89 protein-coding genes, 1 pseudogene and 1 riboswitch (1 of these 91 running past the window's edge) are annotated in these 92,816 nt (G+C 65.7%); of the genes and pseudogenes, 40 read left to right on the forward strand and 50 right to left on the reverse strand.

Translation table 11 applies throughout. From position 1 onward, the window contains the following. Positions 1-4,410, reverse strand: partial view of a kinesin gene (locus V8U06_RS03335; RefSeq protein ID WP_427139486.1) — the 5' portion only. It extends 1,491 nt beyond the left edge of the window; only the first 4,410 of its 5,901 coding nucleotides appear in the window; the start codon lies at positions 4,408-4,410; its stop codon lies beyond the left edge, outside the window. Between the two features lie 494 nt (positions 4,411-4,904). On the opposite strand from V8U06_RS03335, the gene V8U06_RS03340 reads away from it, so the two are divergent. The 3 genes from V8U06_RS03340 to V8U06_RS03350 all read left to right on the forward strand — a co-directional run bounded on the left by V8U06_RS03340 (position 4,905) and on the right by V8U06_RS03350 (position 6,500). Then, positions 4,905-5,273 carry an Hpt domain-containing protein gene (locus V8U06_RS03340; RefSeq protein ID WP_226918841.1) on the forward strand — a complete coding sequence of 123 codons (369 nt, stop codon included), beginning with the start codon at positions 4,905-4,907 and terminating at the stop codon, positions 5,271-5,273. Positions 5,274-5,473: 200 nt separating this feature from the next. After that, entirely contained in the window at positions 5,474-5,794 is a 321-nt protein-coding gene (locus V8U06_RS03345) for a 2Fe-2S iron-sulfur cluster-binding protein (protein ID WP_160856616.1), read from the forward strand. A 22-nt stretch (positions 5,795-5,816) separates the two neighbouring features. Beyond that, positions 5,817-6,500: an NAD(P)/FAD-dependent oxidoreductase gene (locus V8U06_RS03350; protein WP_427139487.1), complete on the forward strand. Its 684-nt coding sequence runs from the start codon at positions 5,817-5,819 to the stop codon at positions 6,498-6,500. Between the two features lie 312 nt (positions 6,501-6,812). On the opposite strand, the gene V8U06_RS03355 is transcribed toward V8U06_RS03350, so the two are convergent. Next, positions 6,813-7,424: a DUF922 domain-containing Zn-dependent protease gene (locus V8U06_RS03355; RefSeq protein ID WP_427139488.1), complete on the reverse strand. Its 612-nt coding sequence runs from the start codon at positions 7,422-7,424 to the stop codon at positions 6,813-6,815. A 145-nt stretch (positions 7,425-7,569) separates the two neighbouring features. Between V8U06_RS03355 and folP the strand changes: the two genes are divergently transcribed. The 3 genes from folP to folK are packed head-to-tail and all read left to right on the forward strand — an operon-like array spanning position 7,570 to position 9,343. Continuing rightward, the gene (gene folP, locus V8U06_RS03360; protein WP_427139489.1) at positions 7,570-8,442 is read left to right on the forward strand and encodes a dihydropteroate synthase; all 873 of its coding nucleotides are present in this window, start codon (positions 7,570-7,572) and stop codon (positions 8,440-8,442) included. A 24-nt stretch (positions 8,443-8,466) separates the two neighbouring features. Further along, complete coding sequence (gene folB, locus V8U06_RS03365; protein ID WP_427139490.1) at positions 8,467-8,835, forward strand: dihydroneopterin aldolase; 369 nt, start codon at positions 8,467-8,469, stop codon at positions 8,833-8,835. Beyond that, the gene (folK, locus tag V8U06_RS03370) at positions 8,825-9,343 is read left to right on the forward strand and encodes a 2-amino-4-hydroxy-6-hydroxymethyldihydropteridine diphosphokinase (RefSeq protein ID WP_427139491.1); all 519 of its coding nucleotides are present in this window, start codon (positions 8,825-8,827) and stop codon (positions 9,341-9,343) included. The genes folB and folK overlap by 11 nt, the downstream gene beginning before the upstream one ends. Here the strand turns inward: folK and V8U06_RS03375 are convergent. From V8U06_RS03375 to V8U06_RS03395, 5 genes are all read right to left on the reverse strand, one after another. Continuing rightward, positions 9,336-9,884, reverse strand: a complete 549-nt coding sequence (locus tag V8U06_RS03375) for a hypothetical protein (RefSeq protein WP_226918848.1) — start codon at positions 9,882-9,884, stop codon at positions 9,336-9,338. The genes folK and V8U06_RS03375 overlap by 8 nt on opposite strands. 147 nt (positions 9,885-10,031) lie before the next feature. Then, a complete protein-coding gene (locus tag V8U06_RS03380) occupies positions 10,032-11,096 on the reverse strand; it encodes a YcjF family protein (protein WP_427139492.1) in 1,065 nt (354 codons plus the stop codon). Continuing rightward, positions 11,093-12,568: a YcjX family protein gene (locus tag V8U06_RS03385; RefSeq protein ID WP_427139493.1), complete on the reverse strand. Its 1,476-nt coding sequence runs from the start codon at positions 12,566-12,568 to the stop codon at positions 11,093-11,095. The genes V8U06_RS03380 and V8U06_RS03385 overlap by 4 nt, the downstream gene beginning before the upstream one ends. Before the next feature lie 70 nt (positions 12,569-12,638). Then, the gene (locus tag V8U06_RS03390) at positions 12,639-13,163 is read right to left on the reverse strand and encodes a SixA phosphatase family protein (protein ID WP_427139494.1); all 525 of its coding nucleotides are present in this window, start codon (positions 13,161-13,163) and stop codon (positions 12,639-12,641) included. A gap of 73 nt (positions 13,164-13,236) precedes the next feature. Continuing rightward, positions 13,237-15,207 carry a putative bifunctional diguanylate cyclase/phosphodiesterase gene (locus V8U06_RS03395; protein ID WP_427139495.1) on the reverse strand — a complete coding sequence of 657 codons (1,971 nt, stop codon included), beginning with the start codon at positions 15,205-15,207 and terminating at the stop codon, positions 13,237-13,239. Between the two features lie 345 nt (positions 15,208-15,552). On the opposite strand from V8U06_RS03395, the gene dksA reads away from it, so the two are divergent. Next, the gene (gene dksA, locus V8U06_RS03400; protein WP_160784405.1) at positions 15,553-15,972 is read left to right on the forward strand and encodes an RNA polymerase-binding protein DksA; all 420 of its coding nucleotides are present in this window, start codon (positions 15,553-15,555) and stop codon (positions 15,970-15,972) included. A 507-nt stretch (positions 15,973-16,479) separates the two neighbouring features. Here the strand turns inward: dksA and V8U06_RS03405 are convergent. Next, complete coding sequence (locus V8U06_RS03405; protein WP_427139496.1) at positions 16,480-17,508, reverse strand: flagellar biosynthetic protein FliO; 1,029 nt, start codon at positions 17,506-17,508, stop codon at positions 16,480-16,482. 300 nt (positions 17,509-17,808) lie between these two features. Here V8U06_RS03405 and cckA point away from each other — a divergent pair, with 300 nt between their 5' ends. Then, positions 17,809-20,415: a cell cycle histidine kinase CckA gene (gene cckA, locus V8U06_RS03410; protein WP_427139497.1), complete on the forward strand. Its 2,607-nt coding sequence runs from the start codon at positions 17,809-17,811 to the stop codon at positions 20,413-20,415. A gap of 188 nt (positions 20,416-20,603) precedes the next feature. Here cckA and V8U06_RS03415 read toward each other — a convergent pair whose 3' ends face one another. Further along, the gene (locus V8U06_RS03415) at positions 20,604-21,530 is read right to left on the reverse strand and encodes a pseudouridine-5'-phosphate glycosidase (RefSeq protein ID WP_427139498.1); all 927 of its coding nucleotides are present in this window, start codon (positions 21,528-21,530) and stop codon (positions 20,604-20,606) included. Positions 21,531-21,588: 58 nt separating this feature from the next. Further along, on the reverse strand, positions 21,589-22,536 hold the full coding sequence (locus V8U06_RS03420; RefSeq protein ID WP_427139499.1) for a carbohydrate kinase family protein: 948 nt from the start codon (positions 22,534-22,536) through the stop codon (positions 21,589-21,591). A 235-nt stretch (positions 22,537-22,771) separates the two neighbouring features. On the opposite strand from V8U06_RS03420, the gene recA reads away from it, so the two are divergent. The 3 genes from recA (at position 22,772) to V8U06_RS03435 (ending at position 28,183) form a co-directional block, all read left to right on the forward strand. Next, complete coding sequence (gene recA / locus V8U06_RS03425; RefSeq protein WP_427139500.1) at positions 22,772-23,857, forward strand: recombinase RecA; 1,086 nt, start codon at positions 22,772-22,774, stop codon at positions 23,855-23,857. Between the two features lie 331 nt (positions 23,858-24,188). Next, the gene (alaS, locus tag V8U06_RS03430) at positions 24,189-26,852 is read left to right on the forward strand and encodes an alanine--tRNA ligase (RefSeq protein WP_427139501.1); all 2,664 of its coding nucleotides are present in this window, start codon (positions 24,189-24,191) and stop codon (positions 26,850-26,852) included. 143 nt (positions 26,853-26,995) lie between these two features. After that, positions 26,996-28,183: a GGDEF domain-containing protein gene (locus tag V8U06_RS03435; RefSeq protein WP_427139502.1), complete on the forward strand. Its 1,188-nt coding sequence runs from the start codon at positions 26,996-26,998 to the stop codon at positions 28,181-28,183. Here V8U06_RS03435 and V8U06_RS03440 read toward each other — a convergent pair. Beyond that, positions 28,180-29,847, reverse strand: a complete 1,668-nt coding sequence (locus V8U06_RS03440) for a SulP family inorganic anion transporter (RefSeq protein WP_427139503.1) — start codon at positions 29,845-29,847, stop codon at positions 28,180-28,182. The two genes, V8U06_RS03435 and V8U06_RS03440, sit on opposite strands and share 4 nt — an antisense overlap. 178 nt (positions 29,848-30,025) lie before the next feature. Between V8U06_RS03440 and V8U06_RS03445 the strand changes: the two genes are divergently transcribed. Beyond that, on the forward strand, positions 30,026-30,898 hold the full coding sequence (locus tag V8U06_RS03445) for an AraC family transcriptional regulator (protein ID WP_427139504.1): 873 nt from the start codon (positions 30,026-30,028) through the stop codon (positions 30,896-30,898). A 90-nt stretch (positions 30,899-30,988) separates the two neighbouring features. Here V8U06_RS03445 and V8U06_RS03450 read toward each other — a convergent pair whose 3' ends face one another. From V8U06_RS03450 to V8U06_RS03485, 8 genes are all read right to left on the reverse strand, one after another. Further along, positions 30,989-31,624, reverse strand: coding sequence for a glutathione S-transferase family protein (locus V8U06_RS03450; RefSeq protein ID WP_427139505.1), 636 nt, complete (start codon positions 31,622-31,624; stop codon positions 30,989-30,991). A 95-nt stretch (positions 31,625-31,719) separates the two neighbouring features. Continuing rightward, positions 31,720-32,925 carry a multidrug effflux MFS transporter gene (locus tag V8U06_RS03455; protein ID WP_427139584.1) on the reverse strand — a complete coding sequence of 402 codons (1,206 nt, stop codon included), beginning with the start codon at positions 32,923-32,925 and terminating at the stop codon, positions 31,720-31,722. Between the two features lie 124 nt (positions 32,926-33,049). Beyond that, the gene (grxD, locus tag V8U06_RS03460; RefSeq protein WP_226918865.1) at positions 33,050-33,385 is read right to left on the reverse strand and encodes a Grx4 family monothiol glutaredoxin; all 336 of its coding nucleotides are present in this window, start codon (positions 33,383-33,385) and stop codon (positions 33,050-33,052) included. A 119-nt stretch (positions 33,386-33,504) separates the two neighbouring features. Next, positions 33,505-33,945 carry a hypothetical protein gene (locus V8U06_RS03465; protein ID WP_427139506.1) on the reverse strand — a complete coding sequence of 147 codons (441 nt, stop codon included), beginning with the start codon at positions 33,943-33,945 and terminating at the stop codon, positions 33,505-33,507. 22 nt (positions 33,946-33,967) lie between these two features. Then, positions 33,968-34,228 (reverse strand): hypothetical protein, encoded by a 261-nt coding sequence (locus V8U06_RS03470; RefSeq protein ID WP_226918867.1) that lies wholly within the window; start codon positions 34,226-34,228, stop codon positions 33,968-33,970. Positions 34,229-34,234: 6 nt separating this feature from the next. After that, complete coding sequence (locus tag V8U06_RS03475; RefSeq protein ID WP_119258334.1) at positions 34,235-34,468, reverse strand: BolA/IbaG family iron-sulfur metabolism protein; 234 nt, start codon at positions 34,466-34,468, stop codon at positions 34,235-34,237. Between the two features lie 298 nt (positions 34,469-34,766). Next, positions 34,767-36,986 carry a phosphoribosylformylglycinamidine synthase subunit PurL gene (gene purL, locus V8U06_RS03480; protein ID WP_427139507.1) on the reverse strand — a complete coding sequence of 740 codons (2,220 nt, stop codon included), beginning with the start codon at positions 36,984-36,986 and terminating at the stop codon, positions 34,767-34,769. 102 nt (positions 36,987-37,088) lie between these two features. Next, a complete protein-coding gene (locus tag V8U06_RS03485; RefSeq protein ID WP_427139508.1) occupies positions 37,089-38,510 on the reverse strand; it encodes a PLP-dependent aminotransferase family protein in 1,422 nt (473 codons plus the stop codon). A 94-nt stretch (positions 38,511-38,604) separates the two neighbouring features. Here V8U06_RS03485 and V8U06_RS03490 point away from each other — a divergent pair, with 94 nt between their 5' ends. Continuing rightward, entirely contained in the window at positions 38,605-38,829 is a 225-nt protein-coding gene (locus tag V8U06_RS03490; RefSeq protein ID WP_427139509.1) for a DUF1127 domain-containing protein, read from the forward strand. A 6-nt stretch (positions 38,830-38,835) separates the two neighbouring features. Here V8U06_RS03490 and V8U06_RS03495 read toward each other — a convergent pair whose 3' ends face one another. From V8U06_RS03495 to purC, 4 genes are all read right to left on the reverse strand, one after another. Beyond that, the gene (locus tag V8U06_RS03495; RefSeq protein WP_427139510.1) at positions 38,836-39,228 is read right to left on the reverse strand and encodes a hypothetical protein; all 393 of its coding nucleotides are present in this window, start codon (positions 39,226-39,228) and stop codon (positions 38,836-38,838) included. 90 nt (positions 39,229-39,318) lie between these two features. After that, on the reverse strand, positions 39,319-39,990 hold the full coding sequence (gene purQ / locus V8U06_RS03500; protein ID WP_427139511.1) for a phosphoribosylformylglycinamidine synthase subunit PurQ: 672 nt from the start codon (positions 39,988-39,990) through the stop codon (positions 39,319-39,321). 265 nt (positions 39,991-40,255) lie between these two features. Further along, entirely contained in the window at positions 40,256-40,498 is a 243-nt protein-coding gene (gene purS, locus V8U06_RS03505) for a phosphoribosylformylglycinamidine synthase subunit PurS (protein WP_226918873.1), read from the reverse strand. 28 nt (positions 40,499-40,526) lie between these two features. Further along, on the reverse strand, positions 40,527-41,291 hold the full coding sequence (purC, locus tag V8U06_RS03510; protein WP_226918874.1) for a phosphoribosylaminoimidazolesuccinocarboxamide synthase: 765 nt from the start codon (positions 41,289-41,291) through the stop codon (positions 40,527-40,529). A gap of 224 nt (positions 41,292-41,515) precedes the next feature. On the opposite strand from purC, the gene V8U06_RS03515 reads away from it, so the two are divergent. Beyond that, positions 41,516-41,836, forward strand: coding sequence for a DUF1476 domain-containing protein (locus V8U06_RS03515; RefSeq protein WP_226918875.1), 321 nt, complete (start codon positions 41,516-41,518; stop codon positions 41,834-41,836). Between the two features lie 61 nt (positions 41,837-41,897). On the opposite strand, the gene V8U06_RS03520 is transcribed toward V8U06_RS03515, so the two are convergent. Together V8U06_RS03520 and V8U06_RS03525 are read right to left on the reverse strand one after the other, a co-directional pair. Then, a complete protein-coding gene (locus V8U06_RS03520; RefSeq protein WP_427139512.1) occupies positions 41,898-44,486 on the reverse strand; it encodes a sensor domain-containing protein in 2,589 nt (862 codons plus the stop codon). Positions 44,487-44,572: 86 nt separating this feature from the next. After that, positions 44,573-45,133, reverse strand: coding sequence for an RBBP9/YdeN family alpha/beta hydrolase (locus V8U06_RS03525; protein ID WP_427139513.1), 561 nt, complete (start codon positions 45,131-45,133; stop codon positions 44,573-44,575). 170 nt (positions 45,134-45,303) lie between these two features. On the opposite strand from V8U06_RS03525, the gene V8U06_RS03530 reads away from it, so the two are divergent. After that, a complete protein-coding gene (locus V8U06_RS03530) occupies positions 45,304-46,104 on the forward strand; it encodes a DUF2189 domain-containing protein (protein ID WP_427139514.1) in 801 nt (266 codons plus the stop codon). An 88-nt stretch (positions 46,105-46,192) separates the two neighbouring features. On the opposite strand, the gene V8U06_RS03535 is transcribed toward V8U06_RS03530, so the two are convergent. From V8U06_RS03535 to V8U06_RS03565, 7 genes are all read right to left on the reverse strand, one after another. Continuing rightward, positions 46,193-46,429 (reverse strand): hypothetical protein, encoded by a 237-nt coding sequence (locus tag V8U06_RS03535; RefSeq protein ID WP_226918879.1) that lies wholly within the window; start codon positions 46,427-46,429, stop codon positions 46,193-46,195. 112 nt (positions 46,430-46,541) lie between these two features. Beyond that, positions 46,542-47,849 (reverse strand): adenylosuccinate lyase, encoded by a 1,308-nt coding sequence (gene purB / locus V8U06_RS03540; RefSeq protein ID WP_427139515.1) that lies wholly within the window; start codon positions 47,847-47,849, stop codon positions 46,542-46,544. Positions 47,850-47,912: 63 nt separating this feature from the next. Then, positions 47,913-48,422 (reverse strand): hypothetical protein, encoded by a 510-nt coding sequence (locus V8U06_RS03545; protein ID WP_427139516.1) that lies wholly within the window; start codon positions 48,420-48,422, stop codon positions 47,913-47,915. A 7-nt stretch (positions 48,423-48,429) separates the two neighbouring features. Next, positions 48,430-49,161: a DUF2259 domain-containing protein gene (locus V8U06_RS03550; RefSeq protein ID WP_427139517.1), complete on the reverse strand. Its 732-nt coding sequence runs from the start codon at positions 49,159-49,161 to the stop codon at positions 48,430-48,432. Then, positions 49,161-49,838, reverse strand: a complete 678-nt coding sequence (gene rpe / locus V8U06_RS03555) for a ribulose-phosphate 3-epimerase (protein WP_226918883.1) — start codon at positions 49,836-49,838, stop codon at positions 49,161-49,163. Before rpe ends, V8U06_RS03550 begins: the two co-directional genes overlap by 1 nt. A gap of 66 nt (positions 49,839-49,904) precedes the next feature. Continuing rightward, a complete protein-coding gene (locus V8U06_RS03560; protein ID WP_427139518.1) occupies positions 49,905-50,909 on the reverse strand; it encodes a P1 family peptidase in 1,005 nt (334 codons plus the stop codon). Further along, positions 50,906-52,084 carry an ABC transporter substrate-binding protein gene (locus tag V8U06_RS03565; RefSeq protein WP_427139519.1) on the reverse strand — a complete coding sequence of 393 codons (1,179 nt, stop codon included), beginning with the start codon at positions 52,082-52,084 and terminating at the stop codon, positions 50,906-50,908. Before V8U06_RS03565 ends, V8U06_RS03560 begins: the two co-directional genes overlap by 4 nt. 171 nt (positions 52,085-52,255) lie before the next feature. On the opposite strand from V8U06_RS03565, the gene V8U06_RS03570 reads away from it, so the two are divergent. From V8U06_RS03570 to V8U06_RS03600, 7 genes are all read left to right on the forward strand, one after another. Continuing rightward, complete coding sequence (locus V8U06_RS03570) at positions 52,256-52,753, forward strand: flavin reductase family protein (protein ID WP_226918886.1); 498 nt, start codon at positions 52,256-52,258, stop codon at positions 52,751-52,753. Between the two features lie 78 nt (positions 52,754-52,831). After that, positions 52,832-53,707, forward strand: a complete 876-nt coding sequence (locus V8U06_RS03575) for an AAA family ATPase (RefSeq protein WP_427139585.1) — start codon at positions 52,832-52,834, stop codon at positions 53,705-53,707. 15 nt (positions 53,708-53,722) lie between these two features. After that, complete coding sequence (locus tag V8U06_RS03580; protein ID WP_427139520.1) at positions 53,723-54,949, forward strand: vWA domain-containing protein; 1,227 nt, start codon at positions 53,723-53,725, stop codon at positions 54,947-54,949. Between the two features lie 10 nt (positions 54,950-54,959). Continuing rightward, on the forward strand, positions 54,960-55,286 hold the full coding sequence (locus tag V8U06_RS03585; RefSeq protein ID WP_226918888.1) for an XdhC family protein: 327 nt from the start codon (positions 54,960-54,962) through the stop codon (positions 55,284-55,286). Then, positions 55,286-55,984 (forward strand): XdhC family protein, encoded by a 699-nt coding sequence (locus V8U06_RS03590; RefSeq protein WP_427139521.1) that lies wholly within the window; start codon positions 55,286-55,288, stop codon positions 55,982-55,984. The genes V8U06_RS03585 and V8U06_RS03590 overlap by 1 nt, the downstream gene beginning before the upstream one ends. Continuing rightward, positions 55,981-57,591, forward strand: a complete 1,611-nt coding sequence (locus V8U06_RS03595) for an NTP transferase domain-containing protein (protein WP_427139522.1) — start codon at positions 55,981-55,983, stop codon at positions 57,589-57,591. The genes V8U06_RS03590 and V8U06_RS03595 overlap by 4 nt, the downstream gene beginning before the upstream one ends. A gap of 3 nt (positions 57,592-57,594) precedes the next feature. Further along, positions 57,595-57,912 (forward strand): TfoX/Sxy family protein, encoded by a 318-nt coding sequence (locus V8U06_RS03600; protein ID WP_427139523.1) that lies wholly within the window; start codon positions 57,595-57,597, stop codon positions 57,910-57,912. Here V8U06_RS03600 and V8U06_RS03605 read toward each other — a convergent pair. The 5 genes from V8U06_RS03605 to V8U06_RS03625 all read right to left on the reverse strand — a co-directional run bounded on the left by V8U06_RS03605 (position 57,885) and on the right by V8U06_RS03625 (position 62,719). Further along, on the reverse strand, positions 57,885-58,322 hold the full coding sequence (locus V8U06_RS03605; protein WP_427139524.1) for an NUDIX domain-containing protein: 438 nt from the start codon (positions 58,320-58,322) through the stop codon (positions 57,885-57,887). The genes V8U06_RS03600 and V8U06_RS03605 overlap by 28 nt on opposite strands. Before the next feature lie 9 nt (positions 58,323-58,331). Continuing rightward, positions 58,332-59,828: a DEAD/DEAH box helicase gene (locus V8U06_RS03610; protein ID WP_226918893.1), complete on the reverse strand. Its 1,497-nt coding sequence runs from the start codon at positions 59,826-59,828 to the stop codon at positions 58,332-58,334. Positions 59,829-60,022: 194 nt separating this feature from the next. After that, entirely contained in the window at positions 60,023-61,303 is a 1,281-nt protein-coding gene (locus V8U06_RS03615) for a M23 family metallopeptidase (RefSeq protein ID WP_427139525.1), read from the reverse strand. Positions 61,304-61,401: 98 nt separating this feature from the next. Further along, a complete protein-coding gene (locus V8U06_RS03620) occupies positions 61,402-62,229 on the reverse strand; it encodes a ferritin-like domain-containing protein (RefSeq protein ID WP_427139526.1) in 828 nt (275 codons plus the stop codon). Positions 62,230-62,251: 22 nt separating this feature from the next. Then, positions 62,252-62,719 (reverse strand): peroxiredoxin, encoded by a 468-nt coding sequence (locus tag V8U06_RS03625; RefSeq protein ID WP_427139527.1) that lies wholly within the window; start codon positions 62,717-62,719, stop codon positions 62,252-62,254. 140 nt (positions 62,720-62,859) lie between these two features. Between V8U06_RS03625 and V8U06_RS03630 the strand changes: the two genes are divergently transcribed. Next, entirely contained in the window at positions 62,860-66,249 is a 3,390-nt protein-coding gene (locus tag V8U06_RS03630) for a DUF3971 domain-containing protein (protein ID WP_427139528.1), read from the forward strand. Positions 66,250-66,296: 47 nt separating this feature from the next. On the opposite strand, the gene tyrS is transcribed toward V8U06_RS03630, so the two are convergent. Beyond that, positions 66,297-67,550, reverse strand: coding sequence for a tyrosine--tRNA ligase (gene tyrS, locus V8U06_RS03635; protein ID WP_427139529.1), 1,254 nt, complete (start codon positions 67,548-67,550; stop codon positions 66,297-66,299). An 89-nt stretch (positions 67,551-67,639) separates the two neighbouring features. Here tyrS and V8U06_RS03640 point away from each other — a divergent pair, with 89 nt between their 5' ends. Then, the gene (locus tag V8U06_RS03640; protein WP_427139530.1) at positions 67,640-68,770 is read left to right on the forward strand and encodes an anhydro-N-acetylmuramic acid kinase; all 1,131 of its coding nucleotides are present in this window, start codon (positions 67,640-67,642) and stop codon (positions 68,768-68,770) included. A 92-nt stretch (positions 68,771-68,862) separates the two neighbouring features. Next, on the forward strand, positions 68,863-70,041 hold the full coding sequence (locus tag V8U06_RS03645; protein ID WP_427139531.1) for a diguanylate cyclase domain-containing protein: 1,179 nt from the start codon (positions 68,863-68,865) through the stop codon (positions 70,039-70,041). A gap of 62 nt (positions 70,042-70,103) precedes the next feature. Here the strand turns inward: V8U06_RS03645 and V8U06_RS03650 are convergent, their stop codons facing one another. Further along, positions 70,104-70,781, reverse strand: a complete 678-nt coding sequence (locus V8U06_RS03650; protein WP_226918901.1) for an alpha/beta hydrolase — start codon at positions 70,779-70,781, stop codon at positions 70,104-70,106. A gap of 211 nt (positions 70,782-70,992) precedes the next feature. Here V8U06_RS03650 and V8U06_RS03655 point away from each other — a divergent pair, with 211 nt between their 5' ends. The 10 genes from V8U06_RS03655 (at position 70,993) to V8U06_RS03700 (ending at position 80,661) form a co-directional block, all read left to right on the forward strand. Beyond that, positions 70,993-72,162, forward strand: coding sequence for a cysteine desulfurase family protein (locus V8U06_RS03655; RefSeq protein WP_427139532.1), 1,170 nt, complete (start codon positions 70,993-70,995; stop codon positions 72,160-72,162). Between the two features lie 136 nt (positions 72,163-72,298). Beyond that, on the forward strand, positions 72,299-73,768 hold the full coding sequence (gene sufB, locus V8U06_RS03660) for a Fe-S cluster assembly protein SufB (RefSeq protein ID WP_427139533.1): 1,470 nt from the start codon (positions 72,299-72,301) through the stop codon (positions 73,766-73,768). 112 nt (positions 73,769-73,880) lie between these two features. After that, a complete protein-coding gene (locus V8U06_RS03665) occupies positions 73,881-74,042 on the forward strand; it encodes a hypothetical protein (protein ID WP_226918904.1) in 162 nt (53 codons plus the stop codon). 47 nt (positions 74,043-74,089) lie between these two features. Further along, complete coding sequence (sufC, locus tag V8U06_RS03670; protein ID WP_226918905.1) at positions 74,090-74,845, forward strand: Fe-S cluster assembly ATPase SufC; 756 nt, start codon at positions 74,090-74,092, stop codon at positions 74,843-74,845. 23 nt (positions 74,846-74,868) lie between these two features. After that, the gene (gene sufD / locus V8U06_RS03675) at positions 74,869-76,143 is read left to right on the forward strand and encodes a Fe-S cluster assembly protein SufD (protein ID WP_427139534.1); all 1,275 of its coding nucleotides are present in this window, start codon (positions 74,869-74,871) and stop codon (positions 76,141-76,143) included. Positions 76,144-76,182: 39 nt separating this feature from the next. Continuing rightward, positions 76,183-77,421: a cysteine desulfurase gene (locus tag V8U06_RS03680; RefSeq protein ID WP_427139535.1), complete on the forward strand. Its 1,239-nt coding sequence runs from the start codon at positions 76,183-76,185 to the stop codon at positions 77,419-77,421. Between the two features lie 11 nt (positions 77,422-77,432). Further along, a complete protein-coding gene (locus tag V8U06_RS03685; protein ID WP_226918908.1) occupies positions 77,433-77,813 on the forward strand; it encodes an SUF system Fe-S cluster assembly protein in 381 nt (126 codons plus the stop codon). 79 nt (positions 77,814-77,892) lie between these two features. Then, positions 77,893-78,282: a Fe-S cluster assembly scaffold SufA gene (sufA, locus tag V8U06_RS03690; protein ID WP_427139536.1), complete on the forward strand. Its 390-nt coding sequence runs from the start codon at positions 77,893-77,895 to the stop codon at positions 78,280-78,282. A gap of 122 nt (positions 78,283-78,404) precedes the next feature. Further along, on the forward strand, positions 78,405-80,270 hold the full coding sequence (locus V8U06_RS03695; RefSeq protein WP_427139537.1) for a PAS domain S-box protein: 1,866 nt from the start codon (positions 78,405-78,407) through the stop codon (positions 80,268-80,270). A 10-nt stretch (positions 80,271-80,280) separates the two neighbouring features. Beyond that, the gene (locus V8U06_RS03700) at positions 80,281-80,661 is read left to right on the forward strand and encodes a response regulator (protein WP_427139538.1); all 381 of its coding nucleotides are present in this window, start codon (positions 80,281-80,283) and stop codon (positions 80,659-80,661) included. A 68-nt stretch (positions 80,662-80,729) separates the two neighbouring features. Here V8U06_RS03700 and gcvP read toward each other — a convergent pair whose 3' ends face one another. From gcvP to V8U06_RS03720, 4 genes are all read right to left on the reverse strand, one after another. Continuing rightward, on the reverse strand, positions 80,730-83,600 hold the full coding sequence (gene gcvP / locus V8U06_RS03705) for an aminomethyl-transferring glycine dehydrogenase (RefSeq protein WP_427139539.1): 2,871 nt from the start codon (positions 83,598-83,600) through the stop codon (positions 80,730-80,732). Next, positions 83,600-83,962: a glycine cleavage system protein GcvH gene (gcvH, locus tag V8U06_RS03710; protein WP_427139540.1), complete on the reverse strand. Its 363-nt coding sequence runs from the start codon at positions 83,960-83,962 to the stop codon at positions 83,600-83,602. The genes gcvP and gcvH overlap by 1 nt, the downstream gene beginning before the upstream one ends. A 15-nt stretch (positions 83,963-83,977) precedes the next feature. Then, positions 83,978-85,117 carry a glycine cleavage system aminomethyltransferase GcvT gene (gcvT, locus tag V8U06_RS03715; protein ID WP_427139541.1) on the reverse strand — a complete coding sequence of 380 codons (1,140 nt, stop codon included), beginning with the start codon at positions 85,115-85,117 and terminating at the stop codon, positions 83,978-83,980. Positions 85,118-85,272: 155 nt separating this feature from the next. Then, a riboswitch (glycine riboswitch) is annotated at positions 85,273-85,374 on the reverse strand. A gap of 143 nt (positions 85,375-85,517) precedes the next feature. Further along, on the reverse strand, positions 85,518-85,805 hold the full coding sequence (locus V8U06_RS03720) for a hypothetical protein (RefSeq protein ID WP_226918915.1): 288 nt from the start codon (positions 85,803-85,805) through the stop codon (positions 85,518-85,520). 248 nt (positions 85,806-86,053) lie between these two features. On the opposite strand from V8U06_RS03720, the gene V8U06_RS03725 reads away from it, so the two are divergent. From V8U06_RS03725 to V8U06_RS03745, 5 genes are read left to right on the forward strand one after another with little or no spacing between them, the layout of a single operon-like run. Further along, on the forward strand, positions 86,054-86,290 hold the full coding sequence (locus V8U06_RS03725) for an Lrp/AsnC ligand binding domain-containing protein (RefSeq protein WP_024271053.1): 237 nt from the start codon (positions 86,054-86,056) through the stop codon (positions 86,288-86,290). Positions 86,291-86,348: 58 nt separating this feature from the next. Further along, positions 86,349-87,341, forward strand: a complete 993-nt coding sequence (locus V8U06_RS03730) for an RluA family pseudouridine synthase (protein ID WP_226918916.1) — start codon at positions 86,349-86,351, stop codon at positions 87,339-87,341. Next, complete coding sequence (locus V8U06_RS03735) at positions 87,341-88,006, forward strand: HAD-IA family hydrolase (RefSeq protein ID WP_427139542.1); 666 nt, start codon at positions 87,341-87,343, stop codon at positions 88,004-88,006. Before V8U06_RS03730 ends, V8U06_RS03735 begins: the two co-directional genes overlap by 1 nt. Continuing rightward, positions 87,999-88,784, forward strand: coding sequence for an ATP12 family chaperone protein (locus tag V8U06_RS03740; protein ID WP_427139543.1), 786 nt, complete (start codon positions 87,999-88,001; stop codon positions 88,782-88,784). Before V8U06_RS03735 ends, V8U06_RS03740 begins: the two co-directional genes overlap by 8 nt. Before the next feature lie 42 nt (positions 88,785-88,826). Next, positions 88,827-89,219, forward strand: a complete 393-nt coding sequence (locus tag V8U06_RS03745) for a DoxX family protein (protein WP_427139544.1) — start codon at positions 88,827-88,829, stop codon at positions 89,217-89,219. A 54-nt stretch (positions 89,220-89,273) separates the two neighbouring features. Here the strand turns inward: V8U06_RS03745 and V8U06_RS03750 are convergent, their stop codons facing one another. The 7 genes and pseudogenes from V8U06_RS03750 to V8U06_RS03780 all read right to left on the reverse strand — a co-directional run. Beyond that, entirely contained in the window at positions 89,274-89,588 is a 315-nt protein-coding gene (locus V8U06_RS03750) for a DMT family transporter (RefSeq protein ID WP_427139545.1), read from the reverse strand. A 156-nt stretch (positions 89,589-89,744) separates the two neighbouring features. Beyond that, entirely contained in the window at positions 89,745-90,578 is an 834-nt protein-coding gene (gene fghA, locus V8U06_RS03755; RefSeq protein ID WP_427139546.1) for an S-formylglutathione hydrolase, read from the reverse strand. Between the two features lie 18 nt (positions 90,579-90,596). Then, entirely contained in the window at positions 90,597-91,253 is a 657-nt protein-coding gene (locus V8U06_RS03760) for a DUF1345 domain-containing protein (protein WP_427139547.1), read from the reverse strand. Beyond that, entirely contained in the window at positions 91,250-91,723 is a 474-nt protein-coding gene (locus V8U06_RS03765; protein WP_427139548.1) for a YaiI/YqxD family protein, read from the reverse strand. Before V8U06_RS03765 ends, V8U06_RS03760 begins: the two co-directional genes overlap by 4 nt. A 17-nt stretch (positions 91,724-91,740) precedes the next feature. Then, positions 91,741-92,220, reverse strand: a complete 480-nt coding sequence (locus V8U06_RS03770; RefSeq protein WP_427139549.1) for a hypothetical protein — start codon at positions 92,218-92,220, stop codon at positions 91,741-91,743. After that, positions 92,217-92,684 carry a GNAT family N-acetyltransferase gene (locus V8U06_RS03775; protein WP_427139550.1) on the reverse strand — a complete coding sequence of 156 codons (468 nt, stop codon included), beginning with the start codon at positions 92,682-92,684 and terminating at the stop codon, positions 92,217-92,219. Before V8U06_RS03775 ends, V8U06_RS03770 begins: the two co-directional genes overlap by 4 nt. After that, positions 92,684-92,816: pseudogene (locus V8U06_RS03780) on the reverse strand (S-(hydroxymethyl)glutathione dehydrogenase); the annotation flags it as partial. The gene V8U06_RS03775 and the pseudogene V8U06_RS03780, both read right to left, overlap by 1 nt.

Genomic DNA, 92,816 nt, shown 5'->3' on the forward strand with positions numbered 1-92,816 from the left:
GCCTTCGAGCAGGCGCGAGGTCGTTGCCACCATGTCCGAGGCGCGCTCGGCGGAGGTGGAGAAGCGCTCGGCCGTGGTCGTCAGGCGGCCGTCGATGGCGCCGAGCGTCTGGCTCGCCGCATCGACCATGCCGGCGATCGCGCCGTTGCTTTCCGAAAGGCGGGCGATGAGGCTCTCGACATTGGCCTGCAGGCCGCTTTCGATCTGGCGCATCGCGCCGGCCGCTTCTTCCGTGCGGGTGCTGATGGCGGCGAGCGTGTCGGCCGTGCGGGCGGAGATCGCGTCGATCAGCGCGGCATTCTCGTTGCGCAGGCGTTCGGCGCTTTCGCGGGCGACGCCGGTGATGCGCTCGGCAGCTTCGCGGCCAACGGCGGCGTAGTCGTCGATGACCGGGCGGGCTTCCTCGTTGATGAGGCGCGACAGCTCTTCCGTGCGGCTTGCCAGCATGGAGTTGAGTTCACGCGTGCGGTCGTCGAGCGTAGAGCGGATGGAGGCGCCACGCGCTTCCAGGGCCTTTTCGACATCGCCGAGGCCGGCGCGCAGCGACTGTGCCTGGCTCGCGAGGCGGTTTTCGGTCTCGGCGAAGCGGGCGGCGGCGGAGGTGGTGGTCTCTTCGACCGCGCGGGTGAAAGCTTCATTGCGGGCCGACAGATTCTCGGCAAAGTCCTCGCCGGTCTTGGCGATGGTCTCGGCGGCGCGCTGCGCCTCGATGCCCATGTCCTGCGCCGCGCGTGAGACTGCGCCACGCAGCGAAGAGGAGAGGCTTGCGAATTCCTCGCCGGTCTTGGCCAGCGACTGGGCCGAGCGGATCGCTTCGGCGTCCATGTCCTGGGCGGCCTGCGTCACGGCTTCGCGCAGCGTCTGGGCAAGGCCGGCAGCCTTGCCGTCGATGGTGCGGTTGACGCTGTCGAGGCCGATGGTGAGGGCCCGGTCCATCGTGCCGAGGCGTTCCTCGATGCGGCCGGTCTTCTCGTCGATGGTCGCGGCGATGCGTTCGGCTGCTTCGTTGGAGACGCGCTCGATATCGCCGGCGCGGTTCGCCAGCGTGCCGTCGATGCGTTCTGCGGCTTCGCCGGTCACGCGCAGGATCTGGCCCGCACGTTCGGCGAGGGCACCGTCGATGCGCTCGGCGGCTTCACCGGTGACGCGCAGAATCTGGCCCGCGCGTTCGGCAAGGGCGCCGTCGATGCGGGCAGCGGCTTCGCCGGCCACGCGCTCGATCTCGCTGGCGCGGCTTGCAAGTGTACCGTCGATACGCTCGGCGGCGGCACCGGTGACGCGTTCGATATCGTTGAGGCGGCCGGAAAGGGCGCCCTCGATGCGGTCGGCGGCGTCGGCGCTGACGCGCTCGATATCGCCGATACGGCCCGAAAGCGCGCCTTCGATGCGATCGGCGGCAGAGGCGCTGACGCGCTCGATATCACCGACACGGCCGGCAAGCGCGGCGGCGATGCGGGCCGTCGTCTCGTCGCCGATGCGGTCGACTTCAGCGATCGGGCGGGAGAGGGCGTCGGAGACGCGCAGCGAGACGTCGCTGCCGACCCGGTCGAGATCCGAAAGGCGCTCGGACAGGGTGTCGGAAATGCGGGCGGCGGCGGTGTCGACGATGCCGGAGACATTGTCGACACTGTGCTCGATGCGCGATTCCAGCTTGCCGAGGTTTTCTTCCAGGCGGCTGCCGGTGGTCTCGAAGCGGCTGGCGACGCTGTCGACGGTCTGTTCCATGCGCGAGCCGAAGAGGGTGGCGGCGTCGGCGATCCTGGACGAGGTTTCGCCAAGGCGCTCGGCGACGGCGCCGGCGCTTTCGCGCAGCCGCTGGTCGAGCAGGGAAGCGCTGCCGTCGATGGTGCGGCGCAGGTTCTCTTCATGCTGTTCCAGCGACATTTCCAGCATGCCGGCGCTGGTGGCGATCGAGGTGCCGATGCTGGTCGCCTGATCGTTCAGCGTTTCGGTGAGCTGGTCGCGGCCTTCGGAAATCGCCACGTTGATCGCGTTGATGCGGTCGTCCAGCGTGGCGCGGATCTGCTCATGGGTGGAGACGAGCGAGCCGGCAAGCTGCGAGGCGCGGCCCGACAGGGCTTCCGCGATCTCGGCGGCGCGGCCGGAGAACGCATCGGCGAATTCGGCGGCCTGGCCGTGCAGGACGCCGCCAAGCTGCTGGCTGCCTTCCGTGAGCACGTTTTCCACGCGGTCGGCCGCGGCGTCGATGGCCGTCTGAATGGAGCCGGCGCTGTTGGAGAGCACGGAGGCAAGGTTCGCGGTGCGGCCGGTAATGACCTCGTCGATCTGGCGGGCGGCGCCCGTCAGCGCTGTCTCGACGCGGTTCGCGGCCGTGCCGACGGACTGCTCGAGCTGGCTGCCGGTCTCGTTCAGCATGGAGGAGAGGGCCGCGGTGCGCTCGGTCAGTGCGGCGTCGAGGCGGTTATGGCTGGCCGCGATGGTCGAGGTGATCTCGTCGGCGCGTGCGCCGAGGGCGTCTTCCATGCGGGCCTGCGCGGCCTGGATATCGGTGGCGATGGCGGTGCCCCGGTTGTCGAGGGCTTCCGTCAGGCGGCGCTCGCTGCCGGAAATGCTTTCGGCCAGCGCATCCGCACGGGCGCCAAAACCGCTCTCGATGCGGTTCTGCACGTCGGCAAGGCCGCCGAGCAGCGCCGCGGACTTTTCCGAAAGGGCCGAGCCGACGCGTTCATGCGCGCCGGTGATCGCCTTGTTGATGGCATCGGCATGGCCGGAAACGGCGCTCTCGAAGACTTCCTGGCTGGTGCCGAGGGTCGTCGCCAGTGCGAAGGACTGGTCGGTGAGGGTGTTGCCGAGGCGGTCGATGCTGGTTGTCAGGATGCCGTCGATGGCTTCGCGGCCGCTGGCGACCGTCTCGTTGATGCGGGCGAGGCTTTCCATCAGCTTGGAGTCGAGCGAGCCGGCGCGCTGGTCGAAGGCCTGGGCGAATTCCTCCACGCGCTGATCGAAGGCGCCGGCGATCTGGCCGACGGTCGCCTGCATGCGCTCGTCGAAGAAGCCCGAGCGCAGGTCGAGATCCATGACGGTGTCGTCGGCGGCGTTCTTGAGGCTCTGGCGGAACTGTGCGCCCTTTTCGTCGAGCGCGGAATTCATCGACTGCAGCACATGGTCGAGACCGCTGGTCACCGCATGCTGGCCGATGGACAGGCTTTCGCTGATCTCGCGGGTGCGGGCGATCAGCGTTTCGTTCAGCTGCTTGGCGCGCTCGTTCAGCGCGGCGTTCAGCTTCTCGGTGTTGGTGTCGAGCGAGGAGGCGCGGGTCTCGAACTGCTGCAGCAGGTCGCGGCCGCGGGAATCGAGGCTCTGGGTCAGCTGGTCGAGGCGGCTGTCGAACTCGTTGGCGAGCGCGAGGCCCGAGGAGCTGAGCGTGGACAGGAGACTGTCGGTGCGGGCGGATAGCATGGCGCCGATCGTCTGCGTCGCGCTGTCGGACTTTTCCATCAGCATGGCGGCGCGCGTGTCGAGCATGGAGGCGAAGGCCTCGCCCGAGGTGGCAAGGCGCGCGGTGATGCTGTCGCCGGCGCTGGCCAGTTCGTCCTTCAGCTGCTCATGGGCGCCGGAGATCGACGAACGGATGCGCTCGGCATGGCTGACGATCGCTTCGCGTTCGGAGCCGAGTTCCTGCACGAGCGTGCGCACGCGCATTTCATTGTCGGAATAGCTGCGCTCCAGCGCGTTGACTTCCGAATGCACGAGGGTTTCGAGTTCCGTCGCACGGGCGATGGTGCGCTCGATGCCTTCGTTCATGGCCGAGACTTCACGGCGCACGGCCTGGCCGACCGACATGATGCGGTCGGTGGCGACGGTTTCCGGCTCGGAAAGGCGGAGCGCGACTTCGGCCATCGAGCGGGCGGCGCTGCGCAGCTCATGGGCGCGCGCGATCATGATGGCGAAGGCGAAGAACAGCATGATCGGCATGAGGATCGCGACCAGCATGCCGATGGCGCCGGGCAGGGCGACGAGGTCGGCGATGGAGCGGATCTGCCAGATCTGCGGGGCGTAGAGCAGGTTGGCGACGCCGAGGCCGCCGATGATCCAGAGTATGGAGGCGAGGATCGCCATGCGGATCGGACCGCGCGAGGAGCGCATGTCGAGCGACTTGAGGATCGCGGCGGGCGTCTTGCGCGAGGCGTCGTTGGCGGGGGTGAAGGTCGGGGTCTTGGGCGCCGGCTCGGGCGCGAGATTGCGCGCGGTTTCGCCGGAGGCCGCCTGGTGAGACGACTTCTCGACCTTGGTCGCACTGCGGCTTGCCGGTTCGGACACGCGAGCCTCCGAGTTCTCCTTCCGGGGAGGCGTTTCCTGGACCAGATCGTCGAAGTCGATCTTCAGTGCTTCTTCGAGGGCCTGGAAGGCCTTTTCGTCGATCGACTCGGTGGACTTGTTCGTCGCCATGCGGTTACGCCTCGTTACCATGTCCGGGATCGGGCTTCATACGCTCTGCCGCTGCTCAGGCGCATTCGAACCGTCCGGTTGGTGGCCGGTCTTGCTGCATACCCTCATGGCAAACAGCGTCCGGGCCCCCGTTCATTCCAAATTCGCTCGATAACCCGAAACGGCGAAGGGGTGTATCTCCGCCCACGGCTTATCCACCGGGACTATCCGGTCGTATCGTAGTGACACATTAGCCTGTATCACACAATTGATTGCCATCTCCCTTCGGCCGAAACTTAACAGGAAGTTAAAATCGGGCGATTCTGTATCGCAATGGAAAACCTGTGAAAAAGGCGAATTTTCAGCCGTTAACCATAGTTTGCGATTCATGCCCATTTTGCGCCGTCTTTTAAGCGGATAGGCGCGCCGGCAACGCAGAATGACAGTCCGGCCTTTTGGGCGTCTGCATGCATCACAACGAAACAGCGTACCCGCGTAAAGAAGGATATCGGCAAATGGCAGCGCTCAACATCGCATTCGAGGCGCCCGACAATGCAGGCGGCATCGCGCCCTCCGGCGCGCGCCCGGTCGATCTGGAACATCTGGCCCGCCAGACGATGGGCGACAAGGCGCTCGGGCTGGAAGTGCTGCAGATGTTCGCGCGGCAGGCCCGCGAGAGCATGCGCGAGCTTGCGGCGGCCGAAGGCGCCGCGCGCGGCGCCGTTGCTCATCGCCTCAAGGGCTCGGCCCAGTCCGTCGGCGCGGGCGGTGTCGCCAGGGCGGCTGCGGCGCTGGAGGAAAATCCGGCCGATGCCATCGCCCTGTCGGCCGTCACCGCCGCCGTGGTCGAGGCGGAAAACTTCATCCTCAAGCTCTGCCGCTGATCGTCGCATCCCGCCGCCCGGGGGCTGGCGCGGCGGGCAAAGCCGATGGCGCGCCCGGACCTGCGCGCGCGCCACGGCGCGCGCGATGTTGACTGAGGAAGGGATTTGTTGGAAACGTCCGCCGAAAACCGGCGGTTCCCGCACCTTCCGCCGGCCAGCCATTCGCCCCTTCGGGCAGCCCTGAGGATCCGGAAGCCATCATGAGCAAACTCACCATCGTCGCCTTCGACGGCACGCGCCACGAACTGGATGTCGCCAACGGCTCCACTGTCATGGAAAATGCCGTGCGCAATTCCGTGCCCGGCATCGAGGCGGAATGCGGCGGCGCCTGCGCCTGTGCGACCTGTCATGTCTATGTCGACGACGCCTGGAGCGCCACCGTCGGCCCGCCAGAGGCGATGGAAGAGGACATGCTGGACTTCGCCTACGACGTCCGCCCCACCTCGCGCCTGTCCTGTCAGATCAAGATGTCGGATGCGCTCGACGGGCTCGTGGTGCACGTGCCGGAACGCCAGGCCTGACATCACCCCAACGGAGCGTGACATGGACGCCGGAGCCGATACCGATGTGGTCGTGATCGGCGCCGGGCCTGTCGCGCTGTTCTCTGTCTTCCAGCTCGGCCTCTACGGGCTGAAATGCACGCTCGTCGACAGCCTCGACCGCGCGGGCGGCCAATGCGCCGTGCTCTATCCCGACAAGCCGATCTACGACGTGCCGGGATTCCCGAAGATCGACGGGCTGGACCTGACCGCCCGGTTGCTCGAGCAGATCGCTCCGTTTTCTCCCGTCTTCCGTCTCGGCTCCACCGCGACCGGCTTCGCCCAGCAACCGGACGGGCGCTTCAAGGTGACCTTGTCCCAAGGCGAGCAGCTCGGCGCCAGCGTGGTCGTCCTTGCAACGGGGCTTGGAACCTTCGTGCCGGGCGAAGGCGAGGCCACGCTCGCGGTCGGCCCCGCCGCGGGCTGGCTGCTCGACCGCACGAAAGACGCCTTCATCGTCGATCCCGAACGGTTCCAGACCTCGCAGCCCGGCGTCTTCGCCATCGGCGATGCCTGCCATTATCCCGGCAAGCTGCGGCTGATCCTGTCCGGTTTCCACGAGGCGGCGTTGATGACGCAGGCCATCCGCCGCATCTCGTTTCCCGGCGGGCGGACGACGCTCGAATATACGACCTCTTCTTCACGCCTGAAGAAGAAAATCGAAGGCGCACTGTCTTCTCAAGAATAGAAGGGCAAAAAAAGCCTCGCCGGTCGTTGAAGACGAGCGAGGCCAGGAGGGCGCATCGCAGACAGGAGAGGGAGGAGACACCTGCTGCTTCGATTGGGACGCGCCAGGAGAACCTGTTACAGATTGCTTCATGCAACTTCGGGAAGGAAAAATCGTCTTCCCATTCACTGTTGAAATGAAATTACGATGATTTGCGAATTTGCGCTATCGCTAGAATTCACCAGTTATTTTACGTATGCGGCACCGGCCGGCGCTTGATCCGGTCCGAATCCATTAAAGGATTGTCAGGAAATACATGCCTTGCCGCGCGTCTTACTCGGCGCGGTCCTTGAGCCGGTGCACCAGCAGGCGCATCATGCGGTCGTTGAAGTTCTTGGATTCGATGCGGTCGAAGCGCGCCTGGTCGGCATCGTGCTTTGCCACCGCATCGGCGGTCGCCCGGTCGACGCGCGCCTGCATGCGCTCGCAATCGGCTTCGGGGCGCAGGCGCTTCAGCGTGCGCTCCAGGTCGCGGGCGTGGTTGCGCGCGATTTCCGCGTGGCGCTCCTCATGCCGCTTGATGTCGCTCGACAGCGTATCCCAGATGAGGGCGAGGGAGGCCGTGGCGCGCTTGCGGTTCTTCCAGCGCGGCAGGATGATCTGGGTGGAAAGCGTCACCTTCGCCTCGCCGACGGCGCAGCGGCTGCCGTGGCGCATATAGGTCACCGAGCCGCCCCACTTGATGCGCGTGGCGCCCGGATGGCGCGAACCGCTGTGCTTCATCATGGGGCCGCGCTTCGACAGTTCCTCGTCCAGTTCCGCCGCCGTGCGGCCGCCGACGGAGAAATAGGAGAATGTCTTGGAGGTGATCGTCTCGGCACGGGCCGGCTGGACGGCAAGGGCGGCGAGGGCGGCAAGGGCCATCAGGCGAGCGATGGTCGTCATCTATTCGGCATTCCTTTCGCCATCGGGTTTGCCCGATGGTGTGCCGGCCGAAGGGGCCGGTTGAACTTCCCTTAAGCTTGGGGCATAGGCTCGGCGAGCGCAACACCCTATCCGGGGCACTGGTTAATCGCGGGAGGAAACCGCCATGTTCTCACCGTTCGATCCCTTCCGCTGGGCGCTTGCCCACGGCCGGCATCTGGAGCTCGGTCCACGCGGCATCCTGATGGCGATCGTCAACGTGACGCCCGATTCCTTTTCCGACGGCGGCCGCTTCGACAGCGCTGACGCGGCGGTGGCAGAGGCGATCCTCTGTCTGGAGCAGGGCGCCGAGATCGTCGATATCGGCGGGGAATCGACGCGGCCGGGGGCCGCCCCCGTGAGCGCCGCCGAAGAGCAGGATCGTATCCTTCCCGTCATCGAGGCGCTTGCCGGCACGACCGGGGCCATCATCTCCGTCGATACCTATCGCGCGGAGACGGCGCGGCTTGCCGTTGCCGCCGGCGCGCATATCATCAACGACGTGCATGGCCTGCAGCGCGAGCCGGACATCGCCCGTGTGGCGGCGGAAACGGGGGCGGGGCTCTGCATCATGCATACCGGCCGCGACCGCGAGAAACGGCCGGACGTCGTCGAGGACCAGTATCTCTTTCTCGGCCGTTCTCTGGAAATCGCCCGTGAGGCCGGTGTCGCGCGCGAGGCCATGGTGCTCGATCCCGGCTTCGGCTTTGCCAAGGACACGGACGAAAACCTCGAACTCATGGCGCGCTTCGGCGAACTCTACGGCTTCGAACTGCCCATCCTCGCCGGCACCTCGCGCAAGCGGTTCGTCGGGGCGGTGACAGGCCGGGAGGCGGCGGACCGCGACGTCGGTACGGGCGCGACGACGGCGCTGCTGCGTGTCGCCGGGGCGGCCGTCTTCCGGGTGCACGATGTCGCAATCAACAGGGATGCGCTTGCCATCGCGGATGCTATGCTCGCGGCGGGGCGCACGGTGAAGGCGCGCGAAGCGCGCGCCTGACAGCCAGCCAGACAGGAACAGATGATGACCACCACCTACACGATCACGCTAAAGAACTGCGCCTTCTTCGCCCGCCACGGCCTGCACGATGCCGAGGAGTTCCTGGGGCAGCGCTTTTTCGTCGATGCGGAACTCGACGTGCGGCCGCTGCGCCCGCTGTCCGACGATTCCATCGATTCGACCGTCGACTACGGCGTCGCCTTCCAGGAGATCGAGAAGATCGTCACCGGCCAGCGCCGTTATCTCATCGAGGCGCTGGCGCAGGAGATCGCCACTGTGCTTTGCGCCCGCTTCCCGCAGATTTTCCGCGCCCGCATTACCGTTCGCAAGCCGAATGCACCGGTGCCCGGCGTCTTGGATTATGTCCAGGTGACGATCGATCATGCCGTCTGAGCCTTTTCGCCGGGCAACGCTCGGTCTCGGCGGCAATATCGGCGATCCCGTGCGCTCCATGGCCGATGCCTTGCAGGCGCTTGACGCGCGGGTGGACTGCCGGGTCCTCGCCGTGTCGCGGCTCTACCGTACGCCGCCATGGGGCAAGACGGATCAGGACTGGTTCTTCAATGCCTGTGCCTTGATCGAGACCACGCTTGCCCCCGAAGCGCTGCTCGATACCTGTCTCGGCATCGAGCGGGAGATGAAGCGCGAGCGCAAGGAGCGCTGGGGGCCGCGCACCATCGATATCGACGTTCTGACCTATGAGGGTGTGGAGCAGGCCGGCGGCCGGCTGGAACTGCCGCATCCGCGCATGACGGGCCGCGGTTTCGTGCTGATGCCGCTTGCCGATGTGGCGCCTGACATGGACGTAGAGGGGCGCACCGTCGAGGCCTGGCTTGGCGATGCGGACATTGCGGGCATCGAGCCGGCGAGCGCCGGCTCCGACTGGTGGCAGGTTACTTGATCGAACCGACGGCGATGTCGTCGAGATTGCGGTCGAGCGACAGGCCGATGACCGGCACCATCTTGTTCTCGACCTTCACCGAAATGGTGATGTTCATCTTGTTGTCGCCTTCCAGGCGCGCGATCATCGCGCCGTTCAGCCGCTGGCGGTTGATGCCGACGACGACCTTGTTGCCGGCGACCTGACCCGAGGTGATGTCGAGACCCTTGCCGGCCGCGCCGTCGAGGAACTTGCCCTTGTAGGTGCCGCCCGCCTTGGTGATCAGCGCGGACATCGGCTGCTTGAAGACGCCGACGCGGCAGAAGCCGTCGAGCTGGATGCCGGCATCCTTGGCGACGGCGGTGTCACCCGTCAGGTCGCAGTTGAACTTGGTGCCCTTGTACTTGCCGGCGACGATTTCGCCCTTGCCCTGCCAGTTGCCCGAGACCTGGTCGAAGAAGGCCCTGTCGCGCGAGCCGGCGGCGGCCGGGACGGCGAAGGTGGTGGCTGCGAGGATGGCCGCTGCGGAGGCGCGGGCGATCAAAGAGGTGCGCGGGTACATGAACGATCCTTGATGGGCGACGGCCATTCGGCCTGCTTTGGTGCGATGAGATTTGCGCGAAAATGGTTAATGGACGGTTTCCTGCCGTCCTGCTCTCGATCATTTGCCGGGATCGTCGCCCCGGAAAACCGGGGTGTTGCCTTGCGGTCACGCCTCGTCGCGGCGGCCGCCTGCGTTGCCCGGCGTCAGGTCGCCGATGAAATCGCCGATGCCGGGGCGCTTGAGCGCGCGGAAGGGCATCGGGCGGCAGAGATCCATGGCGGCGATGCCGATTCGCGCCGTCATCAGTCCGTTGATGACGCCTTCGCCGAGCCGGGCGGAGAGTTTCGAGGCAAGGCCATGGCCGAGCACCTGCTGCACGAGGCTGTCGCCCATGGCGATGGAGCCGGTGACGGCGAGGTGGGCGATGACATCGCGCATCAGCCGCACCATGCCGATCTTGCCGGGCCGCCCGCCGTAGAGCTCGGCCATGGCGCGCACCAGCCGGCTGCTCTCGTAGACGACATAGCCGAGATCGACCAGGGCGCGCGGGCTGACGGCCGTGACGATCGAGACCCGCTTGGCGGCGCCGAGGATCAGCGCGCGTGCCTCGCGGTCGAGCGGCGCCATCAGTTCCCGTTCGGCGAGATCGATGAGATGGGCGGCGTCGATGATCTCGCCCTCCGTTTCGGCGAGCCGCGCCCGGCCGCGGGCCGTCTGCGGGCGGGCGGCAAGGAGATGCACGAGGCGGGCGACGATGGCGCGGCCGACCGAGGGCGTCGGCGAGGATGCGGCCTCGGTGACGTCCTGCTTGAGGTCCTGCACGGCGGCGAGATGGCGCAGGCCGACGAGTTCGCGCAGCACGACACCCAGAAGGGCTGCGGCGGCGATGGCGGCGGCGGCAATCGCGAGATAGCCGAGCCAGTCGTTGCGGCTGAAGAGATCGCGGATCAGCGCATCGACCCACAGGCCGATGGCAAGCGAGAGGAGAAGGCCGAGCGCGCCGAAGGCGATGCGGCCGAGCGTGAGGCGGCGCGGGCGGGGCGCCGCGACGGCCGGAACGAGATCCGGCAGGTCGGCGGTGGTGGCGATGAACGGGTCTTCCGCATCCGGCGTCAAGCGCACAGCCTCGTCGAAGGCGGCGGGGGCGCGGGGCGTGCCGCGCGCGGGGTCCTTCGCCGCGGCATCGTCCGGCAGGGAAAAGGCGGCGGGCTTGCGCGGGCGATCGTTCATGCGAGCCGGTCTCCGATGAGATATTGCAGCGCGCGGTCCAGCCTGATGTGCGGCACGGAAAGTTTCAGGCCGCCGCCCGTCTCCTCGATATGCGGCGGGCGGAAGCGCACGAAGTTCAGCAGCGGCGGGGCGTCGCCCTCAGAATGTGATTCAAGCGCCTCGAAAAGTGAATCCGGATTCTTCGGCAAGTCCCCGGGAAATATGGCTGTTTTCCGTTCGCCGTCGAAGGTCTCGCCATTGATCGTCTCGCCTGCCATCGGCACGCCGACGATGACGGGCAGGTCTTCGCCGCCATGCTTGACGGTCGCCTCGCGGGTGGCTCGCACGGAGGCGAGCGCCATGACCTCGATGCCGGCGCCGCTCATGCCGATGCGCTCGACGGCGCGTTCGACCAGCCGGCGCGTGATGGCCTCCAGCCGCGGGTGGCTTTCGTGATGCAGGTGGTCGGCCTTGGTGGCGGCGATGACGATGCGGTCGATACGGCGCGTGACGAAGGAGGACAGGAAGCTGTTCGTGCCGGCGCGGAAGCAGTCGAGCACATCGCCGAGGGCGCGTTCGAGATCGTGCACGGCCTCCGCGCCGCGATTGATCGCCTGCAGCGCGTCGATGAGCACGATCTGCCGGTCGAGCCGGGCGAAGTGCTCGCGGAAGAAGGGCCGCACCACATGGGTCTTGTAGGCCTCGTAGCGGCGCTCCATCATGGCCTGCAGCGAGCCCTTGGCCGGCGCGCCGGTGGCAAGGTTCGGCAGCGGCGCGAAGGTGAGCGCGGGCGAGCCTTCGAGATCACCCGGCATCAGGAACCGGCCGGGCGGCAGGGTGGAGAGCGAGCGCTCGTCGGACTTGCATGCCTTCAGATAGGCGGTGAAGGCTTCGGCGAGCGACCGGGCGGTCGCTTCTTCCGCATGGGCCGAGGGATCGACGGTGTTGGAAAGGGCCAGCCAGTCGCGGGCAAGCTCGGCGCGGATGCCGTTCTGCGCCAGCGCGACGGTATTTTCGCTGAAGGTGCGGAAATCCTGCGCCAGCAGCGGCAGGTCGAGCAGCCATTCGCCGGGATAGTCGACGATGTCGATGGAGAGTTTTCCCGGTGAGAACAGGCGGCCCCAGCCGGAAGCGCTTTCATAGTCGAGTGTGATGCGCAATTGCGAGATGGCGCGTGTCGAATCCGGCCAGACACGGTCGGCGACGAGCGCGCGGATATGGTCCTCGTACTGGAAGCGCGGCACGGCGTCGTCCGGCTGCGGCTCCAGACGGATCTTCGAGACGCGGCCGGAGCGGCCCGCCTCGAACAGCGGCAGGCGGCCGCCGTTCAGGAGATTGTGCACCAGGGAGGAGATGAAGACCGTCTTGCCGGCGCGCGAAAGGCCCGTCACGCCGAGGCGGATCGACGGATTGACGAGATTGGTGGCGCGGCCGGTCAGCGCGTCGAGCGCGAGCAGGGCTTCGTCGGTGAAAGTGGTCAGGCTAGGCGGCAAGGTCTCTTTCCAGCATCGGACGCGATATAGGAAACGAAATCCGGCGGGAAAAGAGGCGTCGCCGTCTCTTTCACCGCGCGGGGCGCGGCGTCATGAAGCCGGCAAGGCAGGCGCCGCCATAATCCTCGGCCGTCGGGCGGGTGTCGAAATCGAGGACGGCGAGCCCCGCCGTCGGATAGCCGAAGGGGGCGGCCGCCCCCGCGATCTCCTTGCCGACGAGGAGGTGCAGGAATTCCTCGATCATCGGATTGTGGCCGACGATCATTACCGAGGTTTCCTGCCGCTCCGCGAAGGCGAGTTCGGCATAGGTGTCGACCGTGCCGGAATAGAGCGAATCGACGTAGTCGATCGACAGTTCCTCGCTCACCGTGCGGTGGAAGGGTTCGGCCGTCTGGCGGCAGCGCATGGCTGTGGAAGCGATGATGAGGGCCGGTCTGTAGCCCTGGTCGGCCGCTTCCTCGGCGACCACTTCGGCTTCGGCGAAGCCGTCGTCGTCGAGCGTGCGGTCGAAATCCGACTGGCCGGGCTGCGCCCAGGCGGCGCGGGCGTGGCGAAGGAGATAGAGCCGGAAGGCCGGCGTGCCGAAAGATGCCAAGTCTGTCCTCCATCCGCCCGCGGGCGATCATTCGCACCGCGTCCAGACTTCATGTCTTTCCTGAGGGGAAAGATCAACCGGTTTTGCGAAGCACCGGGTTCACGATCGTGTCGGACGTCGCCTGATAGGCGAGGGTGTCTTCCAGCTTCTGCGGACGGGCGAAGTAGTAGCCCTGCATGATCCGGCAGCCGAGGCTTCTGAGCACCGTCACCTGCTCCGCCGTCTCCATGCCCTCGACCACACAGACGCAGCCGATATTGCGCGACAGGTCCACGATGGTCTTGACGATGCTGCGGCTGCGATCGTTCGTGGCGATGTCGACGATGAAGCCGCGATCGATCTTGATCTTGCTGAGCGGCAGCTTGTGCACGTAGCTGAGGCTGGAATGGCCCGTGCCGAAATCGTCGAGCGCGATGCCGACGCCGCGCTGGGTGAAGCGCTTGAGGTTTTCCGCGGCGAGCGTGAAGTTGCGCAGGACCGCCGTTTCCGTCACTTCGATGTCCAGCCGTTCCGGGGCGACGCCGCTTTGCGCGATGATGTCCAGCAGCGTGTCGACGGTCTTGTTGGACGTGATGTCCCGCGTCGAAAGATTGATGGAAAGGCGGATATGGTCCGGCCAGGTCGTCGCGGCCGAAAGGGCCTTGCGCAGCACGACTTCCGTGAGGGGGCCGATGATGCCGGCGCGTTCGGCGGCGCGGATGAAGATGCCGGGCGGTACGGGACCGAGCGTCGGGCTTTCCCAGCGGGCAAGCGCCTCATAGGCGGAAATGCCGTTGGTGTCGGCGTCGACCATCGGTTGGAAGACGAGGTATATTTCCTGTTCCAGGTCGGCGGCGCGCAGCGCCTGCTCGATCCGCCCCTGCTCGTTGATCTCGGCCTCGTGCTCGGCGGAGAAGACGACGGTTGTGCCGCGAAAATTCTGCTTGGCGAGATAAAGCGCGAAGTCGGCGCGGTCGAAGAGGCGGTCGGCCGTGGCGCCGGCCTCGCCGAGAATGGCGATGCCGAGCGAGCCGGAGACGCGGGCCGTCTGACCGCTGAAGACATAGGGCTCCTGAAGCGCGGCGCAGATATCGTCGCCGAGCGCGTGCAGCCGGTCCGCGGAGATCGCCCCCTCGAAGACGAGGCCGAATTCGTCGCCGCCGAGGCGAGCCGGGAACAGGCCGTGATCCGCGAAAGCCGAGAGCCGTTCACCGACCTCCACGAGCAGCTTGTCGCCGATGCTGTGGCCGAAGGTGTCGTTGACCGGCTTGAAGCCGTCGAGGTCGATCAGGCCGAGGGCGAGGCCGGTTCCCTTCGCCTCCGCTTCGGCGATCCGCCGCTCCAGTTCGGCGCGGAACTGGCGGCGGTTCGGCAGGTTGGTCAGGCTGTCGAGATTGGCGAGCCGGTGGTTCTCATCACTCAGCCGCTGGGTTTCCTCCTGCCGCTCCGTCAGTTCCGTCTGGGATTGGATGAGGGCGCGAAAATCGCGGTAGTAGGTCAGGAGGATGAAGACCATGGCGACGGTGACGAGCGCGACGTTGAGCGCCAGCGCCGTGAAGACCGGATTGCCCGACGTGGCGAAGAAGACCGTGAAGGGGCCGAGCACGATGCCCGTCAGGGTGAGGGCCGCCGCGCGCAGATGCATCAGGCAGAAAATGCAGCCGATCACTGTATTGGCGATGTAGAAGGCGACGTGGGACTGCTGGTAGGCGTCGCCATAGGGAAAGATGCTGAGCGCCCACGCGCAGAAGCCCGCGCCGAGCAGCGCCGTCAGCCGGTGTGTGGCCCGCAGCCGCTCCACCGCTTCCTCCCGCGCGTAGCGCTTGTGGCGGCTGAACCACCAGTGCACGAGCCGGACCAGGCTCACGACATAGAGCGCGCCGGGAATATAGAGCGTGAGAAGGGCGGGGGCGGCGTTGAAATGCGTGACCGTCAGGGCGACCGTATTCGTCACCAGCATGAAGTAGAGCAGCGGCACCTGTTTGGTGAAGGCCGCAAGCTGCGCCTCGACGAGTGCTTCGTTGTCGGCTTCGATGGAAAGAATAGCCCTGATCTGGCTGAACATGAAATACGTGCTCCCGGCTCCCGGGGGAAGAAAAGCACGAGTTGCTAAAATAAATCTGAATCCGCTTTTCCGACAGCCTGGCGAAAGAAAAACGCGCCATCATGCGTTTATAGATGTGGAGTGTTTTGCCCAGATTCAGGGCAGGCATTCGTCGGCTGGCAGGTGCCGCCTGGCGCAATTTCGGCGGGCATTTTGCCATCCCCTTGTAATCTTGATGAAATATTAGTCTGGCATGGTCTAAAATAAAGGCACGCGCCAAAACCGTGGGTAGGTTCCGTCAGGCTTGAATCGCGTTACCCGTGGGGATATACAGCGCGCCTTGAGATGTTCTTCAGGAGAATCGCGTTGAGTGAGAAGATCGATCTTAGCAATTTCGTCCTCGATGAGGGCGAAGAATTCATGAATGTAAACCAGCGGGCTTACTTTCGAGCGAAGCTGAACGCCTGGAAAAACGACATCCTGCGCGAAGCGCGCGAAACCCTCGATCATCTGGCGGAAGAAAGCGCCAATCACCCGGACCTCGCGGACCGGGCATCCTCCGAAACCGACCGTGCCATCGAACTTCGCGCTCGCGACCGCCAGCGCAAGTTGATCTCCAAGATCGATGCGGCGCTCCAGCGCCTCGACGAAGGCACCTACGGCTATTGCGAGGAAACCGGCGAACCGATCGGCCTCAAGCGTCTCGACGCTCGTCCGATTGCTACGCTGTCGATCGAGGCGCAGGAGCGCCATGAGCGTCGGGAAAAGGTGTATCGCGACGAGTAAACGTTTCTTGCGGATCTGAGGAGATCCGCTGGATGCGGCGACGAGGATCGAACACCGGACTTGTCCGGTGCCGGTGGTTGTTGAGACTGCCGGTGTCGGGAAGCCCGAGATGTCAAAGCCGCTGGGAACACGTCGTTCCCGGCGGCTTTCTCTTTTGGAAGGATGACTGGCGAGAAGGATGAGGAGCGCCTTTCGGGCGGCAATGTCGCGGCGTCGGCGACGCGTCGGCAAGACCGTGCGCAAGCCAGCGACCGTCGCTTCTCCCATTCATGCCTTCATCGGCTACCTTCACGCCGCGGGTGTTTCGCAGGTGCCGGCATCGCGCGGTGTCTTCGCGACAGCGAGCGCCGGGTCTTCATCTATTGGGACGGGTGGGGCCGGGATCGCGTCTCTGGGATCTCGCCTATGCGCTGCGGGCCGTTGTGCCGTTGAAGGCGGAAGAGATCTGGCGCACGCTTCGTCAGCGGAAAAGCTCCAGCCTCTATGTCATGCCGGGTAATGCTCTGGTCAGGCCTTGCGGTTTGCGGCGATTTCGCCGAGCAGGCGGGCCATTTCCGCTTCCGTCTCCTCACGGCTCTTGGCGACGGGCTGGGCCTGTCCGGTCGTTGCAACCGTCTGTGCCGCGGTCTGCGTGGGATTGGCAATCGGCTGCACGGCGGGGCGCGCCACGCCTGCGGCGGCGGCGTTGTTCGCCATTTCCGCTTCGAGGATACGTTCGAACTCGCTGACCAGCGCGGCATTGTCGGCAACACCGGCAACGGGACCGGCAACAGAGCCGCCAACCGGGCCGGAAACGGAGGCAGAAACGGGCTTGCCGACCGTCGCGGTCATGACGGGCCGCTGGACGGCCTGGCTGGTGGTGGCCTGCGCCGTTGCGGCGGTCTGAGGCGACAGCACCCGCTGGCGGTTCTGTTCCAGCATGTCCTCGACGCGGCGCTCGGGCACGCGCTGTTCGCCGCCCGTCTGCGGCAAGGCCTGGATTGCGGTTACGGGCTGGGTGACCGTGCGGGCCGGCACGGGGCGGGCAGCTGTATCCTCGTTCTCATAGAGAACCTTGCCCATGGCGGAGACGCCGTCGGCGGCGGCGGCCGGGCGGCGTTCGGTGGCGGTCGTGGTGGCGGCAGCAGCCGTGCGAGTGACGACCGGCGTTTCGACCGTCCGCACCGGCGTTTCCTGCAGCACGGGCGCGGGTTCGGCCCGCTCGGTCTTCTGGACCGGCTTTTCCACCGGCTGGGCGCTCTCGGCCGGAGCCGTGACGATGCGCGATTCGATGACGATATCCGTCGGGCCGCCGATCATGACGAGATGTTCGACGTCATCGCGGCGCAGGAGCACGAGGCGGCGGCGGGTGTCGATGGCGGCAGCATCCAGCACGGCGAGGCGCGGGGTGCGGTTGCGCCCGCCACGAATGAAGGGAGAGGACGGACGACCCCGGATGATCCAGAGCACCAGCGCAAGGCAGAGCAGACCCAACAATACCACCGCCGCGGCGATGATGAATTTCGTGCCGTTCTCTGCGAGGATCTCCTGGAACATGGCGTCGGTCACTCCTGTCGGCCCGTGGCCGCTTCATCCTGTTGGCAGCATTTGAAGGCTTTTTGCAGGCTCCTACAAGCGCATCCAGCTTGTTGTCCAGCGCTGCTTGCCATCCAAGGCATTGCCCATTTAGCGCGCAAGAGGGAAAATGCGACAGCCCGGCCGGGAATATTCCCTGTGAATTCGCGGCTTTGCTTCCCCTCGGCGGCTTTTTGCGCTTCCCTCTGACGGATAAACATGATTCTGGCATCGGAACCGGGCGACGCGCGACGACGTACGGCTGTTGCAGACGAGGGATTGATGACGATGAAGCGGCCTGGCGAGGACAATCTGCCGATCGTGGACCGCGGCGTGCGGCCGGCGGTGGCGCTCCGCGTCGTGCTGCTCGCCATCGTGCTCGCGGCCTCGGCCGGGGCCTTCATCTTTTTCAAGAACCAGCTCGACAATGAAATCGTGCTCGGCGTGCTCGGCGTTCTCGCCATGGCCGGCATCTTCTTCGTCGTTTCCGCGCTGATCGGCTTCATCGAGATCATGCCGCAGGCCGCGGGTTCGGACCCGCTGGCGCGCTCCTTTCTCGACTCGCATCCCGACGGCACCGTCGTCACCGACCGCAAGGGCCGCATCGTCTATGCCAATGCCGCCTATGGCGCGCTGACCGGCGCCAAGGGCGATGCCGAAGTCCAGACGCTGGAAACGCTGCTGTCGCGCAACCGCGACGCCACCGAAGCCGTCTACCGCCTGACGAACGGCCTGCATGAGGGCAAGGAAGGCGCCGAGGAGTTCCGGGTCCAGAAAGCGCTCAACCCGACGGCCGCCGCCGGTTCCGGCGCGCACTGGTATCGCCTGAAGGCCCGCGTGCTGCCGAGCCGCGAGAAGGACAAGCAGCCGCTCTATATCTGGCAGATTTCCGACATCACCTCCGAGCGGGACGACCAGGAGCGCTTCTTCAAGGAATTGCAGAATGCCATCGACTATCTCGACCATGCGCCGGCCGGCTTCTTCTCCGCCGGCCGCAAGGGCGAGATCGTCTATCTCAATGCGACGCTCGCCGAATGGCTCGGCATCGACCTCACCAAGTTCCAGCCGGGCTCGCTGACGGTCGCCGACGTGGTGGCCGGCGAGGGGCTTGCGCTGATCCAGTCCGTGCAGGCCGAACCCGGCCTCAAGCGCACGGAAACGCTGGATCTCGACCTGCGCAAGACGAACGGCCAGAGCCTGCCGGTGCGCATCGTGCACCGCGTTTCCTCGATGCGCGACGGCGCGCCCGGCGAGAGCCGCACCATCGTTCTTGCGCGCGAGGAGGGCCGGGAGAGCGACCAGTCCGCCTCCATCGCCTCGATGCGTTTCACGCGCTTCTTCAACAATACGCCGATGGCCATCGCCTCCGTCGACGGCGACGGTCGCATCCTGCGCACCAATGCGCCGTTCCTGAAGCTGTTCTCCGGCGTCGTCTCGCGCGACGATATCGACCGCGGCGCCAAGCTGGAAACCATCGTGCGCGAGACGGATCGGCTGCGCCTGCAGTCGGCGCTCGACGCGGCCAAGGACCGGCAAGGGGATATCCCGCCGCTCGATTCGCTGCATCCGGGCGACGACGGCCGCCATTTCCGCTTCTATGTGAACGCCGTCATCGACCAGAGCGACGAGGCGCCGGAAGAGGCGGCCATCGTCTATGCCGTCGAGATCACCGAGCAGAAGGCGCTCGAGACGCAGATGGCGCAGACACAGAAGATGAATGCGGTCGGCACGCTTGCCGGCGGCATCGCGCACGACTTCAACAACGTGCTGACGGCGATCCTGCTGTCCTCCGACCACCTGCTGCTCTCCGCGCGCCCGTCCGATGCGAGCTTCGCCGATCTCATGGAGATCAAGCGCAACGCCAATCGCGCGGCCGTTCTGGTGCGTCAGTTGCTCGCCTTCTCGCGCAAGCAGACCATGCGTCCGACCGTGCTCAACCTCACCGACGTCATCGGCGACCTGCGCATGCTCGTCGACCGCATGACGGGCACGAATGTGAAGATCGACGTCGACTACGGCCGGGATCTCTGGCCGGTGAAGACCGACCTCGGCCAGTTCGAGCAGGTGCTGATCAATCTGGCCGTCAACGCGCGCGACGCCATGCCGGAAGGCGGCACGATCACCTTCCGCACCCGCAATGTCGAGGCGGAGGAGGCTGCGGCGCGCAACCTTCGCGACCTGCCGGCCGGCGACTATGTGGAAGTCGAGGTTTGCGACCAGGGCACCGGCATTCCGCCCGAGATCATCGACAAGATCTTCGAGCCCTTCTTCACCACCAAGGAAGTCGGCAAGGGCACCGGCCTCGGCCTTTCCATGGTCTACGGCATCGTCAAGCAGTCCGGCGGCTATATCTACCTCGATTCCGAAGTCGGCAAGGGCACGACCTTCCGCATCCTCATGCCGCGCCATATCGAGGAAGTGGTGCCGGTGGAAGCCGGGGCCACCGCTCAGGCCGCCGGCGAGCAGCAGCCCGTCGCCGTCGCGCAGGTGGCGGAAAAGGAACCGCGCGACCTGACGGGCGGTTCGGCCGTGGTTCTGCTCGTCGAGGACGAGGAGGCCGTGCGCCGCGGCGGCAAGCGCATGCTGGAAACGCGTGGCTACACCGTGCACGAGGCCGGCTCCGGCGTCGAGGCGCTCGACATCATGGAAGAGCTGAACGGCGCGGTCGACATCGTTGTCTCCGACGTCGTGATGCCGGAAATGGACGGCCCGTCGCTGCTGCGCGAGCTGCGCAAGACCTATCCGGACATGAAGTTCATCTTCGTCTCCGGTTATGCCGAGGATGCCTTCGCCCGCAACCTGCCCGCCGACGCCAAGTTCGGTTTCCTGCCGAAGCCGTTCTCGCTGAAGCAGCTTGCCGAAGCCGTGCGGGAAATGCTGGACGCGTGAGGCCGTCAGCCCGTGGCCATGCCACGGCGCGATACGCAGACCAGATCTTTTGTAAATCCGCGAGCAGGGCGCTTTTTACCCGCAATGACACGACGTTCCAGACGGCCGGCCTGACGGCCCTGGCCTCATCCCCCGCTCGGTGAGCCCGGAGGGGAAAGCGGCCGACAGTCGCCGGCCGCTTCGTTCGTTCAGCCCACCATCGCGACGGCGATTTCCGCCGCGAGCCGTGCATTGTTTTCCACCAGCGCGATATTCGTCTTCAGGCTGCGGCCGTCCGTCAGGTGGAAGAGATTGTCGAGCAGGTAAGGCGTCACGGCCTTGCCGGTGATCTCGTCCCGGTCGGCATTGTCGATGGCGCGGGCAATATAGATTTCCATTTCCTCGCGCGCGATCTCGTCGGCCTTCGGCACGGGGTTGGCGATCAGCATGCCGCCGTCGATGCCGAGCTGGTCGCGCACCTTCTGGAAGTTGGCGATGGCGGCCGGGCTGTTCAGCGTCAGCGGGCTCTTCAGGCCCGAATCGCGCGACCAGAAGGCCGGGAACACGGGGCTGTCATAGGTCACGACCGGCACGCCGCGCGTTTCCAGCACTTCCAGCGTCTTCGGAATGTCGAGGATCGCCTTGGCGCCGGCGCAGATGACGATGACGCCCGTGCGGGCCAGTTCGTCGAGGTCTGCGGAAATGTCGAAGGTCTGCTCGGCGCCGCGGTGCACGCCGCCGATGCCGCCGGTGGCGAAGACCTTGATGCCGGCGCGGGCGGCGCCGATCATCGTCGCTGCGACCGTGGTGGCGCCCGTGCGGCGCTCGGCGATGGCGAAGGCGAGATCGGCACGCGAGACCTTCATCGCCCCTTCCGTCTTGGCGAGGGCTTCGAGTTCCGCCTCTTCGAGGCCGATATGCAGCACGCCGTCGATGACCGCGATGGTCGCCGGCACGGCGCCCTGTTCGCGGATGATGCGCTCGACGCTGCGCGCCATGTTCAGGTTGCCCGGATAGGGCATGCCGTGCGTGATGATCGTCGATTCGAGGGCGACGATGGGAGCGCCACGCTCCTTGGCGGCGGCGACTTCGGCCGAGTATCGCATGGGCAGGAGAGGGGAAGCGGGTCTGGTCATGCTGGTTCCTTGGAGTGTCCTGGGAGGAGACGTGCTCGGAATTTTGAGCAAAAAAGTCTCATGACAGGATTTCGGCCTCCGGCACAAGCGAAAGTGCATTAGCCAGAGCCGCCTGCGACATTTCTTCGGCGACGGCCAGCGGCGAGCGCACGGTGATCGCCGCGGCCGCCACGCCATGGCGCAGCGCCTCGCCGATGGTGCTGCCGCCCGTCCAGGCGCTGAGAAAACCGGAGGCGAGCGAATCGCCCGCGCCGGTGACATCACCGAGCGCCGGAATGTCCGGTGGGATGACGAGCGCCGCGCGTTTTTCGTCGAATGCGATCACACCCTTTCCGCCACGCGTCACGACACCGGCCGAAAGCCCGATCGCGCGCAGCGCCTTCGGCCAGTCGGTCGGATTGTCAGGGGCTTCGCCCGTCAGCGCGCGCGCTTCGGCCTCGTTCATGAAGAGAAAAGCGAGGGCGGAGAGGCTTTCGCGAAAGCGCACGACCTTTGCCGGCGAAATGGCGATGCCGGCGATCGGAACGCCGCGGGTTCCGGCGGCCGCGGTCGTCGCCGCGAGGGTCTCGGCGGGCAGGTTCGCGTCCGTCAGGATCAGGCCGGCGGCGCTCATGGCCTCGCGCATCGCCCGCTGCTGCAGGCGGCGCGGCGAGAACAGCCGGTAGAGGTCCATGTCGGCGAGCGCGATGACGAGATTGCCGTCGCGCTCGATGATCGCCGTATAGCTCGGCGTCGCCCGGTCGAGGAAGGTGAAAGGCGTGTCCTCGATGCCTGCCGCGTCCGCCGCCGCCGCCACGATGTCACCGTCGGCATCGCCGCCGCGCGGCGAAACGAGCCGCACCCGATGGCCGAGCCGCGCCAGGTTGCGCGCCGCGTTGAACGCGCCGCCGCCCGCTTCCACGAACCAGGAGCCGGGGTTGCTGGCGCCCGGCGCCGTCTCGCCGGATATGCGTCCGCGCCTGTCCACATGGGCGCCGCCCATCACCAGTATCGTCCTCACGGTCATCGTCTTCCTTCGCATTCCGCCGGCCGATTCGGGCGCGTCGACCCGTCGCGGCGGCGGCTTTGTTCCTGTTTCCGCATGGCTTTTATCCACCTGAAACGAAAATAGAACACGCTCTCGATTCTCAAGGCGATTCAAATGGATGAGCGGGCCTTGCAAAAAGAGAACAAAATGTGTACATAGCTTTCATCGGCGGCTTCGTTGCCTGTCTTGCTTCAATAACCTAAAGGTGGACCAAATGGCACAGAACACTTTGCGGCTCGTAGAGGATAAAACAGTGGATAAAAGCAAGGCACTCGAAGCGGCTCTCTCCCAGATCGAGCGCTCGTTCGGCAAGGGCTCCATCATGAAGCTCGGTGGCAAGGACAGCGTCATCGAGGTCGAGACGGTCTCGACGGGTTCGCTCAGCCTCGACGTGGCGCTTGGTATCGGCGGCCTGCCGAAGGGCCGTATCGTCGAAATCTACGGCCCGGAAAGCTCGGGCAAGACCACGCTGGCGCTGCAGACGATTTCCGAGTGCCAGAAGAAGGGCGGCATCTGCGCCTTCGTCGACGCCGAACATGCGCTCGACCCCATCTACGCCCGCAAGCTCGGCGTCGACCTGGAAAACCTGCTGATCTCGCAGCCCGACACGGGCGAGCAGGCGCTTGAAATCACCGACACGCTGGTCCGCTCCGGCGCCATCGACGTGCTGGTCGTCGACTCGGTCGCAGCGCTTACGCCGCGCGCCGAAATCGAAGGCGAGATGGGCGAAAGCCTGCCGGGTCTTCAGGCCCGCCTGATGAGCCAGGCGCTGCGCAAGCTGACGGCCTCGATCTCCAAGTCGAACTGCATGGTCATCTTCATCAACCAGATCCGCATGAAGATCGGCGTCGTCTACGGCTCGCCCGAAGTGACGACCGGCGGCAACGCGCTGAAGTTCTATGCCTCCGTCCGCCTCGACATCCGCCGCATCGGCGCCGTCAAGGAGCGCGACGAGGTGATCGGCAACCAGACCCGCGTCAAGGTCGTCAAGAACAAGATGGCTCCGCCCTTCAAGCAGGTCGAGTTCGACATCATGTACGGCGAGGGCGTCTCCAAGACGGGCGAACTCATCGACCTCGGCGTCAAGGCCGGCATTGTCGAGAAGTCCGGCGCCTGGTTCTCCTACAACAGCCAGCGCCTCGGTCAGGGCCGCGAGAACGCCAAGACGTTCCTGCGCGACAACCCGGATGTCGCCCGCGAGATCGAGATGACGCTGCGCCAGAATGCCGGCCTGATCGCCGACCGCTTCCTCGAGAACGGCGGTCCGGACCCGAACGATGGCGACGACGGCGAACCCTGATCGCGCCGGCGCCTTGAGCGCCGCCGCGTAAGCGGAACGGGAAAACACCGAAACCGGCCTCTTCTTCGCGAAAGGCCGGTTTTTTGGTGTCTGGACAGGTGCCGAGGCGGGCGATAAAAGCCTTGGGTTCTCGCGCGCGCCCCGGTTTTCGCCATTCCGCAATTCAGGCGGCAGGCGCGTGCAAATTCGACGGAATTCGCGAATGGATGGCTTGAAGAGCCTCCGGGCGGGCACTCCGGCCGGCGGGGCGGTTTCGCCTTTGCCGAAGGTGACATTGGGTGGGTGAGGCGCCGGACTTCGGCGTCGATAATGCTAGGATGAAGGACGCGATATGAGCGGCGTGAATGAGATCCGGTCGACTTTCCTCGACTATTTCCGCAGAAACGGTCACGAGGTCGTGTCGTCCAGCCCGCTCGTGCCGCGCAACGACCCCACCTTGATGTTCACGAATGCCGGCATGGTGCAGTTCAAGAACGTCTTCACCGGCCTGGAATCGCGTCCCTATTCCACCGCGACCACCGCGCAGAAATGCGTGCGCGCCGGCGGCAAGCACAACGACCTCGACAATGTCGGCTACACCGCCCGCCACCACACCTTCTTCGAGATGCTCGGCAACTTCTCCTTCGGCGACTACTTCAAGGAACGCGCCATCGAGCTTGCCTGGAACCTGATCACCAAGGAATTCGGCATCGACAAGAACCGCCTGCTGGTCACCGTCTACCACACCGACGACCAGGCCTTCGACCTGTGGAAGAAGATCGCCGGCTTTAGCGACGATCGCATCATCCGCATCCCGACCAGCGACAATTTCTGGGCGATGGGCGATACCGGCCCGTGCGGCCCCTGTTCGGAGATCTTCTACGACCATGGCGACCATATCTGGGGCGGCCCGCCCGGCTCGCCGGAAGAGGATGGCGACCGCTTCATCGAGATCTGGAATCTCGTCTTCATGCAGTTCGAGCAGTTGACGAAGGAAGAGCGCATCGACCTGCCGCGCCCCTCCATCGACACCGGCATGGGCCTCGAGCGCATCGCCGCGCTGCTTCAGGGCAAACATGACAATTACGACATCGACCTCTTCCGCGCGCTGATCGACGCCTCCGTCGAGGCGACCGGCGTTCCGGCCGAGGGCGAAGCCCGCGCCAGCCACCGCGTCATCGCCGATCACCTGCGCTCTTCCGCCTTCCTGATCGCCGACGGCGTCCTGCCGGCCAAGGACGGCCGCGGCTACGTGCTGCGCCGCATCATGCGCCGCGCCATGCGTCATGCCCAGCTTCTCGGCGCCAAGGACCCGCTGATGTGGAAGCTGCTTCCGACGCTGGTCGGCGAGATGGGCCGCGCCTATCCCGAACTGCAGCGCGCCGAGGCGCTGATCTCCGAGACGCTGAAGCTGGAAGAAACCCGATTCCGCACCACGCTGGAGCGCGGCCTGAACCTGCTCTCCGACGCGACCACCACGCTGCACAAGGGCGATATCCTCGACGGTGAAACGGCCTTCAAGCTTTATGACACCTATGGCTTCCCGCTCGACCTGACGCAGGACGCGCTGCGTGGCCGCGGCATCGGCGTCGACCTCTCGGGCTTCACCGACGCCATGGAACGGCAGAAGGCCGAAGCGCGCGCCCATTGGGCCGGCTCCGGCGAAGCTGCGACGGAAACGGTGTGGTTCGAGCTGCGAGAAAAGCTCGGCGCGACCGAGTTCCTCGGCTACGACACCGAGACCGCCGAGGGCGTCGTCCAGGCGATCGTCCGCGAGGGCAAGACCATCGACGGCGCCAAGGCCGGCGACACCGTCCAGATCGTCGTGAACCAGACACCGTTCTACGGCGAATCCGGTGGCCAGATGGGCGATACTGGCACCATCACGGCGGATAATGCGCGCCTGACGGTGACCGAGACCCAGAAGAAGGGCGACGGCGTCTTCGTGCACAGCGCACTTGTCGCCGAAGGCGAGATCAAGGTCGGCGATGCCGTGGCGCTCACGGTCGATCATGCCCGCCGCTCGCGCCTGCGCGCCAACCACTCGGCCACGCATCTGCTGCACGAGGCGCTGCGCGAGGTGCTCGGCACCCATGTCGCCCAGAAGGGCTCGCTCGTCGCGCCGGAGCGCCTGCGCTTCGACGTTTCGCATCCCAAGCCCATGTCGGCGGAAGAGCTGCGCGTCATCGAGAATATGGCCAACGAGATCATCGTGCAGAATTCGCCCGTCACCACGCGTCTGATGACGGTGGACGATGCTATTGCCGAGGGCGCGATGGCGCTCTTCGGCGAAAAATACGGCGATGAGGTGCGCGTCGTCTCCATGGGCACCGGCCTGCACGGCGCCAAGGCGAACCGGCCGTACTCCGTCGAGCTTTGCGGCGGCACGCATGTGTCCGCGACCGGCGAGATCGGACTGGTGCGCGTCGTCTCGGAAAGCGCCGTCGGCTCGGGCGTGCGCCGCCTCGAAGCCCTGACGGGGGAAGCTGCCCGCGCCTATCTTGCCGAGCAGGACGAGCGCGTGAAGACGCTGGCGACGACCCTCAAGGTCCAGCCGGGCGAGGTGCTGTCCCGCGTCGAGGCGCTGGTCGACGAGCGCCGCAAGCTGGAGCGCGAACTGACGGAAGCCAAGAAGAAGCTGGCGCTGTCGGGCGGTTCCGCCGGCGGCGGCGATGACGGTGCGCGCGACGTCGCGGGCATCAAGTATCTCGGCAAGGTCGTCACCGGCGTCGAGCCGAAGGACCTCAAGAGCCTGGCGGACGAAGGCAAGAAGAGCCTCGGCTCCGGCGTCGTCACCTTCGTCGGCGTTTCGCCCGATGGCAAGGCGAGCGCCGTGGTTGCCGTCACCGACGACCTGACCGGTCGTTTCAGCGCCGTCGATCTGGTGCGCAAGGCATCCGAGGCGCTGGGCGGCAAGGGCGGCGGCGGCCGTCCCGACATGGCGCAGGCCGGCGGCCCCGATGGCGCCAAGGCGGGCGAGGCCATCGAGGCGGTCGCTTCGGCGCTTGCCGGCTGAGGCACGCCTTTCCTGATTGAAGTCAATGCTGCGGCGGGCTCAGGCCCGCCGTTTCGTTTGCGAAGTCTTCAAGGTTTCTGCCTAGCATTCCCGGGCTCGGAGTGCGTATTTTGATTGAAGACATCATCAGCATATCAACCTTGATGATCTGCACTTTCCTGTCGACCCTCGTCGTCGGGATTTTCATGTTCCAGGTCTGGTTCACCGACCGGCGCCATGCGGCGGCCGGCTACTGGTGTCTGTCTATGTGGGTGGGTGCGCTCTGCACCATTTTCGCCGCGCTTCGCCCGATGGGCTATCCGCTGCTGACGGTCGGCCTCAGCAATGCGCTCGCGGCCCTTGGCTATGCCCTCATGTGGGCGGGTTTCCGGGTCTTCGACCGGCGCGCGGTCCATTGGCCGGTGGTGCTGGCCGGGCCTCTTCTCTGGTGCCTTGCCTATCTGTTCTTGCCGCAGGTTTCCGGCGACGTGAACAATCGCATCATTCTCTCCTCCGTCATCATCACGGCCTATTCGCTCTGGATCGGCATCGACATCTGGCGCGGGCGGCGCAGCGAGCCGCTGCCGTCGCGCACCATGTCGGCGATCTTCTTCCTGACGCACGGCGTCATCTATTCCCTGCGCATTCCCATGGCTATCATCGCTCCGGTGCAGCTTGCACATGGGAGCGCCTATTCGCCGTGGTTCGCGCTCTTCTCGCTGGAACTCTTCGCCCATACGATCCTTGCCGCCGTCGCGATGCTGGTGCTCATCAAGGAACGGGGCGAAGCGCTTTACCGGCAACTTTCGCGCACCGACACGCTGACGGGCATCGCCAATCGCGGCTCCTTCCTCGACGACATGCGCATGCACCTGTCCGGCAAGGCCGAGGGCACGCTGATGATCTTCGACCTCGACCGCTTCAAGGCGATCAACGACACCTATGGTCATGTCGCGGGCGATGCGGTGCTGAAGCGCTTTTCCGCCCGGGTTTCGTCCTGGCTGGAGGAGGGCATGCTGTTCTGCCGCTTCGGCGGGGAGGAGTTCGCCCTCTTCGCGCCGGGCCAAGGCATCGACCATGCGGAGCGTTTCGCAGAGAGCCTGCGGCGCGAGGTTGCGGCGATGGGCGTTTCGCATGAGGGGCGGGAGATCGGCATTTCCGTCAGCATCGGTCTTGCCGATGTCGCGACCTTCGGTACGGATTTCGACCGGTTGCATTCGGCGGCCGACAATGCGCTCTATGCCGCCAAGGAAGGCGGCCGCAACCGGGTGATGCGGGCAGCGCCCGCCGCGGCGCTTACCGGCCTTGCCGAGCGCATGCGCAAGCCGGCGGCATTGAGCGTAGCCGGCTAACGATTTGCGATCTCCGCCAGGGCGGCGTCGACCGTCGGGGGAAACGTGACGCGCGGCGCGTGCAGCTCATGGGCTTCGAGCAGCCGCCTGAGGTCGGGTTTCAGCCCGGCGATGAAGACGCGCACGCCGGCCCGCTCCGCCTTGCGCACGAGCCCTTCGATGACGCTGGCGGCGGTCGAATCGAGGAAGGGCACATCGGTGCAATCGAGCACGAAGTTGCGCCGCCGGTCGGCGATGCGGTCGAGCACGGAACTGACGCTGGCCGCCGCGCCGAAGAAGAAGACGCCGCTGATGCGGTAGACCACCGTATCCGGATCGTCCGCCACCACCGGCCGCTCCGGCAGCCCGCCGTCCTCGCCGGCATCCTCGATGGCGCGCACGAGGCGCGGGACGGCTTCCTCGCGAATGGCGACCGCCTTGCCCATGCGGTCGATGAAGAGCACGGCGCCCAGAAGGAAGCCGACGACGATGCCTTCGGTCAGATCGCGGAAGACGACCAGCAGGAAGGTGACGGCCAGCACCGCCGCATCGCCCCGCGAGGAGCGCAGGAGCGCGGCGATGGCGGGGCGCTCGACCATGTTGAAGGAGACGACGGCGAGCACGCCGGCAAGCGCGGCAAGCGGGATATAGCCGGCGAGCGGTGCGGCGACGAGCATGAAGATCAGGAGGAAGGCGGCATGCAGCATGCCGGAGACCGGGCTGGTGGCGCCCGATCGCACATTCGTCGCGGTGCGCGCGATGGTGCCGGTCACGCAGATGCCGCCGAACAGCGCCGAGCCGACATTGGCGAAACCCTGCGCGATGAGCTCCATGCTGGAGCGATGCCGCCGGCCGGTCATGCCGTCTGCGACGACGGCCGAAAGCAGCGATTCGATGGCGCCGAGCAGCGCGAAGGCGATGGCGTCCGGCAGGACGGCGAGCACGAGGTCCGGCGAGAAGGACGGAAGCGCGGGCACGGGCAGGCTGCGCGGAATGCCGCCGAAGCGGCTGCCGATCGTATCGGCCGGCAGGGAGAGAAGAGCGGTCGCCGCGGAGGCGACGGCGACCGCGATCAGAAGGTTCGGCCAGGCGGGGCGCAGGCGGCGCAGGACGAGGATGATCGCGATGGTGAGGCCGGCGACACCGACGGCAGCTGGAGTGAGACTCGCGCGCGCCGCCCACAGCGCCATCAGCTTTTCGACGATGGGTCCGGGCTCGCGTCCGGCGAGCTTCAGGCCGAAGAGTTCGCCGATCTGGCTGGCGAAGATGATGACGGCGATGCCCGCCGTGAAGCCGACGGTCACGGGATAGGGAATGAACTTGATGTATTTGCCGAGCCGCAGATATCCCGCCAGCGCCAGCATGATGCCGGCGAGGAAGGTGGCGAGCAGCAGGCCGTCGACGCCGTGGCGAGCGACCGTTGCCGAGACGAGCACGATGAAGGCGCCGGCCGGTCCACCCACCTGGAAGCGGCTGCCGCCGAGCGCGGAGACCAGGAAGCCGCCGACGATGGCGGTGTAGAGGCCGCGGTCCGGCGTGACGCCGGAGGCAATGGCGATCGCCATGGAGAGCGGCAGCGCCACGATGGCGACCGTCAACCCCGCCAGGGCGTCGGCCCGAAGGCGCGCCGGCCCGTAACCCTCCGCGAAGACGCTGGCGAGCTTGGGCATCAACGTATCGGTCATGGGCGCCTCGAAAGGCCGGAGGACGGAAGGAGGCCGGCGAGTGCATCTCACGCCGAGTCGCCCATATTTGCAATGACGGGAGGCAAAGCTCTGCGAAAATTGCAGGGCGCGGCAGAAGCGCAGGATTTGTGAAATCGCCCCGTGCTTGGTTGAATGCGTTCCGACGAAAGGAAACGGCATGAGCGACAACGAAATCTGGGCCGCCTACGAGAAACGCCTGCTGCGGGTCTCCGCCTATATTTACGAGCATCTGGAAGAGGATCTCGACCTCGACCGGCTGTCGGAAATCGCCTGCCTTTCCGCCCATCACTGGCACCGCGTCTACCGGGCCGTGCACAACGAGACGCTGGCGACGACCGTGCGCCGGCTTCGTCTGCACCGCGCGGCGGGCGATCTGGTGCGCAGCGAGACCGCCGTCCGGGACATCGCCGCGCGCTGGGGTTACCCCAACCTGCAATCCTTCACGCGCGCCTTCGCGGCCTTCTATGGCATGCCGCCGGCGCGCTACCGCAAGGAAGGGTCCCATCGCGCCTTCGAAACCCATTGCGAAAGGGAGTTCCCCCGCATGTTCGACGTGACCGTCCGTACCCTTCCCGAGCAGACGCTGCTCGGCGTTCCCCATTCCGGGTCCTATATGGGCATCGGCAAGGCCTTCGAGGCGCTTTACGGCGCCTTGTTTTCCCGCAGCATCTTCCAGCCGGACATGCGCATGGTCGGCGTCTTCCTCGACGATCCCGATCTGGTGGCGGAGGAAAAGCTGCGCTCCTTCGCCTGCGTCACCGCGTCGGGCGACGTGCCGGCGGAAGCGCCGCTGGTGCGCCGTACGCTTGCCGGCGGTGACTACGCTGTCCTGCGCCACAAGGGCCCCTATGCCAATATGGGGTCGGCCTATCGCTGGCTCTACGGCACCTGGCTTCCGGCGTCCGGCCGCTCGATCCGCGACGAGGTGATGTTCGAATCCTATCTCAACAACCCGCGCGAGGTGCCGCCGAACGAACTCGTCACGGAGATCTGCCTGCCGCTCCAGCCGGCCGTCGAAGCGGCGGCCTGAAGAAACGGGGCGGGTGAAGGCCCGCCCCGAAACCGGCCGATATTCGGTTCAGGCCACTTGCAGACCGGCCCGAACTGAATATCGACTGGCCTAGGTCTTCATCGCCTCAAGCTGGCGATGCATTTCCTCGTCGTCGATGGCCGTCGCCTTGATATAGGCGGGACGATCCTTGAGCCGGCCCCAATAGGCCTGGAATTCCGGCCGTGCCTCGAGCGAGCCGAATTGCAGGCCCCAGCTGATATGGGAGCCGACATAGACGTCGGCCGCCGTGAAGCGGTCGCCGGCGATATAGGATTGGCGCGTGACGGCATGGGAGAGCGTGTCCATCACGGATTCGTAGCTACCGCAGCCGATGCTGCGCTCGCGCTCCTTCGGTACGGCAAGGCCGAAGGCCTTCAGCGACACGGCCATTTCCAGTGGACCTGCGGCGAAGAACAGCCAACGATAGTAGTCGCCGCGCTGATCTGTCGGCGGTGCGAGGTTCGCTTCCGGGAAGGCATCGGCGAGATAGGCGCAGATCGCGGCCGCTTCGGTGACGACGGTCTTGCCGTGGCGGATGGCGGGCACCTTGCCCATGGGATTGACCGAGAGATAGTCGGCCGCCTTCATCGAGCCCTCGAAGGTCAGCCATTCCGTGCGGTAGGGGGCGCCGGTTTCCTCCAGCATCCATCGTGCGATGCGCCCGCGCGACATCGGGTTGCTGTAAAAGACAAGCTCTTCGGCCATGGCATCCTCCGTTCGGCTGGCGAGGGGGAGAATAGGGCTCGAAGGCGTGGCTGCAAGGGCCGGAACGAAGGTTCCGGCCCTTGCCTGTTGTTGGTTCACACCGGCTTGTTGTGCGGCTGGAAGAGCTTTCCGCGCTCGGCGATCAGCACGAAGATCAGGCCGATGATCGACAGCGTGAAGAAGCCCGTGACCAGCGGCAGGGCCGTCCCGTTGAAGGACTGGCCAATGATCGCGCCGATGATCGTGCCGCCGGCCGTGCCCATGAAGCCGAGCACAGAAGAGGCCGTGCCGGCGACGTGGCCGAGCGGCTCCATCGCCAGCGAGTTGAAGTTCGAGCCGATCCAGCCGAACTGGAACATCGAGAGCGCGAAGAGCACGATGAACAGCGCGAAGGGCAGGTGGCCCGGCCAGAGCAGCGTCAGCAGCATCCAGAGCGTGTTGACCGCCAGGAAGCCCATCAGCGCGCCATGCGACAGGCGTCGCATGCCGAACCGGCCGACCAGGCGGGCATTGACGAAGGACGACAGCGCCATGAAGGCGGCGACGCCCGCGAAGGCCACCGGGAACCAGACGCCTAGCCCGTAGATGCCGACATAGATCTGCTGCGCGGAGTTGATGAAGCCAAACAGCGCGCCGAAGATGAAGGTGCTGGCGAGCGTGTAGCAGAGGGCCACACGGTCCGTCAGCACGATGCGGAAGCCGGCGAGGACCGAGCGCACCGTGAAGGGACGCACGTCTTCGGGATGCAGCGTTTCCGGCAGGCGGAAATACATCCAGGCCCAGATGACGGCCGCCATCACCGCCATGAAGACGAAGATGAGGTGCCAGTCGCCGAACAGCATGACGACCTGGCCCGTGCCGGGAGCAAGCACCGGAACGACCATGAAGACCATCATGATCAGCGACATCACCTCGGCCATCGCGCGCCCGCCGAAGATATCGCGGACGATGGAGACGGTGATGACGCGCATGGCGGCCGAGCCGATGCCCTGGATGAAGCGCAGCGCGAGAAGCGCGGCGAAGCTCGGCACGAGGATCGCGCAGAGCGACGACACGATATAGATGGCAAGGCCGATGAACATGGGCACGCGGCGGCCGAAGCGGTCGGATACCGGGCCGTAGGCGAGCTGCGCGAAGGCGAAGCCGATCAGGTAGGCGGAAATGACATACTGCCGATGGTTCTCGTTCTCGACGCCGAGGCTGGCGCCGATCTCCTGGAGACCGGGCAGCATGATGTCGATGGCAAGTGCGTTGAGCGCCATCAGAAGCGCCATGAGCGCAATGAATTCTATCTTGCCCATGCCTTTGAGGCGCTGGGCCGATTCAGGGGAAAGTCCAGACATATCAATTTGATCCATTAAAGAGATAAGGCGCCGCTGTTATGCGGCGCCTTTGAAAAGCTTGCCGGCCGGGGACCGTGAAGCGTCAGGCAGCGCCCTTGACCGTAATACCCTGTCCCTCAAGATGGGACTGCAATTCGCCCGACTGGAACATCTCGCGCACGATGTCGCAACCGCCGACGAACTCACCCTTCACGTAAAGCTGCGGGATGGTCGGCCAGTTGGAATAGTCCTTGATGCCCTGGCGGATGTCGGCGTCGGCGAGCACGTTGATGCCCTTGTAGTCCACACCCACGTAGTCGAGGATCTGCACGACCTGACCCGAGAACCCACACTGCGGGAATTCCGGCGTGCCCTTCATGAAGAGGACGACGTCGTTGGTCTTCACTTCGTTGGCGATGAAATCGTGGATGCCGCTCATATCCGTATTCCCTAGCAAATCGGCTTCAAGGACCGATGCGATGAACCATGCGCCCTAGATAACAACCTCGGGTGACAAATGCCAGAAGTCCCTTGGAAAAAATGCAAGGGGTAACCTTATCATTTCAGGGGTGTTGCGCGGGTACCGCGCAGGCGGTGCGCCGCCAGCCAGTAGACGAAACCACCGGCAAGGCCGCCGGCAACCGCGATGAAGGCAAAGCTGTCCGTCAGCAGCAGGCGCTCGGATGCCACGAAGCCGTCGAAAAGCGCCAGCGACAGAATGCTGTCCAGCCCGCCGGCAAGAATGAAGAAGACCGGATTTTGAAAGCCGAGATACCGCGCGGCGAGAACGGTGGCGATGAAGCCCGGAAGGGCGCACACGAAGGTATAGACGCAGCCGATGATCAGAAAGGACGGCAGGTATTCGTCACTGCCGGTGCTCAGCCCGGCAAAGAGCGCGTTCACGACAAGGGAGGCCGTCACGACGGCCAGGAGATAGCCGCCGCCGATGCGCAGGAAGCCTGGGTGAAGGCTGCGGGCAGGCGTTGTTTCCAAGGTCACGGCGCGGCCCGTTCCCGCTCGCTCAGCGGCTGCGCTGGCGCGAACGGCTTGCCGTCGTGCGACGGCGGCTCACCTGCTTGCGCGGGCGCTTCGCCGTCTTCTTCGCGGGCTTCAGCGCTGCCTCGATGATATCGCCGAGGATGCCGCCGGAGGCCTTCTTGCGCGTCGTCGTCTTGCGGCGCGTGCGCTTGGTGGTGGTCTTGCGCACGCCGGTCTTCTTCAGCACCTCCTTGAGGGCTGCATCGACCACGCCGGAGACGAGTTCGTTGAGCAGGCCGGACATGACAGGTCAGTCCGGCGCGGAGGTCTGCAGGGCGAGGGCATGCAGGACGCCGCCCATGTTGCCCTTCAGCGCTTCATAGACCATCTGATGCTGCTGCACCCGGCTCTTGCCGCGGAAGCTCTCCGCGACCACCTCGGCTGCATAATGATCGCCGTCGCCGGCAAGGTCGCGGATCGTCACCTTGGCGTCCGGAATGCCTTGCTTGATGAGTGTTTCGATGTCGCCGGCGCTCATTGCCACGGTGAAGTCTCCGATTCCGTTATTGCCCGTGCAGGATAGTGGCGAACATCCGGAAAGGTCAATCGCAGAGGTCGAGGTTCCCCGTCTTCTGCAATCGCGCAGAATCACGCTGCGTCATCGCCGATTGAGACGGATGTCGCGCCGCTCTACGCCATAGCCTCCGCAACAGGGAGACTGGAAATGGACAACAGGCAAACCGTGCATCGCGGCGCGCGGCATCCCGCCCGCTCAAAAGGAAGCGGGCCCATCGTTCCGTAGAACCACGAGCCCGCCCGATGCCTTGCGTCAATCGTTCCGATCAGGCAGCCTTGCCGTCCATGAATTCCGGGAACCAGGCTTCATGGGCCGTCTTCAGGCTGGCAACCGGCAGCGAGAAGAGGTCGCCGACGGAAAGCGCGTCGCCGCCGACCGTGCCGAGGCGACGGAACGGTACGCCCGCGCCTTCCGCATTGGCCGAGACGAAGTTGGCGAGATCGGCCGGAACGGCGATGACGTAACGGGCCTGGTCTTCACCGAAGAGCAGCGCATGGGCCGGGCCATTCGCCTCGGAGAGATCGACCGTCGCGCCCTTGCCGGAGGACATCGCCATTTCCGCCAGGGCGACGGCAAGGCCGCCGGAGGAAATGTCGTGGCAGGCGGTGACCTGGCCGTTGCGGATGGCCGAGCGCACGAAATCGCCGTTGCGGCGTTCGGCATGCAGGTCGACTTCAGGCGCCGGGCCGTCGATCTTGCCGATGACATCGCGCAGATAGACGGACTGGCCGAGATGGCTGCCGTCGGTGCCGATCAGGAGCAGATGGTCGCCGTCCTTCGCGCCACCGATCTTGGCCATGGCGGACCAGTCGGGCAGGAGGCCGACGCCGGCAATGGTCGGGGTCGGCAGGATCGCGATACCGTTGGTCTCGTTATAGAGCGAGACGTTGCCGGAGACGATCGGGAAGTCGAGCGCGCGGCAGGCTTCGCCGATGCCCTGGATGGCCTTGACGAACTGGCCCATGATCTCGGGCTTTTCCGGGTTGCCGAAGTTCAGGTTGTCGGTGGATGCGAGCGGCTCGGCGCCGGTCGCCGTGATGTTGCGCCAGCATTCGGCGACGGCCTGCTTGCCGCCCTCGAAGGGATCGGCCTCGACATAACGCGGCGTCACGTCGGAGGAGAAGGCGAGCGCCTTGGTGGCGTGGCCCTCGACGCGCACGACGCCGGCGTCGCCGCCGGGGATCTGCAGCGAATTGCCCTGGATGAGCGTGTCGTACTGCTCATAGACCCAGCGGCGGCTCGACTGGTTCGGCGAGCCGACGAGTTTCAGCACGGCCTCGGCGTAATCGGCAGGCTCGGCAACGAGATTGGCCGGCAGCGGGGCGGGCTTGCCCGGCTCGCGCCAGGGACGGTCGTATTCGGGGGCTTCGTCGCCCAGTTCCTTGATCGGCAGGTTCGCGACTTCCTCGCCCTGGTGCAGGATGCGGAAGCGCAGATCGTCGGTGGTCTTGCCGACGATGGCGAAGTCGAGGCCCCACTTGACGAAGATCGCCTTCGCTTCGCCTTCCTTCTCCGGCTTCAGCACCATGAGCATGCGCTCCTGGCTTTCCGACAGCATCATTTCGTAGGCGGTCATCTGCTCTTCGCGGACCGGCACGAGATCGAGGTTCAGCTCGATGCCGAGGTCGCCCTTGGCGCCCATTTCGACGGCCGAGCAGGTGAGACCGGCCGCGCCCATGTCCTGGATGGCGATGACCGCGCCGGTCTGCATCAGTTCGAGGCAGGCTTCCAGCAGGCACTTTTCGGTGAAGGGGTCGCCGACCTGGACGGTCGGACGCTTTTCCTCGATGGATTCGTCGAATTCGGCCGAGGCCATGGTCGCGCCGCCGACGCCGTCACGGCCGGTCTTGGCGCCGAGATAGACGACGGGCAGGCCGAGGCCTTCGGCCTTGGAATAGAAGATCGCGTCGGACTTGGCGAGGCCGGCCGCAAAGGCGTTGACGAGGATGTTGCCGTTGTAGCGCTGGTCGAATTCCACTTCGCCGCCGACGGTCGGCACGCCGAAGGAATTGCCGTAGCCGCCGACGCCGGCAACGACGCCGGAGACGAGGTGGCGGGTCTTCGGATGATCCGGTTCGCCGAAGCGCAGCGCGTTCATCGCCGCCACCGGGCGGGCGCCCATGGTGAAGACGTCGCGCAGGATGCCGCCGACGCCGGTCGCCGCGCCCTGGTAGGGCTCGATATAGGACGGGTGGTTGTGGCTCTCCATCTTGAAGACGACGCAGTCGCCGTCATCGATATCCACCACGCCGGCATTTTCGCCGGGACCCTGGATGACGCGCGGCCCCTTGGTCGGCAGCGTGCGCAGCCAGCGCTTGGAGGACTTGTACGAGCAGTGCTCGTTCCACATGGCCGAGAAGATGCCAAGTTCCGTGAAGGTCGGCTCGCGGCCGATCAGCGAGAGGATGCGGTCGTATTCATCCGGCTTCAGCCCGTGGGCGGCAATCAGCTCCGGGGTGATCGGGCGGGTGTTTGAGATGGTCATCGTCGCTCGTCTTGTCGTGGAGGGCAGGATTGCGGTCTCTTTAGCCTATGCTGCTTTGCAGTGCGACAGGAAAATGTCCGCCAGCCACAGGCAGAGCGGCTTTCAGGCCAGGCTGTCATAGCCCGTCGGGCCATGTTCCAGCAGGCGGCGCAGCCGCACCAGGCCATTGACGACCTCCGTCCGGCTCTCCGGCGAGGAAAGGCCGATGCGCACCCGGTGGAACGTCTTCTCCGAGCGCCCGGCCTTGAACTCGTCCTCGTCGTCGATGAGGATGTCCTCGGCGAAGGCCGCCTGCCGGAAAGTGCCGGAAAGCCAGGGGTCGGGCAGCTTCAGCCAGAGGAAGGGCACGCGCGGGTGCGAATTGAATTCCAGCCCCGCGAAGATTTCGCGGGCATGGGCCTCGCGGGCGCTGACCTCTTCGGAAACCTTCGCGCGGATCGCATCCGCCGTGCCCGACAGGACGAGCCGGGCGCCGACCTCGGCGAGCAGGTAGGGCAGGCCGCCGCTCACCATCTTGTGGGCGATGCGCACGCGCTGGGCGAGATGCGGCGGGCAGGCGATCCATCCGCCGCGCACGCCAGCGGCCACGCTCTTCGACAGGCCGCCGACGAGGAAGGTGCGATCGGGGGCGATTTCGGCCAGCAGCGGAATGCCCGTCTCCATCGTGCCGCCATAGAGATTGTCCTCGATGAGGAAGACATTGTGCCGCCGTGCAATGGCGGCAATCGCCCGGCGGCGCTCCTCCGGCATGACGGAAAGGGTCGGGTTCTGGCCCGCGGTCATCAGGAAGGCGAGCTTGGGATGCTGCTGCACGCAGACCCGCTCGAAATCGTCGGGGATGATGCCGTCGGCATCCGACTCGACGAGCACCGTCTGGCGGCCGATCAGCGTCGTGCCGCGGCTCACCTGCGAATAGGTGACGTGCTCGAAGACGATGCGGTCGCCGGGCGAGGTGATGACCGAGACGGCGGCGATGACGGCGGCATGGGCGCCGAGCGTCGGCACGATGCTTTCGAGGGCCGGCTGCCAATCGCCCTGGCGCAGCCAGCGCCGGCCGGCCTCCAGCCATTGCGGCGGGAAATTGCGGGTGTAGCTGGCGATCTCGTTCGGCTGTTCGCGGCAGAGCGCCGAGACGAGGTCGGTGATCGCCGAGGACTGCCCGACATCGGTGGCGGCGGTCGTATCGAAGCGCAGCTTGCCGGGCGGGGCATGGGCGGCGCGGGTGCCGACCAGCCGGGCGCTGACGGGATCGACGGAGGCCGGGTGCTCTCCTTCCGGCGGCGAACCGAGCACATAGGTGCCGCGCCCTACCTCGCCGCTGACGAGGCCGCGTTCGCGCACCATCGTATAGGCGCGGCTGACCGTGCCGATCGTCACCCCGACATCGTAGGCAAGGTTGCGCTGCGGCGGCAGCTTGCTGCCGGCGGCGAGCGCGCCGGCGCTGATTGCCTGCTCGATCTGGTCGGCGATGCGAACATAGAGCGGGCCATCGGAGGCCTGAAGGTCGGGGAGCCAATTTGTCATGGTGGCAATTCTTACATTGCACCATTCTGGGAGTCAATTATTCCATGAATGCACCGATTGTCACGCTCCCGGTGGCAATTCAGGAGAAAAGATCATGGCAATTGATACAATATTCGCTCCTGCCGCGCCGAAGGGCGGGGCAAGTCTCAAGGCAATCACCCTGCGTGGATGGCGCGCCCTTCGCGCGTGGTTCGTCCTGCGGCAGACGCGCCGCAGCCTGCTCGATCTCACGGACGAGCAGCTTCTCGACATCGGCATCAGCCGCGGCGAGGCGCGCCGGGAAGTGAGCAAGTCCTTCTATTGGGACGTGAACGCCTGAGGCGTCTCAGCAACCCTTGCCGCCGGCGGCCCAACGCTTGACATCGGTGGCGACGCGCGCGCCGACGGGTTCGCTCATCATCGGGCCGAAGGCGTCGAGCTTCGCCGGGCTGCCTTCCGCCTGCACGACGAGCAGCGGGCGCGATTCCGGCGAATTTCGGTGCACGACGAGAATGCGCGGCCGGCCGGAGAAGGAATTGAGTTCCGGCGCGAGGCGATAGGCCTTGAAGGCGGGATCGCCCGACTTGAACCAGCAACTGTTCGCCCCAAGCGCGATGCGCTCCATGGTCGGCAGCGCGCCGCCATTGGCCTTCGGCGCGGGCGTCTTCGTCTGGCAGGCGGCCAGTGCCGCGGCGATGGCGAGCGGCAGGAGAAGCCTGGCGGAAAGGAGAGGGCGCATGGAAAGCCTTTCGGGGATGGACATGCGCCCTTGATAGCAAGGGCCGGTTAAGAGAGCCTGACGAAACCCCGCGGGGTTTCGTTCACACCCTCACGCAGCGATGACGTCGAGCACCGAGGCGAAGAGGCCGCGGCCGTCGGAACCGCCATGGGCGGCCTCGATGAGGTTTTCCGGATGCGGCATCAGGCCGAGCACGTTGCCCCTGGCGTTCATCACGCCGGCGATGTCGTTGAGCGAGCCGTTCGGGTTGGTGCCTTCGGCATAGCGGAAGACGACCTGGCCGTTGCCTTCGATGGCGGCGAGCGTCTCGGCGTCGGCAAAGAAGTTGCCGTCGTGGTGGGCGACCGGGCAGCGGATGATCTGGCCCTTGTCATAGGCGCGGGTGAAGTCGGTCTCGGCATTCGCCACTTCCAGCTTCACTTCGCGGCAGACGAATTTCAGCGAGGCGTTGCGCATCAGCGCGCCCGGCAGCAGGCCGGCTTCGAGCAGGATCTGGAAGCCGTTGCACACGCCGAGAACCTTCACGCCGGCTTCCGCCTTCGCCTTGATGGCCTGCATGACCGGCATGCGGGCGGCAATCGCGCCGCAGCGCAGGTAGTCGCCGTAGGAGAAGCCGCCGGGAATGACGATGAGGTCGACATCCGGCAGGTCCGTTTCCGTCTGCCAGACGGTAACCGGCGCCTGGCCGGAGATCTTGGTCAGCGCCGCGATCATGTCGCGGTCGCGGTTGAGGCCTGGAAGTTGGACGACGGCGGACTTCATGGGTGTGGTTCAAACCTTGCCTGTGCCTCGGCGAATTCACGCGGTTCGAGGCGGTTTTCGATACGGTCGAGGCGCCGGTCCACGCGATCCAGGCGCAAACAGATGGGAGGAACGTTCTGCCGGACCGTCACGATTGCTGCGCGCATCGTGATCATGTCGCTGCGAAGATCGGAAAGTCCGCTACGCCCGTTCGGGCATGGAGGCTCGCCGGCGCTTCCAAGAGCAGTTCGCTCGTCACCCCTGCCATTGTCGATCTCCCCAGCCGTCAGGCGAGGGCGATCGTGTAGTTCTCGATTACCGTGTTGGCCAGGAGCTTCTCGCACATGGCCTTGAGGTCGGCTTCCGCCTTGGCGCGGTCGGCGGTCTGGACTTCGAGGTCGAAGACCTTGCCCTGGCGGACCTGGCCGACGCCGTCGAAACCGAGGCTGCCGAGAGCGCCTTCGATGGCCTTGCCCTGCGGGTCGAGAACACCGTTCTTGAGCGTAACCGTTACGCGTGCCTTGATCATGTTTTTCCGTTCCATCCTTGGGAGCGTGTTACTTCACCAGAACCGGGCCGGTGCCGCGCACGGGCTCGTTCTCGTTGATGATGCCGAGACGGCGGGCCACTTCCTGATAGGCTTCCAGAAGCCCGCCGAGATCGCGGCGGAAGCGGTCCTTGTCCATCTTCTCCTGGGTGGCGATGTCCCAGAGGCGGCAGCTGTCGGGCGAGATCTCGTCGGCGATGATGATGCGCATCATGTCGCCTTCAAAGAGGCGGCCGCATTCGATCTTGAAATCGACGAGCTGGATGCCGACGCCGAGGAAGAGGCCGGAGAGGAAGTCGTTGACGCGGATGGCAAGCGCCATGATGTCGTCGAGTTCCTGGGGGCTCGCCCAGCCGAAGGCCGTGATGTGCTCCTCGGAGACCATCGGGTCCTCGAGCGCGTCGGCCTTGAAATAGAATTCGATGATCGAGCGCGGCAGAACGGTGCCTTCCTCGATGCCGAGGCGCTTCGACAGCGAGCCGGCGGCGACGTTGCGCACGACCACTTCGAGCGGAATGATCTCGACTTCCTTGATCAGCTGCTCGCGCATGTTGAGGCGGCGGATGAAGTGGGTCGGGATGCCCATCTTGTTGAGCTGCGTGAAGAGGTATTCGGAAATGCGGTTGTTCAGAACGCCCTTTCCGTCGATGACATCGTGCTTCTTCTTGTTGAAGGCGGTGGCGTCGTCCTTGAAGAACTGGATCAGCGTGCCCGGCTCGGGACCCTCATAGAGAATCTTGGCCTTGCCCTCGTAGATACGGCGGCGACGGTTCATGGATTTTTCTCTTTGTTGGCGCGCTTGGGTCGCGCAGGTGTCATTTGTTTCCGGCTCCATAAACGAAATGCCGCAGTTTAACAATCGGCGTTCCGCCCGATCCCCCGTTTTCCGGCCTTTGCGTGCCGGAGCAGCCGCTCACGAAAGTTCGCATTGCACTTTTCCGTCCGTTTTGATTTATGGGCTCTGAACCCAACGGGAAAGAGAATCTACGGGAGCCATAGATGAGCAGCATGCAGGATCGGGAAAAGGCCTTCGAGGCCAAGTTCGCTCTGGACGAGGAGCTGCGCTTCAAGGCCGAGGCACGCCGCAACAAGCTGGTGGGCCTGTGGGCCGCCGGCCTGCTCGGCAAGACGGGCGATGCAGCGGATGCCTATGCCAAGGACGTTGTCGCCGCCGATTTCGAGGAAGTCGGCCATGAAGACGTCGTGCGCAAGGTCAAGGCCGATTTCGACGCTGGCGGCGTTGTCCGCAGCGAAGACGAGATCCGCGTGCAGATGATCGAATTGCTGGCCGTCGCCGTCTCGCAGGTCGAAGCCGGCTGATCGACGGCGCGATAGCGCATTTTTCGAGGCCGCCCGGTCCTGCCGGGCGGCTTTTTCGTTTCTACCGGGTGACGGCGCGGCGGATTTCGTTCTGGAGGTCTCGCACGTTGCCGGCCTGGGCGCGCCATTCCCCCCGCTTGACGAATTCGGGAATTGCGGCCGCCGGCATGGGGCGGGCAAGGGCGTAGCCCTGAAGGATATCGCAGCCGAGGTCGCGCATGATGGCGACGTGCGAGGGCGTTTCCACGCCTTCCGCGACCACCTCGATGTTCAGCGAGCGGCCGATTTCCACGATGGTGCCGACGAGCTTGCGCTGGCCGGGCGAGCGGCTGACGGGCTTGACGAGCTGCCGGTCGATCTTGAGGCGGCGGGGGCTCAGCTTCATCAGGCTGACGATGGAGGCGTGACCGGTGCCGAAATCGTCGATCTCGATGTCGATGCCGAGCTTGCGCATCTCGGCGAGGTTTTCCAGCACCGTGCGGTCGCAGTCGTCGAGGAAGATGGATTCCAGCAATTCGAAGGAGAGCGACTGCGGCTTGATGTCCAGCGTGCGCAGGGAGTGGCCGAGGTCCGGGTCGTGCAGGCGCTTGGACGAGACATTGGCCGAAATCTTCCCGATGCCGAGCCCCTGGTCCTGCCAGAGGGCGAAATCGGCGAGGGATTTTTCCAGCACGATCCGGTCGATCATCGCCACGCAATCGAGGTCTTCGGCGATCTTGAGGAAGGTGTCGGGCGTGAGAATGCCGCGGGTCGGATGATCCCAGCGCGCCAGCGTCTCGACGCCGACGATGTCGAGCGTGCGGGCGCAGAACTGCGGCTGGTACCAGGGCAGGAAGCGGCGCTGCTCGATGCCGGAGAGGATGTCGTCGGCGGTCTGCTTGTTGACGATGATCTGCGCCTGGAAATCGCTGGTGAAGAATTCGTGCCGGCTGCGGCCACGGTTCTTGGCGCGGTAGAGGGCAAGGTCCGCGTTGACGAGCAGCTGCTTGGCGTCGATGGCCGCGCCCGACTGGCTGGCGATGCCGACGCTGGCGCCGAAGCGGCAGACATGGCCGTTGAAGGTGACGGGCTTGCGCATGGCCTCCACGATGGCTTCGGCCAGCGTGGAAAGGTTGCGACCGCCGGAGCCTGCGGGAAGGAACACGAATTCGTCGCCGCCGATGCGCGCGACAAAGTCGCCGGGCGCCGCCAGCGTGTTCAGCACCTGCGCGGCATGGACCAGCATCTGGTCGCCGGCAAGATGGCCGAGCGTGTCGTTGATCTCCTTGAAGCGGTCGAGGTCGATATGGAGCACGGCAAGGCGCGTGCCGGCCTGCTGGGCCGCGTCGGCTTCCTTTTCGATGGTGGCATCGAGATAGCGCCGGTTCGGCAGGCCCGTCAGATGATCGTGCAGCGCGGTGTATTCGATGCGCGCCCGGGCGGCTTCCAGTTCGTCGCTGCGCGCCTCGGCGAGTTCCTTGGCGCGCTTCAGTTCCTCCTGCAGCCGCACATCGTCCGTCACGTCCCAGTTCGCGCCGATGAGGCGGGGGGCGCCGGTCGTGTCGACATAGTGGGCGGCGCGGCCGCGGATGTGGCGGATTTCGCCATCGCCGCGCACGATGCGGAATTCGTTGGCGAAGTCCTGGCCGCGGAAGATGCCGTCGCTGACCCGCGCCGAGGCCATGCGCCGGTCCGCGGGGTGAAGCGCGCGCTCCCAGGTGCTGGCGTTGGGCTCTTCCGTCAGGCCGTACATCTCGATCATGCGGTCGTCCCAGCGCACGTCGGAGGTGCGCAGGTTGACGTCGAAGACGCCGATGCGAGAGACGTCGAGCGCCAGTTCCAGCCGGCGGGATACCTGCGCAAGCTGCTCTTCGGCTTCCTTGCGTTCGGTGATGTCGGTGTCGGTGCCGGCGATGCGCACCGGCTTGCCGTCCGCGCCGTATTCCACCACGGCGCCGCGGCTCTCGATCCAGATCCAGCGCCCGTCCTTGTGGCGTTCGCGATAGCTGAAGACGTTGAAGGCGGCTTCGCCGCTTTCCTGCTTGGCGATCTGCAGCAGCACATGGGCGCGGTCGTCCGGGTGCACCGTCTGGATCCAGCTTTCGAGCGAGGCCTCGATGGGATCGTTCGGCTGCAGGCCGCGGATCGCGCGCCACTGGCGGGAGTAGAAGAGGTCGCCATGCGCAAAATCGTGGTCCCAGACGCCCTGGCCGGCGGATTCCAGCGCATGGTTCCAGCGGCTTTCCCGCTCGGCGAGGTCCAGCGCGTTGCGCTTGCGCTCGTCGATGTCGATGGTCTGGACGATCAGGACAGGCGTGTCGTCCTCACCCGGCAGGACGGGCGGTGCGATGAAGGAGGCGAGCACCCATATGTCGTCGCCGTTCGGCCGCTGCAGGCGGATTTCCCACGGCGCCTCTTCCACCATGGTCGCGCCGAGGGCGAAGGCGAGGATGGGGCGATCCTTGGGCGAGACGCAGGCTTCGAAGGTCGAAAGCTGCGCGCGCGAGGCGATGCCGAGGGATTTGAGGAAGGTGGTGTTGGCGTCGGTGATGCGGCCTTCCGCATCGAGGGCGACAAAGCCGAAACCGGAACGCGCAAACAGGCGGCGATAGAACGGCTCCCGGTCCGCTTCTCGCACGGCAGTAGAGGTCGAACCGGACGGTTTGGCCATGAAACGCGGCGCCTGCAATGAACACAATCGCCTCAGCGTGCCGGATTTCTATGAAATTCCTCTTAATGAGAAACCTCAGGCGGCGCTCAGTCCGGCGCCTTCAGCTTGCCGAGGAACTGAGCGAAGACCATCGTGCCCTCCGGCCAGGGGCCGTGGCCGGATTCGGCATTGATATGTCCGGCTTCACCGGCGTCCAGCATCAATGCTCCCCAGGCGGCGGCCATGTCGTCCGCATGTTCGTAGGTGCCGAAGGGATCGTTGCGGCTCGCCACGACGAGGGACGGGAAGGGCAGCGGGTCGCGCGGATAGGGGCCGAAGGTCATCAGATGCTTCGGGCGGATCTCCGGATTGGCGACATCGGGCGGCGAAACGAGAAAGGCGCCGGCGACCTTGTTGCCGAGATGCGGCGCGGCATGGATGGCCGCCGCGACGCCCAGCGAATGGGCGACGAGCACCACGGGCTTGGTCGCGGCCGCGACCTCGTCGATCACGCGCTGCACCCAGTCCTCGCGCACGGGCTTCGTCCATTCCGCCTGCTCCACGCGGCGCGCCGAGGCGAGCTTGGACTGCCAGCGGGTCTGCCAGTGTTCGGGGCCGGAATTGGTGTAGCCGGGGACGATGAGGATTTCTGCTTCTGACGCTTTCATGCGCCGGCATGTGCGTTCACGAAGTCCTGAAGTCAAGAGGGTGGGACAAATCGGCGCGAAAGGCGTATGATTCCCCGTCTTTCAATGCCCATCCACGGCCCGCCGTGGCGGCGGACAATCGCCCTCCACGCGCGCCGTGACGGTTCTGGAACCGGCAAGGAGAAAGCGTCATGGCGACTTTTCATGTGATGGCAGGCCCCGATGACATGGTGGCCCGCCCGGCGATCCGGCGGATCGGCCTTTCCGACGTGTGGGATGCGCTCGCCCTCGGCTTCGAGGACTTCCGCGCCAAACCGTCCCACTACGTGTTTCTCAGCCTCATCTACCCGATCGCGGGCGTCGTGCTTGTCACCTGGAGCTCCGGGGCAAACATGCTGCCGCTGATCTTTCCGCTGATCGCCGGCTTCGCGCTGCTCGGTCCCTTCTTCGCCCTCGGCCTCTACGAGATCAGCCGGCGGCGCGAGCGCGGCATGGATGCGTCCTGGCGGCACGCGCTGGAGGTGCGCCATTCGCCGGCGCTGCCCTCCATCCTCGCGGTCGGTGCCATGCTGATGGCGCTGTTCGTCGCCTGGCTCGTCTTCGCCCAGACGCTCTATACCAGCCTCTTCGGGGCGGAGCCGCCGCAGTCGCTGGCGCTTTTCATCGCCGGCATCTTCAGTTCGGAAAACGGTGTGCTGCTGATGCTGGCGGGCAATGCCATCGGCTTCTGCTTCGCGCTCGTCGTGCTCGCAACGACGGTCGTCGCCTTTCCGATGCTGCTCGACCGGGATGTCGGCGCCGTTGCCGCCATCGAGACATCGCTGCGCGCCACGTTGATCAATCCGCTGCCGATCGCCTGCTGGGGCCTCATCGTCGCGGCATTGCTGATCGTCGGCACCATTCCGATCTTCGTCGGCCTTGCCGTGATCATGCCGATTCTCGGCCATGCGACATGGCATCTTTACCGCAAGCTCGTCGTCGACGCGCGGTGAGCGGTTCCGCGGGCGGCGCGCGCTAGGAGGAAGGCGCAGGACCGCCCGTCAGAGGGGAGCGATGGCGCCACTGGCGCCATCGCCGCCATCACTTCGCCAGCGGGTAGCACTTGTCGGTGGAGAAGGCGCCGTCCTTGAAGCTCATCTGGCAGATGATCACCGTATTGTCCTTCTCGAGGAACACGGCATAGCTTTCGGAAACCGGCGACACGTTGATGATGTCGTAGTCGGCCTTCAGCAGCTCAACGATGGATTGCGGTGTTTGCGCCTCGGCCGTTCCGGCAAGGGATACGGCGGCAAGAAGGGCGGCAGCAAGGAACCTCATGTTCGACCTCCGGCAAGGCGTGCGGCATTGCACGCAAGGCAAAGTCTAGTCGGAGGTGGAGGCCGGCGAAAGGGTTTCGCCGGCCAATTCTGGTATCGATCGGACGTGTCGATCAGACGGAGCCGAAGACGCGGCGGAAGATCGTGTCGACGTGCTTGGTGTGGTAGCCGAGGTCGAATTTCTCGCGGATCTGCTCTTCCGAAAGGGCGGCGCGCACTTCACCGTCCGCCAGCAGCTCCTCCAGGAAGTCCTTGCCCTGTTCCCAGACCTTCATGGCGTTGCGCTGGACGAGGCGGTAGGCATCCTCGCGGGACGTGCCGGCCTGCGTGAGAGCCAGCAGGACGCGCTGCGAATGAACGAGGCCGCGGAACTTGTTGAGGTTCTTCAGCATGTTCTCCGGATAGATCACCAGCTTCTCGATGACACCGGCAAGGCGGTTCAGCGCGAAGTCGAGGGTGATCGTCGTGTCCGGGCCGATGCCGCGCTCGACGCTGGAATGGGAGATGTCGCGCTCGTGCCAGAGCGCCACGTTCTCCATGGCGGGCGTGACGGCCATGCGTACGAGGCGGGCAAGGCCGGTCAGGTTTTCGGTCAGCACGGGGTTGCGCTTGTGCGGCATGGCGGAGGAGCCCTTCTGGCCGGGCGAGAAGAACTCTTCGGCTTCCAGGACTTCCGTGCGCTGCATGTGGCGGATTTCGATGGCGACGTTCTCGATGGACGACGCGATGACGCCGAGGGTGGCGAAGAACATCGCATGGCGGTCGCGCGGGATGACCTGCGTGGAGACCGGCTCCGGCACGAGGCCGAGCTTGGCGCAGACATGCTCTTCCACGCGCGGATCGATATTGGCGAAGGTGCCGACGGCGCCGGAGATCGCGCCGGTGGCGATTTCCGCGCGGGCGGCGAGGAGGCGGGCGCGGCCGCGGTCCATCTCGGCATAGAAGCGGGCGAGCGTCAGGCCCATCGTCGTCGGCTCGGCGTGGATGCCGTGGCTGCGGCCGATGCGGATCGTGTCCTTGTGCTCGAAGGCGCGGGTCTTGAGGGCCGCCAGCACGCGGTCCATGCCGGCGATCAGGATGTCGGCGGCGCGCACGAGCTGGATGTTGAAAGTCGTGTCGAGCACGTCGGAGGAGGTCATGCCCTGGTGGACGAAGCGGCTGTCCGGGCCGACGAATTCGGCCAGGTGCGTCAGGAAGGCGATGACGTCGTGCTTGGTGACGGCTTCGATCTCGTCGATGCGGGCGACGTCGAATTCGGCCTTGCCGCCCTTTTCCCAGATGGTTTCAGCCGCGGATTTCGGGATCACGCCGAGATCGGCCAGCGCGTCGCAGGCATGGGCCTCGATCTCGAACCAGATGCGGAACTTCGTTTCAGGCGACCAGATCGCGACCATGTCCGGTCGGGAATAACGGGGGATCATCGGCTCCAGGCTTTCTCTCAGAGGTGGGAATTGCCGCCGCTTTAGCAAAGATGGCCGGCAAGCTCAACGCATGGACTTGGCAAGCCACAAACTGACGCCGGCCAGCACCGGCAGGCCGGCGGGCAGATAGAGGCCAAGACCCATGACGAGGAACTGGTAGGCGGCGCCCGCCGAGGTGAAGAGGAATTGCAGCAGCCAGATGCGCGTGCCGAAGGGCTGATGCCATTGCGCGTAGAACAGCCGGTAGTCCATGGCGAAGACGAAGGCCGTGAGCGTCACGGTGCCGAGGCTGAGCAGGACGAAATGGGCGGCGAAGCGGGTCTCGATGCCGCGACGGCGCGTGAGGAACCGCGCCAACGGCAGGGCGCAGAGCCAGGCGAGGACACCGCCGGTGCAATACACGGCGAGGATTTTCTCGAGATGGAAGGATTGCGTGCGGCCTTGCGCCCAGAGCGAGACGAAGGCGCAGGCCGCCATGAGAAGGCCCCAGCCTGCGGCGCCGCCGAGAAAAAGCGGCAGGGCCGGCAGGATGGGCGCCTGCCTGCCGCCCGGCACCGCGCCGCCCGCAGCCATGCCCATGTCAGGGCCGGAAGGGCACGGCGATCCAGCGGCCGTCCGCACCCTCGAAGCCGAAGCTGCGCACCAGGACCAGCGCGACATGGACCGGATCGGCACCGAGCGGGTTGAAGGTCACGGCGCCGGAAATCTGGTAGGAGAGGGGGCAGTTGCGGCTTTCCGGCACGCGCTTGTCCTCATGGAGGAGCGTATCCGCCGCCGCGCCGTCACGCCTGACGAGCTTCAGGCGAAAGCCCTTGCCGCCGTCGGGCGTGATGTCCCGGCACTTGTCCGAAAGATCCAGCGCGATCTCGTCGAGCGCCAGCGCATAGCTGCCGCCCGGCACCGGCTCGACGGCGTGCTGGAGATATTCGATGCGCTTGCGGTCCGCGCCGACTTCGCCCATCGGGTTGAAGGCGGCGAGCACGCCGGGATTGGCGAGCACCTTGTGCTTGTCGAACAGCGCCTTCGCCTTGCCGAAGCTGTCGGCCCGGGCCTTGTCCAGGCCCGCGTCCTCGCTGTCGATACGCACGCGGATCGGCGTGCCGGCAAGATAGGCGTCCTTTTCCGTGTCGATGAAATAGACGGTGGAATAGGGAAAGCCGGAGCCGTCCTGGACGCCGAATTCCTCGAAGGCGTAGACCTTGCCGTCCGGCGAGAAGCCGAGGGACTGGAAGGTCGAGAAATCGCCTGCCGAGGCGCCTGCCGTTGCCAGGAAGGACGCCGCAAGGGCGATTGCCGCTGTCCGCACGCTCATCAGGCCCGCGCTCCCTCCGCATTGCTGCGCAGAGTGTCGATGGTTTTGCGATAGGCGTCAACATGGCCGCCACCGAAGATGGCCGAGCCCGCGACGAAGACATTCGCGCCGGCCGCGGCCGGCATGGCGATCGTGTCGATGGCGATGCCGCCGTCGACCTCGATCTCGATCGGCCGGTCGCCGATCATGGACCGCACGCGGCGGATCTTTTCCTGCATGGCCGGAATGAACTTCTGGCCGCCGAAGCCGGGATTGACGGTCATGATGAGGACGAGGTCGATCTTGTCGAGCAGGTAGTCGAGCACGCTTTCCGAGGTGGCCGGGTTGAGCGACACGCCGGCGCGCTTGCCGAGCGCGCGGATCGCCTGCAGCGAGCGGTCGAGATGCGGGCCGGCCTCGGCATGCACCGTGATGCCGTCGCAGCCGGCCTTGGCGAAGGCTTCGAGATAGGGATCGGCCGGTGAAATCATCAGGTGGCAGTCGAAGAAGGCGTCGGTATGCGGGCGCAGCGCCTTGATGACATCGGGGCCATAGGAAATGTTCGGCACGAAATGGCCGTCCATGATGTCGAGGTGGATCCAGTCCGCCCCGGCTGCGACGACGTCGCGCACTTCCTGGCCGAGCTTGGAATAATCCGAGGCGAGGATGGAGGGCGCGATCCGGATGGGATGGGTCATGTCAGGCTCCGTGGGAAAAATCTGGCGTGGCCTTACCATTCCCGCAAGGGAGGAACAACGGGCGATTTAGCCCGTCGACCAGCTCGGCAGCGCATCGCCCGGCATCGTCCTGGCATCGTGCACGCCGCGCGCGATGGCGCGGGCCATGGTGGCGGCGGCGCTGGCGCAAAGGGCGATGAAATCCTCCGGCGCCGGCGTCCGGCCGCTTGCGCCCGTGGCGAGCGCGAAGACGAGATCGCCGTCGAGCGGCGTGTGCGCCGGCCAGAGGGCGCGGGCAAAACCGTCATGGGCGGCAATGGCGAGACGCTTGGCCTCGGCCTTGCTCAGCACCGCGTCGGTGGCGATGACGGCGATAGTGGTGTTTTCCGTGCCGGTCGGCCACGCGGAAAGTTTCGTGCGCGGCAGGCGGGCGTCCGCCGGGAAGGGCGCGGGCAGACCGAGCCCGCCGAATTCGCCGTCTTCCTCGAAGGGCGCGGCCCAGAAATGCCGCGTGTCGCCCACCGTCGCCGAGCCGAGCGCATTGACCGCGACCAGCGCGCCGACCGTAAAGCCGTTATCGAGAATGCTGGAGGCCGAGCCGAGGCCGCCCTTGAGGGTGGCGGTCAGCGCGCCGGTGCCGGCCCCGACGCTGCCGGTCTCGAAATCCGCGCCGGCATCCGCCAGCGCCGCGTAACCGAGCTCGCGGTAGGGCGGGTAGAGGCCCCAGTCCTTGTCGCCGCCGTTCATCAGGTCGAAGAGGATGGCGGCGGGAACGATGGGCACGCGGTGGGGGCCGACGGCAAAGCCGCGCCCCGCTTCGCGCAGGCCCGCCTGCACGCCGGAGGCGGCATCCAGCCCGAAGGCCGAGCCGCCCGCGAGCACCACGGCATCGACCGTCTGCACCGTGTTGTGCGGTTCCAGCAGATCCGTCTCCCGCGTGCCGGGCGCGCCGCCCAGCACCTGCACCGCCGCGGTCGCTGGCGTCTCGCACAGAACCACCGTCACGCCGGAGCGAAGGGCGTGGTCCGTGGCGTTGCCGACCGCAAGGCCGGCCACGTCGGTGAGAAGATTTTTCGGGCCGGGCCTGGTCATTCGCCTTCCGCCGCGGTTTCGGCCGGTACGAACGCGCCGGCGCGCCAGACGAGCAGGCGGTAGGGGTTTTCGCCAAGCTCGTGGTCGGCCCCGAAAGCGACCGGGCCGATGGCCGTGGCGAAGCTTGCGCCGGCAAGCGCGTCCGCAAGATCGCCGCCCTTGGCCGCGGCGGCGGTCAGCGCCGTCACCGCCGCATGGGCGGGCAGCACGTAGCCCTCCGCCACGATTTGCTTTTCCTTCATCGCCGCGGCGGTGGCTTGCCCCTCCGGCAGCGTCTGGTAGTCGGGCAGGGCGATGGCCTCCACGCCGTCGGTCATCGGCACCTGCGGATCGGCGCCCATCAGCGCCTCGCCGCCAATGAGGCCAAGCGGCAGCTTCTCGGCCCTGGCGTCGCGGGCGATGATGGCGGCGTCGGTGCGATCGCCGCCGACGAAGACCCGCGTCGCCCCCGTCTTGGCAAGACGGCGCACGAGGGACAATTGCTGCTCCTGCGCCGGGCGGAACGTATCGACGAAGGCGGCCTTCATGCCGACCTCCTCCAGCCGCAGCCGCACCGTCTCCACCAGTTCGCGCGCATGGATCGTGCCGTCGTCGATAAGGGCGAAGGGTTCGGATTTCCAGTCACGGGTGATGACCTCGACCGCCTTGTCGGCCTCGGCCTTCGGCCCGGGGGCGAGGCGGAAGAGCGGCCATTTCTTCTTCAACGCGTCTTCCATCAGGATGCCCGAGCGCACGGAAAGCGTGATCGCCGGCACCTTCGCCTCGGCGAGCGCCGGCAGGGCGGCGGCAAGCCCCTCCGTGCAGAGGAAGCCGATCGCGGCGGTGGCATCGGCGGCAAGAATCTCCTTGGCGATGCCTTCGCCATCGGTCTCGTCGCAGGCTTCTGCGATCTCCACCACCGTGTCGCCGTTCGCCTCGGCCGCAAAACGCGCGCCGTCGCGCACCTGCTGGCCGAGAATGGCAAGCGGACCCTCCTTCGGGGCGACGACGGCGAAGGTGAGGCCGGCCGCCGCCGCCGGGGAGGCGGCAAGGATCAGGGCAATTCCGGCAAGCGCCCGCAAAGGTCTCGCGTTCGCAATCGGGTAAAAACCATCGGCGGAAACGTTTTCGCGTTCCGCAGAAAGGCGGTAACGCTTCAGGGCGCCGAAGAGGCTGACAGTAAGGGCGGTCTTCATGTTCAATCCATGGATCGCGATCAGGCCCTTTGTAAGGATCGGGCTTCGGGCGTCAAAGAGAATTCTCTTCACCAAATCGCCTTTGTCTCTGGCAGGACAGGAAAATTCGACTTCGGGGGTTACATTTTTCTTCACTTTCGCCATGTATCTGATGTGACAAAGGAGAATGCCGTGTTGGACAGATTGTTGGTGGATGCTTCGCTCTACCGCGATGCCATGAGCCGCTACGCCGGCCATGTGCAGATCGTGACGACCGCACATGAGGGCGAAAAGCGCGGCGTGACGATCACCGCCGCCTGCTCGGTGTCGGACAATCCGGCCATGGTGCTCGCCTGCGTCAACGCTTCCAATCCGAAGAACGCGATTTTCGAGAAGAGCGGCCGCTTCGCGCTGAACACGCTCGCCGCCGACCAGATCGATCTCGCCAATGCCTTTTCCGGCCGCGACCCGTCGCTGACGGCGGAGGAGCGTTTCGCCATGGGCGACTGGCAGGACCTGGTGACGGGCGCGCCCGTGCTCAAGGGCGCGCTTGCCGCCTTCGACTGCCGCCTTGTCGAGTTCAAGGTCATGGCGACGCATATGGTGCTGATCGGCGAGGTGATGGGCGTGTCCATCGGAGAGCACAGGCCGGCGCTTGTCTATATGGACCGGGGCTACCGCACGCTATAAGTTCACCTCCGGGACTGGAGGAACGGCGTGGCCTATCAAAGCGGACAACTCCCGCAATCGATCGATGAAACCGTCGAAATGCTGTCGTCCGGCAACTATCTTGCCGGGCGTTCGCTGGCGACCGTGCTGTTCCTGTCGCTGCGCATGAAGCGGCCGCTCTTCCTGGAGGGTGAGGCGGGCGTCGGCAAGACGGAGATCGCCAAGGTGCTGGCATCGGCGCTCGACCGGCCGCTGATCCGCCTGCAATGCTACGAAGGCCTCGACATTTCCTCGGCGGTCTATGAGTGGAACTATCCCGCGCAGATGCTGGAAATCCGCCTTGCGGAGGCGGCTGGCACCACGGATCGCGGGCGCATCGAGGCGGACATCTTTTCCGAACGCTACCTGATCCGCCGCCCGGTGTTGCAGGCGCTCTGCGCGCCGGATGGCCGTGCACCCGTCTTCCTCATCGACGAGCTCGACCGCACCGACGAAGCCTTCGAAGCCTTCCTGCTGGAGGTGCTGTCCGATTTTCAGGTGACGGTGCCGGAACTCGGCACGATCCGCGCGGCCGAACCACCCATCGTCATCATCACCACGAACCGCACGCGCGAGGTGCATGACGCGCTCAAGCGGCGCTGCCTCTATCACTGGGTCGATTACCCCGCGGCCGCGCAGGAGCTGGAGATCATCCGCCGCAAGGTGCCCGGCTGCAACGAGACGCTGTCGCGGCAGATCGTCGACTATGTGCAGCAACTGCGCAAGCGCGACCTCTTCAAGAATCCCGGCGTCGCCGAAACCATCGACTGGGCGACGGCGCTGACGGAGCTCGACCGCGTGGCGCTGGATCCGGAAACCGTCTCCGACACGCTCGGCACGCTGCTGAAGTATCAGGACGACATTGCCCGCATCGAGGGCGCGGAGGGTCGCAAGCTGCTCGACGACGTGAAGGCCGGACTGGCGGCGGCGGGCTGAGCGATGGCGGCGGCGATGGACAGCAAGGGGCCTGATGCCGCTACCGATGGGCGGCTTGCCGACAATATCGTGCATTTCGCCCGCGTGCTGCGCAAGGCCGGGCTGCGCCTTGGCCCCGCCTCCGTGACGGATGCCATCGAGGCGGTGCAGGCCATCGGCATCGGCGAGCGCGAGGAATTCTACACCGCGCTCTATGCGACGCTCGTCAAGCGCCACGAGGATACCGAAGTCTTCGACGAGGCCTTTCGCCTCTTCTGGCGCAGCCGCGATCTCGTCGGCAAGATGATCGCACTGATGTCGCCGGTCGTGCGGCGGCAGGAGGAGCACGAGAAGCGCAAGGCGGGGGAGACGCGCGTCTCCGATGCGCTGTTCGGCGAGCGGGAAGATCGCCGCCCCCTGCGCGAGGAGCCCGAAATAGAGATCGACGCCCGCTTCACCGTCTCGGGCAGCGAGCGCCTGCGCAAGACCGATTTCGCACAGATGACCGTTGCCGAACTCGCTGCCGCCAAGCGGGCCATCGCCAATCTCGTCCTGCCGGTGGACGAGGTGCGCACGCGCCGCTTCCGCCGCAGCAACCGGCCCGTCGCCATCGACGCCCGCGCCACGATGCGCCAGGCCATGCGCACCGGCGGCGCACTGATCCTGCCGCGCCACCGCGCATCGAGGACCGTGCATCCGCCGCTCGTCGTGCTGGCCGATATCTCGGGCTCGATGAGCCAGTACACACGCATCTTCCTGCATTTCTTGCATGCGCTGGGCGGACATCGCCGCCGCGTGCACGCCTTCCTGTTCGGCACGCGCCTCACCAATGTCACCCGCCAGATGCGCCATCGCGATCCGGATCTTGCCGTGGAGGCCTGCGGCGAGGCGGTCAGCGACTGGTCGGGCGGCACGCGTATCGGCGAGACGCTGCGCGATTTCAACCGGCTCTGGTCGCGCCGCGTGCTGGGGCAGGGCGCCGTCGTGCTGCTCATCACCGACGGGCTTGAGCGCGAGGGCATAGACCTGCTCGATACGGAAATGGACCGGCTGCACCGCTCCTGCCGGCAGCTTATCTGGCTCAATCCGCTGTTGCGCTTCGAGGGCTTCGAGGCGCGGGCGCGGGGCGTGCGGGCGATGCTGCCGCATGTCGATGCGCTGCGGCCGGTGCACAATCTGGAGGCCATGGCGGATCTCGTGGCGGCGCTTTCCGGCGAAGCACGGCGCGGCGGCGACCCGCGGCGCGTCCTGCCGGCGGCATGAGGAGGAGAGGATGGAGACGAAGGACGTGCTCGACCCGCTGACCATCGCGGAGCGCTGGATGGACGACGGACGCATGGTGGCGCTCGCCACCGTGATCGAGACCTGGGGCTCGGCGCCGCGCCCGGTCGGCAGCCACCTGGTCATCGACGGCGAGGGCAATTTCCATGGCTCCGTCTCGGGCGGCTGCGTGGAGGGCGCCGTCATCGGCGAGGCGATGGAGGTGATCGGCGACGGCGAACCGCGTCTCCTGGAATTCGGCGTTGCCGACGAGACGGCCTGGCGCGTCGGTCTTTCCTGCGGCGGGCGCATTCGCGTCTATGTGGAGCGGCTCGGCTGATGGATCCTTACCTGCTGCGCAAACTGAACCGGGAGCGCGCCGCCCGCCGCGCCGTCCTTCACCTGACCGATCTCGGCGACGGCCGCGACCGGGTCATCCGCGAGGGCGATCCCGTCGCGGGGCCACTGGGCGAGGCCATTGCCAGTGCCTTCCGCTCCGGCAAATCCGCCATCGTCGAGGTGGAGGACCGCAAGTTCTTCCTCAACGTGCACCTGCCGCCCGCCCGTATCGTCGTGATCGGCGCGGTGCATATCAGCCAGGCGCTGGCGCAGATGGCTGCGGTCGCCGGCTTCGATGTGGCGATCATCGACCCGCGCACCGCCTTTGCCACGGAAGAACGCTTTGCCGGCATCGATCTCGTCGCCGACTGGCCGGAGGACGTGCTGAAGACGCGGCCGCTCGATGCCTATACGGCGCTCGTCGCCGTCACGCACGATCCGAAGATCGACGATGCGCCGCTGTCGCAGGCGCTTTCGGCCGGCTGTTTCTATGTCGGCGCGCTCGGCAGCCGGAAGACGCATGCAAGGCGCGTCGAGCGCCTGACGGCGCTGGGCCATGGCGAGGCGGAGATCGCCCGCATTTCCGCGCCCATCGGTCTTGATATCGGCGCGGCCAATCCGGCGGAGATCGCCGTCGCCATTCTTGCCGACATCATCGAGCATCTGCGCCGCCGGCCCTTGTGCGAGGCCACGCCATGATCTTTGGCGAAATCCCCGTTTCCGGCGCGGCCGGCGCGCGGCTGGCGCATGGGGTGCGGACGGAAGGGCTTTCGCTGCACAAGGGGCATGTGCTGACGTCGGAGGATACGGCGGCCTTGGCGGCGGCGGATGTTGCGAGCGTCATCGCCGTCCGGCTGGAGGCGGGCGATATCGGCGAGGACGAGGCAGCCGCGCTGATCGCCGCGGCCATCGCGCCCGATCATCTCACCTTCACGCCGCCCGCCACCGGCCGCATCAACCTGCATGCGGCGGCGAACGGCCTCTTCGTCGCCGACCGTGTGGCGATCGACCGCTTCAACCGCGTGGATCCCGCCATCACGCTCGCCACCCTGCCGGATCATGCAAGCGTTGCGGCCGGCGACATGGTGGCGACCGTCAAGATCATTCCGCTCGCCGTTCCGGGCGAACTCGCCCGCAAGGCGGCTGCCGTGCTGGCGGAAAGCCGGGCGCTGGAGGTCAAGCCCTTCGTCGCGCACCGCGTCGCCATCGTCGCCACCGAACTGCCGACCCTCAAGGTTTCCGTCATGGACAAGACGCGACGGCTTTTCGAGCAGCGGCTCGGTCCCTCGGGCAGCCGGCTGAGCACGGAGATCCGGGTGCCGCACCGGGCCGACAGGCTCGCCGACGCAATTCGTAAGACCGCTCTTGAGAACGACCTCGTCGTCGTTTTCGGCGCCTCGGCCGTGACCGATACGAACGACGTCATCCCCGCCGCCATCCGCGCCGCGGGCGGCGTGGTCGAGCATGTCGGCATGCCCGTCGATCCAGGCAACCTGCTGGTCCTCGGCCGCCTCGGCACGGTGCCGGTGCTCGGCGCGCCCGGCTGCGCCCGCAGTCCGAGGGAGAACGGCTTCGACTGGGTTCTTGCGCGCATCTTTGCCGGCGAGAGGCCAGGGCCGCACGACGTCACCGGCATGGGCGTCGGCGGGCTGCTTGCGGAAATTCCAAGCCGCCCGCAGCCGCGCGACCTGCGCCAGCCGGAACGGCCGCTGTCCGTCGCAGCGCTCGTGCTGGCGGCCGGACGCGCCAGCCGCATGAACGGCAGTCACAAGCTGCTCGCGGCCTTCGACGGCGAGGCGCTGGTGCGCCGCTCGACGGAGGCGGCGCTGGCGGCAAGGCCAGCCCGCGTGCTCGTGGTGACGGGGCACCGGGCCGAAGAAATCGAGGCGGAACTTTCCGGCCTCAAGGTCGATGTCGTGCGCAACCCGGATCATGCGCAGGGCATGTCGACCTCGCTCAGGTCAGGCGTTGCCGCGCTGGGGCCGGGTGCGGACGGCGTCGTGGTCATGCTGGCGGACATGCCGCATGTCACCGGCGCCGACGTGCGCACGCTGCTCGACGCCTTTGCGGCGGCCGGCGGTCATGCAATCGTGCGCGCGGTCTCGGGCGGCAAGCGGGGCAATCCGGTCGTGCTGCCGCGCGCCACCTTCGCCGCGGTCCTTCAGCTCGAAGGCGATGTCGGTGCACGGCATATCGTGGAGAGCGCGGGGCTCGAGATCGTGGACGTGGAGATCGGCGCGGCGGCGCATGTCGATGTCGATACGCCCGAGGCGGTGTTTGCCGCCGGTGGCATTCTGAAAGGGTAGGATATGGATCGGGATGCGATCGAGGAGATGTTCCAGGCGCTGGGACCGGTGACGATCAAGCGCATGTTCGGCGGCAAGGGCATCTATCATCAGGGCCGTATCCTGGCGCTGGAGGTGGATGGCGAGATGCTGCTGAAGGCGGATGCGCAGAGCGCGCCCGATTTCGAGGATGCCGGCTGCCGGCAATGGGCCTATGACGGCAAGCAGGGAAAGCCGGTGAAGATGCCGTACTGGTCGATACCCGAGGCCGCTTTCGACGATCCCGACGAGATGGCGCTCTGGGTGCGGCGCGCCTACGAGGCGGCTTTGCGCGCCAAGTAGCGGGCGTTCAGCGCCGTCACCGCATCGGCGGCGAAGCGCGAAAGCGGCGCGGGCAGCGCATCGAGCGGGAACCAGCCGAATTCGGGCAGCTTTTCCGGCTCCATGACGCGCGGTTCGCCGGAAAAATCTTCCGTCACATAGATGAGCGACAGCCAGTGCTGGCGCTCCGCCTCGATGATCTGTTCCGACATGCAGAGGAAATCGACGCTGCCGATGGAGAGACCGGATTCTTCCTCCGCCTCGCGGCGGGCCGAATCGGCGGCGCGTTCCATGTGGTCGACCTTGCCGCCGACGATGTTCCAGGCGCCAGCCTCCGGCGCGCGCAGGCGCCGGTAGAGCAGAAGCTTGCTCTCACGCAAAATGGCCAGGCCGCAACCGAGGCCTGGCACATCGATGCCTGGAATGGACATGAAGGACGATCAGGCCTTGCCGGCGATCAGCATGAAGGCCGGAACGTCTTCGCCGAAGCCGAGCGGCGTCGGGCCGTCGTCTTCGTCGCGACGGTAGCGGTTGCGACGGTCACGGCTGTCGTCGTTGGCCGGGCGCGGCGCGGCATGGTTCACGGCGCGCGTGTTGCGAGCGGGGTTCTGCGGCCGCCCTTCCGCCTTGCGTTCAGCTTTCACGGCTTCCACCTTCTCTTCGCTCTCGCTGGTCTCGATGCGGGGTTCCGCAGCACGGGCTTCGCCCCTGTTGCGGCCACGGGAGCGGTCGCGATCACGACCGCCGCGGTCACGGCCGTTGCGGGGGCGTTCACGCTCCTCGCTTTCGGCCTGCTGCGGCAGCTCTTCGAGATTGCCGCTCAGCCATTCGACCTTCTGGTCGATCAGCTTTTCGATGGCGTCGACGAACTTGGTGTCGCGCCTAGAGACGAGAGTGAAGGCGGCGCCCGAGCGGCCGGCACGGCCGGTGCGGCCGATGCGATGGACATAGTCCTCGGCATGGATCGGGACGTCGAAGTTGAAGACGTGGCTCACGTCCGGGATGTCGAGGCCGCGCGCGGCGACGTCGGAGGCGACGAGCAGCTTGATGTTGCCGTCCTTGAAGTTCGCAAGCATGGTCATGCGCGAGCGCTGGTCCATGTCACCGTGCAGCGCGCCGACGGAGAAGCCGTGGCGATCGAGCGAGCGGAAGAGATCCGACACGTCGACCTTGCGGTTGCAGAAGATGATCGCGTTCTTGAGGTCTTCCTGGGCGCGGATGAGATCGCGCAGCACGGAGCGCTTCTCGTAATCCTTGCTGTGGGTGGCGACGAGCCGCTGCGTCACGGTCTTGGCCGTGGAGGAGGGCGGCGCCACCTCGACCCGCTCGGGGTTCTGCAGGAAGCGGTCGGCCAGCTTCTGGATTTCCGGCGGCATGGTGGCCGAGAAGAACAGCGTCTGGCGCGTGAAGGGGATGAGCTTGGCGATGCGCTCGATATCGGGGATGAAGCCCATGTCGAGCATGCGGTCGGCTTCGTCGATGACGAGGATCTCGACGCCGGTCATCAGCAGCTTGCCGCGCTCGCAATGGTCGAGCAGGCGGCCGGGGGTGCAGATGAGAACGTCCGCGCCGCGTTCCAGCTTGCGATCCTGTTCGTCGAAGGAGACGCCGCCGATGAGGAGGGCGACGTTCAGCTTGTGGTTCTTGCCGTATTTCTCGAAGTTTTCGGCTACCTGGGCGGCCAGTTCGCGCGTCGGCTCGAGGATGAGCGTGCGCGGCATGCGGGCACGGGCGCGGCCTTTTTCAAGCAGCGTCAGCATCGGCAGCACGAAGGACGCGGTCTTGCCGGTGCCCGTCTGGGCGATGCCCAGGATGTCGCGCCGTGCAAGCGCCGGCGGAATGGCGCCGGCCTGGATCGGAGTCGGGATGGTGTATCCCGCGTCGGTGACGGCGGACAGGACTTTCGGGCTCAGGCCAAGATCAGCAAAAGTGGTCAAAGGGAAAACAGTTTCCGTTCCGGTTCTTGCGAACGCTAGGGGTTTCAGCGGCAAAACAACCGCTAGGATGCAGCGCACTTATGCCGAAAGTGCCGGAAAGTCAAGGAAATCAGCGAATTTGGTAAATCCGCGAGCAATTTGAAGTGTATGGACGACGCTTTTGCCCGTGAGAGGGGCTTTCGCCTTGCGTTACGTCAGTTCATGTAGGTCGTCAACTTCATGCCGGCGGTGAGAAAGCGCATCGGGTCGATGGCCTTTCCATTGCGGCGCACCTCGTAGTGCAGGTGCGGGCCGGTGGAGCGTCCCGTCGTGCCGGAAAGGCCGACCGGCCCATCGGTCTCCACATGGTCGCCGACCTTGACGAGCACCTCAGAAAGATGGGCGTAGCGCGTCGTCAGTCCGTTGCCGTGGTCGATCTCCACCATGTTGCCATAGCCGCCGTTGCGGCCGGCGACGACGACCGTGCCGGCGCCGGTGGCGCGGATTTCCGTGCCCGTGCTGGCGCGGAAATCGATGCCCGCATGCAGCGCGAGGCGGCCGAGGAACGGGTCGGTGCGGTTGCCGAAACGGCTGGTGATGTTGCTGCCCGGCGATGGATTGCCGAAAGGCAGCTTGCGCGCCGTGCGGCGCGCGGCGTCGAGCCGTTCCAGGGCGACGTCGAGATCGTTGATCGAATCCTCGAAAGGATCCGTCGCGAGGGCCGGCTCCACGAACGGGCCACCGACGGCTGTATCCGATTCGTCATCGGTCGCCGCGGTGTCGGCGACGTCGAAGCCGGTACGCTTGAGGATGGTCTGGATGGCGTCGGCGGTTTCCGACGCGCCCGCGGTCAGCGACTGGATGCGGTTCAACTGTTCGTGTTCGAGATCCTTCAGCGACAGCGTCACCTTGGAAAACAGCCGGTCGGCGCGGTCGGCGACCGATTCGCCCGAGGCCGCATAGGCAAGCTGCGTCGTCTTCTGCGGCGCGGCGCCGGTAAGGCCCATGACGGCATTGATGGCGCCGGCGGCATCGGCGCGGCGGCCGTCCGTCACCGGCTTTTCGTCGGGCAGGGGAACCGTGTCCACGCCGCTGCTTTCGGCGCGGGTCAGCAGCGCGTCGAGCTTGCCGTGGCGCTCGGAAAGCGCGAGCTGCTGCTGCATCAGCTTTTCCACCTTCTCCTCCACGACCTGCTGGTCGAGAAGCTGGCGGCTCGTGACGCGGTCGACCTGTGCGCGCAGGGCCGAGATGCGGTCTTCATAGTCATGCTGCATGCGCGCCTGGCGCGCCATGGTGGCGCCGATCAGGTCGTCGCGCAGCACGAGATAGGAGGTGGCGGCGAGATAGCCGACGGTGAACATGCCGGCAAAGCAGAAGGTGACGGCAGCCATCCAGGGACGGATGGTCATGTGGCGGATCTTGTCGCCGCTTGCCAGGATCACGACATGCTGCTGCGCGCGCTTTCCGAAGACGCGGTTTTCAGGACGCTCCGACACCGATGACTCCCCGACCGTTTCTGCTGGTCTCGTTCGGGGTGATTACACATTGTTAGGGTTAACAAAGCCTTTCCCGGCCGTCGTTTCGGCCGGAAACATCAGCTTTGGCTCACGGAGACGAGCGAGCGGTAGAAGGACGGCGTCAGCCCCGCTTCGGCGCGTGCGACATCGTTGAACGGCGGCTTCAGCGGACTGCGGAAATTGCTGCGCACCAGCGCCTTGAAGGTAGTGGACGGGTCCTTTTTCTCGCGGGCGCAAAGGAAGCGGAACCACTTCGCACCCACCGCCACATGGCCCTTCTCGTCGTTGTAGATAATGTCGAGGATGTCGGCGCTGACGTGGTCGCCGGTCTCGCGCATCTTCATCTGCAGGGTCGGCGTCACGTCGAGGCCGCGTGCTTCGAGAATCAGCGGCACGACGGCAAGGCGCGCCGTCAGGTCGTTGCGCGTGTCATGCGCGGCCTGCCAAAGGCCGTCATGCGCCGGCAGGTCGCCATAGTCGGCGCCGAAATCGCGCAGGCGGTCGCGGACGAGGCGGAAGTGTTTCGCCTCCTCGAAGGCCACCTGCATCCAGCCATCGAAGAAGGAATGCGGCACGCGCTCCGTGGTGAAACGGGCGACGATGTCGAGCGCGAGATCGACGGCGTTGAGTTCGATATGGGCGAGCGCGTGGAGAAGGGCGATGCGTCCCTTCTCGGTGTGCAGCGAACGCTTCTCCATGTGCTTGGGCGGAATGAGTTCCGGCTTTTCCGGCCGGCCGGGCCGGGTCGGCAAGGCGGGATCGCGCGGCGAGCGCATCGACAGCGTGCGGGCGAACCAGCGCCGGGCGGTTTCCTGCGCCAGTTCCGTCTTCAGGTCGAGATCGGCCGCCAGGATGGCGGCCGTCGCGCCGCCACGCAGACTTTCGATTGGGAGGAGTTCCATCATTCCAAGGCCTTGCTGAAAAGTCCTAAAGCTTTCTGGCGGCGTCGAGGACGGCCTCGACATGGCCCTTGACCTTCACCTTCGGCCATATCTCGGCAATCTTGCCGGCGGCGTCGATCAGCACGGTCGTCCGCTCGACGCCCATATAGGTGCGGCCATACATGCTCTTTTCCTTCCACACGCCGTAGGCTTCCAGGGTCTGGAGGCTTTCGTCCGAGGCGAGCGGCACGCTGAGTTCGTGTTTCTTGACGAACTTGTCGTGCTTCTTCACCGGATCGGGCGAAAGGCCGACGAGCGCGACGCCGGCTGCGTCGAAATCCGCCTTCGCGGCGGTGAAATCCTTGGCTTCCGTCGTGCAGGCCTCGGTGTCGTCCTTCGGATAGAAGAAGAGCACGACCGGCCGGCCGCGCAATTTCGAGAGCGAAATACTGCCGCCGCCATCGCGCGGGAGGGTGAAATCCGGAGCTTCGACGCCCGGGGCCAGTTCTGCCATGGGATTTCCTTTCTTTGGCCGGCTTTTTGAGTCAAGGGCACGGCCTTCCGCATATATAGTGACAGGCAGAATCGTCCAGCGGCGAACGGACGACACGCGGTGATTCCGCGGGATAACGGGGTAGAGGAAACAGGCGCGAGATGGGAGAAATCCGCGACGAGAAGGTTGTGTTCCGCAAACAGGACATCGTGCGCCTGCACGAACTGCCCTCGGCGCAGGCCCACGAACCCATCGTCCTGCACGCGGTCGAGACCGGCCGCATGGGGCTTTTCTGCCGGTTTGCCGCCGCTACCGTCGCGCTCGTCCTGTTTATCGGCGCGGTCGTCGTGGGACTTGTCGAGACGGGCATGTTCGACAGCACGCTGAACGCCCGAGCCGTCGCCGCCCTCAACCAGGCGCTCGGCCCACGCTATCGCGCTTCCGTCGATCATACGGTTCTGCGTCTCGCAGGCTTCAGCGGCTTCGCCCTGAAGGCGCAGGACGCTCGCATCATCGACGTGGAATCGGGCAAGGAACTGGCGACGACCGAGGCCGTCGGCATCGTGCTCGATCCGATGGCGCTGTTCTCCGGCCATATCGCCGTCTCGCGCCTCGACGTCGACGGTGTTGCATTCAATGCGGCGCTGCTGCCCAAGAGCAAGCCGCTCGACCTTTCGGCCCTGCGTATTTCCGACGTACCGGACTATCTGGAAACCACCTTCGAGCGGCTCGACGGCATCAACCGCCTGATCGATGCGAACGGCATGCAGACCGTCAGTCTTTCCGATCTCGGCGTCACCTTCGCGGGAAGCAACGGCCGGCCGGTCGTGCTTTCCATCGCAAGCCTTCAATTTTCCCGCGACACCGCCGGCACCATGACGATCGAGGGGACCTTCGCCCTGGACGGGCGGGAGGGCGAGATCGACCTGACGGCCGAGACCGGCGGTGGAAGCGTCCGCCGGATGGATGGCGCGGTGCGCAACATCGGGCTTGGCGATTTCATGCTCAGCCATACGGCCGAAGGCGTCGTGCATGCCGGGCTGGATACGACGGTCGACGTTTCGGTCGGCGCGCAGCGGGAGATCGAGGGTGTAAAGCCCGAACTGGCGCTCGACGTGAAGTTTGCCGCCGGCGCGGTCTATGGCGATGGGATCGCCGCCGAACTCCGCCCGTCCTCCGTGAAGGCGAGCTACAATTTCGACAAGGGTTCCATCGAGCTTGCCTCGACGGATGCCTCCGTCGGCCAGTCGCATTTCCCCTTCACCGGCGGGCTCATCGATCTCGACCGTGTCTCCGACAAGGCGGACAAGGGGTTCGCCATCGATCTCGTCTTCTCCAATGCCATCAGCCGGCCGGTCGATTCCACCGAGACGCCGATCCGCTTCGACGCCAAGGTCAACGGCTACTATCTGCCGAAGACGAAGAACCTGCATTTCGAGGAAATGGCGGTCTCGAGCGAGAAGGGCAATGTCGCCGGCTCGCTCGCCATGCGCTTCGGCGACCGGGAGCCGGAAGTCAGCTTCGTCATGATCGCCAGCGAGCTGCAGTCGGCGGCGGTCAAGCAGTTCTGGCCCTTCTGGATGGCCAAGACCGCCCGTAGCTGGGTGATCAAGAACATCTTCGGCGGCACCGTCACCAATGGCCGCATCGAGTTCTACCTTGCCGAGGGCCGCAAGCGCGAGCCGGGCGTGCCGATGCATCTTGGTCCGGAAGAACTGAAGATCGACTTCGATATCGAAGGCGCACGCATGAACGTGGCGGGCGAGATTCCGCCGCTGCGCGACACGTCGGGCACATTCCGCCTGCGCGGGCCGCGCACGGAAATCTCGATCACCGGCGGCACGGCCTATTTCCCTTCGGGTCGCTCGGTGGCGCTGACGGGCGGCACCTTCGTCCTGCCGGACAACTATACCAAGCCGCTGATGGCGGACATGGACATCGATGTCGCCGGCAATGCCGACGCCATCGCCGAACTCGTCACCTACAAGCCGATCCGTGCGCTGCCGGCAACCGGCTTCACACCGGAGGATTTCAGCGGCCAGGTGAAGGCGAAGGTCAAGGCGCATTTCGGCATCATCTCCGCGCACAATCCGCCACCGCCGCAATGGACCGCCGCGCTGACGCTCGACGACGTGGACGTGCACAAGCCGATTGCGGGACGCACCGTCACCGCGCTGCGCGGTCTTCTCGCCATCGATCCGCAGGTCGCCGATCTCGACGCCAAGGCGGATATCGACGGCGTGACGCTCGATCTCGAGCTGGTCGAGCCGGTCAGCAAGACCTCCGAGGTCAAGCGCAAGACGGTGCTGTCGGGCACGCTCAGCAACAGGGATCGGGCGAAGCTGCTGCCCGGCTTCGAGAATGTGCTGGAAGGCGAGATTGCCGTCCGGCTCGAGCAGGAGGGCGATGGGCCGCGCAGCGTCGAGGCGGATCTGGGCGGCGCGGCCGTCTCCATTCCCTGGATCGGCTGGACCAAGGGCGCGGGCATCGGCGGCAAGGTCACGCTGACCGCCGACACCAAGGACGGCAGGACCACGGTCTCCGATTTCCGCTTTGCCGGCGACGGGTTCAGCGCCGCGGGCGACCTCGTCTTCCATGGCGCTGCGCTGGAGCGCGCCAATTTCTCGACGGTCCGGCTTTCGGCCGACGACCGTTTCCGCTTGAAGGTCGACCGCGGCAAGTCCGGCTATGCCGTCGTCGCCGACGGCGAGGTGGCGGATGTGCGCGCGGTGCTGGCGCGTCTGAAGAACGCCACGGGCGGCAGCGACGGAGACAAGCAGGGTGCGACCGTCACGGCCAATCTGGCGCGCGCCGTCGGCTTCAACGGGGAAAGCCTCTCCAACGTGAACTTCCGCTATTCCACGACCGGCGGCCGCATTTCCGGGCTCGACCTTTCCGCCGTTACCGCGAGCGGCGCGCCGGTGGTCGGGCAGATGGGACAGAACGGCGGCGCGGATATCATCCAGCTCACCAGCGGCGATGCCGGGGCGGTGGCGCGCTTTGCGGATATCTACCGCCACATGCGCGGCGGCCTCCTGAATGTGCGCCTGCGCGAGACGGCGAACAGCGGCTGGCTCGGCTCCGTCGATATCCGCAATTTCGCGCTGGTCGGCGAGGAGCGGCTGCGCTCGCTCGTCTCCACGCCGGCAGGCGACAGCGGCCGCAGCCTCAACGACGCGGTGCGCCGCGAGATCGATGTCAGCGCCGTGAAATTCTCCCGCGGCTTTGCCCAGGTGCGGGCCGGCGGCGGGGCGCTCAGCCTTGCCAATGGCGTGGTGCGCGGCGAGACGGTCGGCGCGACGTTCCAGGGCACGGTGCGCGATGCGAGCGGCCAGACCGACATGACCGGCACCTTCATGCCGGCCTATGGCCTCAACCGGCTGTTTGCCGAACTGCCGCTGATCGGCATCATCCTCGGCAACGGCAACGACCGCGGCCTGATCGGCATCACCTTCAAGCTCTCGGGCGCTTTCGACAAGCCGAAGCTGACGATCAACCCGCTGTCGATCATCGCCCCTGGCGTCTTCCGCAACATCTTCGAGTTCCAATGAAAAAGGCCGCCCGGAGGCGGCCTCGATCACTGGTTTGCCTGCCGGCCTCAGGCCGGACGGATGAGGATGTGCTTCTTCTTGCCGAGCGAAAGCTTGATCACGCCGTCGGCGGAAACATCGCCGCTGCCGATGACCCGGCGCTCGTCCGAGACGGCCGCGTCGTTGATGCGCACCGCGCCGCCCTGGACGTGGCGGCGGGCTTCGCCGTTGGAGGCGGCAAGGCCGGCCTTGACGACGAGCGACAGGAGGCCGATGCCGGCGTCGAGTTCGCCCGTGGCGACGTCGATCGTCGGCAGGTTCTCCGAGATCGCGCCTTCCTCGAAGGTCTTGCGTGCGGTTTCGGCGGCCTGTTCGGCGGCGGTGCGGCCGTGCAGCATGGCCGTCACTTCCGTCGCCAGGATCTTCTTCACCTCGTTGATCTCGGCGCCGCCGAGGGCGGAGAGACGGGCGATCTCGTCCATCGGCAGGGCCGTGTAGAGCTTCAGGAAGCGCGAGACGTCGGCGTCTTCCGTGTTGCGCCAGTACTGCCAGAAATCATAGGCCGACAGCATGTCCGGGTTCAGCCAGACGGCGCCGTTGACGGACTTGCCCATCTTCGCGCCCGAAGCGGTGGTCAGGAGCGGCGAGGTGAGGGCGTAGAGCTGCGGCGTGCCCATGCGGTGGCCGAGATCGATGCCGTTGATGATGTTGCCCCACTGGTCGGAGCCGCCCATCTGCAGGCGCACGTCGTAGCGCTTGTTCAGCTCGACGAAGTCGTAGGCCTGCAGGATCATGTAGTTGAATTCGAGGAAGGACAGCGACTGCTCGCGGTCGAGGCGCGTCTTCACGCTGTCGAAGGACAGCATGCGGTTGACCGAGAAGTGACGGCCGACGTCGCGCAGGAATTCGAGGTAGTTGATGCCGAGCAGCCAGTCGGCATTGTTGATCATCAGCGCGTCCTTCGGGCCTTCGCCGTAGGAAAGGTAGTTCGAGAAGACGGTCTTGATGCTGGCGATGTTGCTGTCGATGGTGGCCGGCGTCATCAGCTGGCGCGCCTCGTCCTTGAAGGACGGATCGCCCACCATGCCGGTGCCGCCGCCCATCAGCGAGACCGGGCGGTGGCCGGTCTTCTGGAACCAGTGCAGCAGCATGATCTGGATGAGGCCGCCGGCATGGAGACTGGGCGCCGTCGGGTCGAAGCCGATATAGGCCGTCACGGTTTCCTTGGCGAGAAGGTCGTCGAGGCCGGTTTCATCGGAAATCTGGTGGATGAAGCCGCGCTCTTTCAGCGTGCGAAGGAAATCGGATTTGAATTCGGACATGGCCTGTCTCTCTGGTGGGATTGTTTCGAGCGGGCGTTTATCACCTTTGAAGTAGGTTATCACTTCAAAAGTGAGTCTGGAGCGGACGGATGACGGGAATGCGGACGGCAATCGGTTTGATGAGCGGCACGAGCCTCGACGGCATCGACGTGGCGCTGCTGCGCACGGATGGCGAAAGCGTCGTCGAGCGCGGCCCCGCCCTGGGCTGCGCCTATGACGCCGCCTTCCGCCGCCGCCTGCAGGGCGCGCTGGAAACCGCCAAGTCCATCGAGGCGCGCGGCGAGCGGCCGGGCGATCTTGCCGAGATCGAGCGCGAGCTGACGCTGCGCCATGCGGAGGCCGTGCGGGCCTTCCTCGCGGAGAACGGCCTGAAGCCGGCCGACATCGACGTCGTCGGCTTCCATGGCCAGACCGTGCTGCACCGGCCGGATGCCGGCCTGACGGTGCAGCTCGGCGACGGCGGCCTTCTCGCCGAGGAGACCGGCATCGACGTGGTCTATGACATGCGGGCGAACGACATGGTGCATGGCGGGCAGGGCGCGCCGCTCATCCCCGTCTATCACGCCGCGCTGGCCACCGGTCTTTCGCGCGCCGGCAAGGCCGTCGTCTTCGTCAATATCGGCGGCATTTCCAACATCACCTTCATCGGCAGCGACGGCACCATCGTCGCCTTCGACAGCGGGCCGGGCAATACGCTGATCGACCAATGGGTCGAGACCCATGCCGGCATTCCCTATGATCAGGGCGGCATGATCGCCTCGGAAGGCCGTGTCGATCCGGATCTCGCCGCGCGTTATCTCGGCCACGCCTTCTTCACCGATCCGGTGCGCCGTTCGCTCGACCGCAACGATTTCCGCCCGCCCGAGGGCGCGGCGGCGAGCCTGGAGGATGGCGCGCGCACGCTGGCGCATGTCACGGCGGCAGCGATCCTCAAATCGGCGCGCCATCTGCCGGAGCGACCGGGCCTCTATGTCGTATGCGGCGGCGGACGGCTCAACCGCATGATCATGGGTGACCTTGCGGCGCTGGCCGAACGGGAGGGAGCGGAGGTCGTCGGCGCCGAGGCGGTCGATCTCAATGGCGACAGCATGGAGGCGGAAGCCTGGGCCTATCTCGCCGTGCGCTCGCTGCGATCCCTGCCGCTGACCTTCCCGGGAACGACCGGGGTCAAGGCGCCCGTCACCGGGGGTATCCTGCAAAAGGCCATAGCGCGCGGTTAACGCTTTTTTCGCCGCCCCATTCTAGCATCGGTTTGGATCGTTCCGGGGCGCAACTGCACGGGCCGGCCATAGTGTCTTGCGTAAGGTGGCCAATGAGTGGCGCAGGCTTCCTGCTGACGGTGAATTTCCTCATCGCGCAGTGCTTCTGCATGTTTTTCCTGGCGGTCTCCGCCCGGAGCCGCAATCGCGTGGCCGCGCGCTGGTTTGCCGGCTGTTTCGCCGTCGCCTCGCTGGCGACGGTCTTCGAGCTTCTCGTCGCCTATGTTCCTCCGCCGAAGCCCTGGGCGGTGCTCGCCTTCGCCTCCATGCTCGGCGGCATGTTCATGCTGCGCGTCGGCATCGGGCAGCTCTACGGCCTGAAGACCAACCGCGCCTTCCTCGCGACCGTCTTCGCCGCCTTCGTCGCGCTCGACTATTTCATCTACGATCTGCCGCGCGGCACGTTGCAGCATGCGCTGCCCTACCAGATGCCCTTTGCCGTCGCGCTCGGCATGAGCGCCTGGGCAACCTACAGGGCGCGGGTGAAATCCTTCGTCGACCGCTCGCTCGTCGTGCTGCTCTCGGTCACCAGCGCGCATTTCGTCGTCAAGGCCTTCGCCGCGGTGCTCGCCGGATCGGGCGCGACCGCGAAGGATTATCTTGCAAGCCAGTTCGCGCTGTTGTCCCAGAGCATGGGCGCGGTGCTGATCGTCGCGGTCGGCCTCATGCTGCTGTGCGTGCTCGTGCTGGAAATCGTTGCCGACGAGAAGGTGAATGCCGAGATCGATGCGCTCTCCGGCCTGCTCAACCGCCGCGGCTTCGACAACGGGGTGGATGCGCTGGTCGCCGGTCCGGGGCCGCACAGCATCGTGCTCTGCGACCTCGACCGCTTCAAGTCTGTGAACGACACCTACGGCCATCAGGGGGGCGATGCGGCCATTCGCGCCTTCGGGGAAATGCTGCAGGCGGCGGCGCCGAAGGAGGCGCTCGTCGCCCGCATCGGCGGGGAAGAATTCGTGCTGCTCCTGCCGCATACGGGCCGGCAGGCGGCGATGCTCTTCGCCCATGCGCTCAGGGCCACGCGATCGGTTTCTCCCGTTCCCGGCCTGCCGCCGGCCGTCCGGGTCACCTCCAGCTTCGGCGTGGCGGAGATCGGCGAGACGGAACCGCTGCGCTTTGCCATGCGCCGCGCCGACGATGCGCTTTATGCCGCCAAGAATGCCGGCCGCGACTGCGTGCGCGAGGCCGAGCCGCCGGCCCGGATTCTCGAAGTCGTCAAGCGGGCGACCTGAGCCGCAAAGAAAAAGCCCGATGGCGGAACCATCGGGCTTTCGTTTTTCAGGTCTTCGGCCGATCAGCGGATGCGCTTGGCGGCCGGTTCCGGCGTCAGCTCGCCGGCGAGGCGACGGTCGAGGTAATCCTCGCATTCCGCCATCAGCGTTTCGGTCTGGCCGTTGAAGAAGTGGTTGGCGCCCGACACGGTCTTGTGCGTGATCAGGATGCCCTTCTGCGTCTTCAGCTTCTCGACGAGCCCGTTGACGTCCTTTTCCGGCGCGACCTTGTCGGCATCGCCGTTGATGATGAGACCCGAGGACGGGCAGGGCGCCAGGAACGAGAAGTCGTAGATGTTCGGCTGTGGGGCGATGGACATGAAGCCCTCGATCTCCGGGCGGCGCATCAGGAGCTGCATGCCGATCCAGGCGCCGAAGGAATAGCCGGCGACCCAGCAGCTCTTGGAATCGGGATGCAGGCTCTGCACCCAGTCGAGCGCCGAGGCGGCATCGGAAAGCTCGCCCGCACCGTGGTCGAATTCGCCCTGGCTGCGGCCGATGCCGCGGAAGTTGAAGCGCAGCGTCGTGAAACCGCGCTTCTGGAACATGTAGAAGAGCTGGTAGACGATCTGGTTGTTCATCGTGCCGCCGAACTGCGGATGCGGATGCAGCACGATGGCGATCGGGGCGTTCTTCTGCTTGGACGGCTGGTAACGGCCCTCAAGGCGACCGGCGGGTCCGTTGAAGATGATTTCGGGCATTCTTACTCCGGCGAGTTCGCGTTCAGGAACGGATTCTTGTCAATTGAAGTCTTGACGAAAGCACTCAGCTTTTCTAGAACCTAGTTTAGAACTATTCGAAACTGTTTAGGCGCATCGGGCGCCGTGAGCTTGGTGTCATAAGGCAAGCCCGGCGGACATTTCAAGAAAAATGCACGCCATCTGAAACTTGCCCGCCACGCACGGATGAAGAATGACGAAGACGGAGCGCACATATCTGGACTGGAACGCCACGGCGCCCTTGCTGCCGGCGGCGCGCGAGGCCTTTGTCGCGGCCCTGGACATGATCGGCAATCCGTCCTCCGTGCACGGCGAGGGCCGGGCGCTGCGCATGCTGGTGGAGGCCGCGCGCCGCGACGTCGCCGCGCTCCTCAACACGGCGCCCGCGCATGTCATCTTCACGAGCGGCGCGACCGAGGCGGCGAACCTCGTCCTGACGCCCGATTATCGCATGGGCCGCACGCCGCTTGCCATCGGCCGCCTCTATGTCTCCGAGATCGAGCACCCGGCCATCCGCGAGGGCGGGCGCTTTGCGCGGGAGAGCGTGACGACGGTTCCGGTGACGCGCGCCGGCATTGTCGATCTCGATGCGCTGGAAGCGCTGCTCCAGGACCACGACAAGGCCACGGGCCTGCCGATGGTCGCGGTGATGCTTGCCAACAACGAGACGGGCATCGTGCAGCCGGTGAAAGCCGTCGCCGGGATCGTGCACCGCCATGGCGGGCTGCTCGTCGTCGATGCCGTTCAAGCCGCCGGCCGCATGCCGGTCGATATCGAGGCGCTGGACGCCGACTTCCTCATCCTGTCCTCGCACAAGCTGGGCGGCCCCAAGGGCGCCGGCGCGCTGGTCTCGCGCGGCGAGGTGCTGATGCCGGCGCCGCTCATCCGCGGCGGCGGGCAGGAAAAGGGGCATCGCTCCGGCACGGAAAACCCGGCCGCGCTCGCCGGCTTCGCCGCTGCCGCGCGTGCGGCGGCCGCCGACATGGCCGAGCGCAATGCCCGGATCGCGGGCCTTCGCGACGCCCTGGAAGCGGGCATGCGGCTCGCTGCCAACGACGTCATCATCCATGGGGCGGAGGGCGAGCGCATCGCCAACACGTCCTTCTTCAGCCTGCCGGGCCTGAAATCCGAAACCGGGCAGATCGCCTTCGATCTCGAAGGCATCGCGCTTTCGGCCGGCTCGGCCTGCTCCTCCGGCAAGGTCGGACAGAGCCATGTGCTGACGGCCATGGGGTTCGATGCCACGCTGGGCGGGCTGCGTGTTTCGCTCGGGCCGGGATCGGGCCAGGCCGACGTGGATCGTTTTCTGGCCGCTTTTTCGCGCGTCGTCTCCCGGCGGCGTCTGACGGGCAATGCGGCCTGAAGGAATCTTGCGGAAACGCGAGTTTTCGCTTGCCAAAAGGTGGGAAAAGCCGCCTTTGGCGCTTACATAACCGGCGGCAGACCGCCACCCGTTAACAAGCTGCCGGACCTTGGATCCGGCGAGATTGGAGAACGATATGCCTGCGGTGCAGGAAACGATCGATCAGGTCCGTCAGATTGACGTCGACCAGTACAAATACGGCTTCGAGACGAAGATCGAGATGGAAAAGGCCCCGAAGGGTCTGTCCGAGGACATCATCCGCTTCATCTCGGCCAAGAAGAGCGAGCCCGACTGGATGCTCGAATGGCGCCTCGATGCCTATCGTCGCTGGCTGACCCTGGAAGAGCCCACCTGGGCGCGCGTCGACTATCCGAAGATCGATTTCAACGACCTGTACTACTATGCAGCGCCGAAGAACCAGAGCGGTCCGAAGTCGCTCGACGAGGTCGATCCCGAGCTCCTGAAGACCTATGAAAAGCTAGGCATTCCGCTGCGCGAACAGGAAATTCTCGCCGGTGTCGAGAAGTCCAAGATCGCCGTCGACGCCGTCTTCGATTCGGTCTCGGTCGTCACCACCTTCAAGGAAGAGCTGAAGAAGGCCGGCGTGATCTTCATGTCGATCTCGGAAGCCATCCGCGAACATCCCGACCTCGTGAAGAAGTATCTCGGCTCCGTCGTCCCGACGACCGACAACTTCTATGCCACGCTGAACTCGGCGGTCTTCACCGACGGTTCGTTCGTCTTCGTGCCGAAGGGTGTTCGCTGCCCGATGGAACTGTCGACCTACTTCCGCATCAACGAGAAGAACACCGGCCAGTTCGAACGCACGCTGATCATCGCGGAAGAAGGCGCCTACGTCTCCTACCTCGAAGGCTGCACCGCGCCGCAGCGTGACGAGAACCAGCTTCACGCCGCCGTCGTCGAACTCGTCGCGCTCGACGAGGCCGAGATCAAGTATTCCACCGTCCAGAACTGGTATCCGGGCGACAAGGAAGGCAAGGGCGGCATCTACAACTTCGTGACCAAGCGCGGCGATTGCCGCGGCAAGAACTCGAAGATCTCGTGGACGCAGGTCGAGACCGGTTCGGCCATCACCTGGAAGTATCCCTCGTGCATCCTGCGCGGCGACGGTTCGCGCGGCGAGTTCTACTCGATCGCCGTTTCCAACGGCCACCAGCAGATCGACAGCGGCACGAAGATGATCCATCTCGGCAAAAACACGTCGAGCCGCATCATCTCCAAGGGCATTTCCGCGGGCTTCTCCAACAACACCTATCGCGGCCAGGTCTCGGCCCACCGCAAGGCGGAGAACGCGCGCAACTTCACCCAGTGCGACTCGCTGCTGATCGGCGACAAGTGCGGTGCGCATACCGTGCCCTATATCGAGGCGAAGAACGCGACGGCCCAGTTCGAGCACGAAGCGACCACCTCGAAGATTTCCGAAGACCAGCTCTTCTACTGCCTGCAGCGCGGTATCCCGGAAGAGGCGGCGATCGCGCTGATCGTCAACGGCTTCGTCAAGGAAGTCATCCAGGAACTGCCGATGGAATTCGCCGTCGAGGCGCAGAAGCTGATCGGCATCTCGCTGGAAGGCTCGGTCGGCTGACCGGGTAGGGAATGCCCCGGCGGATTTCCGCCGGGTGGCCGGATGGCCTTTCGATGAAGTTCCGTCGTGATCCGTTATATTAGACGGTGCGGTTCTCATCGGGAGAGACGACATGGATCCGGTCAATCTGACGTACTACGCCGTGGTTTGCGGTGGACTGGCAGCGTATGCGCCCAACGTTCGGAACGTGGGCATACGAACGGTGGTGGGGCTTGGCCTCGGCGGGTTCTCCGCCATGATGCTTCCGGTGGTCCATTTCTTCCTCGGCTTCTGAAACGAACGGGAGTGCTGGATGCGCTCCGAACGCAGGACCGAGACATCATGCTTGAAATCAAGAATCTGCACGCTCGCATCGCCGAAGACGGCACCGAGATCATCCGTGGCCTGAACCTCACCGTGAAGGCCGGCGAAGTCGCCGCCATCATGGGCCCGAACGGCTCGGGCAAGTCGACGCTCTCCTACATCCTGTCGGGTCGCGAAGACTATGAAGTCACCGACGGCGACATCCTCTACAACGGCGAGAGCATCCTCGAGCTCGACCCGGCCGAACGCGCCGCCAAGGGCATCTTCCTCGCCTTCCAGTACCCGGTCGAAATCCCGGGTGTCGCCACCATGCAGTTCCTGAAGGTCGCGATGAACGAGCAGCGCAAGGCGCGCGGCGAGGACGAACTGACGACCCCGGACTTCATGCGCCGCGTCAAGGAAGCCTCCGCCGAACTGAAGATCGCGCCGGAAATGCTGCGCCGTCCGCTCAATGTCGGCTTCTCCGGCGGTGAGAAGAAGCGCGCCGAAATCCTGCAGATGTCCCTGCTGGAGCCGAAGCTGTGCATCCTCGACGAGACCGACTCCGGCCTCGACATCGACGCGCTGAAGATCGTCGCCGATGGCGTCAACGCGCTCCGCTCGCCGGACCGCGCGGTCGTCGTCATCACCCACTACCAGCGCCTGCTCGACTACATCGTGCCGGATACGGTGCACGTCCTCTACAAGGGCCAGGTCATCAAGTCCGGCGACAAGACGCTGGCGCACGAGCTGGAAGCCAACGGCTACGCCGACATCATCGGTGCTGCCGCCTGACGGCACGGTGAAGGAGTGATCCCATGAACATGCAGACAGGCAAGACGCTCTCGGTCGCCGAGACCGCGCTTTGCGAAGCCTATGACCACGCCATCGGCGACCTGCCGGGCGACGGCGCGGTGCTCGCCGCCCGTGACACGCTGATCAGCGATTTCAAGGATGCCGGCCTGCCCACGCGCCGCGTCGAGGCCTGGCACTATACGGACCTCAAGGCGCTGCTGCGCGCCGTGCCCGCGTTCGATCCGGCCGCCTCGGTCGCCCGGGTCGCGCCGCTGGTTGAAGGGGCAGCCGTCCTGTCGGTCGCCAACGGTCTTGCCGACGCCCGCGCGACGGTCGCAGGCGTGACGGTGCGCACCTTCAAGGATGCGCTGGCGGACGGTTCCGCCGCCGCCGGCCTTGCCGCCCGTGACGGCGACGACGCCATCGGCCGCATCAACGGCGCCTTCGTGCGCGACGGTTTCGTGCTCAACATTGCCGATGGCACGGAACTGGACGCCCCGCTCGAGATCCAGACGATCCAGAATGCCGGCCAGACGCATACGCGCTTCCCGGCCACCTTCGGGGCGAACAGCAAGGCGACGATCATCGAACGCCATGTCGCGGGTGGCGAGAACGCCGCCTTCGTGACGACGGTCAGCGACATCGCGCTGGCCGACGGCGCCGAGATCACCTGGATCATCCTGCAGGCGCAGGGCGCGGCCGACACGCATCTCGGCCAGATCCGCATCACGCTCGGCACCGATGCGAAGCTGCGCCTCTACGTGGTCAATGCCGGCGGCAAGCTCGTGCGGCAGGAAATCCACGTGATCGTGGCGGGCGAGGGCTCGGACCTGACGCTGCGCGGCATCAACCTGCTCGGCGGCGAGACGCACAATGACGTGACCTTCACGGTCGGCCATGACGTGCCGAACACCACGTCCAGCGAAGTCATCCGCAACGTGATCTTCGATCGCGCCCGCGGCGTCTTCCAGGGCCAGATTCGCGTTGCGCCGGATGCCCAGAAGACCGACGCCAAGATGTCGTGCAACACGCTGCTGCTGTCCGACGAAGCCGACTTCTCCGCCAAGCCGGAGCTGGAAATCTTCGCCGACGACGTGCAGTGCGGCCACGGCGCGACCGTGATCGACATCGACCACACGCAGCTCTTCTATCTGATGGCTCGCGGTATTCCGGAAAACAAGGCGCGCGCCATGCTGGTCAACGCCTTCGTCGCCGAAATCGTCGAGGAGCTGGAAAACGAGCCGCTGGTGGAAGCGCTGGAAGGCGTCATTGCCGCCTGGCTGGACAAGCACGCCTGACGCGAGGCCTTCCGGGCCGCGGAAAACGAGGAAGTCGAGATGGAACACGCACCCGCAAAGGCCTATGACGTCGAGGCGATCCGCAAGGATTTCCCGATCCTGTCGAAGACGGTCTATGGCAAGCCGCTGGTCTATCTCGACAACGGCGCTTCGGCCCAGAAGCCGCAGTCGGTGATCGACGCGGTAGCGCATGCCTATTCCAACGAATATGCCAATGTGCATCGCGGCCTCCACTTCCTGTCGAATGCCGCCACGGACGCCTATGAGGCGGCGCGCGAGAAGGTGCGCCGTTTCCTCAATGCCGGATCGGTCGACGAGATCATCTTCACGAAATCCTCGACCGAGGCGATCAATACGGTCGCCTATGGCTATGGCATGCCGAAGATCGGCGAGGGTGACGAGATCGTGCTGTCGATCCTGGAGCACCACTCCAACATCGTGCCGTGGCATTTCATCCGCGAACGGCAGGGCGCCAAGCTCGTCTGGGCGCCCGTCGACGATACGGGCGCGTTCCATATCGAGGACTTCGTCAAGTGCCTGACGGAGCGCACCAAGCTCATCGCGATCACGCATATGTCGAATGCGCTCGGCACCATCGTGCCGATCAAGGAAATCTGCCGCATCGCCCGCGAGCGCGGCATTCCGGTGCTGGTCGACGGGTCGCAGGGCGCGGTGCACATGCCGGTCGACGTGCGCGACATCGACTGCGACTGGTACGTGATGACCGGTCACAAGCTCTATGGTCCCTCGGGCATCGGCGTGCTCTACGGCAAGATGGACCGGCTCAGGGAGATGCGTCCCTTCCAGGGCGGCGGCGAGATGATCGTCGACGTCAGCGAGGACGCCGTCACCTATAACGACCCGCCGCACCGCTTCGAGGCCGGCACGCCGCCCATCGTGCAGGCGATCGGCCTTGGCCACGCGCTCGACTACATGGAGAAGATCGGCCGCGCGGCGATCTCCGCCCACGAGGCGGACCTGCGCGACTACGCCCATGAGCGGCTGTCGGCGATCAATTCGCTGCGCATCTTCGGCACGGCGCCCGGCAAGGGCTCGATCTTCTCCTTCGAGCTGGAAGGCATCCATGCCCATGACGTGTCGATGGTGATCGACCGGGCAGGGGTCGCGGTGCGCGCCGGCACCCATTGTGCCCAGCCGCTCTTGAAACGCTTCGGCGTCACCTCCACATGCCGGGCATCGTTCGGCCTCTACAACACGCGCGCCGAAGTCGATGTTCTGGCCGATGCGCTCGACCATGCCCGCAAGTTTTTTGCCTGAGGAGTAGACCCATGTCCCTCGATGCAACGGAAGACAAGATCGACGTCCGTGACGGCATCGTCCATTCGGCGATCCCGGAGGAGGAGCTGGCTCGTCTCAGCGACGACATCATCTCGGCCCTGAAGACGGTCTATGACCCGGAAATCCCGGCCGATATCTTCGAGCTTGGCCTGATTTACAAGATCGATATCGAAGACGACCGCATGGTCAAGATCGACATGACGCTGACGGCCCCCGGCTGCCCTGTCGCCGGCGAGATGCCGGGCTGGGTGGAAAACGCCGTCAGTGCGGTCGAGGGTGTGTCCGGCGTCGAGGTCAAGATGACCTTCGATCCGCCGTGGACGCCGGACCGCATGTCGGAAGAAGCGCAGGTCGCGGTCGGCTGGTATTGATCGTTTAACCGGCGATCACTAGATTCGGATTCGGAAACCATCGGGCCTTGAACCCGTTAGGTCGAAGGAGATACGGCCCATGGCCTTTGCAGTGATGACACTTACCGATGCGGCGGCGAACCGCGTCAAGGCGATCGTCGACAATGCCGGCGGCGACGCCGCGGGCATTCGCGTCGGCATCAAGAAGGGCGGCTGCGCCGGAATGGAATATTCCGTCGATCTCGTGACCGAGCCCAATGTCAAGGACGACCTGATCGAGCATGCCGGCGCCCGCGTCTGGATCGCGCCGGAGGCGGTGCTCTATCTCCTCGGCACGCAGATGGATTTCGAGGTGACGACGCTGCGCTCGGGCTTCACCTTCCATAACCCGAACCAGACGTCCGCCTGCGGCTGCGGCGAATCGGTCGAGCTGAAACCCGCCGATCTCGCGGCGCTCGCCGCTGCCGGCCAGCCGACGGTTCGTGCCTGATACCGCAGCGGCTTCCCGGACCGCTATTCCTCGCGACTTTCCTTCGCCGGCGCTTTTGCCTAGTCTCCGACGCACGGCATGAGGATCGCGTGCCGGCGTGATCGCCAGGGAGGGCGCGAGCGATGACCGGCTTTGCCACGACCCTTTACGAAAACCTGCCGTTTCCCGTGCTTATCGTCGATGGCGAGGCCCGCGTGGTCTCGCACAACGACGCGGCCGCCCGGACGTTCGGCTGGAATCGTGACGGCCGCAAACCGCCCGCCGCAGCGATTCTCGAGGGAGCGAACCCCGCGGCCCTTCTGGCCCGCCATGGCGTGGAAGGGCGGGAAAACGCCCACGCCTTATCCTTCCGGCATGACAATGGCTCCCGCTTCGAGGCGACGGCCCATGTCATCTGCCTTGCCGACGAGCCCGACGGCGCGCGCTATGCGCTGCTGCTGCGCAGCCTGCTGAGCGGCGGCAGCCATGGCGAGCAGATCCTGCTCGGCCAGCGCATCGCCGCCGCCCTCGACACCATGACCGAGGGCTTTGCGATCTTCGATTCGGCCGAACGGCTCGTGATGTTCAACCGGTCCTACAAGGAGCGCTGCGGCGAGGCGCGCGATGCCGTGCGCGTGGGTGCGACGCTGGAAAGCATCGCCCGCGCCAATATCCGCGCCGGCATGTTTCCCGGCATCGTCGAGGGCACGCCGGAGGCCGAGGCGATGGTGCGCGAGCGTCTCGAAAGTCACCGCAACACCGGTGGCGGCGGCGCCGTCTTCGAATTCGGCAAGGACCGGTGGATCCGCGGCGAAAGCCATGTCGCCGAAACCGGCGACATCGTCGCCATGCGCGTCGACATATCGGAATTGAAACGCACCGAGGCGGCGCTGGAGGAAAAGCGGCGCGACTATCTTTCGTTGCTGCAGATCCTGCCCGACATGATCCTGCGCTTCGACAAGAATCTCACGATCCGCTTTGCCAATGACAAATATGCCAACCGCTTCGGCCTGAGCGCGGAAGAGCTGATCGGCAGGAACCTCGCCGATCTCGCCCGCAATCAGGAGCAGCGGGCGCAGCTTGCCCAGGTGACGCGCTATACGCGCGAAGAACCGCTGCGCACCCAGGAGGTCTGCAGCGAGGGGCCGAACGGCGAGGAAATCTGGGTGCTGTGGACCGCGGTGGCGATCTTCGACGAGGAGGGCGTCGCAGAGGTGGTGAGCGTCGGGCGTGACATCACCGAGGCCAAGCGCCAGCAGCAGCAGGTGGAGGCGCAGACCAGCGAACTGCGCCGCAAGAACGAAGCGCTCGACCAGTTCACCGCCACCGTCTCGCACGACCTGAAGGCGCCGCTCCGCCACCTCTCGATGTTCGCCGAGATGATTTCGGAAGACCTGCATCGCGGCGAGTTCGCCGAGCTGCCGCACTATGCCGACCATGTGCGCAAGAGCGCGGCACGCATGCGCCGCATCATCGACAGTCTGCTGGAATTCTCGCAGATCGCCTATCGCATCGCCGCGCCGAAGCCGGTGTCGCTCTCCGTCGTCGTGCGCGATGCGCTGGCGCTTCTGGAGAGCCATGTCGAGGAAAGCGGCGGCACGGTGGACGTGCAGCCGCTGCCGGAGATCATGGGCGATCCGGAGCTTCTGAAGCGCCTTGCGCAGAATCTCATCGGCAATGCGCTGAAGTATCGCCAGCCCGAGCAGGCGCCGGTCGTGCGCATCTATTCCCGGCAGGGATTGCAGGGCATCGATTTCATCGTGGAGGATGACGGCATCGGCATCGACCCGCAGCATGTCGGGCGGATTTTCGAGGTTTTCCAGCGACTTCACCGCGATGAGTCAGTTTACCAGGGCACCGGCGTCGGCCTTGCCCTGGCGCGGCGGATCGTGGAGAGCCACAACGGCGTGATAGCGCTTGACACGAGCTATGGTCCGGGCGCACGTTTCATCGTGACGTTTCCACAACCCATGAAATCAAGGGGGAACGATCGTGGCGGGCTCGCCTAGAAAGCTGATCGTGGTCGACGATGATCCCGTGGACGTCCGCTTCGTCATGCGTGCCTTCAGCGATGCCGGCAGCCCCGTCGAGATCACCCACGTCGCCGATGCCGAAGTCGCCAGCGCGCGGCTTGCCACCGAAGCCTTCGATTACATCCTGCTCGACATCAACATGCCCGGCACCAGCGGCATGGATCTTCTCAAGCGTCTGCGCGGCCGTTCGCGAACGGCGGTGACGCCCGTCATCATGTTGTCCTCTTCGTCGAGTACGGTCGATGTCAACCGCGCCTACGAGAACGGCGCCAATGCCTATGCCGTCAAACCCTCGACGCTCAGCGGCTACCGGGAGTTTGCCGAAGGCTTTACCCGCTTCTGGGTGGACGTCGCCGTCTCACCCTGACCCATCCCTGCCCGCAAAGGAAAAGCCCCGGCCGATAGGATCGGCCGGGGCAAAGTTTTTCGTGCCGGTTATTCAGCCGCTTCGGCGTAGTCCTCGAGCGGCGGGCAGGAGCAGACGAGGTTGCGGTCGCCATAGACATTGTCCACGCGGTTGACCGGCGACCAGTACTTGTCGACGCGGAAGGCGCCTGGCGGGTAGCAGGCCTGTTCGCGCGAATAGGGGCGATCCCATTCGCCGACGAGGTCTTCCACCGTGTGCGGGGCGTTCTTGAGCGGGTTGTTCTCCCGGTCCATCCGGCCTTCCTCGATGGCGCGCGCTTCCTCGCGGATCGCCAGCATGGCGTCGCAGAAGCGGTCGATCTCGGCCTTGGTCTCCGATTCCGTCGGCTCGATCATCAGCGTGCCGGCAACCGGCCAGCTCATGGTCGGGGCGTGGAAGCCGCTGTCGATGAGGCGCTTGGCGACATCGTCGACCGTGACGCCGGCGCTGTCGGCCAGCGGACGCGTGTCGATGATGCATTCGTGCGCCACGCGGCCCTTGGCGGACTTGTAGAGCACGTCGTAAGCGCCCTTGAGGCGGGCGGCGATGTAGTTGGCGTTGAGGATCGCCACCTTGGTCGCCTGCGTCAGGCCTTCGCCGCCCATCATCAGGCAGTAGCTCCAGGAAATCGGCAGGATGGAGGCCGAGCCGAAGGGCGCCGCCGACACCGCGCCCGTGCCGCCGAGGCCCGGAATGTCCGGGTGGCCGGGCAGGAACGGGGCAAGATGCGCCTTGACGCCGATCGGGCCCATGCCGGGACCGCCGCCGCCATGCGGGATGCAGAAGGTCTTGTGCAGGTTGAGGTGCGAAACGTCGCCGCCGATATCGCCGGGGCGGGCAAGGCCGACCATGGCGTTCATGTTGGCGCCGTCCATATAGACCTGGCCACCATGCTTGTGCACGATCTCGCAGACCTCGCGCACGTTCTCCTCGAAGACGCCGTGCGTGGAGGGATAGGTGATCATGCAGCAGGACAGATTCTGCGCGTGCTGCTCGGCCTTGGCGCGGAAATCGTCCATGTCGATGTCGCCGTTTTCCGACACCTTCACGACGACGACCTTCATGCCGACCATCTGGGCGGAGGCCGGGTTGGTGCCGTGAGCGGAGGTCGGGATCAGGCAGACGTCGCGATGGGTGTCACCGTTGGCAAGGTGATAGGCGCGGATCGTCAGGAGGCCGGCATATTCGCCCTGCGCGCCGGAATTCGGCTGCATGGAGAGGGCGTCGTAGCCGGTGATGTCGCAGAGCTTCTGCGACAGGTCCTCGATCAGGTAGCGGTAGCCCTGCGCCTGGTCGGCGGGAACGAAGGGATGGATCTCCGAAAATTCCGGCCAGGTGATCGGCAGCATTTCCGCCGTCGCGTTGAGCTTCATCGTGCACGAGCCGAGCGGGATCATCGCCCGGTCGAGCGCGAGGTCGCGGTCCGAGAGGCGGCGGATGTAGCGCACCATCTCGCTTTCGGCGCGGTTCATGTGGAAGATCGGATGCGCCAGGTATTCGCTGGTGCGCAGCAGGTCTTCCGGCAGGCGGTAGTCCGGTTCGAACTCGGCCACCTCGAAATCGCCGCCGAAGGCGCGCCAGACGGCTTCCAGCGTGACGGGGCGCGAGCGCTCGTCGAGGCTGATGCCGATGCGGTCGTCGCCGATCTTGCGCAGATTGACCTCTTCCGCGACGGCCGTCTTCAGGATGATGCCCTGGAGCTTGCCGACATGGACGGTGATCGTGTCGAAGAACACCTCGGGTTCGACAGTGTAGCCGAGCTTTTCGAGGCCCTTGGCGAGGCGAACGGTCTTCTGGTGCACGCTCTGGGCAATCGCCTTCAGGCCCTGCGGGCCATGGAAGACGGCATACATCGAGGCCATGACGGCAAGCAGAACCTGCGCGGTGCAGATGTTCGACGTCGCCTTCTCGCGGCGGATGTGCTGCTCGCGCGTCTGGAGCGACAGGCGATAGGCGCGGTTGCCGCGGGCATCGATGGACACGCCGACGAGGCGGCCGGGCATGGAGCGCTTGTAGGCATCCTTGACGGCCATGTAGGCCGCATGCGGGCCGCCGTAGCCGACCGGCACGCCGAAGCGCTGGGTGCAGCCGATGGCGATGTCCGCATCCATGTCGCCGGGCGACTTGAGGAGGGCGAGCGCCAGCGGGTCGGCGGCGATGACGGCGATGGCGCCGGTCTGGTGCAGGCGGGCGATGAGGCCCGTGAAGTCACGCACATGGCCGTAGGTGCCGGGATACTGGAAGATCGCGCCGAAGACGTCGACCGGATCGAGATCGGTGAAGGGATCGCCGACGACGATCTTCCAGCCGAGCGGCTCGGACCGGGTCCTGAGCAGCGCGATGGTCTGCGGGTGGCAGTTCTCGTCGACGAAGAAGGCGGCTGCCTTGGACTTTGCCACGCGCTGGGCCATCGCCATCGCTTCGGCGGCGGCGGTCGCCTCGTCGAGCAGCGAGGCATTGGCGACGTCGAGACCGGTCAGGTCGCAGACCATGGTCTGGTAGTTGAGCAGCGCCTCGAGGCGGCCCTGGCTGATTTCCGGCTGGTAGGGCGTATAGGCCGTGTACCAGGCCGGGTTTTCCAGGATGTTGCGCTGGATGACCGGCGGCGTGATCGTGCCGTAGTAACCCTGGCCGATCAGCGAGACGAGCTTCTTGTTGCGGTTGGCGGTCTCGCGCAGCTTGTCGAGCGCCTCGCGCTCGGTCATCGGCGCGCCCCATTCGAGCGGCTTCGTCTGGCGGATCGATTGCGGAACGGTGTCGTCGATCAGCGCGTCGAGGCTCGGATAGCCGATCACCTTGAGCATCGCGTCCATTTCCTTCGGCGAAGGGCCGATATGGCGACGGTTGGCGAAGTCGTAGGGCTGGTAATCGGTAAAGGCAAAGTCCTTGGGAAGAGACATCAGCCGACAAGCTCCTTGTAGGCGGCTTCGTCCATCAGGCCATCGGCATCGGCCGGGTTGGCGAGCTTCAGCTTGAAGAACCAGCCGGCGCCCTGCGGGTCGCTGTTGACGAGGGAGGGATCGGCGGTGATCGCCTCGTTGATCTCGACGATCTCGCCGTCGAGCGGACAATAGACGTCGGAGGCAGCCTTGACGGATTCGACGGTGGCCGCATCGCCGCCCTTTTCGAACGTGGCGCCGACTTCAGGCAGTTCGACGAAGACGAGGTCGCCGAGCTGTTCGGCCGCGTGCGTCGTGATGCCGACGGTCGCAACGCCGCCTTCGATCTTCAGCCACTCGTGTTCTTCGGTAAATTTCAGCATGACGAACCTTTCTGATCAGCGTTTGAAGGTGTTCTTGACAAAGGGCATGGCCGATACGGTGACGGCCAGAAACTTTCCGCGCACGCCGGCATAGAGCTGGGTGCCGGGGGCGATGGCGGATTTGGCGACGTAGCCCATGGCGACGGGGCCATCGACATTGGGGCCGAAGCCGCCCGAAGTGACCGTGCCGACGACATCCTCGCCCTCGGGATCGGTGGCGAGCACCGCACCGGCGCGCACCGGCGCGCGGCCCTCGGCGCGAAGGCCGATGCGGCGGCGGTCGGCGCCGTTTTCAAGCTGGTCGAGAATGACGGCCGCGCCCGGGAAGCCGCCTTCGCGCTCGCCGCCCTTGCGGCGCGCCTTCTGGATGGCCCATTCCAGCGCGCCTTCCACCGGCGTCGTGCCGGTGTCGATGTCGTTGCCGTAAAGGCAGAGGCCGGCTTCGAGGCGCAGCGAATCGCGGGCGCCGAGGCCGATCGGCAGCACGTCCGGGTGATCGAGCAGACGGCGACAGACGGTTTCGGCAAGATCGGCCGGAATGGAGATCTCGAAGCCGTCTTCGCCGGTATAGCCGGAGCGCGAGACGATGCAGTCGGCATCGTGCAGGTCGCAGGCGCGCACGTCCATGAAGCGCATGGAGGAGATGTCGGCCCACAGTTCGGCAAGCACGGCTTCGGCATGTGGCCCCTGAAGGGCGATCAGCGCACGGTCGTCATGCAGCGTCAGGTCGCAGACGTCGCCGATCTTGGCCTGCATATGGGCGAAGTCCGCGTCCTTGCAGGCCGCGTTGACGACGACGTAGAAATGGTCGCCGCGATTGGCGATCATCAGGTCGTCGAGAATACCGCCTTCGTCATTGGTGAAGAGCGCATAGCGCTGGCGGCCTTCGCCGAGGCCGACGACATCGACCGGCACCAGCGTTTCGAGCGCGCGGGCGGCATCGGCATTGTCGCCGGAACGGGCGCGCACGGTGACCTGGCCCATATGGGACACGTCGAAGAGGCCGGCGCTGGCGCGGGTGTGCAGGTGTTCCTTCATCACGCCGGCCGTGTATTGCACCGGCATCTCGTAGCCGGCGAACGGCACCATGCGGCCGCCGAGCGATACGTTCAGCGCGTGAAGCGGTGTTTTCTTGAGTTCAGACGATCCGTCCAAAAGGCGCCCTCCAGTCCTTGGGCGCCCATCGTTCCTCCGGGCGCCGGCTCACAATCAGGCGCAGCTGCGCCGTTCTCCTGAGCCCCCTCTGTCCCTTTGCCTGAGATTGTTATCCCTTCGGCGAGCGTGAAAACGCTTCTCTCCAGAGTTCCGACGGCACCTTGCTGGTCCTTTTGCCTGAGAGTTTCCGGGGCGGTTGCTCCTTCGGCACCGGTTCCACCTTTCCAAAGGCGACCGATTTCTCCCAGCGAGGTCGGTTCCAGATAACGACCTTGCCTGTGTTTTGGCAAGAGTGCCGCGTCGCTGCCGAACAATTTTTTGTCGTTGCAGGAAGGGGATAAAAAGAAGGCCCCGGGAAGGGGGCCTTGCAGGAGGGAGGACGGCTGAGTTGGGGGGACGTTCAGTCAGGCTGGTCGGGAAGGGGCATTCCGTTTTCGTCATAGAGGCGCTGGGCCTCGGCCGCCGTGACCTGGGGCATGCCGCCGGGCGCGGTGATGAGGGCAAGCGCCAGGGCCGGTGGCTGGATCACGTTCAGCACGGCCACGATGCGTGCATCGCCGTGGATCTTCGCATCCTCGCTCCAATGGTGGATGCGCTGCTCGAAGAGCGTGCCCGTGCGGGTCTGCATTTTCATGCCCTGCGAGGCATAGGCGGCGGTGGCTGGCGAGACTGTCACGATCTGGGTCATGGCGTTTCAGCGGTCTGGTTGGTTGGTTTAAGGAATTTAACAGTTGCGCCTTTCGCGGGTGTAAAACGCGGTGGTTGCATTTTCATCGAAATTTAACGGTCTGCGCGCCCGCCCGCCGGCCTTGCCTTCGGCGGGCAAATTCCGCCATAAGAGGCGGAGAATGCCGCCGGAATCGAGCGGCAAGGCCGGTTCCGCCGTGGAAACCGCCAAGGACGACCAGCATGCCGCCGATGGCGCGGGGAGGACCGATGAAGCCGATTTTCGTGCAATTGCAATGCGCTCCGGGCAAGACTTATGAAGTGGCCGACGCGCTTTACGCTACGGAACTCATTTCGGAACTCTACTCCACCAGCGGCGACTACGACCTTCTCCTGAAGATCTATGTCGACAGCGAGGAGGACATCGGCAAGTTCATCAACGATCACGTCGCCTCCATTCCCGGCATCGTGCGCTCGCTGACCACGCTGACCTTCCGCGCATTCTAAGCAATATTCCCCTCCGCCTGTTCTTGCGCTAAGAGCGGCGCAACGAAAGAAGGCTGACATGGCAGGCATCGAACACAGGCAGGTGGAAGGCGACGAGGCGGGCATGCGCCTCGACCGGTGGTTCAAGGTCCATTACCCGGGCCTCGGCTTCGGCCAGCTCCAGAAATTGCTGCGCTCCGGCCAGGTCCGCGTCGACGGCGGCCGCGCCAAGAGCGACACGCGGGTGCAGCCCGGCCAGATGGTCCGCATCCCGCCGATGGACGTCGACGCCAAGGCGCCGAAGGCCGGCCCGATTGCCGGCCGCGATCTCAAGCATTCCCCCGATGGCGAATTGCTGTCCCGCATGCTGCTGCATGAGGACGACAAGGTCTTCGTGCTCAACAAGCCGGCCGGCATCGCCGTGCAGGGCGGTTCGGGCGTCACCCGGCATATCGACAAGATGCTGGAGGCCTGGACCAGCCAGAAGGGCGAGAAGCCGCGCCTCGTGCACCGCCTCGACCGCGACACTTCGGGCGTGCTCGTCATCGCCCGCACGCGCGGCGCCGCCCAGAAGCTGACCGCCGCCTTCCGCGAGCGCGACACCAAGAAGACCTACTGGTCCATCGTGAAGGGCGTGCCGAAGAAGCGTGAGGACAAGATCTCCACCTGGCTCGTCAAGGAACAGACGCCGGACGGCGACCGCATGCGCATCGCCAAGCACGGCGAAGACGGGGCGGACCACGCCGTGTCCTTCTACCGCGTCGTCGAGCAGGCCGGGCAGAACTTCGCCTGGCTGGAGATGGAGCCCTATACCGGCCGCACGCACCAGCTGCGCGTTCACGCCGCCCATATCGGCCACCCGATCCTGGGCGATCCGAAGTATTTCGAGGCGGACATCAACTGGCCCTTCCCGGGCGGCGTGCAGAACCGCCTGCATCTCCATGCCCGTCACATCGACATTCCGCATCCCTCGGGCGGGCGCCTGCGCGTGACCGCGCCGCTGCCGCCACACATGGTGCAGACGTGGAATCTCTTCGGCTTCGACCAGAGCGCGGCGGACGAGGAAGACTGATGCGCCTGGTTCTGTTCGATTGCGACGGCACGCTGGTCGACAGCGCGAACCTGATCCATGAGGTCATGGCGCGTACATTCGTCGATTTCGGCCATGCGCGGCCGGATGTCGCCGAGACCAAGGCGATCATCGGCCTGACGCTCGACATCGCCATTGCCCGCATGCAGGGCAAGCCGCATGTCGACGAGGAAGCGCTGGCCATGACCGCGCATTACAAGGCGATCTATTCGGGCGTGCGCGCCGAGCCCGGTTATCAGGAGCCGCTGTTTCCCGGCATCGCCGCCATGATGGCGCGGCTCGATCGGGAGGACGACCTGATCCTCGGCGCCGTCACCGGCAAATCCCGCCGCGGCCTCGATCTCATCCGTACCGCCCACGGCTTCGACAAGACCTTCTTCGTTTCGCGCACGGCGGACGACTGCCCCTCCAAGCCGCATCCCGCCATGGTGACGGAATGCTGCAGCGAAGCGGGCATCGATGCCGGCCGAACGGTTGTCATCGGCGATGCGATTTACGATATGCAGATGGCGAAGGCCGCCGGCGCTCAGGCGATCGGCGTTTCCTGGGGCTATGCCTCGGTGCCCGAACTGGTCGAGGCCGGCGCGGATCATATCCTGCGCACGCCCGCCGACCTTCTCGAATGGCTGGAGATTTCCGATGCGTGACATCCTGAGCGACCTTTCCGACGCAATGAGCGATCCCGATCCGGTACGCCGCGCGCAGATCCAGATGAAGCGCCCGCTGCCGAAGCGCTTCTACAAGGAGGTGTCCACGGAGCGGACGGAAGAGGGCTATCGCATCCTGCTCGACGGCCGTCCGGTGCGCACGCCCGGCAAGAAGCTGCTTGCCGTGCCCGCCGCCGCCATCGCCGAGCGGCTGAAGGCCGAATGGGACGGGCAGGGCGAGGAGATCGACCCCGCCAGGATGCCGGTGACGCGTCTTGTGAACACGGCCATCGATGGGGTCACCGAGAACTTCGATGCGGTCTTCGAGGAGATCGTGCGTTTCGCCGGCACGGACATGCTGTGCTACCGCGCCGATTCTCCTGACGGACTTGTCGCGCGTCAGCGCGAAGGCTGGGACCCGGTGATCCGCTGGGCGGCGCACGCGAAAGGCGCGTGTTTCATCCTTGTGGAAGGCGTGATGCATCAGGAGCAGCCGGCCGAGGCCATCGAGGCCTTTGCGGCGGCGCTTTCGGTCTACCGGGATCCGCTCGCGCTCGCCTGCCTGCACACGGTCACGACGCTCACCGGTTCGGCGCTGCTGGCGCTGGCGCTGGCCGAAGGCGTGATCGATGCGGAAAAGGCCTGGTCGCTCGCCCATGTCGACGAGGATTGGCAGATCGAGCAGTGGGGCACGGACGAGGAGGCTTTCCACCGCCGCGAACTGCGCCGCGCCGAACTGGACGTCGCCGCCACCGTTCTGGCCGGCCTCTTGTCCTGATCGTTTTACAGCCTAGAATCCGTTTCCACTGAAACGGAGGATATGTTCATGGTCGACCGCTTGTCCGCCTTCCGGCCACAAGCCCTGGCACTGTTGCGCATCATGACGGCGCTGCTCTTCATCGAGCATGGAACGCAGAAATTCTTCGATTTTCCGCCGGCCGAGCAGCCCTTCGGGAATCTGATGAACATCATCGGCGTCGCGGGCGCGCTGGAGATCGTCGGCGGCCTGTTGATTCTGGTTGGCCTCTTCACGCGGCCGGCGGCCTTCGTGCTCTGCGGCTTCATGGCAGTCGCCTATTTCATGGCGCATGCGCCGCAGAGCTTCTTTCCGATCAACAATCGCGGCGATGCCGCGATTCTCTTCTCGTTCGTCTTTCTCTACCTGACCGTGGCGGGGCCGGGGGCTTTCGCCCTCGACAATCGCCGGGTCTAGCTTTTTTACCGCATTGTCCGACGCCGAAGCGATCCCGCTTCGGCTGGAAATGCTTTAGGCGACGAACTTCAGGCCGAGAATGCCGGTGACGATGAGGGCGATGCAGCCGAGGCGCATGGCGGTGACCGGCTCGGCGAAGAGTATGATGCCGAGGAAGACGGTACCGACCGTGCCGATGCCCGTCCAGATGGCATAGGCCGTGCCCATCGGCAGCGTCTTCACGGCAAGGCCGAGCAGCACGATGCTGATGACCATGGAACCGGCGGTGAGCACAGTGGGGAGGGGCTTCGTGAAGCCATCGGTATATTTGAGACCGACGGCCCAGCCGATTTCAAAGAGACCTGCGAGGGTGAGAAGAATCCAGGGCATTTTGCCTACTCCGTTTCAAGGGAGCGAGGCCGTCCCCGCGATCGTGACCGGATTGTTCCGGCGGTAGCCGTCTACCGGGGCGAACTATTGCTCAACCGCGCGGCAAGGGCAAGGGCGGGGGCGGCACGTCAGCCATGCGCCCCCGCCATAGCTTTCTCAGCCGAGGCGTTCGGCATGCCATTTCAGATGATCGTCCATGAAGGTCGAGATGAAGTAGTAGGAATGATCGTAGCGCTCGTGCATGCGCAGCGTCAGCTTGATGTCCGTGTCCTTGATCGCCTCCTCGAACAGCCAGGGGCGCAGGCCGTTTTCCAGGAAGCCGTCCGCCTTGCCCTGGTCGATGAGGAATTCCGGGAACCGCGCGCCGTCCGCCACGAGGGCGCAGGCATCGTATTCGCGCCATTTCGCCTTGTCGGCGCCGAGATATTTCTCGAAGGCCGGCGCCGACCAGTCGGCGGTGGAGGGTTCGACGATCGGTGCAAAGGCCGAGCAGCTCTTGAAGCGGTCCGGATGCTTCAGCGCGATGGTCATCGCGCCATGGCCGCCCATCGAGTGGCCGAAGATACCCTGGCGGTCCATGTCCATGCGGAAATGCTGACGGAGGAAATTGGGCAGCTCCTCCGTCACGTAGCTGTACATCTGGAAATTCCTGGCCCAGGGCTCCTCGGTGGCATCGAGATAGAAGCCCGCCCCCTTGCCCATCTGCCAGTTGGTGATTTCATCCGGCACGTCGCTACCGCGCGGGCTCACATCCGGGCAGACGACGATGAGGCCGAGTTCGGCGGCCATGCGGCGGTACTCGCCCTTTTCCAGCACGTTGGCATGGGTGCAGGTGAGGCCGGAGAGATACCACAGCACCGGGCGCGGCTCGCGGGTCGCCTGCGGCGGCACGAAGACGGCAAAGGTCATCTCGCAGTTGCAGGCTTCCGAATCGTGGCTGAACACGCCCTGCATGCCGCCGAAGGCGGTGTTCTGGGAAAGCACTTTCATTAGGAACTCCGATGGGTTTCAGGTGGCGAGCGACACGGCCGCGTTGACCGCGGCGGCGACCAGCACCGTGTTGAAGAAATAGGAAACAACAGCATGCAGCAGGTTCACCTTGCGCATCGCCGTCGAGGTAATCGCGACGTCGGAGGTCTGCGCCGTCATGCCGATCACGAAGGCGAAATAGAGGAAATCATAGACGCCGGGGGGCGAATCGTCGGGAAACTTGAGGCTCCGGGCGGCGTCCTTGCCGATCCTGGCACGGTCCGGTCGCCAGTAGAGATGGGCGTAGTGCAGCGCCGCCATGGTATGGATGGTCAGCCAGCCGAGCGCCACGGAGGCGAAGGCGAGCACGAATTCGGGGCCCGTCGCTGCCGCCCGGTTCAGCACCACGAAGAGCGAGCCCGTCGAGATCGCGACGGCGGCGAAGGTGACGGCGAAGATGATGCCGACCGGCTCGTCGGCATCCGTCGCGTAGTGCTCGAGATAGGCGGCGGTAAGGTAAGGCAGCCTGAGGGCGGTCAGAAGCAGGTAGGAGAGGAAGAAGGCGACGGCCGCGGCATCGACCGCGAAATCCGGCTTGAGCCACAGCGCGGCCGCAAGCACGAGCGCCGAAGAGCCGAGGCCGGCGTAAAAGGGGACGTGCCGCCCATAGGTCCGCGGCCCCGGCGCGCCCGTCATGCGCCGGTCCGCGCGTTCTTGGCCCGGCGGCAAAGACGGTCGAGCGTTTCGAGGAAGGCGGAACGGTCGCGCGGCGAAAAGGCGGCATTGTAGCCCTTGCTTTCGCCCGTCTCGCGCAGATGCGCACCGAGATCGCGCATGGCGCTCGCCATGCCGATATTCGTCTGGTCGAAGAGCCGGCCGGTGGGGCCGGTGACATGCGCGCCCTTGGCGACCGTGCGCCCGGCGAGCGGCACGTCGGCGGTGACGACGATGTCACCCTCCCGCACATTCTCGACGATCCAGTTGTCCGCCGCATCGAAGGCGCCGGAGACGATGACGTTGCGGATCATCGGATCGCGGGAGGGACGCAGGCCAGAATTGGCGACGAAGGTCACGGGCAGGCCGTGGCGTTCGGCCACCTTCAGGATTTCCGGCTTCACCGGGCAGGCGTCGGCATCGACATAGAGGATCGGCAGGTCTTCGCTCATTGCTCTTTCTTCGGCCACTATCGCCGCGCCGCGCCCTGGCCTTGCGGGGTGGAGGCGCTGGCAGGCGTCGAGCCGGAGGTCGTGCCGCTCGCCGTGGTGGCGCCGCCGTTCTGCGGACGCCAGATTTCGGTTCCCAGCGCTTCGCCGCTGATGTTCGTCCAGACGCCGGACCAGGAGCCGTCGCCCTGAAGCTCGTAGAGCGCGATGCCGTGCCCTTCGCCGGTACTGTAGCTGACGGCGAAGGTCTTGTCCGACCCCTTGGCCAGCGTACCGATGCCCTGCGTCTCGTCCGCGCCGAAGCGCCAGGTGACGGCATAGGTCTCGCCGGTCTTCTTCACCTCGATGACCCCCTCATAGGGACTGTGGTCGCCGGGATTGGTGCCGGTCATGGCATAGGTGCCTTCCGGCCCGGCCAGCGCGAGCGACGGCGCAAGGCCGGCGGCGGCGAGAAGCGCGGCCGCGATGATGCGTCGTACCGGGCGGATCGTGATGGTCATGGCTGGCTCTCTGTCGCGGGGCGGATCATGTCGATATGCGGAATGCCGTCCTCGACATATTCCTCCGACGTCGGCGAAAAGCCAAGCGAGCGATAGAAGCGTTCGAGATAGCTCTGTGCCGAAAGAGCGATGGGCATGCCGGGAAAATGCGTCTCGCAGGCGCTGATCGCCTCCTGCATCAGCGCATCGCCCAGACGCTTGCCGCGATGGTCCGGCGCGACGAGCACGCGGCCGATGCGCGGCGGCTTGCCCTCCGGCTGCCAGAGCCGCGCATAGGCGGCCGTGTCGCCGTCGATCAGCAGCCGCAGATGCAGCGCCGCCATGTCCTTGCCGTCGAGTTCGGGATAGGCGCAGGCCTGTTCCACGACGAAAACGTCCACGCGCAGCCGGAGCAGCGCGTAGAGTTCGGCGGCGGAGAAGGCCTCCAGCCGCCGGATGTCGACGCTATAGGCAGACGCCGTCATCAATAAACGACCACGCCGCGGATGGACTTGCCGGAATGCATCAGGTCGAAGCCGTTGTTGATCTCTTCCAGCGGCATGGTGTGGGTGATCATCGGATCGATCTGGATCTTGCCCTCCATGTACCAGTCGACG

The organism is Shinella sp. G-2, assembly GCF_050172695.1.
In the GTDB taxonomy this organism is placed as follows: Bacteria; Pseudomonadota; Alphaproteobacteria; order Rhizobiales; family Rhizobiaceae; genus Shinella.

Bases quoted from the DNA above. Each gene is read 5' to 3' on its own strand.
- sufA (WP_427139536.1), top strand. From the start codon at position 77,893: ATGGCCTTTGCAGTGATGACACTTACCGATGCGGCGGCGAACCGCGTC.
- V8U06_RS03580 (WP_427139520.1), top strand. From the start codon at position 53,723: ATGGACAGCAAGGGGCCTGATGCCGCTACCGATGGGCGGCTTGCCGAC.
- V8U06_RS03380 (WP_427139492.1), bottom strand. From the start codon at position 11,096: ATGAACGATCGCCCGCGCAAGCCCGCCGCCTTTTCCCTGCCGGACGAT.
- V8U06_RS03445 (WP_427139504.1), top strand. From the start codon at position 30,026: ATGAGCGACAACGAAATCTGGGCCGCCTACGAGAAACGCCTGCTGCGG.
- V8U06_RS03590 (WP_427139521.1), top strand. From the start codon at position 55,286: ATGGATCCTTACCTGCTGCGCAAACTGAACCGGGAGCGCGCCGCCCGC.
- V8U06_RS03685 (WP_226918908.1), top strand. From the start codon at position 77,433: ATGTCCCTCGATGCAACGGAAGACAAGATCGACGTCCGTGACGGCATC.
- V8U06_RS03605 (WP_427139524.1), bottom strand. From the start codon at position 58,322: ATGTCCATTCCAGGCATCGATGTGCCAGGCCTCGGTTGCGGCCTGGCC.
- sufD (WP_427139534.1), top strand. From the start codon at position 74,869: ATGAACATGCAGACAGGCAAGACGCTCTCGGTCGCCGAGACCGCGCTT.
- V8U06_RS03630 (WP_427139528.1), top strand. From the start codon at position 62,860: ATGGGAGAAATCCGCGACGAGAAGGTTGTGTTCCGCAAACAGGACATC.
- V8U06_RS03625 (WP_427139527.1), bottom strand. From the start codon at position 62,719: ATGGCAGAACTGGCCCCGGGCGTCGAAGCTCCGGATTTCACCCTCCCG.
- V8U06_RS03420 (WP_427139499.1), bottom strand. From the start codon at position 22,536: ATGACCGTGAGGACGATACTGGTGATGGGCGGCGCCCATGTGGACAGG.
- tyrS (WP_427139529.1), bottom strand. From the start codon at position 67,550: ATGTCCGAATTCAAATCCGATTTCCTTCGCACGCTGAAAGAGCGCGGC.
- cckA (WP_427139497.1), top strand. From the start codon at position 17,809: ATGACGATGAAGCGGCCTGGCGAGGACAATCTGCCGATCGTGGACCGC.
- V8U06_RS03765 (WP_427139548.1), bottom strand. From the start codon at position 91,723: ATGAGCGAAGACCTGCCGATCCTCTATGTCGATGCCGACGCCTGCCCG.
- folK (WP_427139491.1), top strand. From the start codon at position 8,825: ATGCCGTCTGAGCCTTTTCGCCGGGCAACGCTCGGTCTCGGCGGCAAT.
- V8U06_RS03455 (WP_427139584.1), bottom strand. From the start codon at position 32,925: ATGGGCAAGATAGAATTCATTGCGCTCATGGCGCTTCTGATGGCGCTC.
- V8U06_RS03550 (WP_427139517.1), bottom strand. From the start codon at position 49,161: ATGAGCGTGCGGACAGCGGCAATCGCCCTTGCGGCGTCCTTCCTGGCA.
- V8U06_RS03775 (WP_427139550.1), bottom strand. From the start codon at position 92,684: ATGACGGCGTCTGCCTATAGCGTCGACATCCGGCGGCTGGAGGCCTTC.
- V8U06_RS03560 (WP_427139518.1), bottom strand. From the start codon at position 50,909: ATGACCAGGCCCGGCCCGAAAAATCTTCTCACCGACGTGGCCGGCCTT.
- V8U06_RS03585 (WP_226918888.1), top strand. From the start codon at position 54,960: ATGGAGACGAAGGACGTGCTCGACCCGCTGACCATCGCGGAGCGCTGG.
- V8U06_RS03355 (WP_427139488.1), bottom strand. From the start codon at position 7,424: ATGACGACCATCGCTCGCCTGATGGCCCTTGCCGCCCTCGCCGCCCTT.
- V8U06_RS03750 (WP_427139545.1), bottom strand. From the start codon at position 89,588: ATGCCCTGGATTCTTCTCACCCTCGCAGGTCTCTTTGAAATCGGCTGG.
- fghA (WP_427139546.1), bottom strand. From the start codon at position 90,578: ATGAAAGTGCTTTCCCAGAACACCGCCTTCGGCGGCATGCAGGGCGTG.
- V8U06_RS03600 (WP_427139523.1), top strand. From the start codon at position 57,595: ATGGATCGGGATGCGATCGAGGAGATGTTCCAGGCGCTGGGACCGGTG.
- V8U06_RS03435 (WP_427139502.1), top strand. From the start codon at position 26,996: ATGATCTGCACTTTCCTGTCGACCCTCGTCGTCGGGATTTTCATGTTC.
- V8U06_RS03565 (WP_427139519.1), bottom strand. From the start codon at position 52,084: ATGAAGACCGCCCTTACTGTCAGCCTCTTCGGCGCCCTGAAGCGTTAC.
- purS (WP_226918873.1), bottom strand. From the start codon at position 40,498: ATGATCAAGGCACGCGTAACGGTTACGCTCAAGAACGGTGTTCTCGAC.
- purQ (WP_427139511.1), bottom strand. From the start codon at position 39,990: ATGAAGTCCGCCGTCGTCCAACTTCCAGGCCTCAACCGCGACCGCGAC.
- V8U06_RS03725 (WP_024271053.1), top strand. From the start codon at position 86,054: ATGAAGCCGATTTTCGTGCAATTGCAATGCGCTCCGGGCAAGACTTAT.
- V8U06_RS03345 (WP_160856616.1), top strand. From the start codon at position 5,474: ATGAGCAAACTCACCATCGTCGCCTTCGACGGCACGCGCCACGAACTG.
- V8U06_RS03350 (WP_427139487.1), top strand. From the start codon at position 5,817: ATGGACGCCGGAGCCGATACCGATGTGGTCGTGATCGGCGCCGGGCCT.
- V8U06_RS03650 (WP_226918901.1), bottom strand. From the start codon at position 70,781: ATGCCCGAAATCATCTTCAACGGACCCGCCGGTCGCCTTGAGGGCCGT.
- V8U06_RS03695 (WP_427139537.1), top strand. From the start codon at position 78,405: ATGACCGGCTTTGCCACGACCCTTTACGAAAACCTGCCGTTTCCCGTG.
- V8U06_RS03640 (WP_427139530.1), top strand. From the start codon at position 67,640: ATGACGGGAATGCGGACGGCAATCGGTTTGATGAGCGGCACGAGCCTC.
- V8U06_RS03645 (WP_427139531.1), top strand. From the start codon at position 68,863: ATGAGTGGCGCAGGCTTCCTGCTGACGGTGAATTTCCTCATCGCGCAG.
- folB (WP_427139490.1), top strand. From the start codon at position 8,467: ATGACCACCACCTACACGATCACGCTAAAGAACTGCGCCTTCTTCGCC.
- V8U06_RS03720 (WP_226918915.1), bottom strand. From the start codon at position 85,805: ATGACCCAGATCGTGACAGTCTCGCCAGCCACCGCCGCCTATGCCTCG.
- V8U06_RS03485 (WP_427139508.1), bottom strand. From the start codon at position 38,510: ATGACAAATTGGCTCCCCGACCTTCAGGCCTCCGATGGCCCGCTCTAT.
- V8U06_RS03535 (WP_226918879.1), bottom strand. From the start codon at position 46,429: ATGAGGTTCCTTGCTGCCGCCCTTCTTGCCGCCGTATCCCTTGCCGGA.
- V8U06_RS03470 (WP_226918867.1), bottom strand. From the start codon at position 34,228: ATGTCCGGCCTGCTCAACGAACTCGTCTCCGGCGTGGTCGATGCAGCC.
- V8U06_RS03545 (WP_427139516.1), bottom strand. From the start codon at position 48,422: ATGGCTGCGGGCGGCGCGGTGCCGGGCGGCAGGCAGGCGCCCATCCTG.
- purB (WP_427139515.1), bottom strand. From the start codon at position 47,849: ATGATCCCCCGTTATTCCCGACCGGACATGGTCGCGATCTGGTCGCCT.
- V8U06_RS03740 (WP_427139543.1), top strand. From the start codon at position 87,999: ATGCGTGACATCCTGAGCGACCTTTCCGACGCAATGAGCGATCCCGAT.
- V8U06_RS03415 (WP_427139498.1), bottom strand. From the start codon at position 21,530: ATGACCAGACCCGCTTCCCCTCTCCTGCCCATGCGATACTCGGCCGAA.
- V8U06_RS03340 (WP_226918841.1), top strand. From the start codon at position 4,905: ATGGCAGCGCTCAACATCGCATTCGAGGCGCCCGACAATGCAGGCGGC.
- V8U06_RS03395 (WP_427139495.1), bottom strand. From the start codon at position 15,207: ATGTTCAGCCAGATCAGGGCTATTCTTTCCATCGAAGCCGACAACGAA.
- folP (WP_427139489.1), top strand. From the start codon at position 7,570: ATGTTCTCACCGTTCGATCCCTTCCGCTGGGCGCTTGCCCACGGCCGG.
- alaS (WP_427139501.1), top strand. From the start codon at position 24,189: ATGAGCGGCGTGAATGAGATCCGGTCGACTTTCCTCGACTATTTCCGC.
- gcvH (WP_427139540.1), bottom strand. From the start codon at position 83,962: ATGCTGAAATTTACCGAAGAACACGAGTGGCTGAAGATCGAAGGCGGC.
- purC (WP_226918874.1), bottom strand. From the start codon at position 41,291: ATGAACCGTCGCCGCCGTATCTACGAGGGCAAGGCCAAGATTCTCTAT.
- V8U06_RS03450 (WP_427139505.1), bottom strand. From the start codon at position 31,624: ATGGCCGAAGAGCTTGTCTTTTACAGCAACCCGATGTCGCGCGGGCGC.
- grxD (WP_226918865.1), bottom strand. From the start codon at position 33,385: ATGAGCGGCATCCACGATTTCATCGCCAACGAAGTGAAGACCAACGAC.
- V8U06_RS03680 (WP_427139535.1), top strand. From the start codon at position 76,183: ATGGAACACGCACCCGCAAAGGCCTATGACGTCGAGGCGATCCGCAAG.
- V8U06_RS03440 (WP_427139503.1), bottom strand. From the start codon at position 29,847: ATGACCGATACGTTGATGCCCAAGCTCGCCAGCGTCTTCGCGGAGGGT.
- V8U06_RS03405 (WP_427139496.1), bottom strand. From the start codon at position 17,508: ATGTTCCAGGAGATCCTCGCAGAGAACGGCACGAAATTCATCATCGCC.
- purL (WP_427139507.1), bottom strand. From the start codon at position 36,986: ATGACCATCTCAAACACCCGCCCGATCACCCCGGAGCTGATTGCCGCC.
- recA (WP_427139500.1), top strand. From the start codon at position 22,772: ATGGCACAGAACACTTTGCGGCTCGTAGAGGATAAAACAGTGGATAAA.
- V8U06_RS03530 (WP_427139514.1), top strand. From the start codon at position 45,304: ATGGCGACTTTTCATGTGATGGCAGGCCCCGATGACATGGTGGCCCGC.
- V8U06_RS03655 (WP_427139532.1), top strand. From the start codon at position 70,993: ATGACGAAGACGGAGCGCACATATCTGGACTGGAACGCCACGGCGCCC.
- V8U06_RS03665 (WP_226918904.1), top strand. From the start codon at position 73,881: ATGGATCCGGTCAATCTGACGTACTACGCCGTGGTTTGCGGTGGACTG.
- V8U06_RS03620 (WP_427139526.1), bottom strand. From the start codon at position 62,229: ATGATGGAACTCCTCCCAATCGAAAGTCTGCGTGGCGGCGCGACGGCC.
- V8U06_RS03735 (WP_427139542.1), top strand. From the start codon at position 87,341: ATGCGCCTGGTTCTGTTCGATTGCGACGGCACGCTGGTCGACAGCGCG.
- V8U06_RS03375 (WP_226918848.1), bottom strand. From the start codon at position 9,884: ATGTACCCGCGCACCTCTTTGATCGCCCGCGCCTCCGCAGCGGCCATC.
- V8U06_RS03760 (WP_427139547.1), bottom strand. From the start codon at position 91,253: ATGACGGGCGCGCCGGGGCCGCGGACCTATGGGCGGCACGTCCCCTTT.
- V8U06_RS03495 (WP_427139510.1), bottom strand. From the start codon at position 39,228: ATGCGCCCTCTCCTTTCCGCCAGGCTTCTCCTGCCGCTCGCCATCGCC.
- V8U06_RS03525 (WP_427139513.1), bottom strand. From the start codon at position 45,133: ATGAAAGCGTCAGAAGCAGAAATCCTCATCGTCCCCGGCTACACCAAT.
- rpe (WP_226918883.1), bottom strand. From the start codon at position 49,838: ATGACCCATCCCATCCGGATCGCGCCCTCCATCCTCGCCTCGGATTAT.
- V8U06_RS03490 (WP_427139509.1), top strand. From the start codon at position 38,605: ATGGCAATTGATACAATATTCGCTCCTGCCGCGCCGAAGGGCGGGGCA.
- sufB (WP_427139533.1), top strand. From the start codon at position 72,299: ATGCCTGCGGTGCAGGAAACGATCGATCAGGTCCGTCAGATTGACGTC.
- gcvP (WP_427139539.1), bottom strand. From the start codon at position 83,600: ATGTCTCTTCCCAAGGACTTTGCCTTTACCGATTACCAGCCCTACGAC.
- V8U06_RS03770 (WP_427139549.1), bottom strand. From the start codon at position 92,220: ATGACCATCACGATCCGCCCGGTACGACGCATCATCGCGGCCGCGCTT.
- V8U06_RS03520 (WP_427139512.1), bottom strand. From the start codon at position 44,486: ATGGCCAAACCGTCCGGTTCGACCTCTACTGCCGTGCGAGAAGCGGAC.
- V8U06_RS03575 (WP_427139585.1), top strand. From the start codon at position 52,832: ATGCTGTCGTCCGGCAACTATCTTGCCGGGCGTTCGCTGGCGACCGTG.
- V8U06_RS03515 (WP_226918875.1), top strand. From the start codon at position 41,516: ATGAGCAGCATGCAGGATCGGGAAAAGGCCTTCGAGGCCAAGTTCGCT.
- sufC (WP_226918905.1), top strand. From the start codon at position 74,090: ATGCTTGAAATCAAGAATCTGCACGCTCGCATCGCCGAAGACGGCACC.
- V8U06_RS03745 (WP_427139544.1), top strand. From the start codon at position 88,827: ATGTTCATGGTCGACCGCTTGTCCGCCTTCCGGCCACAAGCCCTGGCA.
- V8U06_RS03730 (WP_226918916.1), top strand. From the start codon at position 86,349: ATGGCAGGCATCGAACACAGGCAGGTGGAAGGCGACGAGGCGGGCATG.
- V8U06_RS03595 (WP_427139522.1), top strand. From the start codon at position 55,981: ATGATCTTTGGCGAAATCCCCGTTTCCGGCGCGGCCGGCGCGCGGCTG.